Annotated in this window: 102 protein-coding genes, 2 tRNA genes and 2 riboswitches (1 of these 106 cut by a window edge); of the genes, 38 read left to right on the top strand and 66 right to left on the bottom strand. The window is 64.6% G+C overall.

What is annotated here, in order from left to right; all coding sequences use genetic code 11:
- A protein-coding gene (gene ppsA / locus ABWW33_RS27105) for a phosphoenolpyruvate synthase (protein ID WP_353404594.1) crosses the window boundary here: on the bottom strand, positions 1-2,078 show its 5' portion. It extends 355 nt beyond the left edge of the window; 2,078 of the gene's 2,433 nt are visible here — the first part of the coding sequence; the start codon lies at positions 2,076-2,078; the stop codon falls past the left edge of the window.
- A 153-nt stretch (positions 2,079-2,231) separates the two neighbouring features.
- Here ppsA and ppsR point away from each other — a divergent pair, with 153 nt between their 5' ends.
- Together ppsR and ABWW33_RS27095 are read left to right on the top strand one after the other, a co-directional pair.
- On the top strand, positions 2,232-3,080 hold the full coding sequence (gene ppsR / locus ABWW33_RS27100; RefSeq protein ID WP_176651085.1) for a posphoenolpyruvate synthetase regulatory kinase/phosphorylase PpsR: 849 nt from the start codon (positions 2,232-2,234) through the stop codon (positions 3,078-3,080).
- 75 nt (positions 3,081-3,155) lie between these two features.
- Complete coding sequence (locus ABWW33_RS27095; protein ID WP_353404537.1) at positions 3,156-3,521, top strand: hypothetical protein; 366 nt, start codon at positions 3,156-3,158, stop codon at positions 3,519-3,521.
- Positions 3,522-3,738: 217 nt separating this feature from the next.
- Here the strand turns inward: ABWW33_RS27095 and ABWW33_RS27090 are convergent, their stop codons facing one another.
- From ABWW33_RS27090 to rpsB, 17 genes are all read right to left on the bottom strand, one after another.
- Positions 3,739-4,947, bottom strand: coding sequence for an EAL domain-containing response regulator (locus ABWW33_RS27090; RefSeq protein ID WP_353404535.1), 1,209 nt, complete (start codon positions 4,945-4,947; stop codon positions 3,739-3,741).
- A gap of 19 nt (positions 4,948-4,966) precedes the next feature.
- Positions 4,967-5,752: a TrmH family RNA methyltransferase gene (locus ABWW33_RS27085; protein ID WP_353404533.1), complete on the bottom strand. Its 786-nt coding sequence runs from the start codon at positions 5,750-5,752 to the stop codon at positions 4,967-4,969.
- A complete protein-coding gene (rnhB, locus tag ABWW33_RS27080; RefSeq protein WP_176651089.1) occupies positions 5,749-6,396 on the bottom strand; it encodes a ribonuclease HII in 648 nt (215 codons plus the stop codon). The genes ABWW33_RS27085 and rnhB overlap by 4 nt, the downstream gene beginning before the upstream one ends.
- An 11-nt stretch (positions 6,397-6,407) precedes the next feature.
- Positions 6,408-7,610: a lipid-A-disaccharide synthase gene (gene lpxB / locus ABWW33_RS27075; protein WP_413449219.1), complete on the bottom strand. Its 1,203-nt coding sequence runs from the start codon at positions 7,608-7,610 to the stop codon at positions 6,408-6,410.
- Positions 7,594-8,385, bottom strand: a complete 792-nt coding sequence (lpxA, locus tag ABWW33_RS27070; protein WP_176651090.1) for an acyl-ACP--UDP-N-acetylglucosamine O-acyltransferase — start codon at positions 8,383-8,385, stop codon at positions 7,594-7,596. Before lpxA ends, lpxB begins: the two co-directional genes overlap by 17 nt.
- Positions 8,386-8,387: 2 nt before the next feature.
- Positions 8,388-8,903 carry a 3-hydroxyacyl-ACP dehydratase FabZ gene (gene fabZ / locus ABWW33_RS27065; protein ID WP_176651091.1) on the bottom strand — a complete coding sequence of 172 codons (516 nt, stop codon included), beginning with the start codon at positions 8,901-8,903 and terminating at the stop codon, positions 8,388-8,390.
- A gap of 3 nt (positions 8,904-8,906) precedes the next feature.
- Positions 8,907-9,962, bottom strand: coding sequence for a UDP-3-O-(3-hydroxymyristoyl)glucosamine N-acyltransferase (lpxD, locus tag ABWW33_RS27060; RefSeq protein ID WP_353404530.1), 1,056 nt, complete (start codon positions 9,960-9,962; stop codon positions 8,907-8,909).
- A gap of 21 nt (positions 9,963-9,983) precedes the next feature.
- A complete protein-coding gene (locus tag ABWW33_RS27055; protein WP_353404529.1) occupies positions 9,984-10,487 on the bottom strand; it encodes an OmpH/Skp family outer membrane protein in 504 nt (167 codons plus the stop codon).
- 72 nt (positions 10,488-10,559) lie between these two features.
- Positions 10,560-12,896 carry an outer membrane protein assembly factor BamA gene (gene bamA / locus ABWW33_RS27050; RefSeq protein WP_353404527.1) on the bottom strand — a complete coding sequence of 779 codons (2,337 nt, stop codon included), beginning with the start codon at positions 12,894-12,896 and terminating at the stop codon, positions 10,560-10,562.
- Positions 12,897-12,959: 63 nt separating this feature from the next.
- Complete coding sequence (gene rseP / locus ABWW33_RS27045) at positions 12,960-14,342, bottom strand: RIP metalloprotease RseP (protein ID WP_353404526.1); 1,383 nt, start codon at positions 14,340-14,342, stop codon at positions 12,960-12,962.
- The gene (ispC, locus tag ABWW33_RS27040) at positions 14,339-15,532 is read right to left on the bottom strand and encodes a 1-deoxy-D-xylulose-5-phosphate reductoisomerase (protein WP_176651096.1); all 1,194 of its coding nucleotides are present in this window, start codon (positions 15,530-15,532) and stop codon (positions 14,339-14,341) included. Before ispC ends, rseP begins: the two co-directional genes overlap by 4 nt.
- A gap of 9 nt (positions 15,533-15,541) precedes the next feature.
- Positions 15,542-16,378: a phosphatidate cytidylyltransferase gene (locus tag ABWW33_RS27035; protein ID WP_353404524.1), complete on the bottom strand. Its 837-nt coding sequence runs from the start codon at positions 16,376-16,378 to the stop codon at positions 15,542-15,544.
- Positions 16,378-17,130, bottom strand: coding sequence for a polyprenyl diphosphate synthase (gene uppS / locus ABWW33_RS27030; RefSeq protein WP_176651098.1), 753 nt, complete (start codon positions 17,128-17,130; stop codon positions 16,378-16,380). The genes ABWW33_RS27035 and uppS overlap by 1 nt, the downstream gene beginning before the upstream one ends.
- 164 nt (positions 17,131-17,294) lie before the next feature.
- Positions 17,295-17,855: a ribosome recycling factor gene (frr, locus tag ABWW33_RS27025; protein WP_176651099.1), complete on the bottom strand. Its 561-nt coding sequence runs from the start codon at positions 17,853-17,855 to the stop codon at positions 17,295-17,297.
- A gap of 27 nt (positions 17,856-17,882) precedes the next feature.
- Positions 17,883-18,599, bottom strand: coding sequence for a UMP kinase (gene pyrH / locus ABWW33_RS27020; protein ID WP_176651100.1), 717 nt, complete (start codon positions 18,597-18,599; stop codon positions 17,883-17,885).
- A gap of 142 nt (positions 18,600-18,741) precedes the next feature.
- Positions 18,742-19,656 carry a translation elongation factor Ts gene (gene tsf, locus ABWW33_RS27015; protein ID WP_176651101.1) on the bottom strand — a complete coding sequence of 305 codons (915 nt, stop codon included), beginning with the start codon at positions 19,654-19,656 and terminating at the stop codon, positions 18,742-18,744.
- 116 nt (positions 19,657-19,772) lie between these two features.
- Entirely contained in the window at positions 19,773-20,525 is a 753-nt protein-coding gene (gene rpsB, locus ABWW33_RS27010; protein ID WP_176651293.1) for a 30S ribosomal protein S2, read from the bottom strand.
- Positions 20,526-20,919: 394 nt separating this feature from the next.
- Here rpsB and ABWW33_RS27005 point away from each other — a divergent pair, with 394 nt between their 5' ends.
- The 9 genes from ABWW33_RS27005 (at position 20,920) to ABWW33_RS26965 (ending at position 33,581) form a co-directional block, all read left to right on the top strand.
- A complete protein-coding gene (locus ABWW33_RS27005) occupies positions 20,920-21,813 on the top strand; it encodes an MHFG family PEP-CTERM protein (RefSeq protein WP_353404523.1) in 894 nt (297 codons plus the stop codon).
- A gap of 138 nt (positions 21,814-21,951) precedes the next feature.
- Positions 21,952-22,788 carry a type I methionyl aminopeptidase gene (gene map, locus ABWW33_RS27000; RefSeq protein ID WP_353404521.1) on the top strand — a complete coding sequence of 279 codons (837 nt, stop codon included), beginning with the start codon at positions 21,952-21,954 and terminating at the stop codon, positions 22,786-22,788.
- Between the two features lie 6 nt (positions 22,789-22,794).
- The gene (locus tag ABWW33_RS26995; RefSeq protein WP_353404520.1) at positions 22,795-25,377 is read left to right on the top strand and encodes a [protein-PII] uridylyltransferase; all 2,583 of its coding nucleotides are present in this window, start codon (positions 22,795-22,797) and stop codon (positions 25,375-25,377) included.
- 30 nt (positions 25,378-25,407) lie between these two features.
- The gene (locus tag ABWW33_RS26990) at positions 25,408-26,157 is read left to right on the top strand and encodes a pseudouridine synthase (RefSeq protein ID WP_008449305.1); all 750 of its coding nucleotides are present in this window, start codon (positions 25,408-25,410) and stop codon (positions 26,155-26,157) included.
- A 227-nt stretch (positions 26,158-26,384) separates the two neighbouring features.
- Complete coding sequence (locus ABWW33_RS26985) at positions 26,385-27,056, top strand: flagellar brake protein (RefSeq protein ID WP_176651104.1); 672 nt, start codon at positions 26,385-26,387, stop codon at positions 27,054-27,056.
- Positions 27,057-27,125: 69 nt separating this feature from the next.
- Positions 27,126-30,521 carry a hybrid sensor histidine kinase/response regulator gene (locus tag ABWW33_RS26980; protein WP_353404518.1) on the top strand — a complete coding sequence of 1,132 codons (3,396 nt, stop codon included), beginning with the start codon at positions 27,126-27,128 and terminating at the stop codon, positions 30,519-30,521.
- Positions 30,505-31,410, top strand: a complete 906-nt coding sequence (locus ABWW33_RS26975) for a response regulator (protein WP_353404516.1) — start codon at positions 30,505-30,507, stop codon at positions 31,408-31,410. Before ABWW33_RS26980 ends, ABWW33_RS26975 begins: the two co-directional genes overlap by 17 nt.
- Positions 31,411-31,435: 25 nt before the next feature.
- On the top strand, positions 31,436-32,719 hold the full coding sequence (locus tag ABWW33_RS26970; RefSeq protein WP_353404515.1) for a DUF445 domain-containing protein: 1,284 nt from the start codon (positions 31,436-31,438) through the stop codon (positions 32,717-32,719).
- Positions 32,720-32,846: 127 nt separating this feature from the next.
- Entirely contained in the window at positions 32,847-33,581 is a 735-nt protein-coding gene (locus ABWW33_RS26965; protein ID WP_353404514.1) for a substrate-binding periplasmic protein, read from the top strand.
- On the opposite strand, the gene urtE is transcribed toward ABWW33_RS26965, so the two are convergent.
- From urtE to ABWW33_RS26935, 6 genes are all read right to left on the bottom strand, one after another.
- The gene (urtE, locus tag ABWW33_RS26960; protein WP_353404512.1) at positions 33,578-34,276 is read right to left on the bottom strand and encodes an urea ABC transporter ATP-binding subunit UrtE; all 699 of its coding nucleotides are present in this window, start codon (positions 34,274-34,276) and stop codon (positions 33,578-33,580) included. The two genes, ABWW33_RS26965 and urtE, sit on opposite strands and share 4 nt — an antisense overlap.
- 5 nt (positions 34,277-34,281) lie before the next feature.
- Positions 34,282-35,091 carry an urea ABC transporter ATP-binding protein UrtD gene (urtD, locus tag ABWW33_RS26955; RefSeq protein ID WP_176651111.1) on the bottom strand — a complete coding sequence of 270 codons (810 nt, stop codon included), beginning with the start codon at positions 35,089-35,091 and terminating at the stop codon, positions 34,282-34,284.
- The gene (gene urtC, locus ABWW33_RS26950) at positions 35,088-36,170 is read right to left on the bottom strand and encodes an urea ABC transporter permease subunit UrtC (protein WP_353404510.1); all 1,083 of its coding nucleotides are present in this window, start codon (positions 36,168-36,170) and stop codon (positions 35,088-35,090) included. Before urtC ends, urtD begins: the two co-directional genes overlap by 4 nt.
- Entirely contained in the window at positions 36,167-37,732 is a 1,566-nt protein-coding gene (urtB, locus tag ABWW33_RS26945) for an urea ABC transporter permease subunit UrtB (protein ID WP_353404590.1), read from the bottom strand. The genes urtC and urtB overlap by 4 nt, the downstream gene beginning before the upstream one ends.
- A gap of 95 nt (positions 37,733-37,827) precedes the next feature.
- Positions 37,828-39,027 (bottom strand): urea ABC transporter substrate-binding protein, encoded by a 1,200-nt coding sequence (urtA, locus tag ABWW33_RS26940; protein ID WP_353404588.1) that lies wholly within the window; start codon positions 39,025-39,027, stop codon positions 37,828-37,830.
- Between the two features lie 77 nt (positions 39,028-39,104).
- Complete coding sequence (locus tag ABWW33_RS26935) at positions 39,105-40,232, bottom strand: porin (RefSeq protein WP_353404508.1); 1,128 nt, start codon at positions 40,230-40,232, stop codon at positions 39,105-39,107.
- A gap of 135 nt (positions 40,233-40,367) precedes the next feature.
- On the opposite strand from ABWW33_RS26935, the gene ABWW33_RS26930 reads away from it, so the two are divergent.
- The 3 genes from ABWW33_RS26930 to ABWW33_RS26920 all read left to right on the top strand — a co-directional run bounded on the left by ABWW33_RS26930 (position 40,368) and on the right by ABWW33_RS26920 (position 42,271).
- Positions 40,368-40,595, top strand: a complete 228-nt coding sequence (locus ABWW33_RS26930) for a hypothetical protein (RefSeq protein ID WP_176651114.1) — start codon at positions 40,368-40,370, stop codon at positions 40,593-40,595.
- A 73-nt stretch (positions 40,596-40,668) separates the two neighbouring features.
- The gene (locus tag ABWW33_RS26925) at positions 40,669-41,781 is read left to right on the top strand and encodes a DNA topoisomerase IB (RefSeq protein WP_353404506.1); all 1,113 of its coding nucleotides are present in this window, start codon (positions 40,669-40,671) and stop codon (positions 41,779-41,781) included.
- A 58-nt stretch (positions 41,782-41,839) separates the two neighbouring features.
- Entirely contained in the window at positions 41,840-42,271 is a 432-nt protein-coding gene (locus ABWW33_RS26920; RefSeq protein WP_353404505.1) for a hypothetical protein, read from the top strand.
- Here ABWW33_RS26920 and ABWW33_RS26915 read toward each other — a convergent pair.
- The 7 genes from ABWW33_RS26915 to ABWW33_RS26885 form a co-directional block, all read right to left on the bottom strand.
- A complete protein-coding gene (locus ABWW33_RS26915) occupies positions 42,268-43,233 on the bottom strand; it encodes an ion channel (protein ID WP_353404504.1) in 966 nt (321 codons plus the stop codon). The genes ABWW33_RS26920 and ABWW33_RS26915 overlap by 4 nt on opposite strands.
- Before the next feature lie 12 nt (positions 43,234-43,245).
- On the bottom strand, positions 43,246-43,782 hold the full coding sequence (def, locus tag ABWW33_RS26910) for a peptide deformylase (RefSeq protein ID WP_353404503.1): 537 nt from the start codon (positions 43,780-43,782) through the stop codon (positions 43,246-43,248).
- The gene (gene galU / locus ABWW33_RS26905; protein ID WP_176651119.1) at positions 43,779-44,681 is read right to left on the bottom strand and encodes a UTP--glucose-1-phosphate uridylyltransferase GalU; all 903 of its coding nucleotides are present in this window, start codon (positions 44,679-44,681) and stop codon (positions 43,779-43,781) included. The genes def and galU overlap by 4 nt, the downstream gene beginning before the upstream one ends.
- Positions 44,682-44,695: 14 nt before the next feature.
- Positions 44,696-47,032 carry an NAD-dependent DNA ligase LigA gene (ligA, locus tag ABWW33_RS26900; RefSeq protein WP_353404502.1) on the bottom strand — a complete coding sequence of 779 codons (2,337 nt, stop codon included), beginning with the start codon at positions 47,030-47,032 and terminating at the stop codon, positions 44,696-44,698.
- Positions 47,033-47,041: 9 nt separating this feature from the next.
- Positions 47,042-48,205, bottom strand: coding sequence for a cell division protein ZipA C-terminal FtsZ-binding domain-containing protein (locus ABWW33_RS26895; RefSeq protein WP_176651121.1), 1,164 nt, complete (start codon positions 48,203-48,205; stop codon positions 47,042-47,044).
- A complete protein-coding gene (gene smc, locus ABWW33_RS26890; protein ID WP_353404501.1) occupies positions 48,202-51,729 on the bottom strand; it encodes a chromosome segregation protein SMC in 3,528 nt (1,175 codons plus the stop codon). The genes ABWW33_RS26895 and smc overlap by 4 nt, the downstream gene beginning before the upstream one ends.
- A gap of 93 nt (positions 51,730-51,822) precedes the next feature.
- Positions 51,823-52,449, bottom strand: coding sequence for a phosphatase PAP2 family protein (locus tag ABWW33_RS26885; RefSeq protein WP_353404500.1), 627 nt, complete (start codon positions 52,447-52,449; stop codon positions 51,823-51,825).
- Between the two features lie 145 nt (positions 52,450-52,594).
- Here ABWW33_RS26885 and ABWW33_RS26880 point away from each other — a divergent pair, with 145 nt between their 5' ends.
- Positions 52,595-53,218, top strand: a complete 624-nt coding sequence (locus tag ABWW33_RS26880) for a glutathione S-transferase family protein (RefSeq protein ID WP_353404499.1) — start codon at positions 52,595-52,597, stop codon at positions 53,216-53,218.
- A 19-nt stretch (positions 53,219-53,237) separates the two neighbouring features.
- The gene (locus ABWW33_RS26875; protein WP_176651125.1) at positions 53,238-53,903 is read left to right on the top strand and encodes a LysE family translocator; all 666 of its coding nucleotides are present in this window, start codon (positions 53,238-53,240) and stop codon (positions 53,901-53,903) included.
- A gap of 12 nt (positions 53,904-53,915) precedes the next feature.
- Here the strand turns inward: ABWW33_RS26875 and ABWW33_RS26870 are convergent, their stop codons facing one another.
- Positions 53,916-56,504: a DUF1631 family protein gene (locus ABWW33_RS26870; RefSeq protein WP_353404498.1), complete on the bottom strand. Its 2,589-nt coding sequence runs from the start codon at positions 56,502-56,504 to the stop codon at positions 53,916-53,918.
- 217 nt (positions 56,505-56,721) lie between these two features.
- On the opposite strand from ABWW33_RS26870, the gene ABWW33_RS26865 reads away from it, so the two are divergent.
- Together ABWW33_RS26865 and ABWW33_RS26860 are read left to right on the top strand one after the other, a co-directional pair.
- On the top strand, positions 56,722-58,524 hold the full coding sequence (locus tag ABWW33_RS26865) for a methyl-accepting chemotaxis protein (protein ID WP_353404497.1): 1,803 nt from the start codon (positions 56,722-56,724) through the stop codon (positions 58,522-58,524).
- Between the two features lie 158 nt (positions 58,525-58,682).
- Entirely contained in the window at positions 58,683-58,895 is a 213-nt protein-coding gene (locus ABWW33_RS26860; RefSeq protein ID WP_176651128.1) for a hypothetical protein, read from the top strand.
- A 52-nt stretch (positions 58,896-58,947) separates the two neighbouring features.
- Here the strand turns inward: ABWW33_RS26860 and ABWW33_RS26855 are convergent, their stop codons facing one another.
- Positions 58,948-59,508 carry an ATP-dependent Clp protease proteolytic subunit gene (locus ABWW33_RS26855; protein ID WP_176651129.1) on the bottom strand — a complete coding sequence of 187 codons (561 nt, stop codon included), beginning with the start codon at positions 59,506-59,508 and terminating at the stop codon, positions 58,948-58,950.
- A gap of 152 nt (positions 59,509-59,660) precedes the next feature.
- Positions 59,661-59,759, top strand: a riboswitch (glycine riboswitch).
- Positions 59,760-59,764: 5 nt separating this feature from the next.
- A riboswitch (glycine riboswitch) is annotated at positions 59,765-59,873 on the top strand.
- 75 nt (positions 59,874-59,948) lie between these two features.
- On the opposite strand from ABWW33_RS26855, the gene gcvT reads away from it, so the two are divergent.
- The 6 genes from gcvT to ABWW33_RS26825 all read left to right on the top strand — a co-directional run bounded on the left by gcvT (position 59,949) and on the right by ABWW33_RS26825 (position 65,603).
- Positions 59,949-61,070, top strand: coding sequence for a glycine cleavage system aminomethyltransferase GcvT (gene gcvT / locus ABWW33_RS26850; protein WP_353404496.1), 1,122 nt, complete (start codon positions 59,949-59,951; stop codon positions 61,068-61,070).
- Positions 61,071-61,106: 36 nt separating this feature from the next.
- Positions 61,107-61,487 (top strand): glycine cleavage system protein GcvH, encoded by a 381-nt coding sequence (gene gcvH, locus ABWW33_RS26845; protein ID WP_353404495.1) that lies wholly within the window; start codon positions 61,107-61,109, stop codon positions 61,485-61,487.
- Positions 61,488-61,587: 100 nt separating this feature from the next.
- Positions 61,588-64,482 (top strand): aminomethyl-transferring glycine dehydrogenase, encoded by a 2,895-nt coding sequence (gene gcvP / locus ABWW33_RS26840; protein WP_353404494.1) that lies wholly within the window; start codon positions 61,588-61,590, stop codon positions 64,480-64,482.
- Between the two features lie 91 nt (positions 64,483-64,573).
- The gene (locus ABWW33_RS26835; RefSeq protein WP_353404493.1) at positions 64,574-64,906 is read left to right on the top strand and encodes an ArsR/SmtB family transcription factor; all 333 of its coding nucleotides are present in this window, start codon (positions 64,574-64,576) and stop codon (positions 64,904-64,906) included.
- Between the two features lie 8 nt (positions 64,907-64,914).
- Entirely contained in the window at positions 64,915-65,172 is a 258-nt protein-coding gene (locus ABWW33_RS26830) for a hypothetical protein (RefSeq protein ID WP_176651134.1), read from the top strand.
- A gap of 23 nt (positions 65,173-65,195) precedes the next feature.
- Positions 65,196-65,603 (top strand): hypothetical protein, encoded by a 408-nt coding sequence (locus ABWW33_RS26825; RefSeq protein ID WP_353404491.1) that lies wholly within the window; start codon positions 65,196-65,198, stop codon positions 65,601-65,603.
- Here the strand turns inward: ABWW33_RS26825 and ABWW33_RS26820 are convergent.
- Together ABWW33_RS26820 and ABWW33_RS26815 are read right to left on the bottom strand one after the other, a co-directional pair.
- The gene (locus ABWW33_RS26820) at positions 65,600-67,231 is read right to left on the bottom strand and encodes a methyl-accepting chemotaxis protein (RefSeq protein ID WP_353404489.1); all 1,632 of its coding nucleotides are present in this window, start codon (positions 67,229-67,231) and stop codon (positions 65,600-65,602) included. The genes ABWW33_RS26825 and ABWW33_RS26820 overlap by 4 nt on opposite strands.
- 6 nt (positions 67,232-67,237) lie before the next feature.
- The gene (locus ABWW33_RS26815; protein WP_353404488.1) at positions 67,238-67,681 is read right to left on the bottom strand and encodes a cache domain-containing protein; all 444 of its coding nucleotides are present in this window, start codon (positions 67,679-67,681) and stop codon (positions 67,238-67,240) included.
- A 106-nt stretch (positions 67,682-67,787) separates the two neighbouring features.
- Here ABWW33_RS26815 and ABWW33_RS26810 point away from each other — a divergent pair, with 106 nt between their 5' ends.
- The 6 genes from ABWW33_RS26810 (at position 67,788) to ABWW33_RS26785 (ending at position 74,010) form a co-directional block, all read left to right on the top strand.
- A complete protein-coding gene (locus tag ABWW33_RS26810; protein ID WP_176651138.1) occupies positions 67,788-68,123 on the top strand; it encodes a DUF6677 family protein in 336 nt (111 codons plus the stop codon).
- A 90-nt stretch (positions 68,124-68,213) separates the two neighbouring features.
- Positions 68,214-70,229, top strand: a complete 2,016-nt coding sequence (locus ABWW33_RS26805; protein WP_353404487.1) for a TonB-dependent receptor plug domain-containing protein — start codon at positions 68,214-68,216, stop codon at positions 70,227-70,229.
- Between the two features lies 1 nt (position 70,230).
- Positions 70,231-70,806 carry a YfiR family protein gene (locus tag ABWW33_RS26800; protein WP_353404485.1) on the top strand — a complete coding sequence of 192 codons (576 nt, stop codon included), beginning with the start codon at positions 70,231-70,233 and terminating at the stop codon, positions 70,804-70,806.
- A complete protein-coding gene (locus ABWW33_RS26795; protein ID WP_176651141.1) occupies positions 70,803-72,716 on the top strand; it encodes a putative bifunctional diguanylate cyclase/phosphodiesterase in 1,914 nt (637 codons plus the stop codon). The genes ABWW33_RS26800 and ABWW33_RS26795 overlap by 4 nt, the downstream gene beginning before the upstream one ends.
- A gap of 84 nt (positions 72,717-72,800) precedes the next feature.
- A complete protein-coding gene (locus ABWW33_RS26790; protein ID WP_176651142.1) occupies positions 72,801-73,217 on the top strand; it encodes a cupin domain-containing protein in 417 nt (138 codons plus the stop codon).
- Positions 73,218-73,281: 64 nt separating this feature from the next.
- Positions 73,282-74,010, top strand: a complete 729-nt coding sequence (locus ABWW33_RS26785; RefSeq protein WP_353404483.1) for a PA4824 family protein — start codon at positions 73,282-73,284, stop codon at positions 74,008-74,010.
- Positions 74,011-74,014: 4 nt separating this feature from the next.
- On the opposite strand, the gene ABWW33_RS26780 is transcribed toward ABWW33_RS26785, so the two are convergent.
- The 4 genes from ABWW33_RS26780 to ABWW33_RS26765 all read right to left on the bottom strand — a co-directional run bounded on the left by ABWW33_RS26780 (position 74,015) and on the right by ABWW33_RS26765 (position 77,102).
- The gene (locus tag ABWW33_RS26780) at positions 74,015-75,484 is read right to left on the bottom strand and encodes a hypothetical protein (RefSeq protein WP_353404481.1); all 1,470 of its coding nucleotides are present in this window, start codon (positions 75,482-75,484) and stop codon (positions 74,015-74,017) included.
- Entirely contained in the window at positions 75,481-76,353 is an 873-nt protein-coding gene (locus tag ABWW33_RS26775) for an ATP-binding cassette domain-containing protein (protein ID WP_176651145.1), read from the bottom strand. The genes ABWW33_RS26780 and ABWW33_RS26775 overlap by 4 nt, the downstream gene beginning before the upstream one ends.
- Positions 76,350-76,748, bottom strand: coding sequence for a GntR family transcriptional regulator (locus ABWW33_RS26770; protein ID WP_353404479.1), 399 nt, complete (start codon positions 76,746-76,748; stop codon positions 76,350-76,352). The genes ABWW33_RS26775 and ABWW33_RS26770 overlap by 4 nt, the downstream gene beginning before the upstream one ends.
- 81 nt (positions 76,749-76,829) lie before the next feature.
- Complete coding sequence (locus tag ABWW33_RS26765) at positions 76,830-77,102, bottom strand: hypothetical protein (RefSeq protein ID WP_353404477.1); 273 nt, start codon at positions 77,100-77,102, stop codon at positions 76,830-76,832.
- 104 nt (positions 77,103-77,206) lie between these two features.
- Here ABWW33_RS26765 and xth point away from each other — a divergent pair, with 104 nt between their 5' ends.
- From xth to ABWW33_RS26750, 3 genes are read left to right on the top strand one after another with little or no spacing between them, the layout of a single operon-like run.
- Positions 77,207-77,992 (top strand): exodeoxyribonuclease III, encoded by a 786-nt coding sequence (gene xth / locus ABWW33_RS26760; RefSeq protein ID WP_353404476.1) that lies wholly within the window; start codon positions 77,207-77,209, stop codon positions 77,990-77,992.
- Positions 77,989-78,756 (top strand): histidine phosphatase family protein, encoded by a 768-nt coding sequence (locus ABWW33_RS26755; RefSeq protein ID WP_353404475.1) that lies wholly within the window; start codon positions 77,989-77,991, stop codon positions 78,754-78,756. The genes xth and ABWW33_RS26755 overlap by 4 nt, the downstream gene beginning before the upstream one ends.
- Positions 78,757-78,758: 2 nt before the next feature.
- Positions 78,759-79,652, top strand: coding sequence for an NAD(P)H-hydrate dehydratase (locus ABWW33_RS26750; protein WP_353404473.1), 894 nt, complete (start codon positions 78,759-78,761; stop codon positions 79,650-79,652).
- Between the two features lie 98 nt (positions 79,653-79,750).
- On the opposite strand, the gene ABWW33_RS26745 is transcribed toward ABWW33_RS26750, so the two are convergent.
- The 9 genes from ABWW33_RS26745 to ABWW33_RS26705 form a co-directional block, all read right to left on the bottom strand.
- Positions 79,751-81,418: a peptide chain release factor 3 gene (locus ABWW33_RS26745; RefSeq protein ID WP_176651151.1), complete on the bottom strand. Its 1,668-nt coding sequence runs from the start codon at positions 81,416-81,418 to the stop codon at positions 79,751-79,753.
- A gap of 71 nt (positions 81,419-81,489) precedes the next feature.
- Entirely contained in the window at positions 81,490-86,067 is a 4,578-nt protein-coding gene (locus ABWW33_RS26740; RefSeq protein ID WP_353404471.1) for a pilus assembly protein, read from the bottom strand.
- Positions 86,068-86,081: 14 nt separating this feature from the next.
- Positions 86,082-86,672, bottom strand: coding sequence for a pilus assembly PilX family protein (locus ABWW33_RS26735; protein ID WP_353404469.1), 591 nt, complete (start codon positions 86,670-86,672; stop codon positions 86,082-86,084).
- Positions 86,669-87,868 carry a PilW family protein gene (locus tag ABWW33_RS26730; RefSeq protein WP_353404468.1) on the bottom strand — a complete coding sequence of 400 codons (1,200 nt, stop codon included), beginning with the start codon at positions 87,866-87,868 and terminating at the stop codon, positions 86,669-86,671. The genes ABWW33_RS26735 and ABWW33_RS26730 overlap by 4 nt, the downstream gene beginning before the upstream one ends.
- Before the next feature lies 1 nt (position 87,869).
- The gene (locus tag ABWW33_RS26725; protein ID WP_353404466.1) at positions 87,870-88,310 is read right to left on the bottom strand and encodes a type IV pilus modification PilV family protein; all 441 of its coding nucleotides are present in this window, start codon (positions 88,308-88,310) and stop codon (positions 87,870-87,872) included.
- The gene (locus ABWW33_RS26720) at positions 88,307-88,945 is read right to left on the bottom strand and encodes a prepilin-type N-terminal cleavage/methylation domain-containing protein (protein ID WP_353404464.1); all 639 of its coding nucleotides are present in this window, start codon (positions 88,943-88,945) and stop codon (positions 88,307-88,309) included. Before ABWW33_RS26720 ends, ABWW33_RS26725 begins: the two co-directional genes overlap by 4 nt.
- A complete protein-coding gene (locus tag ABWW33_RS26715; protein WP_176651156.1) occupies positions 88,930-89,370 on the bottom strand; it encodes a type IV pilin protein in 441 nt (146 codons plus the stop codon). Before ABWW33_RS26715 ends, ABWW33_RS26720 begins: the two co-directional genes overlap by 16 nt.
- A 98-nt stretch (positions 89,371-89,468) precedes the next feature.
- Positions 89,469-90,530: a sensor histidine kinase gene (locus tag ABWW33_RS26710; protein ID WP_176651157.1), complete on the bottom strand. Its 1,062-nt coding sequence runs from the start codon at positions 90,528-90,530 to the stop codon at positions 89,469-89,471.
- Positions 90,527-91,210, bottom strand: a complete 684-nt coding sequence (locus ABWW33_RS26705) for a response regulator transcription factor (protein WP_176651158.1) — start codon at positions 91,208-91,210, stop codon at positions 90,527-90,529. The genes ABWW33_RS26710 and ABWW33_RS26705 overlap by 4 nt, the downstream gene beginning before the upstream one ends.
- A 228-nt stretch (positions 91,211-91,438) precedes the next feature.
- Between ABWW33_RS26705 and ABWW33_RS26700 the strand changes: the two genes are divergently transcribed.
- The gene (locus ABWW33_RS26700; protein WP_353404461.1) at positions 91,439-92,248 is read left to right on the top strand and encodes a Crp/Fnr family transcriptional regulator; all 810 of its coding nucleotides are present in this window, start codon (positions 91,439-91,441) and stop codon (positions 92,246-92,248) included.
- On the opposite strand, the gene ABWW33_RS26695 is transcribed toward ABWW33_RS26700, so the two are convergent.
- The 12 genes from ABWW33_RS26695 to ABWW33_RS26640 form a co-directional block, all read right to left on the bottom strand.
- Positions 92,145-93,722, bottom strand: coding sequence for a CHASE3 domain-containing protein (locus tag ABWW33_RS26695; RefSeq protein WP_353404459.1), 1,578 nt, complete (start codon positions 93,720-93,722; stop codon positions 92,145-92,147). The genes ABWW33_RS26700 and ABWW33_RS26695 overlap by 104 nt on opposite strands.
- A 121-nt stretch (positions 93,723-93,843) precedes the next feature.
- Positions 93,844-94,476, bottom strand: a complete 633-nt coding sequence (locus ABWW33_RS26690; RefSeq protein WP_090313944.1) for a response regulator — start codon at positions 94,474-94,476, stop codon at positions 93,844-93,846.
- Between the two features lie 145 nt (positions 94,477-94,621).
- Positions 94,622-95,038 carry a MerR family transcriptional regulator gene (locus ABWW33_RS26685; protein WP_176651161.1) on the bottom strand — a complete coding sequence of 139 codons (417 nt, stop codon included), beginning with the start codon at positions 95,036-95,038 and terminating at the stop codon, positions 94,622-94,624.
- A gap of 17 nt (positions 95,039-95,055) precedes the next feature.
- Complete coding sequence (locus tag ABWW33_RS26680; protein WP_019919772.1) at positions 95,056-95,403, bottom strand: integration host factor subunit alpha; 348 nt, start codon at positions 95,401-95,403, stop codon at positions 95,056-95,058.
- 140 nt (positions 95,404-95,543) lie between these two features.
- Positions 95,544-97,970, bottom strand: a complete 2,427-nt coding sequence (gene pheT, locus ABWW33_RS26675) for a phenylalanine--tRNA ligase subunit beta (RefSeq protein ID WP_176651162.1) — start codon at positions 97,968-97,970, stop codon at positions 95,544-95,546.
- A 116-nt stretch (positions 97,971-98,086) separates the two neighbouring features.
- Positions 98,087-99,106 (bottom strand): phenylalanine--tRNA ligase subunit alpha, encoded by a 1,020-nt coding sequence (gene pheS, locus ABWW33_RS26670; protein WP_353404457.1) that lies wholly within the window; start codon positions 99,104-99,106, stop codon positions 98,087-98,089.
- Between the two features lie 101 nt (positions 99,107-99,207).
- Positions 99,208-99,567, bottom strand: coding sequence for a 50S ribosomal protein L20 (rplT, locus tag ABWW33_RS26665; protein WP_090313948.1), 360 nt, complete (start codon positions 99,565-99,567; stop codon positions 99,208-99,210).
- A 23-nt stretch (positions 99,568-99,590) separates the two neighbouring features.
- Positions 99,591-99,788, bottom strand: a complete 198-nt coding sequence (gene rpmI / locus ABWW33_RS26660) for a 50S ribosomal protein L35 (RefSeq protein WP_008449407.1) — start codon at positions 99,786-99,788, stop codon at positions 99,591-99,593.
- A gap of 212 nt (positions 99,789-100,000) precedes the next feature.
- Entirely contained in the window at positions 100,001-100,540 is a 540-nt protein-coding gene (gene infC / locus ABWW33_RS26655; protein ID WP_071658961.1) for a translation initiation factor IF-3, read from the bottom strand.
- A 20-nt stretch (positions 100,541-100,560) separates the two neighbouring features.
- On the bottom strand, positions 100,561-102,468 hold the full coding sequence (gene thrS, locus ABWW33_RS26650; RefSeq protein ID WP_353404454.1) for a threonine--tRNA ligase: 1,908 nt from the start codon (positions 102,466-102,468) through the stop codon (positions 100,561-100,563).
- Between the two features lie 192 nt (positions 102,469-102,660).
- A tRNA-Val gene (locus ABWW33_RS26645) sits at positions 102,661-102,737 on the bottom strand.
- 57 nt (positions 102,738-102,794) lie between these two features.
- A tRNA-Val gene (locus tag ABWW33_RS26640) sits at positions 102,795-102,871 on the bottom strand.
- Between the two features lie 151 nt (positions 102,872-103,022).
- Here ABWW33_RS26640 and ABWW33_RS26635 point away from each other — a divergent pair.
- Together ABWW33_RS26635 and ABWW33_RS26630 are read left to right on the top strand one after the other, a co-directional pair.
- Positions 103,023-103,970, top strand: a complete 948-nt coding sequence (locus ABWW33_RS26635; protein WP_353404453.1) for a cation diffusion facilitator family transporter — start codon at positions 103,023-103,025, stop codon at positions 103,968-103,970.
- Positions 103,963-104,610 carry a CatA-like O-acetyltransferase gene (locus ABWW33_RS26630; protein ID WP_353404452.1) on the top strand — a complete coding sequence of 216 codons (648 nt, stop codon included), beginning with the start codon at positions 103,963-103,965 and terminating at the stop codon, positions 104,608-104,610. Before ABWW33_RS26635 ends, ABWW33_RS26630 begins: the two co-directional genes overlap by 8 nt.
- A 5-nt stretch (positions 104,611-104,615) precedes the next feature.
- Here ABWW33_RS26630 and ABWW33_RS26625 read toward each other — a convergent pair whose 3' ends face one another.
- From ABWW33_RS26625 to ABWW33_RS26615, 3 genes are read right to left on the bottom strand one after another with little or no spacing between them, the layout of a single operon-like run.
- Positions 104,616-106,868: a RelA/SpoT family protein gene (locus tag ABWW33_RS26625; protein WP_176651166.1), complete on the bottom strand. Its 2,253-nt coding sequence runs from the start codon at positions 106,866-106,868 to the stop codon at positions 104,616-104,618.
- A gap of 7 nt (positions 106,869-106,875) precedes the next feature.
- Positions 106,876-107,226 (bottom strand): RidA family protein, encoded by a 351-nt coding sequence (locus tag ABWW33_RS26620; protein ID WP_353404451.1) that lies wholly within the window; start codon positions 107,224-107,226, stop codon positions 106,876-106,878.
- A 28-nt stretch (positions 107,227-107,254) separates the two neighbouring features.
- A complete protein-coding gene (locus ABWW33_RS26615) occupies positions 107,255-108,133 on the bottom strand; it encodes an alpha/beta fold hydrolase (protein ID WP_176651168.1) in 879 nt (292 codons plus the stop codon).
- Positions 108,134-108,257: 124 nt separating this feature from the next.
- Here ABWW33_RS26615 and ABWW33_RS26610 point away from each other — a divergent pair, with 124 nt between their 5' ends.
- A complete protein-coding gene (locus ABWW33_RS26610) occupies positions 108,258-109,052 on the top strand; it encodes a 3-hydroxybutyrate dehydrogenase (RefSeq protein ID WP_353404449.1) in 795 nt (264 codons plus the stop codon).
- A gap of 200 nt (positions 109,053-109,252) precedes the next feature.
- Positions 109,253-110,557, top strand: a complete 1,305-nt coding sequence (locus ABWW33_RS26605) for a dicarboxylate/amino acid:cation symporter (protein ID WP_176651170.1) — start codon at positions 109,253-109,255, stop codon at positions 110,555-110,557.
- A gap of 99 nt (positions 110,558-110,656) precedes the next feature.
- On the opposite strand, the gene ABWW33_RS26600 is transcribed toward ABWW33_RS26605, so the two are convergent.
- The 3 genes from ABWW33_RS26600 to ABWW33_RS26590 all read right to left on the bottom strand — a co-directional run.
- Complete coding sequence (locus ABWW33_RS26600; protein WP_353404447.1) at positions 110,657-111,637, bottom strand: T6SS immunity protein Tli4 family protein; 981 nt, start codon at positions 111,635-111,637, stop codon at positions 110,657-110,659.
- Positions 111,634-113,352: a Tle4 family T6SS lipase effector gene (locus tag ABWW33_RS26595; RefSeq protein WP_353404446.1), complete on the bottom strand. Its 1,719-nt coding sequence runs from the start codon at positions 113,350-113,352 to the stop codon at positions 111,634-111,636. The genes ABWW33_RS26600 and ABWW33_RS26595 overlap by 4 nt, the downstream gene beginning before the upstream one ends.
- 9 nt (positions 113,353-113,361) lie before the next feature.
- Positions 113,362-113,728 (bottom strand): DUF2345 domain-containing protein (locus tag ABWW33_RS26590; RefSeq protein ID WP_353404445.1); only part of this gene is annotated, 367 nt, incomplete at its 5' end.

Genomic DNA, 113,728 nt, shown 5'->3' with positions numbered 1-113,728 from the left:
ATCATGATCAGGCGCAGGCCGTTTTCGCCGCGCACCAGGCCGTTCTTGCCCAGCAAGTTGACGACTTTCTCGGCCTGGCCCAGGGTGCGGACGAACGGCACCATGATCTCGACGTTGGTCAGGCCCATGTCGTTGCGCACGCGCTTCATCGCCTGGCATTCCATTTCGAATGCGCCGGCAAAGTCGGCCGCCAGGTAGCGGGCCGCGCCGCGGAAGCCCAGCATCGGGTTCTCTTCATCCGGCTCGTAGCGCGAACCGCCGATCAGCTTCTTGTACTCGTTGGACTTGAAGTCCGACAGGCGCACGATGACCGGCTTCGGCCAGAACGCGGCGGCGATGGTGGCGATGCCTTCGGCCAGCTTGTCGACGTAGAAGGCTTTCGGCGAAGCGTGGCCGCGCGCGACCGACTCCACCGCCTTCTTCAGGTCGGCGTCGATGTTTGGATATTCGAGAATCGCCTTCGGGTGCACGCCGATGTTGTTGTTGATGATGAACTCGAGACGGGCCAGGCCGACGCCGCCGTTCGGCACCGACTGGAAGTCGAACGCCAGCTGCGGGTTGCCGACGTTGAGCATGATCTTGGTCGGCAGCTTGGGCAGCTCGCCGCGCGACACTTCCGAGATTTCCGTTTCCAGCAGGCCGTCGTAGATCTTGCCTTCGTCGCCTTCGGCGCAGGAAACGGTGACGAAAGTGCCGTCCTTCAGCACTTCGGTGGCGTCGCCGCAACCGACGACGGCCGGCACGCCCAGTTCACGGGCGATGATCGCCGCGTGGCAGGTGCGGCCGCCGCGGTTGGTGACGATGGCCGAGGCGCGCTTCATCACCGGTTCCCAGTTCGGGTCGGTCATGTCGGCGACCAGCACGTCGCCCGGCTGTACGCGTTCCATGTCGGCCGGGTCGTGGATCACGCGCACCGGACCGGCGCCGATCTTCTGGCCGATCGCGCGGCCGGAGGCCAGCACCGTGCCGGACGATTTCAGCTTGAAGCGCTGCTGCACGTCGGTCGCCTTCTGCTGCGACTTGACGGTCTCGGGACGCGCCTGCAGGATGTACAGCTTGCCGTCGCGGCCGTCCTTGCCCCACTCGATGTCCATCGGACGGCCGTAGTGGTTCTCGATGATGACGGCGTACTTGGCCAGCTCCACCACTTCCTGGTCGTTGAGCGAATAGCGGTTGCGCATTTCAACCGGCACGTCGACGGTCTTGACGGAGCGGCCGGCCTTGGCTTCGCTGGTGAATTCCATCTTCAGCAGCTTGGAGCCGATGTTGCGGCGGATGACGGGCGACTTGCCCTTTTCCAGCATCGGTTTGTGGACGTAGAACTCGTCCGGATTGACCGCGCCCTGCACCACCGTCTCGCCCAGGCCGTAGCTGGAGGTGACGAACACCACGTCCTTGAAGCCGGACTCGGTGTCGATGGTGAACATGACGCCGGCCGCGCCCAGGTCGGAGCGGACCATGCGCTGCACGCCGGCCGACAACGCCACTTCGGCGTGGGTGAAGCCCTTGTGCACGCGGTAGGAGATCGCGCGGTCGTTGTACAGCGAGGCGAACACGTGCTTCATCGCGTCGAGCACGTTGTCGATGCCGACCACGTTGAGGAAGGTTTCCTGCTGGCCGGCGAAGGAGGCGTCCGGCAAGTCTTCGGCGGTGGCCGACGAGCGCACGGCGAACGACATCTCGGTGCTGGAGTCGGCGACCAGTTGGTCGTAGAAGGTTTCGATTTCCTGCTGCAGGCGCGGCTGGAACGGGGTTTCGACGATCCATTGACGGATCTCGGCGCCCGCTTGCGCCAGCGCGCGCACGTCGTCGATGTTCAGGTCGGCGAGGCGGTCGGCGATGCGGTCGGCCAGCGGCTTGCCGCCACCGATGCTGTGCGACAGGAAGTCGCGAAATGCCTGCGCCGTGGTGGCGAAGCCGCCCGGAACCCGGACACCGGCTTCAGCCAGCTGGCTGATCATTTCGCCCAGAGAGGCGTTCTTGCCGCCGACGGATTCGACATCCGTCATTCGCAAGTGTTCAAACGAGGCAACATAAACCGCTTCGTTGTTTTGCTCCTTCAATGCTGCGTTGGACATAATTACACCTTTTTGATGATAGAAATCTTCCAGCGAGGCGCAGACTTGTTTCTTGTTATTCTGGTCGTCGTGCAGCACAATCTTAACTATGGCGCCCATTCTACAGCCTGCGGCCCAAATTGACGATTCACAATACTGACAGGCTCACTCTACATGACACAAGAACAACGCCCCACGCTGCCTTCCTCCGCCCGCACCGTGTTTTTCGTCTCCGACGGCACCGGCATCACGGCGGAAACCTTTGGTCACTCGGTGCTGACCCAGTTCGAGCTGCGCTTCCGCCAGGTCCGGCTGCCGTTCATCGATACGCTGGACAAGGCGCACGACGCGGTGCGCAAGATCAACGAAGCCTTTGCAACCGACGGTCAACGTCCGATCATCTTTTCCACGCTGGTGAAGACGGAGTTGTCTGACGTCATTCGTCATTGCAAGGGCATGTATATGGACATGTTCCAAACATTTGTTGCGCCGCTGGAACAGGAACTGGGCGTCAAATCGACCCACACCATCGGCCGTTCGCACAACATCGTCGACAGCGAGGAATACAAGAACCGCATCGAGGCGATCAATTTCTCGCTGGCGCACGACGACGGCCAGTCGCACAAGAACCTGTCGTCGGCCGATGTGATCCTGGTCGGCGTGTCGCGCTCGGGCAAGACGCCGACCAGCTTGTACCTGGCGATGCAGTACGGCATCAAAGCGGCCAACTATCCGCTGATCCCGGACGATTTCGAGCGCGGCAAGCTGCCGTCTTCGCTGTACGAGTTCAAATCCAAGATCTTCGGGCTGACCATCACGCCCGAGCGGCTGTCGGAGATCCGCAACGAACGGCGGGCCGGCAGCAAGTACGCGGCGCTGGAAAACTGCCGCTACGAGGTCAACGAGGCCGAAATGATGATGAAGCGCGAAGGCATACGCTGGCTGTCGTCGACCACCAAGTCGATCGAGGAAATCTCCACCACCATCCTGCAAGAGATCAAGCCGAACCGGCGCGAGTACTGAGGGGCTGCTGATTATGCCGGCAAGTGCGCGCGGCTGGAGGCCAAGCTCGCGTTCCTGCGCAACCTGGCGAAGGCGATGGCGGATGCCGGCGTCGAATTACTGTCGGGCACTGATGCTCCATCTATTCCCGGACTGGTACCGGGATATTCGCTGCACGATAATCTGGCTGAATTGGAACGCTCGGGACTGAGCCGTTACCAGGTATTATCTACCGCAACCCGCGCGCCGGGAACCTTTATCTCGCGCACAAAAGGCGGCGTGCAATTTGGCCAGATCATTACTGGTTATCGCGCAGACCTGATATTAACCGAGCAGAATCCGCTGGATGGTTTATCGACTTTACGTTCGCCGTTGGGCGTAATGACCGAGGGCCGCTGGCGCGATAAACAAGCACTGACGGAATTAATGGCCGGCGTGCGCCACAGTTATCTCCCGGATTAAATAAATACGCCGGCTGCATTATATTGCAGCCGGTTTGATATATTACCCTCCCATACCCTATCCATGCCGGATTTTAGCTAAAACATGCCAATTTCAAGCATGAATTGAGCGAATTGCGGGGCAACGAAGCGCAATGAAAAAAAAGAAACGAGATGAGTATAGGCGAGTCAATACCCCGGTTATATAAACCAGGTATATTTATACTCGGGGGAGGTGATTAGAAGAAGTGCTGCCAGTCGGCCAGCCAGGCGGGGAATTCCTCGACCGGCATCGGCTTGGCGATATAATAGCCTTGGGCATAAGTGCAACCCAGGCCTTGCAGGAAATCCCAATCCTGTTTTGTTTCTACGCCGACCGCCACCGAACGACGATCCAGGCTGCGCGCCAAACCAAGGCAGGAACGCAATACGGTGCCGATGGCTTGTTTCTTGGACGCCCCGTCGACAAAACTGCGGTCTATTTTCAGCTCCGAAAAAGGTATGCGCGCCAGTAATTGCAGATTACTGCGGCCGGTGCCGTAATCGTCGATGGCCAGCCCGAATCCTTTCATCCGCAAACGCAATAACCGTTCAAGAAAATGCGGATCCGTGGTCAGCACCGCCGACTCGGTCATCTCGAAAGTGATGTAGTCGGGCATGATTCGGTGCCGGTCCAGACAGGCCGCGATCTGGTCCATGAACTGCGGATGCGCCAGCGTGCTCTGATCAACATTGATGGAAAACGAGATCGGTATGCCCTGGTCGTGCAAGGTACGGCAGGCCGCGACCGACTTTTCGATCATGCTCCAGTCGAGGAAATCGACGCGCCGGTTATCCTCCAGCACCTGCATGAACGACGCCGGTCCCAGCACGCCATACAGCGGGTGGCGCCAGCGGGCGAACATCTCCAGGCCCTTGACCTGCCCCGTCTCGAGCTCGATCTTGGGCTGGAAGAAGGGGTCGAACTCGCGCGCCTGCAGTCCCTGCCCCACTTCGGCAAACGAAATCGGCGGCACTGTCGGGCGCGCGGCGGCCCGCGCCTCACCCGGCTGCAGGTAGTTGGTGATCAGCGCCTCGAGCCGGCTGCCGATGACCGGCTTGCCGATCGCACCCAGCATGTTGATGCCGTAGGCGGCGGCCATGGTCTCGACCGAGAACAGCACCGCGTTCGACTGCGCGCCCACCACCACCACGCCCACGCGCGATTTGGCGTCGGCCAGGCGGCGTATCAGTTCCAGCGCGTCCATGCCCGGCAGCGCCAGGTCGATGATGGCGATATCAACGGGCGGCGCCATGTTGGCGGCGGTGCTGAAATGGCGCATCGCCGTGTGGCCGTCCGGCGCCTGCGTAATCCGGCCGACGCCGAGGTGCACCAGGATGTCGGCCAGCGCGTGGCGTTGTACCTGATCCCCTTCGGCTACCAGAAAGTGCAACTGCGCGATATCCATGAACTGCTCCGTTGATGCGTTAAGACTGATTCTGCCTTACTTGTTCGAAAAAGCATACTGCCGCGCATGCGGCCACGTTCAGCGACTCGACCTGGCCCAGGTGCGGTATCACCACCTGATGGGTCGCCATCGACAGCAGATCGTCCGCCACGCCCTGGCCCTCGTGCCCGAACAGCCAGGCCACAGGCTGGCGCAGGTCGACGTCGTACAGCCGCTGGGTCGCATAGCCGCTGGTGGCCAGCGTGGTCACCTTGGCCGCCGACACCAGCGCCGCCAGGTCGACGTTCTCGAAAATATCCAGCACAAAGTGCGCACCCATGGCCGCGCGCAGCACCTTGGGCGACCAGCAGAACGCCGAACCGGCGCTGCAATAGACCTGCGTGATGCCGGCCGCCGCCGCGCTGCGCAGGATGGAACCGACGTTGCCGGGATCCTGCACGTTATCGAGCAGCACCGCCGACACGGCCAGCGGCCCGCCCACCGCACGCTCGGGCGTCTCGATCAGGAACATCACGCCGACGCCGTGTTCGACCTGGCTGACGGCGTTGTACAGCGCGTCCGGCAGTCCCAGCACGTGCGCATGCCGCGCTTCCAGCTTGCCGACGATGTCCATCACTTCCGGATTGTGCAGCGCCGATTCGCTGACCACGCACTGCTCCGGCAAGCCGCGCAGCTGCAGGTAGGCCTGGCACAGGTGCACGCCGTCGAGCAGAGTGCGGCCGGACTTGCGGCGCGCCTGCGAACTGCCGGCCAGCTTGACCAGGTCCTTGTATTGCGCGTTGTCGCGCGAGGTGATGGTCTTCATGCCGCCCTCCCGCCACTGGTCCGGGCCGCGAACAGTTCCAGCACCTCGCGCACCGGCGCGAACGAGCGGCGGTGCACCGGCGAGGCGCCGTGCTCGCGCAGGCGCTCCAGATGCAGCGCCGTGCCGTAGCCCTTGTGCTGGTCGAAGCAGTACTGCGGATACTGCGCATGCAAGGCCACCAGCGCGGCATCGCGCGCGGTCTTGGCCAGGATCGACGCGGCCGAAATCGCATCGACCTTGTCGTCGCCGCCGATCACGGCGATCGACTGGATCTTCATCACCGGGCAGCGGTTGCCGTCGATCAGGGCCAGCGTCGGCACGGTGCTCAGCGCCTCCACCGCGCGCCGCATCGCCAGCATCGAGGCCTGCAGGATATTGAGCTTGTCGATTTCCTCTTCCGACGCCTCGGCGATCGCCCACGCCAGCGCATGGGCCTTGATCAGCGGCGCCAGCATGTCGCGCTTGGCTTCGGTGAGTTTTTTCGAATCGCGCAGGCCGTCGATGGGCCGCGAGACGTCGAGGATGACGGCGGCCGCGAACACCGGGCCGGCCAGCGGCCCGCGCCCCGCCTCGTCGACGCCGCAGATGATCTCGTCGGGCGAATCGGGCAGGAAGTCGAACAGGCCGGATTGTTGATTATTCACGTTGATACTCTTTATGCTTGAATGACTTTGAGCACGGCGGCCGCGCTCTCCACCGCGCTGTTGCGCAGCAGGCTGTGATGCATGTCGGTGAAGCGCTGCGCCAGCCGCAGGCGGTGCGGCGCGTCGCTCAGCTGCTGCCACATCGCGTCGGCCAGCGCCTGCGGATTGGCCGCGTCCTGCAGCAGCTCCGGCACCAGGAACTCGCGCGCCAGGATGTTCGGCAGGCCGATCCACGGCTGGTAGCCGAAGTGGCGCAGGATCTGCCATTCCAGCTCCATCATGCGATAGGCTATCACCATCGGCTTCTTGAACAGCGCCACCTCCAGCGACGCCGTGCCCGACGCCACCAGCACCGCGTCGGCCGCGGCGATGGCGGTATGCGACTGGCCGTCGAGCAGCTGCACTTCGACGTCCTGCAGGCCGGCCTGCGCCACCAGTTCGAGGAAGTACCGGCGCTGGCGCTCGCCCGCCATCGGCGCGACGAACTTCAGCGTGCTGTCGCGCTGCTTCAGCAGTTTGGCGGCACCGATGAAGGCCGCCGTGTTGTACTTCAGTTCGGACATGCGGCTGCCCGGCATGATGGCCACCACGCTGGCGTCCTCCGCCAGGCCCAGCGCGCGGCGCGCGCCCGCCTCGTCCGGCGCCAGCGGGATCAGCTCCGCCAGCGGATGGCCGACATAGCTGACCGGCACGCCGGCCTGCTTGTAGATCTCTTCCTCGAACGGAAACACCACCAGCATGTGCGACACCGCCTTGATGATTTTCTTGATGCGGCCGCCGCGCCAGGCCCAGATCTGCGGGCCGATGTAGTGGATGGTCGGGATGCCGGCCGCCTTCAACTGCTCTTCCAGCCCGAGGTTGAAGCCCGGGTAGTCGGCGCCGATGAAGGCCGCCGGCCGCTCGGCCAGCAGCCGGTCGCGCAGCGCGTTCTGGATGCCCTTGATTTCGCGGTAGCGCGGGATCACGGCCAGCAGGCCGCGCACCGTCAGCTTGTCCATCGGATAGTGCGACTCGAAGCCCTGGGCGATCATGTGTTCGCCGCCGATGCCGTGGAAGCGGGTGTCGGGCAGGTGCGGCCGCAGCCCGGACAGCAGGCGCGCCGCCAGCACGTCGCCGGACGGTTCGCCGGCGACCAGCGCTATGGATGGCACGCCCGGTTGCGCGGCCAATGGCGCGGCCATCATCGGCCGCGCGCTGTCAGCGGACGATGCCACGGCTGGCGACGCCGAGGAAGTCGCGCATGGCACGGATGTGCTGCGCCACGTCGGCCGGGCTGGCCTCTTCTTCGGCCTGCAGCGCGGCCTTGGCCTCTTCCAGCGTCAGGCCGGAGCGGTAGATGGTCTTGTAGGCGCCGCGGATGCCGTTGATCTGCTCGCGCGTAAAGCCGCGCCGCTTCAGGCCCTCGATATTGACGCCGTGGGCCTGCGCGGGATTCCCGTTCAACAGCACGAACGGCGGCACGTCCTGCGTCAGCGAGGTGCTCATGCCGACAAACGCGTGCGCGCCGATCTTGCAGAACTGGTGCACATTGGCGAAGCCGCTCATGATGACCCAGTCGCCGATCTCGACGTGGCCGGCGATCTGCGCGTTGTTCGAGAAGATCGTGTTGCTGCCGACCTGGCAGTCGTGCGCCAGGTGGACGTAGGCCGAGATCCAGTTGTCGTTGCCCAGCGAGGTTACGCCCTTGTCCTGCACCGTGCCGGTGTTGAAGGTGCAGAACTCGCGGATGGTGTTGCGGTCGCCGATGGTCAGCCTGGTCGGCTCGCCGTTCCATTTCTTGTCCTGCGGCGCGGCGCCGATCGACGAGAACTGGAACAGCTTGTTGTCGCGGCCGATGGTGGTGTGGCCTTCGATGACCACGTGCGGCCCGACCACGGTGCCCGAGCCGATGACGACGTTGGGACCGATGACAGAATACGGCCCGACCTCGACACCGGTGTCGAGATGCGCCTTCGGATCGACGATGGCGGTGGCGTGTATCGTCGCCATGATTACTTGCCTGCTGGCTGGCTGGCGTCCGATGCGCTGCGGATGGTGCACATCAGTTCCGCCTCGACCGCCGTCTGGCCGTCGACCGTGCCGACCGCCTTGTACTTCCAGATGCCGCGCGACACGCGCAGGATCTCGACATTCATCACCAGCTGGTCGCCCGGCTCCACCGGACGCTTGAAGCGCGCGTTGTCGATGCCGACGAAGTACACCACCGAATTCTCGTCCGGCTTGATGTCCATGGTCAGGAACGACAGGATGGCGGCGGTCTGCGCCATCGCCTCGATCATCAGCACGCCCGGCATCACCGGCTTGTGCGGGAAGTGGCCGTTGAAGAATTCCTCGTTGACGGTGACGTTCTTGATGGCGGTGATGGTCTTGCCCGACTCCCAGTCCAGCACGCGGTCCACCAGCAGCATCGGGTAGCGGTGCGGCAGGTACTGCTTGATGGCGTGGATGTCCAGGCACTTCTTGGTGCAGGTGGACGCTTCGGTGGTTTCTGGAGTGGTAGTAGTCATGATTTATTTCTCGTCGTGATACGTCAGTGTTTTAATTGTTTTTTCCAGCGCGCGAATTTTATCGCGCATCGTCGACAAATTGCGGACGATGGCGGCTGATTTTTCCCATTCGCTGTTTTTGGCCAGCGGATAAAAGCCTGTGTACTGTCCCGGTTCCAGGATCGAGCGCGATACCATGCTGCCCGAACCCACGTGGACCTTGTCGACGATGGTCAGGTGGCCCAGCACCATGGCGGCGCCGCCGAAGGTGCAGTACTTGCCGATCTTCGCGCTGCCGGCCACGCCGACGCAGCCGGCCATCGCCGTGTGCGCGCCGATGTGGCAGTTGTGGCCGATCTGGATCTGGTTGTCCAGCTTGACGCCGTCCTCGATGATCGTATCGGCCAGCGCGCCGCGGTCGATGGTGGTGTTGGCGCCGATGTCCACATCGTCGCCGATGACCACGCGCCCGGTCTGCGGAATCTTGATGTAGACCCCGCCCTCGTTGGCGAAACCGAATCCGTCGGTGCCGATGACGGCGCCCGAATGGATGATGCCGCGCTTGCCGATCACGCAGCGCGAATGGAACGTCACGTTGGCGAACAAATGCGTGTCCTCGCCGATCACCGCCTCGCGGCCGATGTAGCAGCCGGCGTCGATCACCGCGCCCTCGCCGATCACCGCGCCCGCCTCCACCACCACGCGCGCGCCGACATGGGCGCTGGCGGCGATGCGCGCGTCGTCGGCGACCACCGCGCTGGCGTGCACGCCCGCCGCCGGCACGATGGCCGTCAGCGATTCGAAATACTGCGCCGCGCGGGCGAAATACACATACGGATTGTTGGTGACGATGCGCGCGCCCTGGAAGCCGGCGGCGATAAAAGCGTCGTCGGCGGCCGACACGATCAGTGCCGCCGCCTGGCTTTGCAGCGCTTGCGCGCGCAGTTTGCTATTGCTGAGAAAGCTGATGTGCGAAACGCCGGCGTCCGTCAATGGCGCGATCCCGGTCACTTCCAGGTTCGCGTCCCCCATCAACTGCCCGCCCAAGCGTTCGACCAATTCCCCTAGTCGAGTGCCCATCGGGTGGTCCAATCTATCGTTTTATTTGTCTTTATCCAGCGCCGCCAGCACTTTTTCGGTGATGTCGATGCGCGGGCTGGCCCAGACCGCGTCCTGCAGCACGATGTCGAAGCCCTCGACCAGTGCCAGCTGCTTGATGATCTTGGTGGCTTTTTCCGAGATCGCCTGGCGTTCCTCGTTGGTGCGCTGGTTCAAATCCTCGCGGAACTCGCGCTGGCGGCGCTGGTATTCCTTATCCAGCTCGAACACGTCGCGCTGGCGCTTGACGCGGTCGGCCTCGGACAGGGCCGGCATGTCCTTTTCCAGCTTTTCGGTCGACGTCTTCAGGCGCGAAGCCATGTCCGCCATGGCTTTCTCGCGGCTCTTGAACTCTTCCTGCAGCTTTTCGCCGGCCAGCTTGGCCAGCTTCGATTCGTTGTAGATGCGCTCAGGGCTGAGCCACGCGATGCGCGAGGCCGAGGTCTGGGCCTGCACCGGCGCCAACGCACACCAGCCCAGTGCAAGCACGGCGAGGGATTTGGTCAAGGTAGCAGATACAGTCTTCAACTTGTTTCTCCGGGGAAAATATTAAAGTCTCTAGTCATCATTGGAAGCGCGTCAGAAGCCGCTGCCCATCTGGAACTGGAAGCGTTCCAGGCGGTCGCCCTGCTTGGCGTTCAAAGGCTTAGCATAACTCAACTTGAGCGGGCCGACCGGCGAAATCCAGCTGATACCCAGGCCGGTCGAGTAGCGCAGCTCGGAGGCGCGCATCTTCTGGCCTTCCTGGTAGACCTGGCCGGTATCGAGGAAACCGAACCAGCGCAGGCTGCGGTCCTGGCCCGAGCCGGGGAACGGCAGCTGCAGCTCGGCGTTGCCGATCAGGCGCGAGGCGCCGCCCAGCGCATCGCCGTAGGTGTAGTCGACCGCGCCCAGCGAGGAGCTCAGGTAGCCGCGCACCGAACCGATGCCGCCGCCGTAGAAGTTCTTGAACACCGGATAGCTGCTGCTGCCCAGGCCATGGCCGTAGTCGATCTCGCCCTTCAGCGCCAAGGTCACTTTCGAGAACAACGGCTTGTACCACTGGTGCTCGTACACGGCGCGGTAGTACTTCTGCTGGCCGACCAGGTCCAGCTCCAGGTTGGCGCGCTGGTAGCGGCCCACGGTCGGCGTCAGCGCCGAGTCGCGGCTGTCGCGCGCCCAGGCTGCCGTCAGCGGCACGGCGTTGGTGGCGGCGGTGCCGATACCGGTGGTGTTGCCGGTGATCGTGGTGACGTATTCCTTGAAGCGGATCGGCGACGTTTCGTCGGTGGTGATCTTCGAGCGTTCCAGGCCGATGCCGAAGAACACCGTGTCCACTTCGGAGAACGGCACGCCGTAGCTGATGCGGCCGCCCTGCTGCTTGATGGTGTAGGAGCCGATGTTGAGCGCCGGCGGCTGCTGCGTGCGCAGGTACACTTCGTACGAGCGCGACACGCCGTCGTCGGTGTAGTACGGGTCGGTCTGCGAGAACGAAATCGTGCGGCTGTACTTCGAGGTATTCAGTTCGATGCCGACGGTGGTGCCCGAACCGGCGAAGTTGGCCTGCTGGATCGCGGCCTGGAAGCTGAATTTCTCGGACTGCGAGAACGCGCCGCCGATCTGGAAGTTACCGGTCGGTTTTTCCACCACGGTCAGGTTGACGTCGACCTGGTCGGACGTGCCCTGCGCTTCAGGCGTGTCGATGGTCACGTCCTTGAAGTAGCCCAGGCGGTCGACGCGGTCGCGCGACAGCTTGATCTTGTTGGCGTCGTACCACGACGACTCGAACTGGCGGAACTCGCGGCGTATCACCTCGTCGCGCGTGGTGGTGTTGCCGGCGATGTTCATGTGGCGCACGTAGGCGCGCTTGCCCGGATCGATGAAGAAGGTGAACGCCACTTCGCGCTTGTCGCGGTTGATGTCCGGATTGGCGTTGACGTTGGCGAAGGCGTAGCCGAAGGTTCCCAAGCGATCGGAGATCAGCTTGTTGGTGGCGGTCAGGCGCGCGCCGGAATAGGTTTCGCCTTCGCGCAGCAGCACCAGCGAGCGCAGTTCCTCTTCGCGGCCGAAGGTCTCGCCTTCGAACTTGATGCCCGAGACCTTGTACTTCTCGCCCTCGGTGATGTTGATGGTGATGTAGATGTCCTTCTTGTCCGGCGTGATCGACACCTGCGTCGAGTCGATGTTCATCTCGATGTAGCCGCGGTCCAGGTAGTAGGACTTGAGCGACTCGATGTCGCCGGTCAGCTTGGTCTTGGAGTACTGGTCGGCCTTGGTGTACCAGCTGAACCAGCCGCCGGTGTTCAGCGCCAGCTGGTCTTTCAGCTCCTTGTCCGAGAACACCTTGTTGCCGACGATGTTGATCTGCTTGATCTTGGCGACGTCGCCCTCGTCCACCGCGAAGGTGATGTTGACGCGGTTACGCTCGATCGGCGTGACGGTGGTGACGATCTTGACGCCATACAGGCCGTGCGACAGGTACTGGCGCTTCAATTCCTGCTCGGCGCGGTCGACCGACGCCTTGTCGAAAATCTTGGTCTCGCCGACGCCGATGTCCTTCAGCGCCTTGACCAGCGTGTCTTTTTCAAATTCCTTGGTACCGGTGAATTCCACCTTGGAGATCGCCGGGCGTTCCTCGACCAGCACCACCAGCACGCCGCCGTCGGCTTCGAGCTTGACGTCCTTGAAGAAGCCGGTGGCATACAGCGCCTTGATGGCGGTGATGGATTTGTCGTCGTTGAAGGTCTCGCCCACCCGTACCGGCAGATAGCTGAAGACCGTACCGGCTTCCGTACGCTGGATCCCTTCGACGCGGATGTCTTTGATGACGAAGGGCTCGATGGCCATGGCACTGCCGGCGCACAGCGCCAGGACAGCGGCGCCGATCAGGCTACGGCGAAAGGAAGGTGAAGTAATACGGTCAGAATATAATTTCATTGGGGTTATTCAATGGCTAAATCAACGAACTACTCATATAGATACAAAGCGAAAGCGCGCCTGCTACAGCAGCCGGGCGACGTCGTTAAACACCGCCAGCAGCATCAGGGTCAGTAACAACCCCATACCGACACGCTGCGCAATCTCGCCAAAACGTTCCGGTACAGAACGCCCAGTTAAAACTTCCAGCGAATAATACAGCAAATGCCCCCCATCTAGAACCGGAATCGGTAGCAAATTCATCACCCCCAAACTGATGCTGATGAAGGCGATGAAGCTCAAATAGCTCGCCGCGCCCATCCGCGCCGTTTGCCCGGCATAATCGGCGATCGTGATCGGTCCGGTGACGTTCTTCAGCGAGACCTCGCCGGTGATCATCTTGCCGATCATCTTCAGGGTCATCGTGCAGGTATCCCAGACCCGCGTCATGGCTTTTCCCACGGCCGCAACCGGGGATGATGGCACGGTGATCATATCCGGCTGCAGAGCGACGTAGGCGCCGATCTTACCGACTGTTACAGTTCCCTTACCGGTTTTTGCCTCGCCTTTCACCTGCTCCGCCTGCGGCGCCATGGCCAGCGTCAGCGGCTGGCCCGCGCGGCGGACCGCCACCTGCACGGTTTTGCCGGCCGAGGCGCGGATGATGTCGATGAAGGCGATGCCGTCGGCCACCGGCGTGCCGTCGACGGCCAGCAGCAGGTCGCCGACCCGCAGGCCGCCCCGGTCGGCCGCGCCGCCGGCGATCACCTGCTCGACCACCGGCGTCGGACGGGACACGCCGACGCCAAGCTTGCCCAGCACGTCGCCCTCCAGGTCCAGCGCGGACAGCGCGGCGGCCGGCAGCGTGAAGGTGAAGCGGCCCTGCCCCACGCGCTCGACGGCGATGCGGGCTTCCTTCTTGTCGATGGCGGCCTGGATCAGGCTCCAGCGCAGCTCGGACCAGACGGCGACCGGCTGCTCGTTGACGGCGGTGACCACGTCGCCGGTGCGCAGGCCGGCGGCCCACGCGGCGGCCGGCGCGGCGTCCACCGTCGCGCGCACGCTGACCTTGCTGGCCGGTTCTTCGACGCCGTGCATGTACAAGCCGGCGAACAGCACGATCGCGATCAGGAAATTGGCCAGCGGGCCGGCGGCCACGATGGCGATGCGCTTCCACACGTTCTGGCGCGTGAACTCGCGCTTCAGCTCTTCCGGCGGCAGGTGGCCCAGGTCGGCCTCGCGCGCGTCGAGCATCTTGACGTAGCCGCCCAGCGGCAGCGCGGAGACGGCCCATTCGGTCTGGTCCGGTCCGAAACGGCGCGACCACACCACCTTGCCCATGCCGACCGAGAAGCGCAGCACCTTGACGCCGCACCAGCGCGCCACCAGGTAGTGCCCCAGCTCGTGGAAGATGACCAGGGAGCCCAGGCAGACGACAAATGCCAGCGCGGTTTGCAGGAAGTTCATTTTGCCAGTCCGGCGATATAGGTTTCGGCGGCGGCGCGCGCGGCGCCGTCCTGCGCCATGACGGCGGCGATGCTGTCGGCGGCGCCGTGCGGCAGCGCTTCCATCACGTGCGCGATCACGCGGTCGATCTGGCGGAAGCCTATCCGCAGGTCGAGGAAGGCCTGCACCGCGACTTCATTGGCGGCGTTCAGCAGCGCGGGCGCGGTGCCGCCGGCCTTGAGCGCTTCGAACGCCAGCGCCAGGCAGGGGAAGCGGTTGAAATCGGGGCGCTCGAACTGCAGCGTGGCGATCTGCGTCAGGTCCAGCTGGGCCACGCCGGAAGCGATGCGCTCCGGGTAGGCCAGCGCGTGGGCGATCGGCGTGCGCATGTCGGGATTGCCCAATTGCGCCAGCACCGAGCCGTCGGCATACGACACCATCGAATGGATCACCGACTGCGGGTGGATGACGACCTCGATGCGGTCGGCCGGCGCGCCGAACAGCCAGTGCGCCTCGATCACTTCCAGGCCCTTGTTCATCATCGTGGCCGAATCGACCGAGATCTTGCGGCCCATCGACCAGTTGGGGTGCTTGCAGGCCTGCTCCGGCGTGACCGCGTCCAGCGTGGCCACGTCGCGCGTCAGGAACGGGCCGCCGGAGGCGGTCAGCAGGATCTTGGCCACGCCGGCCGCGTCGTCGCGCACCGCCGGCACGCGGCCGCCGAACTGCGGCAGGCACTGGAAGATCGCATTGTGTTCGCTGTCGATCGGCAGCAGCACCGCGCCCGCTTCGTGCGCGGCGTCGATGAACAGCTGGCCGGACATGACCAGCGCTTCCTTGTTGGCCAGCAGCACCTTCTTGCCGGCGCGGGCGGCGGCCAGGGTCGGCGCCAGGCCGGCGGCGCCGACGATGGCGGCCATCACGCTGTCGACTTCCGCCGCGCTGGCGATGCTGCACAAGGCCGCCTCGCCATATTCCACTTCGGTGTCGACGCCGGCCGCGCGCAGCAGCACGCCCAGGCGGTCGGCGGCGGCGGCGCTGCCGACCACGGCGCGCGCCGGACGGAACGCGATGCACTGGGCCGCCAATTCGTCGACGCGGCTGTGCGCGGACAGCGCGTAGACGGCATAGCGCTCGGGGTGGCGGGCGAGCACGTCCAGCGTGGACACGCCGATCGAACCGGTGGCGCCAAGGATGGTGATTTGTTGCATTTTATTCTTTCAGAACCAGGAGCCGATCAGCGCGGCCAAGGGCAGGACCGGGATCAAGGCGTCAATACGGTCAAGCACGCCGCCATGACCGGGCAGCAGGTTGCTGCTGTCCTTGAGGCCGGCGCGGCGCTTGAGCTGGGATTCGAACAGGTCGCCGACGACGGACGCGGCGACGATCAGCAGCAGCGCCAGCAGGGCCAGGGGCCAGCCGAAGCGCTGCTGCAGCTGGAAGGCGAAGGTGTCCCGCAGCCACGGGAAAGAGGCGGCCAGCATGATGCCCAGCGCCGACAGCGCCAGCACGGCGATGCCGCCGCCGATGGCGCCCTCCCACGACTTGCCCGGCGAGATAGATGGCGCCAGCTTGCGCGTGCCGAAGGCCTTGCCGGAGAAATAGGCGCCGATGTCGGCGATCCACACCAGCACCATCACCGACAGCAGGTACAGCGGCGAATGCAGGTAGAGGCCGACGATGGCGAAGAAGCAGGCGAACACGGCGAAGCTGAAGGTGACGCCCATGGACCAGTTGCCGCCGCCCTTGAGCGGCGGCAGGCCCAGGCCCAGCGACGGCACGTAGCGGATCAGCCACAGCAGACAGGCCACGCCGTACAGCGAATTGACGGCGCCCGGCTTGGCCGAGTACATCAGCAGCACGAACAGGCCGGCGCAGACCACGCCGAACACGCGCGCGGCCATGGCGGACAGGCCGAACAGGCGGGCGCCCTCCCACATCGCGGCGCCGACGAACAGGGTGACGACGACGGCAAACGCTGGGAAATAGTTGAAGAACAGGACCGGCAGCAGCACCGCCAGCAAGATCACAGCGGTAATAATCCTAGTTTTCAGCATCAGCTTGTCTTTTCAGCCAGTTGCGCGCCGGTGCGGCCGAAGCGGCGTTCGCGGTGCTGGTAGGAGGCGATCGCCTCGTCAAGGCACTCGATCGAGAAATCGGGCCAGTAGGTCTCGGTGAAGAACAGTTCCGTGTAGGCCAGCTGCCACAGCAGGAAATTGGAGATGCGCTGCTCGCCGCCGGTGCGGATGAACAGGTCGGGCTCGGGCGCGTAGGCCATCGCCAGGTGCGGCGCCAGCTGCTCCTCGCTGAAGTCGGTCGCGCCGGGGTGGGCGGCGACCATCTTGGCCACCGCCTGCATGATGTCCCAGCGGCCGCCGTAGTTGGCGCAGACGGTGACGGTCATGCGGGTGTTGTTGGCGGTCTTGCGCTCGGCCGAGGCGATCATGCCTTGCAGCTTGTCGTCGAAACGGGTCAGGTCGCCGACGACCTTGAGGCGGATATTGTTGGCGTGCAGCTTGGACACTTCGCGGTCCAGCGCGGTCACGAACAGGCGCATCAGCAGCGACACTTCCTCTTCCGGGCGGCGCCAGTTTTCCGAACTGAAGGCGAACACGGTCAGGTATTCGACGCCGCGGCGGGCGCAGGCCTCGACCACGGTGCGCACCGCCTCCACGCCCTTGACGTGGCCGGCGACGCGCGGCAGGAAGCGCTTGGTCGCCCAGCGGCCGTTGCCGTCCATGATGATGGCAACGTGGCGCGGCACGTTAGGGGCTTCCGGGACCTCGGTAGTCGAACTCGTATATTTCATGAAAACTTTGGTGCCAAAGTGTTAAGTATTGCAGGTGTGACGCAAAAAGACAAGACGCCAGCATAGCGTACCACCCGCGGGGTCAGTTCCGGCAATCTGCCACGCGTGGCAGATTGCCGGAACTGACCCCGGGGTGGGGAAACCATGCTGGCGCCCCTTGGTATTTAAACCGTCAGAACTTCTTTTTCTTTCTCCGCAACCATCTTGTCGATGTCGACGATGAACTTGTCGGTCAGCTTCTGCACCTCGTCGGTGCCGCGGCGTTCGTCGTCTTCCGAGATCGCCTTGTCCTTGACCAGCTTTTTCATGCCTTCGTTGGCATCGCGGCGGATGTTGCGGACGGCGATTTTCGCGTCTTCCGCCTCGCTCTTGACCAGCTTGACCATTTCCTTGCGGCGCTCTTCGGTCAGCGGCGGAGTCGGCACGCGTATCATGTCGCCCTGCGACGACGGGTTCAGGCCCAGGTCGGCGTCGCGGATCGCCTTTTCAATGGTGGCCGCCATCTTCTTCTCGAACGGCTGCACACCGATGGTGCGGGCGTCGATCAGGGTCACGTTGGCCACCTGCGTCAGCGCGGTCGGCGAACCGTAGTACTCGACCTGCACGTGGTCCAGGATGCCGGTGTGGGCGCGGCCGGTGCGGACCTTGGCCAGATCGGCGCGCAAGGTTTCCAGCGATTTGATCATGCGCTCTTGCGCATTCTTTTTAACGTCAGCTACGGACATTGCTGCTCTCCTGTATCGGAATATTATTTAAACGTGAACCAGTGTACCCTCATCCTCGCCCATGATGACGCGCATCAGCGCGCCGGGCTTGGTGATGGAAAACACTTTGATCGGCAGCTTCTGGTCGCGGCACAGCGCGAAGGCGGTGGCGTCCATGACTTGCAGATGCTTGGCGATGGCTTCGTCGAAGGTGATCGAGCTGTACAGCGTGGCGTTCGGGTCCTTCTTCGGGTCGGCGGTGTAGACGCCGTCGACCTTGGTTGCTTTCAGGACGATTTCCGCGCTCACTTCCGAGCCGCGCAGCGCCGCCGCGGTGTCGGTGGTGAAGAACGGGTTGCCGGTGCCGGCCGCGAACACGACGACCTTGCCTTCTTCCAGGTACTGCAGCGCTTTCGGGCGCACATACGGCTCCACCACCTGCTCGATGCCGATGGCCGACATCACGCGCGCGGTGATGCCGACATGGCGCATCGCGTCGGCCAGCGCCAGCGCGTTCATGACGGTGGCCAGCATGCCCATGTAGTCGGCGGTGGCGCGGTCCATGCCCTGGGCGCCGGGGGCGACGCCGCGGAAGATGTTGCCGCCTCCGATGACGATCGCCAGTTCCACGCCCAGTTTCGCGACCTCGGCCACATCGGCGACCATCCGTTCGATCGTGCCGCGGTTGATGCCGTAAGGATCATCGCCCATCAGGGCTTCGCCGGACAATTTGAGGAGGACGCGCTTGTAGGCTGGTTTTGACATGAGACGGGGCTCCTAAGTTGGGTTGATTCGGTAAGGCTGCCGGCGCCCATGATACCTTGCCTGGCGCCGGGGACAACTGGTGTTACAGCCAAGATTGCTTGGGTCGGGCTAAAAAAACGGGCCTCTCGGCCCGTTTTCTGAATTACGCTCCTTGGGAAGCAGCCATCTGTGCGGCTACTTCGGCGGCGAAATCGTCGACTTTCTTCTCGATGCCCTCGCCTACCACGTACATGGTGAAGGCTTTGACGGTGGTCGATTTTTCTTTCAGCATCTGCTCGATCGATTGCTTGTCGTTTTTCACGAAAGCCTGGTTCAGCAGCGACACTTCCTTCAGGTACTTCTGTACCGAGCCTTCCAGGCGCTTGGCGACGATGTCGGCAGGCTGCACTGGCTTGCCGGCGGCCACGGCGGCGGCTGCATCTTCGTCAGCTTTCAGCTTGGCAACCGAACGCTCTTTTTCGATCAGTTCGGCAGGAACCTGGTCGGCCGACAGCGACACCGGCTTCATAGCGGCGATGTGCATGGCCACGTCCTTGCCCACTTGCTCGTCGGCGCCGTCGAATTCGACCATCACGCCGATGCGGGTGCCGTGCAGGTACGAAGCCAGCTTGGCGGTGGTTTCGAAACGCTGGAAGCGGCGGATCGACATGTTTTCGCCGATTTTGCCGATCAGTGCGGAACGCACTTCGTCCAGGGTCTGGCCGTTGCCGGCTGGCAGTGCCAGCAGGGCTGCGACGTCGGCCGGGTTGTTTTCGGCGACCAGCTTGGCGGCGGTGTTGGCCAGGTTCAGGAAGTCGTCGTTCTTGGCGACGAAGTCGGTTTCCGAGTTCACTTCGATCAGCGCGCCCACGCCGTTGGCGATGTAGGTGGCGACCACGCCTTCGGCGGTGATGCGTGCCGAAGCTTTCGATGCCTTGCCGCCCAGCTTGACGCGCAGGATCTCTTCCGCACGACCCATGTCGCCTTCGGCTTCGGTCAGTGCTTTTTTGCATTCCATCATCGGCGCGTCAGTCTTCGCGCGCAGTTCGCCTACCATTGCTGCAGTAATTGCTGCCATGTGATTCTCCTGTATTCGGTGTTCGGGGGGATGGTGAGCGGCGCTCTAACCATTTACGTTAAAAAAAAGGGGGAGCTGTTGGCCACCCCTTTTTTCCTACTGCTTGCTGCGAACGATTAAGCCTGTTCGGAAACTTCGACGAATTCGTCGCCGGCAGCGGCTTTCACCATTTCAACGACTTCGTTACCTGCGGCAGCACGGCCTTCCAGGATGGCATCTGCCACGCCGCGGGCGTACAGAGTGATGGCTTTCGACGAGTCATCGTTACCTGGAATGACGAACTGAACGCCTTCTGGCGAGTGGTTGGTGTCGACCACGCCGATGACTGGAATGCCCAGTTTAGCGGCTTCGGTGATCGCGCCTTTATGGTAGCCAACGTCAACGACGAAGATTGCGTCAGGAACGCCGCCCATGTCCTTGATGCCGCCGATCGATTTCTGCAGCTTGATCATTTCGCGTTGGAACATCAGCGCTTCTTTTTTCGACAGCTTCTCTACCGAACCGTCTTCGATCTGGGCTTCCATGTCCTTCAGGCGCTTGATCGAGGTCTTGATGGTTTTGAAGTTGGTCAGCATGCCGCCCAGCCAACGCTGGTCAACGAAAGGTACGCCTGCGCGTGCCGCTTCGGCAGCGATGATTTCGCGCGCTTGACGCTTGGTGCCGACCATCAGGATGGTGCCGCGGTTCGAAGCGACCTGCTTCACGTGCTTCATCGCTTCCTGATACATACCCATCGTCTTTTCCAAGTTGATGATATGGATCTTGTTGCGGTGGCCGAAGATGAACGGCGCCATCTTTGGGTTCCAGAAACGGGTTTGGTGACCGAAGTGGACACCGGCTTCCAGCATTTCGCGCATAGTTACGGACATATTAAACTCCAGGGTTGGGTCTGGAATCCGATCAGTCACCATATAGGCACCCTTGTCGACCGGATTCGCGTTTATTAATGTGGATTTCCACGGGATTTTTGCAACATTGCTCAAAACCGAATTCAAGCAACCCGAGATTCTACCCTGAAAACAGCCACTTAGGCAAGCGCCGCACGCGCCGGCCACGCCCTTGCACCACCTTGGCGAGCATCCCGCCACGTCGTGGTGCGAAATACCCCCGCCGCAACGCCTGCGCACCAAATTGCGCAGAATCAAAAAAAAATGAGGTATGGATATGCCATACATGCCTAAAATGTAATATCATCTGGAAAACTTTAATGCATGGCAATAACTATTAAACCAGAAGTAGTGTTCCATTACTGAAAGATCACCTATGTCCATCCTGCTTGCCGTGACGCTCGCAGCAGCCTCCGCTGCCCAGCCCGTTTGCTCCTGGGACCACCCCGGTGTCAATCCCTACAAGGGCCGCAGCGGCGACGCCATCGACCGCTACACCGACATCCCGGCCGCCGTGCGCAGCACGCTGCGCCGCCGCATCGAGGAGCAGCAGCCGGACGACATGGTCACCATCACCCGCGACAGCATCAGCGGCAAGAGCCAGTACGACCCGGCGATCCGCGACATGCACTTTGGCGCCGCCTCGGTGTGCGCCACCGTCACCCGCAGCAAATGGACGGAAAATCACCAGGAACCGGCCGCCGTCTATTGCGTCGACAAGCACTGCATCCTGGTACCCAAGATCTGCGGCAACGTCAGCCGTATCTCGCGCCTGCCGGCGGCGGTGGCAAAGAACACCGGTGATCGCCCATACTTCGTCCCGGCCAACCAGGCCAGGCGTGAGCTGGGCGGCAGCTTGGGCGACAAAGACCTGGGCCTGGCCGACGCCGCGCATTCAGACGCTTCGTCCGGACAGGACGACCCATACAGCCTTGTAGGCGACTCCGCCGGGCTTCTCGATGCTATCACGGAGGCTGCGGGCAAGCGGGCTCGCCTGATCGCCAGCATCCGCGGCACCCCAGCCGGCCACAGTCTGAGCGAGGTCGAAATGGCGTTCGACGAGGACGGATACGATATCGACCCGCGCGGCCGCGCGGGCCGCCTGTCCGGCCACAATTCAAGGTTCGACATAGACGATACCTCCGAGCTCTTCAACCCGGCGCCAGTGCCGGAAGCCGACACCTGGGCCATGCTGCTGGCCGGCCTCGGCCTGGTCGGCTTCGCCGTCCGCCGCGCCCGCCGCAAGCAAGCCGGCTCCCAGCCGGACTGAGCTGCTCCGCCCACCGTGCATCTCCGCACGCGAAGAGGCGGCTGTCGTTTATAATTTCAACCTACTGCACGCCGCGAGCCGACCCTGTCCGCTCGCCGCCTGCGTTTTTACCGTTTACCTTGCTGATTGCGATCCACTATGTCCATCTCCATTAAATCCGCTGAAGATATCGAAGGCATGCGCGTGGCCGGCCGCCTGGGCTCCGAAGTGCTCGACTACATCACGCCCTTCGTCAAGCCCGGCGTGACCACCGGTGAGCTGGATCGCCTTTGCCACGAATACATGGTCAATGTCCAGGGGACCATCCCGGCGCCGCTGAACTACTGCCCGCCGGGCTACACGCCCTACCCGAAAGCCATCTGCACCTCGGTCAACGACGTCATCTGCCACGGCATCCCGGGCGACAAGGTGCTCAAGAACGGCGACGTGGTCAACCTCGACATCACCGTCATCAAGGACGGCTACCACGGCGACAACAGCCGCATGTTCTTCATCGGCGAACCGTCGATCATGGCCAAGCGCCTGTCCGACATCACCTACGAGTGCATGTGGCTGGGCATCGCCAAGGTCAAGCCGGGCGCGCACCTGGGCGACATCGGCCACGTGATCCAGCAGCACGCGGAAAAAGCCGGCTACAGCGTGGTGCGCGAGTTCTGCGGCCACGGCATCGGCAAGATCTTCCACGAAGAGCCGCAGGTGCTGCACTACGGCCGTCCCGGCACCCTGGACGAGCTCAAGCCGGGCATGATCTTCACCATCGAGCCGATGATCAACGCCGGCAAGCGCGAAATCCGCGAAATGGGCGACGGCTGGACCATCAAGACCAAGGACCGCAGCCTGTCGGCGCAGTGGGAACACACCATCCTGGTCACCGAGACCGGCTACGAAGTGCTGACCCTGTCGGCCGGCAGCCCGCCGCCGCCGGCGTTCATCACCGGCGCGGCGCCGGCCAACGCCGCGCCGGTCGCGGCGTAAGCCCGGATGTCGACCGCCGCGATGAAGAAGGAACTGCGCGAGCAACTCAAGCGCCAGCTGAAAGCCGACCGCCAGGTCGTCATTGCCGGCTTCCAGGCCGACGGCATGCCGGAAAAGCTGCTGCGCAGTCTGCGCCAGAGCGTCGACGCGGTGCTGACCACGGCCTGGCATGAAGCCCGGCTGCCGGCCAACACCGCCCTGATCGGCGTCGGCGGCTACGGCCGCGGCGAGCTGTTCCCCTACTCCGACGTCGACCTGCTGATCCTGCTGGAACAGGCGCCCGACGCCGCCACCACCGAAAAGCTGGAAGAACTGGTGCAGCTGCTGTGGGACCTGGGCCTGGAGATCGGCCACAGCATCCGCACGGTGGACGAGTGCCTGACCGAGTCGGCGGCCGACATCACGGTGCAAACCAGCCTGCTCGAAGCGCGCATCATCTGCGGCGACGAGCCGCTGTTCGCGCAGCTGCAGGCGCGCTACACGGCGGCGATGGACCCGCGCGCCTTCTACCACGCCAAGGTGCTGGAGATGCGCCAGCGCCACGCCAAATACGAGGACACCGCCTTCAGCCTGGAGCCGAACTGCAAGGAAAGCCCGGGCGGCCTGCGCGACCTGCAGGTGATCCTGTGGATGGTCAAGGCCGCCGGCCTGGCCAATTCCTGGCGCACCTTGGCCACTTCCGGCCTGATCACGCAGACCGAAGCCAAGCAGCTGATGGAAAAGGAGCGCGCCTTCAAGGATATCCGCGTGCGCCTGCACCTGCACGCGGGCCGGCGCGAAGACCGGCTGGTGTTCGACGTGCAGACGGCCATCGCCGAATCGCTGGGCCTGACCGCCACCGGCAGCGGCGTGCACATGCGCCGCGCCAGCGAATACCTGATGCAGCGCTACTACTGGGCCGCCAAGACGGTCACCCAGCTCAACACCATCCTGCTGCAGAACATCGAGGAGCGGCTGTTCCCGAAATCCGGCGAGGCGGTGCGCATCAACGAGCGCTTCAACGACGTCAACGGCCTGATCGACATCAGCGCCGACGACACGTTCGAGAAGACGCCGTCGGCGATGCTGGAGATCTTCGTGCTGATGACCGAGCGGCCGTCGCTCAAGGGCATGAGTTCGCGCACCACGCGCGCGCTGTGGCACGAGCGCTTCAAGATCGACGCCGCCTTCCGCGCCGATCCGGTCAACCGCGCGCTATTCCTGCGCATCATGCAGGCGCCGGTGGGCATCATCCACGCGCTGCGGCGCATGAACGACATGTCCATCCTGGGCCGCTACCTGCCCAACTTCCGCAAGATCGTCGGCCAGATGCAGCACGACCTGTTCCACGTCTACACGGTGGACCAGCACATCCTGATGGTGGTGCGCAACATGCGCCGCTTCTCGATGGCCGAGCACGCGCACGAATACCCGTTCTGCAGCCAGCTGATGGCCAACTTCCCGCAGCCGTGGCTGCTGTACCTGGGCGCGCTGTTCCACGACATCGCCAAGGGCCGCGGCGGCGACCACTCGAAGCTGGGCATGGCCGACACCGAGCAGTTCTGCCGCGACCACGGCCTCAGCGACGAGGACACGGAACTGGCGGTGTTCCTGGTCGAGAACCACCTGACCATGTCGCAGGTGGCGCAAAAGCAGGACCTGTCCGATCCCGACGTCATCGCCTCCTTCGCCAGGGTGGTCAAGGACGAGCGCCACCTGACCGCGCTGTACCTGCTGACGGTGGCCGACATCCGCGGCACCAGCCCGAAGGTGTGGAACGCGTGGAAGGCCAAGCTGCTCGAGGACTTGTACCGCATCACGCTGCGCGTGCTGGGCGGCGAGCCGCACAGCGCCGACCACGAACTGAAGAACCGCCAGCAGGAAGCGCTGGCGACGCTGCGCCTGTACGGCCTGCCGCCGGACGCGCACGAAGCGTTCTGGAAGCAGCTCGACGTCGCCTACTTCCTGCGCCACGACGCCTCCGACATCGCCTGGCAGACGCGCGCGCTGTATGACCGCTTCACCAGCGACAAGCCGGTGGTCAAATGCCGGCTGGCGCCGATCGGCGAAGGCCTGCAGGTGGCCGTCTATATCAAGGACCAGCCGGATCTGTTCGCGCGCATCTGCAGCTATTTCGACCGCAAGAACTTCAGCATCCTCGACGCGAAGATCCACACCACGCGCCACGGCTACGCGCTCGACACCTTCCTGGTCACCGAGCAGAACTTCGCCAAGAGCTACCGCGACATCATCAGCCTGATCGAGCACGAGCTGTGCGGCGTGCTGACCACGCCCGAGCCGCTGCCGGCACCGGGCAAGGGCCGGCTGTCGCGGCTGTCGCGCACCTTCCCCATCCAGCCGACGGTGGACCTGCGGCCGGACGAGCGCGGCCAGTACTACCTGCTGTCGGTGGCCGCCAACGACCGCACCGGCCTGCTGTACTCGATCGCCAACGTGCTGACCAAGTACAAGATCAACCTGCACACGGCCAAGATCATGACCCTGGGCGAGCGCGTCGAGGACGTGTTCCTGATCGACGGCGCCACGCTGAGCAACGCCCGCAGCCAGATCCAGCTTGAAACCGACCTGCTGGACGCGATCAAGGTATAAACTGGCTTCACTCTCTATAGAAAACGCATCATGTCAGAAGAATTATTACGCCTGTCCAAACGCATGTCCGAACTGGGCCTGTGCTCGCGCCGCGAGGCTGACGAGTGGATAGCGCGCGGCTGGGTACGGGTGGACGGCCAGGTCGTCTCCGAACTCGGCACCAAGATCTATCCGAGCCAGCGCGTCACCGTCGAGCGCCAGGCCGCCGCCGAGCAGTCCAAGCGCGTGACGGTGCTGATCAACAAGCCCATGGGCTACGTCAGCGGCCAGGCCGAGGACGGCTACCAGCCAGCCGTGGTGCTGGTCAAGCCGGAAAACCGCTGGCCGGACGATCCGTCGCCGGAAATCTTCCATCCGACGCAGCTGCGCTCGCTGGTGCCGGCCGGCCGCCTGGACATCGATTCGGTCGGCCTGCTGGTGCTGACCCAGGACGGCCGCGTGGCCAAGCACCTGATCGGCGAAACCACCGACGTCGACAAGGAATACCTGGTGCGCGTCGAGTACACCAAGCCGGGCAAGCTGCCCGACAGCGACCTCAAAAAGCTCAACCATGGCCTGTGGATGGACGGCAAGCCGCTGCTGCCGGCCAAGGTGCGCTGGCAAAACGACGACCAGCTCAGCTTCACCTTGCGCGAAGGCAAGAAACGCCAGATCCGCCGCATGTGCGACATGGTGGGCCTGAAAGTTGTCGGCTTGAAACGGGTTCGCATCGGCAAAGTCAAGCTGGGCGACCTGCCGGTCGGCCAGTGGCGCTATTTGCGGCCGGAAGAGCAGTTCTGACCTGGACATCGTGGAAAAGAATGCACATTTACTGAAATATTCTTGCCATTTAGCAAGCCAAGAGCGCGAATAAATTGTAAACTGTGTAGATCGACCTCGCATTGTAGAAGTCATTATCAAAGAGATATGCCGTCGTGAACGATCCCATACCAAATGAATTTCGCCGCGGCCCTCCCAGCCTAAAAGATGCTGTGGAACCAATACCGGCGGGTTCGAAGCCACATGACATGACCGACGAGCATGATATCGGTGATTCATTGACCCTGCTCTCCGACAACGGCGATCCGATCTCCATTTATCCCGCCAGCTCCACCAATGTGGTGATGGCACGCATCAAGTCGGTCGACCCGGAAAATCCCTACTTCGTGCTGGAACTCAACGAGGGCGAGGTCATCCCGCCCGGCGAGGCCACCTTTGTCGCCTGGCTGCGCTCGGCCAAGGTGCAGTTCAAGCTGACGTCGCCGGACTGGGCGTCGCAGCCGGACGAACCGACCTTGATCCCGCTGGACTTCCCGACCAAGTGCCTGGTGCTGAACCGCCGCTCGTCGACCCGGCTGGAAACGCCGCTGGGCATCTACTACATGGCCTCGTTCGTGTTGAACGGCAAGCCCTACGAGCTGCAGCTGTACGACTTCTCGGCCGGCGGCGTCGGCATGCGGGCGCCGCCGCGCGATTGCCAGGGCCTGTACGTGGGCCGCAAGCTGCAGCGCGTGCGGCTCGAGCTGGGCCCCGATTCGGTGATGATCGCCGATCTGGAAGTGCGGCTGTCGCGCACCTTCCGCTCCTTCCTGCTGGGCGAGCAGGTGCAGATCGGCTGCCAGTTCATCAACCTGTCGCCGGTGATGCAGGAAGAACTGGCGCGCCTGCTGGACAAGCTCAGCACCAGCAAGCAGCGCTAGCCCCCCTGGTCCGGCACATAAATTGCTTAAAAAGCAGCTTACACAGCTGCTTTTTTTTATGGGCCCGGCATGACTACAACACAGCGCATCGTCAAGATCCGGCGCGACTACAACACCTGGGTGGCCAACGAAACCATCGAGGACTACGCGCTGCGCTACACGCCGCGCGCGTTCCGCAAATGGTCGGTGTTCCGCGTCTCGAACACCGCGTTCGGCGCGATCTCGTTCCTGGTGCTGGAAGCGATAGGCGGCACCATCACCGTCAACTACGGCTTCATCAACGCGCTGTGGGCCATCATGGCGGTCGGCCTGATCATCTTCCTGACCGGCCTGCCGATCAGCTACTACGCCGCCAAGTACGGCGTCGACATGGACCTGCTGACGCGCGGTGCCGGCTTCGGCTACATCGGCTCGACGATATCGTCGTTCGTCTACGCCTCGTTCACCTTCATCCTGTTCGCGCTGGAGGCGGCCATCATGGCCTATGCGCTGGAGCTGTACTTCCACCTGCCGCTCTACCTCGGCTACATGGCCAGCGCGCTGGTGGTGATACCGCTGGTGACCCACGGCGTCACCCTGATCAGCCGCATCCAGATGCTGACGCAGCCGGTGTGGCTGGTGCTGATGGCCCTGCCCTTCATCGCCATCCTGCAGAAGCAGCCGGAACTGCCGGCGCAGCTGCTGGCCTACGCCGGCCGCTCCGGCCAGAACGGCCACTTCAACGTGCTGATGTTCGGCGCCGCCACGGCGGTCGGCGTGGCGCTCATCACGCAGATCGGCGAGCAGGTCGACTTCCTGCGCTTCATGCCGGAGAAGACCGCCGCCAACCGCCTGCGCTGGCACCTGGGCGTGCTGGTCGCGGGGCCGGGCTGGATCCTGCTCGGCATCGCCAAGATGCTGGGCGGCGCGCTGCTGGCCTTCCTGGCGATCAGCAGCGCCGTGCCGCTGGAGCAGGCCGTCAACCCGACGCAGATGTACCTGGCCGGCTTCGGCCAGGTGTTCGCCTCGCCGCAGGTCGCGCTGCTGGCGACGGCGCTGCTGGTGGTCATCTCGCAGGTGAAGATCAACATGACCAACGCCTATGCCGGCTCGCTGGCGTGGTCGAACTTCTTCGCGCGGCTGACGCACAGCCATCCGGGCCGCGTGGTGTGGGCCGTGTTCAACGCGCTGATCGCCGTGCTGCTGATGGAGCTGGACGTGTTCCAGGCGCTGGACCAGGTGCTGGGCCTGTATTCGAACATCGCCATCTCGTGGATCACGGCCGTCGTGGCCGACCTGGTCATCAACAAGCCGCTGGGCCTGAGCCCCAAGGGCATCGAATTCCGTCGCGCGTATTTGTACGACATCAATCCGGTCGGCGTCGGCGCCATGCTGCTGGCGTCGGCCTTGTCGGTGGCGGCCTTCATGGGCTTGTTCGGCCAGCAGGCGCAGGCCTTCTCCGCCTTCATCGCGCTGCTGACGGCGCTGGTGGCCTCGCCGCTGATCGCCGTGGCGACCAAAGGCAAGTACTACATCGCCCGCAAGCAGGAACACGTGCACAGCAAGACCTGCGTGATCTGTGAAAAGGAATACGAGTCGGAGGACATGGCGCACTGCCCGGCCTACCAGGGTTCGATCTGCTCGCTGTGCTGCTGCCTCGACGCGCGCTGCAACGACGTCTGCAAGCCGCACGCCAAGGTGTCGGCGCAATGGCAGGACGCGATGCGCGCGCTGCTGCCGCAGTCGCTGGCGCGCTACCTGAGCAGCGGGCTGGGACATTACCTGCTGCTGATGATAGTCACCGTGCTGTTCCTCGGCGCGCTGCTCGGCCTGATCTACTACCATGAGCAATCGGTGCTGCCGGCCGGCGACGCGGCGCTGCTGCCGCAGCTGCAGCTGGTGTTCTTCAAGATCTTCGCGGCGCTGCTGCTCACCAGCGGCATCGTCGCCTGGTGGCTGGTGCTGACCAGCGAAAGCCGCCGCGTGGCGCAGGAGGAATCGAACCGCCAGACCGGCCTGCTGACGCGCGAGATCGAACTGCACGGCCAGACCGACGCCCAGCTGCAGCAGGCCAAGAAGACCGCCGACCAGGCCAACCAGGCCAAGAGCCGCTACATCGCCGGCATCAGCCACGAGATCCGCACGCCGCTCAATTCGATACTGGGCTACGCGCAACTGCTGGACAACGATCCGTCCATCCCCGAGCACCGCCAGCAGGCGATCCGCGTGATCCGCAGCAGCGGCGAGCACCTGCTGTCGCTGATCGAGGGCACGCTGGACATCGCCCGCATCGAAGGCGGCAAGTTCAACTTCGACATGAAGGAGCTGAACTTCCCCGACTTCATCGGCCAGATCGTGCGCATGTTCGAACTGCAGGCGGCCAACAAGGGGCTGAGCTTCCGCTACGAGCTGACCGGCGCGCTGCCGCGCATCGTGCGCGCCGACCGCAAGCGGCTGGGGCAAATCCTCATCAACATCCTCGGCAACGCCGTCAAGTTCACCAGCAGCGGCGGCATCGTGCTGCGGCTGCAGTACGCGCGCGAGATGGCCTCGTTCGAGATCGAGGACACCGGCCCCGGCATCCTGCAGGAGGAGATCGACCACATCTTCGAGCCGTTCTCGCGCGGCAGCGCCAGCGCGCACGCCAACGCCAGCGGCACCGGCCTCGGACTGCCGATCTCCAAGATGCTGACGCAGCTGATGGGCGGCGAACTGAATATCCGTACCTTGCCCGGGCAAGGCAGCGTGTTCCACATCCGCTTGTTCCTGCCCAGCGTGCACGTCTCCGGCAGGGAACTGAAGGAACTGGAGCAGCCCGAGCGCCAGCGCACCGGCTATCGCGGCCCGCGCCGCCGCATCCTGGTGGTGGACAACGAGCGGGTCGACCGCGAGATGCTGCTCAACATACTGGCGCCACTGGGCTTCGACGTGGCGCTGGCCGAATCGGGCCTCGAATGCCTGGACCTGCACGCGTCGTTCCAGCCGGACCTGATCCTGATGGACCTCGCGATGCCGGCCATGGACGGCTGGGAAGCGAGCTACATCCTGCGCCGCCGGCAGCTGTCCACGGTGCCGATCGCCATCGTCTCGGCCAACGCCTTCGACAAGGGCATGGAGAACGCGGCCGGCATCACGGCGGCGGACTTCATCGTCAAGCCGGTCAACGTGGCCGAGCTGCTGGACTGGATAGGCCGGCGGCTGACGCTGGAATGGATCACGCAGCCGGGCATCGGCATCGAGGTGGCGGCCGCCGCGCCGGAACTGGCGCAGCTGGTGTTTCCGCCGGCCGCGCACCTGGAAGCGCTGAATGAACTGATACGCATCGGCTACGTGCGCGGCATCCAGAACAAGCTCGATGAAATCAGCGCGCTCGACGCGCGCTACCTGCACTTCACGCAAACCATGCGCAATTTCGCGGCTCGCTTCCAGCTGGATGCGATGGCCGATTTCGTCCTGAGGAACAAGAGCGATGAACTTCAACATTGAACCCGCGCGCGGCAATATCGTCCTGGTGGTGGACGACGTTCCGGAGAACCTGGCCGTGCTGCACGACGCGCTGGACGAATCAGGCTTCACGGTCCTCGTCGCCAACAACGGCGAAGCGGCCCTGCAGCGCGCCGCCGAGGCGCAACCGGACATCATCCTGCTGGACGCCATCATGCCCGGCATGGACGGCTTCGAAACCTGCCGCCGGCTCAAGGCCAGCCTGGCGACGAAGCAGATCCCGGTGGTCTTCATGACGGGTCTGACCGAAGCCGAACACGTGGTGGCGGCGTTTGCCGCCGGCGGCAACGACTACGTCACCAAGCCGCTGCGCACCAGCGAGGTGCTGGCGCGGATCGCCGCCCACATGCAGACGGCGCAGCTGATGGACCAGGCCCGCAGCGCGCTGGACGCCTTTGGCAACGCCGTCATCGCGATGACGCCGCGCGATGGCAAGATCGTCTGGCAAACCCCGCTTGCGCGCACGCTGATGCAGGGCTACGCGGTCGACGGCGAACTGGCGCCGTGGCTGGAAGCGACGCAGGCCGCGCACAGCCAGGGCCAGTCGCACCCGCCGCTGGCGCTGATACGCGGGGCACGGCGGCTGATCTTCTCGGCGGCGGAGTTCAGCGAAAACGCGCAGTGGATGATCGTGCTCCGCGAGGAATCGGACGCCGCGCAAATCGAAAAGCTGATGGCGTCCTTCAAGCTGACGCAGCGCGAATCGGAGGTACTGAACTGGGTCATCAAGGGCAAGACCAACCGCGACATCGGCGACATCCTCGGCACCAGCCCGCGCACGGTCAACAAGCATCTGGAACACGTGTTCGTCAAACTGGGCGTGGAAACCCGCACCTCAGCAGCCTCCGTCGCGCTGGCGAAACTCGCCTGATTGCGATTTGGCTTACACTTGATGGATGACCAAAGAACACGAACTACGGCAATCCAAGCGGCTGGCGCTGGCGCTGCTGGCGGCGGCGACGGCCGTCTTCATCATCACGTCCCTGCTGCCGCGCGGCTTCTGGGTCGATGGCGTGCGCGCCGTGTCCGAGGCGGCGATGGTCGGCGCGCTGGCCGACTGGTTCGCGGTGGTGGCGCTGTTCCGCAAGGTGCCCATCCCGTTCATCTCGCGCCATACCAGCATCATCCCCAATAACAAGAACAAAATCGCCGACAACCTTGCCGGCTTCGTCGAGGACAAGTTCCTCAAGCCCGAGGCGCTGGCCGAGGTCATACTGAAAAACGATCCCGCCACCAATGTCGCGCAATGGCTGGAACGGCCGGAGAACCGCCGCTTCCTGTCCTCGTACCTGATCAAGCTGGTGCCGGAAATGCTGTCGATGGCGGACGACGCCAGCATCCAGAAGCTGCTGCGCGACGCCCTCGACGCGGCCGTCGACAAGCTGGAGCTGTCGCAGGCGCTGGGCGGCCTGCTCGATGGACTGACGAAGGACGGCCGCCACCAGGAACTGCTCGACGACGGCATCGCGGCGCTGATCGCGATGATGAACAAGCCGTCCAGCCGCGAGCTGATCGCCGGCCTGATCGCGGCCTGGCTCAAGCGCGAACACGCCGCCATGGAACTGGTGCTGCCGACCTCCTGGCTCAGCGAAAACGGCGCCGTCATGATCGCCAACACCTTGAACAACATCATGGAAAACATCGCGGCGGACAAGGGGCACAAGCTGCGCGTCCGCTTCGACGACATGGTGCGGCACTTCGTGGTCCGCCTCCAGTCCGATCCCGCCTTCATCGCCAAGGGCGAGGACCTCAAGCGCTACCTGCGCGACGGCGACGTCTTCAACACCTACATCAAGGATTTGTGGATCGGCGTGCGGACGTGGGTAAAGAACGACATCGAAACCGAGCACTCCAAACTCAACGACGGCATCGTCAAAGCCAGCCAGTGGCTCAGCGAGGAGCTGCTAAGCCACCCCGAGATGCGCGCCTCGCTCAACCAGCACCTGGCCTCCATGGCCCAGACACTGGCGCCGGCCTTCTCGCGCTTCCTGACGCGCCATATCAGCGACACCGTCAAAGCCTGGGACGAAAAGGACATGTCACGCCAGATTGAACTCAACATCGGCAAGGACCTGCAGTTCATCCGCGTCAACGGAACGCTGGTGGGAGGCTTGATCGGGCTGTTGTTGTATGCGAGCTCGCAGGTGATGGGGATGGCCGGCGCCTGGCTGCACTACTGACTCTCATGTTAGGATTGAACCGTTTGACTTCCAATTAACGATACGGGCCGTCGGCGTGACCAAATTCCGTCTTACCTTCGTATTCCTCGCTATATGCGCTGCGTCCGCGCGGGCCGCCGATATTCCGGTGACGATCTACGCCGACGCCGGCTATCCGCCCTACTCCTACGAAAAAGACGGCAAGCCCGCCGGCCTGTATTACGAAATCGTCCGCGCCGCCTTCGCCCGCATGCGCGGCTACAAGATCGACGTGCAGGCCGTGCCCTGGAAGCGCGGCATGGCGCTGATCCGGTCGGGCGCCGGCTTCGCGCTGTATCCGCCCTACCTGAACACCAAGGACGAACCGTGGACCTGGCCATACTCGCTGCCGCTGTACGAGGAGCGCGTGGCCGCAGTCTGCCGCAAGGATGTGCTGGCGGCCAAGCCGCGCAAGCGCTGGCCGGAGGATTTTTACGGCCTCACGATAGGCAACAACGCCGGCTTCATCGTCGGCGGCGAGGCCTTCGAGAAGGCGGTACGCGCCGGCAGCCTGCGCGTGGAGGAAGGCAAGGACAGCGCCACCAACATTCTCAAGCTGGGCATGAAACGCATCGATTGTTACATCAACGACCGCGTCTCGATCCAGTGGACGCTCAACCAGCTCAAGGCCGAAGGCAAATACGACGAAGGCGGCGCCCACGCCGAACTGGCCGAAGCGACCGTCATCGCGGTGGAGCAAGGCTTCCTCGGCTTCACGGACCGCGACAACGGCAAGTTCACGTACAAGTCAGACTTCGTCAGGCAGTTCGACACCATCATCTACCAGATGAAGCGCACCGGCGAAATCGACAACATCGCCCGCGGCTTCTTCAAGACTCACTAGACCGCCAGGTGGCGCTTGACGTCAGGGTCGTTCATCGCGGCCTGGGCGCCGGAGGCCACCACCTCGCCGCGCGACAGCACGATGAACTGGTCCGCCAGCTCGTGGGCGAAATCGAAGTACTGTTCGCACAGCAGTATCGCCATGTCGCCGCGCTGGCGCAGCAGCCGGATCACGTTGCCGATGTCCTTGATGATCGACGGCTGGATGCCTTCGGTCGGCTCGTCAAGGATGATCAGCTTGGGTTCAGCCAGCAGCGCGCGAGCGATCGCCAGTTGCTGCTGCTGGCCGCCGGACAGGTCGCCGCCGCGCCGGTGCAGCATGTCCTTCAGCACCGGGAACAGCTCGTACACCTCGCCCTTGATGGTGGACGCCTTTCTGCCGCTGTGGGTGGCGAGCCCCATCAACAGATTTTCCTCCACCGTCAGCCGCGCGAAGATCTCCCTACCCTGCGGCACATAGGCAATGCCGGACCGCGCCCGCTGGTGCGGCGCCATGCGCGTGATGTCGCGCCCCTCCAGCCTGACCGTGCCGGCCGATACCGGCAGCACGCCCATCAGACACTTGAGCAAGGTGGTCTTGCCGACACCGTTGCGGCCCAGCAGTGCCATGCACTTGCCCCGTTCCAGCTCCAGCGATACGCCACGCAAGGTGTGCGAGGAACCGTAGTACTGGTTGATTTTTTCAACTTGCAGCATATTTTTCAGCGCCCCAGATAGACTTCAATCACCCGCTCGTCGGACTGCACTTGCGACATCGTGCCCTGCGCCAGCACCGAGCCTTCGTGCAGCACCGTCACCACGCCCTGCTGCGCGATCTCGGTGACGAAGGCCATGTCGTGCTCCACCACCATGATCGAGTGCTTGCCGCGCAATTCATTCAGCAGCTCCGCCGTGCGCGCCGTCTCGGCGTCCGACATGCCGGCCACCGGCTCGTCCAGCAGGATCAGCTGCGGCTCCTGCATCAGCAGCATGCCGATCTCCAGCCATTGCTTCTGCCCGTGCGACAGCAGCCCCGCCAGCCGCCGCTCGCTGCCGTTCAGCCGTATCAGCTTGAGGATCTCGTCGATCTTGCCCCGCTGCTCGGACGACAGTCGCGCGAACAGCGTCGGCCGCACGCGCTTGTCGGTCTTCATCGCCAGCTCCAGGTTTTCGAACACTGTGTGCTGCTCGAAGATGGTCGGACGCTGGAACTTGCGGCCGATGCCGGCGTGCGCGATCTGATACTCGGTCATGCGGCTCAGGTCCATGGTCTGGCCGAAGAACGCGGTGCCGGAGGTCGGCCGCGTCTTGCCGGTGATGACGTCCATCATCGTCGTCTTGCCGGCGCCGTTCGGCCCGATGATGCAACGCAGCTCGCCGACCGAGATATCCAGGCTCAGTTTATTCAGCGCGCGGAAGCCGTCGAACGACACGGTGATCTCCTCCAGATACAGGATGGCGCCGTGCGTGGTGTCCAGTCCCGGCTCCGAAACCCGGCCTGACGATATGTTCAGATGTTCGTTGGCACTCATGCCTGCTCCTTGCGCAGCCGCGCCGCCAGTCCCGCTATGCCTTGCGGCAGATAGCGCGTCACCAGGATGAAGATCAGTCCCAGCGCGAACAGCCACAGGTTGGGGAAGGCGCCGGTGAACCAGCTCTTCAAGCCGCTGACCGAGAACGCGCCGATGATGGGTCCCAGCAGCGTGCCGCGCCCGCCGACCGCCGCCCAGATCACCATCTCGATCGAGTTCGCCGGCGACATCTCGGACGGGTTGATGATGCCCACCTGCGGCACGTACAGCGCGCCGGCGATCCCGCACAGCACCGCCGACAGCGTCCACACGAACAGCTTGAACCACAGCGGGTTATAGCCGATGAACATCAGCCGCGACTCCGAATCGCGCACCGCCTGCAGCACGCGGCCCAGCTTGGACTGGACGATCCAGCGGCACAGCAGCAGCGAGCCGGCCAGCGCCGCCAGCGTGACCAGGTACAGCGTGGCCTTGGTGCCGGGCGCGCTGATCGAGTAGCCCAGTATCCGCTTGAAGTCGGTGAAGCCGTTGTTGCCGCCAAAGCCGGTGTTATTGCGGAAGAACAGCAGCATGAAGGCATACGTCATCGCCTGCGTGATGATCGAAAAGTACACGCCCTTGATGCGGGAACGGAAGGCGAAGAAACCGAACACGAAGGCCAGCACGCCCGGCACCAGCACCACCAGCGCGAGGCTGTACCAGAAGCTGTCGGTCGCGCTCCAGAACCACGGATAGGTTTTCCAGTCGAGGAAGACCATGAAGTCCGGCAGGTCGCTCTGGTACACGCCCTCCCTGCCGATGGCGCGCATCAGGTACATGCCGTGCGCGTAGGCCCCCAGCGCGAAGAAAACGCCGTGGCCCAGCGACAGGATGCCGGCGTAGCCCCACACCATGTCGAGCGCCAGCGCGGCCAGCGCGTAGCACATGAATTTGCCGACCAGGCTGACCATGTAGCTCGGCACGTGCAGCGCGTGGCCGTCCGGGAAGGCGAGATTGAGCAGCGGCAGCGCCGCCAGCACCGCGCAACAGGCGGCGATGCCGCTCCACGCCCGGCGAGAAAACAAGGATGGATGAGTCATTCGGCGCTCCTGCCTTTCATGGCGAACAGACCCTGCGGCCGCTTCTGGATGAACATGATGATGAAGACCAGGATGGCGATCTTGGCCAGCACCGCGCCCGCCACCGGCTCCAGGAATTTGTTCGCTTCGCCCAGCCCCAGCGCGGCGATGATGGTGCCTGCCAACTGGCCGACTCCGCCCAGCACCACGACCATGAAGGAGTCGACGATATAACTCTGGCCCAGGTCCGGTCCGACGTTACCCAGCTGCGACAAGGCCACCCCGCCCAAGCCCGCGATGCCGGAGCCGAGGCCGAAGGTCATCATGTCGATCTTCGCGGTCGATACGCCGACGCAGCCGGCCATGCGGCGGTTCTGCATCACTGCGCGCACGAACAGTCCGAGCCGGGTCTTGTTCAGGATCAGCCAGACGCCGCCCACCACGAACAGCGCGAACACGATGATGACGATGCGGTTATACGCCAGCACCAGCGATCCCAGCACCGTCACGCCGCCGGACATCCACGACGGATTGGCCACCTCGACGTTCTGCGCGCCGAAGATGGTGCGCACCGCCTGCATCAGTATCAGGCTGATGCCCCAGGTGGCCAGCAGCGTTTCCAGCGGACGGCCGTACAGCCAGCGGATCACGGTGCGCTCCAGCGCGATGCCGACGGCCGCCGTGACCAGGAACGCGGCCGGCAATGCGGCGATCAGGTAGCAATCCAGCGCCGACGGGAAGTAGTTGCGGAAGCCGAGCTGGCACAGATAGGTGGTGTAGGCGCCTATCATCAGCAGTTCGCCGTGCGCCATGTTGATGATGCCCATCAGGCCGAAGGTGATCGCCAAGCCCAATGCCGTCAGCAGCAGCACGCTGGCCAGCGAGATGCCGTAGAAGACGTTGCCGATAAATTCGGTGCGCGCCAGGCGGCTGTCGAGCGCCTGCAAGGTGTGGGCGACGGCCACGCGCACGCCTTCGTCCGGCTCGGCGGCCAGCATCGATTGCAGCAGCGGGCGCAGGTTGGCGTTGCTGCTCTCGGCCAGCGCCTCGACGGCGGCCTTGCGGCGGATGCCGTCCGGCGATTGCAGGTTGGCGGTGGCCACGACCAGTTGCAGCACGGGGCGGATGTCGGCGTCCTGCTCCTTGGCCAGGGCTTTCTCCACCAGCGGAGCCTGTACCAGCGTGACGCTCTTTTGCAGCTCGGTCGCCGCCGCCAGCCGCAACGCGCGGTCCGGCGAGAACAGCTTCAGCGCGGACAGCGCATCGTCGGCGGCGCCGCGCAGGCGGTTGTTGACCATCAGGCCGTCCAGGCCCTCGGGCAGCGGACCGGTCATGCCGGTGGCGGGATTGTAGGCCTTGTCGTCGGTGACGATGTAGATGCGGCCGTCGGCTGTGGTGTAGAGCGCGTCGTTCTTCAGCGCCGTCAGCAGGCGCGTGGCGTCGTCGTTGGCGAGCGCGCCGATCTTGACGATCGCTTCGATGCGGGCGTCCGGGTCATCGCCCGCCAGTGGCGCCAGCAGGGCGGGATCGATGGTGGCGTGTGCCGCGCCGGACAAGGCGCCTGACAACAACAGGCAGGCCATGAGCAGGAGTTTTTTCAAGATGCTTATCCTCAGGTGATGCGGGCCGGCGGCAGGCGGCGCGGGATGCGGCTGCCGCGCTGCGCCGGCCCTGCCGCTTACAGCTTCTGCTTGCCTTCGTTACCCGGGATGTACGGGCTCCAAGGATTGGCGCGCACCGGGCCCGGCGTCTTCCATACGACGCTGAACTGGCCGTCCGGACGGATCTCGCCGATGAACACCGGCTTGTGCAAGTGGTGGTTGGTCGGGTCCATCGTCAGCGTGAAGCCCGACGGCGCCTTGAAGGTCTGCCCCGCCATCGCCGCGATCACCTTGTCGGTGTCGGTCGACTTGGCCTTTTCCACCGCCTGCGCCCACATGTGGATGCCCACGTAGGTCGCTTCCATCGGGTCGTTGGTCACGACCGTGTTCGCGTTCGGCAGTTTCTTGGCGACCGCGTAGGCCTTCCACTTCTTGATAAACTCTGTGTTCACCGGATTCTTCACCGACTCGAAGTAGTTCCATGCCGCGAGGTGGCCCAGCAACGGCTTGGTGTCCACGCCGCGCAGTTCTTCCTCGCCGACCGAGAATGCCACCACCGGCACGTCGGTCGCCTTCAGGCCGGCGTTGCCCAGCTCCTTATAGAACGGCACGTTGGAATCGCCGTTGATGGTCGAGATCACCGCCGTCTTGCCGCCGGCCGAGAACTTCTTGATATTGGCGACGATGGTCTGGTAGTCCGAATGGCCGAACGGCGTGTAGACCTCGTCGATGTCGCTGTCCTTCACGCCCTTGCTCTTCAGGTAGGCGCGCAGGATCTTGTTGGTGGTGCGCGGATAGACGTAGTCGGTCCCCAGCAGCACGAAGCGCTTGGCGCCGCCGCCCTCCTTGCTCATCAGGTACTCCACCGCTGGTATCGCCTGCTGGTTGGGCGCCGCGCCGGTGTAGAACACGTTCTTCTCCAGTTCCTCACCCTCGTACTGCACCGGGTAGAACAGCAGGCTGTTCAACTCCTTGAACACCGGCAGCACCGATTTGCGCGACACCGACGTCCAGCAGCCGAACACCACGGACACCTTGTCCTGCGCGATCAGGCCGCGCGCCTTCTCGGCGAACAGCGGCCAGTTGGAGGCCGGATCGACCACCACCGCTTCCAGCTTCTTGCCCATCACGCCGCCCTTGGCGTTGATTTCGTCGATGGTCATCAAGGCCACGTCTTTCAGCGAGGTCTCGGAAATCGCCATCGTGCCCGACAGCGAGTGCAGGATGCCGACCTTGATGGTGTCGGCGGCGTAAACATTCACGCCCGAGGCCAGCATGGTGGCGGCTGCGGCGATGCGGCTCAAGGTGCCGATGAAGTTGCGACGATTTTGCATGTGATAGCTCCCTGTGAAAGTTAGAATTGCAGCTGCAAGGTGACCGAGAACTTGTCCAGGTCGGCGGCCTTGGTGACCTTGGTCTTCGAGTACACGGCACTGATCTGCGCGTTGTAGCCGTCGATGATGTAGTTCACGCCGGCGTCGATCTGCCTGGTGTCGATGTCGGTGTCGGCGCTGAACTTCTGCCAGCGCGCGAATGGCTGGAACTTGCCCCAGCCGACCTTGTCCTCGAAGATGAACGAGGCGCCCGCGGAATATGCCTTGCCCTGTTCGGACTTGATGATGTCGTCGGTGTCGTAGTCGTACCAGGCCGCCTCCACGGCAAAGGCGCCCGAGCCCTTGATACGCTTCTCCAGCAGGAAGTCGACGTTGTAGGCGCTGTACTTGCCGTTTTTGGCGATGGTCAGGATGCCGTCCTTCTGGTAGCGCCCTGCGACGCCGATGGCCAGGATGTCGGCGCCGCCGATGTAGTTGCCGGTGCCGTAGTAGCCCGGTTCCGCGTCCCAGAAGTCGTACTGCACGCGGCCCGCGTACATCAGCGAGTCGTCGGCCTTGACGCCTGCCGCCTTGGCCTGCGACTGCGTCAGCGAACCGATGCCGAAGGTGTGGCCTTCGAAGGCGCCGAACGAATAACCCAGCTTGCCGCCCTCGCCCGCATTGCCCCAGACGACCACGCCGTCGTCGCGGCCGCGGAAGATGCCGCCGTTGTAGCCGTAGCGCGAAGCCACGCCGGCCCAGTAGCCGCCGCCCAGCGAGTAGTAAGGCCCCGCCATGTTGGCGCGGTCGGACGGCGACAGCAGGCGGCCGGCCCAGATGTTGAGCTCAGGCGAAATGGCGAACTGCCCCGCCGCGTCGAGGATGCGGATCTTGTCGCCGTCCCACTCGGTGTTGAGCATGCCCTTGATGTTCTTGTTCAGCGAGGCGCCGAAGAACAGCCGCGCCGAATCCAGATTGAAGTCGCTGGAACGGTCGGTGCCGTTCGGCGCGCCGTTTTCCGCGCTGGTGAAGCTCTCGCGCATGCCGAAACCGACGCTGACCGACTTGTCTTCACCAAAATTGATCGTGGCACCCGCCTGCGCCTCACCCAGCCCGCCGACCGCCGCCACCGCCGCTGCCGCCAGCAGCACTCCCTTTTTCAACCCCATCTTGCTCTCCCTCTTGGTTTTGGATGTTGCAAGATTAGCTAGCAGACAAGCGGCAAGGAATACGTTGAATGACGTAGTGGCGCCGACGGCACAATTTGGTGGCACAATAACGGCTTACTTTTTCGGAATACCACCATGACCATCTTTGCCGCCCCTGTATTCGACGCCACCGTGATCTACGAGGGCAATGAGCTGTTCAAGGGCCAGGGCGCGGCGCGCGGCTGGGCTGAGAAACTGGCCAAGGAACTGGAGTGCGAGATCGGCGTCGAGAAGATCGGCACCGGCTGGGCGTTGACCGGCACCGTCGACGGCGAAGCCTGCCGGTGGGGCATCGTCGGCCAGCGCCTGAAGCGTTTGGAATAAGCGTGCGCTAGCGCACAACGTCGCTGCGGACCGGCGGGTACGATTCCCGATAATCTGCCCCACAAGGATAGCGATGAAGCGCGATATGCCAGCGGCGGCCGGTCCGGCCGGCACCGCCGCCCCCGCCCCGTCCAATGCTCCCGCCGCCGCCAGGTCGGCCGGGCTGCGCTACGTCCACGACGACCAGCCGGGCTATGCCCGCCGCAAACGGGGCAAGCATTTCCACTACGTCGACGCCGACGGCCACGCCGTCACCGATGCCGACACGCTGGCGCGCATCAAGTCGCTGATGATCCCGCCCGCATGGACCGACGTGTGGATCTGCCGCCAGCCGCTGGGCCATCTGCAGGCGACGGGGCGCGATGCGCGCGGCCGCAAGCAGTACCGCTATCATCCGCGCTGGCGCGCGCACCGCGACGACTCCAAGTATGAACGCCTGCTCAGCTTTGGCAAGGCGCTGCCTGCGATCCGCAGCGCGGTCGATGCCGCGCTGCGGCTGCCCGGGCTGCCGCGCGAGAAGATGCTGGCCACCGTGATCCACCTGCTGGAAGCGACGATGATGAGGATAGGGAACGAGGAGTATGCGCGCGAGAACAAATCCTTCGGACTGACCACGCTGCGCGACCGCCATGTGCGGCTGGACGGAGGCACCGTCGAGTTCCGTTTTCGCGGCAAGAGCGGCGTGCACCATGCGGTCAAGGTGGAGGACCGGCGGCTGGCCGCCATCATCCGCCGCGTGCGCGACCTTCCCGGGCAGGAGCTGTTCCAGTATGTCGACGACGACGGCAACCCGCACAGCATCGGCTCGGCCGACGTCAACGAATACCTGCAATCCATCGCCGGCGAGGACTACACCGCCAAGGACTTCCGCACCTGGTCCGGCACGGTGCTGGCGGCGGTGGCGCTGCATGAATACGAAAAATACGACTCCCAGGCGCAGGCCAAGAAGAACGTGGTGCAGGCGATCGAAGCGGTGGCCAAAAAGCTGGGCAACACGCCGACCATCTGCCGCAAATGCTATGTGCATCCGGCGGTGATCGAGTCCTACCTCAACGGCACCATGCTGAAGGCGCTGCGCCGCCGCGCGCGCGAGGAGCTGCAGCACGACGTGCACGCGCTGCGGCCCGAAGAGGCGGCGGTGCTGGCGTTGTTGCAGCACCGTCTGCAAACGGCCCCGGCCAGGTAAATAGGAGTAGAATTTAGCTCCGGCGAGTTTTCGCCCCCGACCGAACAGCCGTTGCGATATGCCTCAAGCCCTGCCTTTTCCGATTCGTAAAGAGTGCCCGCCGGGCGCCTGCGAGTGCGGCCGCGACGATTTGCTGCAGGCCTGGGACCGGGCGCCGGACGACACCGACATCCGCGTGCTGCGCCTGACCCGCGACCAGGAGAAGGTGCTGATCGAGCGCATCGAATCCGTCGCCACCTACGAACAGCTGGGCCATCTCAAGCAGCGCATCCAGGAACAGCTGGGTGTCACGCTGACCATCACGCCCAGCGCAAACGGCGTCAGTACCGTCATGGGCCTGTCGATCAAGCTGGTCGAGCAGCCCGGCCTGTGCCGCCGCACGCGCGAGAACCTGCCGGCCGCCGTGCGCCGCTGCTTCCGCAACCATCCTGAAATCGTCTACGCGCTGCTGAACGCGCGCGACCTGCTGGGCGCCGAAGAGGAAGCCTAGCCCGGATGCGCGAGCGCGGCGCCGGGCATGTTGCCGCCTTCGGAGCCGTCCGGATAGATGTCGTGGAACTTGCTGTAGTCGAGGATGCGCACATTCCCCTCCTGCTTGTCCGACATGATGTCGGCGAAGTGGTGGTTGAAGAAGATGTGCTCGGCCGCGTAGGTCTGGCGGGCGTGGACGAAATCGTTGAGCGTGTCGTCCGTGCCGGATACGGCGACCGACAGCGTGGCGCCTTCATCGTGCAGGTCCTTCTGCGACTTGCCCCAGAACGGGCTCGATTCGTCGATCTTGTGCAGGATCGTCCACGTCAGCGCGAACACGCCCGAGTGCTCGCGCTCCAGCGTCAAGTCGTAGAATCGGGTGAAGATCTGTCCTTCCAGCGTCGTTTCGCGGCGTATCAGCGTGGCCCGCACCGACGCTTCCAGTATCAGGTTGCCGCGTTCGTTCCCGGTGCGCAGCATCAGCGTCGGCACGCCGTTGAACGGCGTGATCACGGCGACGTCGGAGAACATGATGCGCGACGTCGGCCGCGAAAAGCGCGCAAACAGCAGCCCCGTCACCGTCGCCACTTCGACCATGCCCAGCAGGATCTCGATCGAGGCGACGATGTGGCCGTAGGTCGAACCGGGATTCATGTAGCCATAGCCGACGGTGGCCAGCGTTTCAATCGAGAAGAACACCGTGTCGAGGAAGTAGCCCGGCCGCGCATTGGATACCGAGCCGGGTACCAGGAAAAAGGCCAGCGCGAACACCAGGTTGGTGACCAGGTACAGCGCGCCGATCAGCAGGAAGAAGCGCGGCCAGCTCAGCGTCAGCATCCAGTGATAGATGTCGCCCCAGTACCAGCGGCCGATGCCGACCCGCTTGATCTGCGAAGTCCCCATCTGGAACACGCCGCGCTCGTTGCCCACTCTTGGACGCACCACCTTTTGCGCCGGTACGCGCACCGGACCTTCAGTCATGGCCGCCCCGCCTCAATCGTCGTCGTTGGGATCGAGATCCGGGAACATCACCTCGGTGTAGCCGAATTTGGAAAAGTCCGTGATGCGCATCGGGTACAGCACGCCCAGCAGATGGTCGACTTCGTGCTGCACCACGCGCGCGTGGAAACCGTCGACGTCGCGCCTGATCGGCTGGTTGAACTGATCGACGCCCTCGTAGCGCAACGAGGTAAAGCGCGGCACGCTGCCACGCAGGCCGGGAACGGACAAACAGCCTTCGAAGCCCTCTTCCATCTCGTTGGCCAGCGGCGTCAGCACCGGATTGATCAATACCGTTTCCGGCACCTGCGGCGCATCCGGATAACGCGCGTTCTGCTTGAAGCCGAAGATCACCAGCTGCAGGTTGACGCCGATCTGCGGCGCGGCCAGGCCGGCGCCGTTGGCGGCGTGCATGGTGTCGAACATGTCGGCGATCAGCTCGCGCATTGCCGGCGTGTCGAACTCGGTCACCGGTTCGGCCACGCGCAACAGGCGCGGATCGCCCATCCTGAGAATTTCACGGACTGTCATTTACCGCCTCCATTCACGATGCCGCACTGGATCTCGCGCAGGAACTCGCAATATTCGTCGCCGGTCTCGGCGTGCTTCAGGCCCATCGCCGTCATCGCCTTCAGGTAGCCCAGCTTGGAGCCGCAATCGTAGCGCTGGCCGTCGTAGCGGTAGGCCAGCACGCGCTCGTCCTGCATCAGCGCGGCGATGCCGTCGGTCAGCTGGATCTCGCCGCCGGTGCCGGCGCCGATGTTGGCCAGGTAGTCGAAGATGCGGCCCGACAGCACGTAGCGGCCAACCACCGCCAGCGTCGACGGCGCCTCTGCCGGCGCCGGTTTTTCGACGATGCCATGCACCAGTTCCAGCTTCGGCTGGTACGGCGAGGCGCTGACGATGCCGTACTGGCGGGTCGCGGCGGGCGCCACTTCCTGTACCGCCAGGATGCTGCAGCGCTCATAGGCGTACAGCTCGGTCATCTGCGCCAGCACCGGCTTGACGCCGTCGGGGGTATCCATGAAGTCGTCCGCCAGCAGCACGGCGAACGGCTCGTTGCCGACGATGGGGCGCGCGCACAAAACCGCATGCCCCAGGCCCAGCGGCTCGGACTGGCGGATGTAGATGCAGTTGACGTGCTTGGGTATCACGTTCTGCACCAGCTCCAGCAATGCGTGCTTGTTGGCCCGCTCCAGCTCCACTTCCAGTTCGTAGGCCTTGTCGAAATGGTCTTCGATGGCGCGCTTGTTGCGGCCGGTGATGAAGATCATCTCGGTGATGCCGGCGGCGACGGCCTCCTCCACCGCGTACTGGATCAGCGGCTTGTCGACGATGGGCAGCATCTCTTTCGGCTGCGCCTTGGTGGCGGGGAGAAAGCGGCTGCCGAGGCCGGCGACCGGGAATACAGCTTTGGTAATCTTGGACATGGTTTTCTTTGTTTTTATCCGGCCGCCAGCAAGGCCAGCAGGCCCGCCTCGTCCAGTATGGTGACTTCAAGTTCCTGCGCCTTGGCCAGCTTGCTGCCGGCATCGGCGCCAGCGACCAGGTAATGCGTTTTCTTCGAGACCGAACCGGACACCTTGCCGCCCTGCGCCTCGATCATGGCGCCGGCCTGGTCGCGGCTCAAGGTCGGCAGCGTGCCGGTCAGCACAAAGGTCTTGCCGGTCAGCGCGCCTTCAGCTGCCTGTTCCGGCAGCTGGTCCAGCAAATCGCTGCGCAAATCGTCGAGCGCCTTGACCTGCTCGCGGTGGCCCGGTTGCCGCATCCAGTCGGCCAGCGAGTCCGCCACCGCGGCCGGCAGGCCGAACACGTCAAACACCGGCAGGTGCGCCAGCACTTTCAGATTCACTTCCTGTTCGACCAATTGCTTGCTGCGTGGTTCCGTCAGTTTCGGGATGCCCAGCGCGGCCATCAGCTTGACCGTATCCAGCTTCTCGCGCAGCTTGGCGCTGGGCGGATGTTCGCCGGTGGGCGCCACGCCGGCCGCCAGCAGCGCGTCGATCGCTTCCTGGTTCTTGGGCTCGGCGAAGAAGTCGGCGATCGAGTCGGCGACGATGCCGCCGATATCGGGCAGCACGCGCAGCAGCGCGGCCGGCACGCGGCGGACCAGGTCGAAGCGGCCCAGCCACTCGGCCAGCGTCTTGGCGGTCGATTCGCCGACGTGGCGTATGCCCAGCGCGAACAGCAGCCGTTCCAGCGGCGGGTTCTTGCTGGCTGCGATCGCCTCCAGCAGATTGTCCGCCCACTTGGTGGCGATCTTGCCCTGCGCGACGGTCTCCGGTGTCGTGCCGTCGCGTTCATCGGCGAGACGCTTCATTTCCAGCAGGTCGTCCAGCTTCAGCGCGTACAGGTCGGCGACGCGCTGCACCTTGCCGTGTTCGACCAGGTTGTCGATGTAGCGGTCGCCCAGGCCTTCAATGTCCATCATGCGGCGGCCGGCGAAGTGGCGTATCGCCTCCTTGCGCTGGGCCGAGCAGAACAAGCCGCCGGAGCAGCGCGCGATGGCTTCGCCTTCCTCGCGCACCACGTGCGAGCCGCACACCGGGCAGGTCTTCGGCAGCACGTAGGCTTCAGGTTCGGGCGAAGGCCGGCGCTCCAGCACCACGGCCAGCACTTCCGGAATCACGTCGCCGGCGCGGCGCACGATGACGGTATCGCCGACGCGTACATCCTTGCGGCGCACCTCGTCTTCGTTGTGCAAGGTGGCGTTGGTGACGTTGACGCCGCCGACAAACACGGACGCCAGCCGCGCCACCGGCGTGATGGCGCCGGTACGGCCGACCTGTACTTCAATCGCCTGCACGACGGTCAGCGCTTCCTCGGCCGGGAACTTGTGCGCCAGCGCGAAACGCGGCGCGCGCGAGACGAAGCCCAGCTGACGCTGGTCCTGCAGCGAATTGGCCTTGTAGACCACGCCATCGATCTCGTACGGCATGGTGGGACGGGCTTCGCCGATCTGCTTGTAGTAAGCCATCAGGCCGTCGTAGCCGCGCACCACGGTGGCTTCCTTCGCCACCGGCAGGCCGAGCGTGCGGTACCAGTCCAGCAGCGCGGAATGCGATAGCGGCATCTCGGCCCCTTCCAGCGCGCCGACGCCGTAGGCAAAGAAGCTCAGCTTGCGCGAAGCCGTGATGCGCGAGTCGAGCTGGCGCAGGCTGCCCGCCGCCGCGTTGCGCGGATTGACGAACTCCTTCTGGCCGGCCTCGCGCTGGCGCGCATTCATCGCTTCGAAATCGGTCTTGAACATCAGCACCTCGCCGCGTACGTCAAGAATGGACGGCGGCGTGGCGGTGTTCAGGCGCAGCGGAATCGAGCGGATGGTACGGATATTGGCGGTGACATCCTCGCCGGTGTAGCCGTCGCCGCGCGTGGCCGCCTGCACCAGCACGCCGTCGATGTAGCGCAGGTTGATCGCCAGGCCGTCGTATTTCACTTCGGCCGCGTATTCAACGGCGGCAGCGGCGTCGAGGCCCTCGCGCACGCGGCGGTCGAAATTTTCGATGTCTTCTTCGGTAAAGCCGTTATTCAGCGACAGCATCGGCACCGTGTGCGTGACCTGGTCGAACTGCGGCAGCGGCGCCGCACCCACGCGCTTGGTCGGCGAATCGGGCAAGGCGAATTCGGGATGCGCTTCTTCCAGCTTTTGCAGTTCGATGAACAGCTTGTCGTATTCCGCGTCCGGGATGGTCGGCGCGTCTTCCACGTGATAGGCGTGCAGGTGCTTGTTCAGTTCAGCGCTCAGCGACGCTATGCGCGTCTTGTAATCCACTTCCGTCATGCCGACTTCCTAGCTGAACAAACGCAGTGCGCGGGTGGAACCGGCCGGGATGTCGGCGTCGCTCATCTCGGCGTAGAAATCCTGCACCTGGCCGGCGATCTCGGACAGCGCGGCGTCCGACAGCGGCTGGTTGTAGTCGTCGACGATGGTCGCGTCCAGGCGGCCGACCAGCGACTTGGCGCAGGCCACCATGGCGCCGAAGCCATCGCGCGAAGGCGCCACGCATGGCACGTCCAGCAGCAAGGTCAGGCGCGAGGTGGTCTCCTCGGCCAGCGTGACGTTGGTCGACAGCGAGAACAGGAAGCCGCCCTCGCCGTCCGGCATCACGTAGCGGCCGTCGGGGCGCACGTCGAAGCCCTGTTTTTCCAGCGCGCCCAACAGGGTCGAAATCGCCCACGGCGCGCCGTTCGATTGCAGGTTGACGCCTAGTTGCGCGTCGTGGCCGGCGACGAAGCGGTGCAGGTTGCGCGCTTCGGCCATCACTTCGATCATGTCCGGGATTTCCGGCTCGGCGCCGATTTCGTCGGCCATCGCGCGCAGGCGCGTGACCAGCTCCGAGTATTCCAGTTCGTTCAACGCGGTGCTGCGGCTGGCCAGCTGCACGCCGCCCTGCAGTTTGGTGTAGACGCCGCCATGGACGATGGGCTCCCAGTCGCCGCTGACGGCCAGGCCGATGTAGTGCACCGGCTTGTTGCCGACCATGCGCAGGGTTTGCAGCACCGGCAGCAGCTTGTCGCCGCGCGCCGCGCTTTCCAGCGCCAGCGGCAGCAGGCAATCGATCAGCGGATCGACCAGCGCGGTGGCCTGCTCGGCTGCGGCGGCCGAGGCGGCGTTGGCGCGCGCGGCCAGCGCGGCGGCAGCCGACGGATCGTCAGACGCCGAACTGAAGCCGGCGGCCACCGCGCCCAGCGCCGCGGCGGCCGCGGCAGCTTCGCCGCCGGCCACGCCAGGCGGATCGACGTCGAGCGAGAAGCTCGGCTCGTGGCGCGCGGTGGATGACGAGGATGACGAAGCCGGCGCGTCGCCGGTGCGCATCAGCACGTCGTCATGGTCGGTCGAGAAGGCGCGTTCGACGCTTTTCTTGGCCTTGTATTCCTGGATTTTGTTATACGTGAACACGCCGGCGACGAATACGCCGGCGATGCCGATCAAACTCATTTGAAGGTCTGTCATGCTGCTTGTGCCTCGGAAGCGAAGTTTGCGGCGGATTCCATATCCACCGCCACGATGCGCGATACGCCCTGCTCTTGCATCGTCACACCGATCAGTTGATTGGCCATCTCCATCGCAATCTTGTTGTGCGAGATGAAGAGGAATTGGGTATGGTCGGACATGCGCTTGACCATCCGGCAGAATCGTTCGGTATTGGCGTCGTCCAGCGGCGCGTCGACCTCGTCGAGCAGGCAGAACGGCGCCGGGTTGAGCCGGAACATGGAGAACACCAGCGCGGTCGCGGTCAGCGCTTTCTCGCCGCCGGACAGCAGGTGGATGGTGGCGTTCTTCTTGCCCGGCGGCTGGGCCATGACCTGCACGCCGGAGTCGAGGATTTCATCGCCGGTCATGATCAGCTTGGCCTGGCCGCCGCCGAACAGGATGGGGAACAGTTCGGAGAAGTGGCCGTTGACGCGGTCGAAGGTGTCTTGCAGCAGGTCGCGGGTTTCCTTGTCGATCCTGGCGATCGCGTCTTCCAGCGTGTTGATCGCTTCGTTCAAGTCGGCGTTCTGCGAGTCGAGGAAGTTCTTGCGCTCGGAGGCCGTCGCCAGCTCGTCCAGCGCTGCCAGGTTGACGGCGCCCAGGCCGGCGATGGCGTTGGTCAGGCGCGTGACTTCGCCCTGCAGGTAGGACGCCTTCATGTCCGGATGCAGCTTCTCGGCCAGCGCCGCCTCGTCGGCCTGCACTTCGGCCAGCTGCGCGGCGAACTGCTCCTGGTTCAGGCGCGCGGCCTGTTCCTTCAGCTGCATTTCCATGATCTTGTCGCGCTGCGGCTGCAGCGCGCGCTCGGTCGACATGCGGCCTTCCTCGAACATGCGCAGCTGCTGCGTGATCTGATCGAGTTCGTGGCGCGCGTCGGACAGCGCTTTTTCCTGCGCGGTGCGGCGGTCCAGCAGATCCTGCAAGCCTTCATTGGCCTGGCCGGATTCGAGGTTGGCCAATTCGGCCTGGCCCGCTTCCAGGCTTTCCGTGACCTGCGCCACCTGCGCGGTGGCGGTGGCGATGGAGCGGCGGAATTCGTCGATCTTGCTGCGCTGGGACTTCTCGGCGAACTGCGCCTCCTGCGCGCCGCGCTCCAGGTCGCGCAAGGCTTCGCGCGCGTCGGCCAGGCGCTGCTCCTTTTCCAGGAACAGCGTCTGGCCTTCTTCGTGGTCGCCCTGCAGGTTGCCGAGTTCCATGTCGAGCTGCTCGAACTTTTCCTCGGACTCCATCTTGATCTGGGTCTGCTCTTCTTCCTGCGCGGCGATTTCCGCCAGGTCGGTTTCGATCTGGTTGCTGCGCTGGTTGAAACGCGCCTCGATCTCGGACAGCTTGACCACGTCCAGCTGCAGCGTGTGCACCGACTGCTGCAGGCTCTGCACCTTGGCGCGGTATTCGGTCAGCCGGCGCGTCAGCTCGGAGACGGCGGCATCGGCACGCACCGAGCGGGCGCGGGCCTCGTCTGCCAGCATCTGCTGCGCGCGCAACTGCTTGGTGAGGTTGTCGATCTCGTGCTGGCGGCCCAGCATGCCGTCCTGCTCGGAGTCGGCGGCGTAGAAACGCACGCTGCCCTGCGTGACGGCGTGGCCCTGGCGCGTGACGAAGAAGGCGCCCGGCGGCAACTTGGCGCGCTCGGCGAAGGCTTCGGCCGTGTCCTCGGCGACGTAGACATTGTGCAGCCAGTCCTGCAGCAGGCCGCGCAGGCCGGGGTCGTTCAGCTTGAGCAGGTTCAGGAACGGCTTCAGGCCGGCCACTTCGACCGGCGTCGGCGGCACGGCGGTCGACGGCGCATACAGCGCCAGCTTGGCCGGCGGCGCGTCGCTGAAGAAGGCCTTGGCCCATTCGATGTTCGACATCTGCAGCGCCGAGGTGCGCTCGCGCAGCACGGATTCCAGCGCGGTCTCCCAGCCGTCCTCGATGTTGAGCTTCTGCCACAGGCGCGGCAGCGTATCGAGTTCGTGCTTTTGCAGCCACGGCGTGACCTTGCCCTGCGTCTGCACCCGCTCCTGCATCTGGCGCAGCGCGTTCAGGCGCGCTTCCAGCTGGGCGTTGGCGGCGGTTTCGGTGTTGACCTGGCTTTGCGCGGCCTGGCGCTCGTCTTCCAGCTTCGGCTGCTGCTCCTGCGCTTCCTCCAGCAGGAAGCCCTGCTCTTCCAGCGCCTGCTGCTTTTCCTCCAGCTGCAGGCGCAGGTTGCTCAGGTGCGCGCTGTCGGGCATGCTCAAGCCGCTCTTTTCCTGCTGCAGGCGTTCGCGCCGCACGGCCAGGCCGTTGAGGATGTTGTTGGCGTTGCGCTGGTGCGCCGATTCCAGTTCCAGCTGCTGCTGCGCCTGCATGATGCGGGCGCGCGACTCGGTGCTCTTGACCTGCGCCTCGCGCCACACCTGCTCCAGCATCGGCAGCGACTCGGCCTTTTGCTCGGCCATCATCTGCGATTGCTCGACCTTGGCCGACAGCTCTTCCAGTGTGAATTCCGCTTCCTCGATCTGGCCGCCGTATTCGGTGGCCTGGTGCTGCCACTGGTCGCGCTGCGCGGTCAGCGCGGCCAGCTGCGCCTGCAGGCGGCTGCGCGATTCGATGACGAACTTGATCTGCGCTTCCAGGCTGCCGATTTCGGCGTTGGTCTGGTACAGGCTGCCCTGCGCGGTGTGCAGACGGTCGCCGGCGGCGAAGTGCGCCTGGCGCATCTGCTCCAGCGACAGCTCGACGTTGCGCAGCTTGGCGGTCTGTTCCTCCAGGTCGTTCTGCGCCTGCTCCATCTCGCGGAAATACTTCTTCTGCTCGGTCTCGGCCTCGATCTTGCGCAGCAGCCACAGCAGCTTCTGCTTTTCTTCCTGGTCCGATTGCAGCTGGTGGAACTTGGTGGCGACGGCCGCCTGGCCTTCCAGCTTTTCCAGGTTCGAATTCAGCTCGCGCAGGATGTCGTCCACGCGCAGCAGGTTTTCGCGGGTGTCGTGCAGCCGGTTCTCGGTTTCCCGGCGGCGTTCCTTGTACTTGGAGACGCCGGCCGCCTCCTCAAGGAACACGCGCAGCTCTTCCGGGCGCGACTCGATGATGCGGCTGATCATGCCCTGGCCGATGATCGCGTAGGCGCGCGGGCCGAGGCCGGTGCCCAGGAAGATGTCCTGGATGTCGCGCCGGCGCACCGGCTGGCCGTTGATGTAATAGGTCGACGTGCCGTCGCGCGTCAGCGTGCGCTTGACGGCGATTTCCGCGTACTGGCCCCACTGGCCGGCGGCCTTGCCGTCGTTGTTGTCGAACACCAGCTCGACCGACGCCCGCCCGGCCGGCTTGCGGTGGGTGGAGCCGTTGAAGATGACGTCCTGCATCGATTCGCCGCGCAGCTCGGACGCCTTGGACTCGCCCAGCACCCAGCGCACGGCATCGATGATGTTCGACTTGCCGCAACCGTTAGGACCGACCACGCCAACCAACTGACCCGGCACCTGGAAATTGGTGGGATCAACGAATGATTTGAATCCCGACAATTTGATGGAAGATAGACGCACGTTGTTATCTGGAGTGTGGGCTGGAAAAGTTCACAATAATACCATTTTGCGTATCAAATCTGGCCGAAAACGCATACCGTCGCAGTGGGCCCGTCATGGCACGCGGTTCGGTTCGCGCCAGATGGCGCGGGTGTACGGTTTGTCATGGCCTGACAGGAACAGCGCGGCCTGGGTGATCCACATTTCTGCGGGCACCGGCTCCACGCGCGGCGCCACCAGCAGAATCGGGATGCACAGCACCACCAGCACCCGGCTCAGCGCCAGGTGATGCTCGGTGCTGGCGTACCAGATGAAGACGGCGGCCACGGCAAGGCCGAGCAGGCAGCCGGTGATCACCTCGGAGACCGAGTGAGCCAGCACGTACACGCGCGACATGGCGATCAGCACGGCCAGCAGCACGCCGGCCAGCGTGGCCAGCTGCCGGGCCGGCACCGGCGACGAACGGAAGGCCAGGAAACAGGCGACCGGGAACACTGCGGCGGCACGCATCGCGTGGCCGCTGAAACCGGAAAACTCCACCGATTCGACACCGACGCCCCAGCCGATAAAGGCGATCTTGGTGACCACGACCAGCGCCATGCCGACGCCGAACAGCAAGACCCAGGCCGCCGTCAGCCGCCACGACTTGCCGGCCATCAGCCATACGGTTATCGCCACGCCGATCGGTCCGGTAACCGCCAGACTCCCCACTACGCTCAAGCCATGCCACCACATCATCATCTAATCGCCTATCCGTTATTTTTGCACTGCACCATCATTAAAACATATGCCGGCACATTTTAACTAAAATTGCCGTGCAACAATAGACAGAAATGAAAGCTTGAGGCCGCCTGCAGCCATTTGCGGGGCGTGGCATACTCTTGCCATGCTCACCATACTTGGCAAATCCTCCTCCATCAATGTCCGTAAGGTGTTGTGGACCTGCGCGGAAATCGGCCTGGACTACCGCCTGGAACAATACGGCAGCGGTTTCCTGCCGACCGACACGCCGGACTTCCTGAGATTGAATCCCAACGCGATGGTGCCCGTCATTGTCGACGACGGGCAGCCGCTGTGGGAATCCAACTCCATCTGCCGTTATCTGGCGCACAAGCATGGCCGCACCGACCTGCTGCCAGCGACGGCGATGCCGCGCGCGCAAGTGGAGAAGTGGATGGACTGGCAAGCCACGGAGCTGAACAATTCCTGGCGCTACGCTTTCATGGCGCTGGTGCGACGCAGCCCGAAGCATGCCGACGCGGCCGCCATCGCCGCCAGTGCGGCGGAATGGAACCGCTTGATGGGGATGCTCGATGCGCAACTTGCGGAGACCGGTGCTTTTGTCTGCGGCGGGCAACTGACGCTGGCCGACGTCGTTCTGGGGCTGTCGGCAAACCGTTGGCGCTCGGTGCCGATGGAGCGACCGGCCCTGGCGTCGGTCGATGCCTGGTTCGACCGTTTGAGCGAGCGCGACGGTTTTCTCACCCATGGCCGCAACGGCCTACCCTGACCTTTTTGGGAGTTTAGCAATGACTGTTTCGACCTGGCTGTTATTTTTATCGGTTTCGCTGGCCGCGGCGTTCAGCCCGGGACCGGGCGTGCTCATGGCGATCTCGACCGCGACCACCATGGGTGCGCGGCGGGCTTTCTACAGTTCGGCAGGCAATGCGCTGGGGGTGTTCATCGTGGCGACGACGGCGGTGGCGGGCCTGGGCCTGCTGCTGAAGACGTCGGCGCTGGCTTTCGCCGCGTTGAAGGTGGCCGGTGCGGCTTACCTGATTTACCTGGGCATCAAGGCCTGGCGCGGCGCGCGACTGGTGACCGAGACGGCGCAGGCCGCCGCCACGGCGGGGGCGGCGCAAGACGTGGCCGAGACGGCCCAGGCCAGCCGGCTGAGCACCTTCCGCAGCGGCCTGCTGGTTGCGGTGAGCAATCCGAAAGCGATCCTGTTTTTCACCGCCGTGTTCCCGCAATTCATGCCGCCGGATCACGTGGATCCGGTGCGCTTCCTGCTGCTGACGTCGACCTTCACCAGCTGCACGCTGCTGTCCCACTTCTTTTACGTGGCGTGCGCGTCGTGGCTGAAGCGCAGCGTCAAGCAAAGCATCGCCCGCACCCGCCTGGCCAAGCGCACCACCGGCGTCATTTTCGTCGGCATGGGCGGCGCCCTGCTCACCTTGACCAACTCGAAGTAAGAACGGCCTTCGTCAGCCGAAGGCGGAGGCTGGCGGGTCGATCGAGGCGTCGTTGTCTGCGTTGCGGGCCAGGGCTTGCGACAGCGCGACGGCAACCACGCCTTCGGTGCGCACCACCTGCACCGTCTGCTCGCGGAAGCGTTTGGCCAGCTGCTCGCCGGACATCGAGAACGCTTCCTGCCGTTCCGCAGTCGAGAAGATGTACAGCGTGCGCAGCGGGCTGATCCACGCCAGCTTGACCTTGCGGCTGCCGCCGTCTTCCTGTTCGAACTCCAGCCACATGCCGCGCGCCAGGCTGTCGACTTCGATGGCGGCGTCCTCCTCTTCCGGATCGGGCTGCTGCTGGGCGCGCGCTTCCTCGGCGGCCTTTGCCGCGGCTTCGGCCTTGGCTTGCAGTTCCAGCCGGCGCTCGGCGGCCTGCTGGGCCACCTGCATCGAAATCTCCAGCTGGCGTTCCGCCGACATCTCCAGCGGCGCACGCACGATGGAGGCGTGGCACTCGGCCAGCTCGGCAAAGAATTGCAGGCGGTCGGCGTCCTGCCACTTGATGACGTCCAGCCATTTGTTCAGCGTCGACAGCAGGCCGGGCAGCTTGGCGATCAGCTGCTTGCGCTCGTCGGCGTTGAGCTTGGGACGCACGCTCCAGATCAGGTCGTCCATGGTCTTGGTGGCGTTGTTGACGGCGCCCGGCTTGTCGTCCTCGATGCTGTAGGCGATGGTCAGCACCGAAACCCAGCGCTGCTCAAGGAAGGCTTCGACCACGGCGATCACTTCACCGGTGCCGATGCGCAAGGCCACGGCGTTCTTGGCCAGCTTGCCCGCTTCGTACATCTTTTCCTGCTTCAGCGCGGCGGCGATCGGCTCGGCGATGGCGGTGGCGGCGGCGCGCTCTTCGGCCTGGATCGACGCTTCCAGCTCGTTGACGGCCTCGGTGAAGACGGACAGTTCGTGATCGTAGTCGCGGCCGACGCGGTCGACGCTGCGCTGCATCGCCTGGAACAGCGGGTCTTCCGGCCCCTTGCGCTGCTCCCAGCCCATGCGCGACAGCAGGTCGATCAGGCGGCGCGCGGGGTGGGCTTCCTGGAAGAAGAAATTCTTGTCGACCAGCGCAGCTTTCAGCACCGGGATCTGCAGGAAGCGGATCAGGTCGCGGATTTCCTGCGAGATGTTTTGATCGCGGAACACAGTGTCGAATATCGCCGACAGCAGGTCTATCGTGCTTTCATCGGTGCGCGACAAGCTGCCCTGCGGCATGCTGGCTTTGATGTTGGGCAGGTAGAACACATTGCCCGGAACGGCCGTATCGCCCGCCGCAGCCGGCGCGCCGTTCACGGCCGGCATCGGCGAGGCCGCCACGCCCGGGACGGAGGCCGCGCCGGCCACCGCGCCCAGGGTGCCGATGGATTCATAGGGAACCGCTTTTTGCAGCTGGGCCAGGTATGCCAGCAATGGCTGCTTGGCGCCGATCTGCGACAGGCGCTGCGCGTCCTCGTTGCTCAAGCCCGGCACGAAGCCTTGCGCCGGGCCCTGCACCCAGACGCCGCCCGCCCCCTGCACCGCCCCGGCGGGCATGGCGCCGGCCGGCATTTGCATCGCTCCGCCGACAGGCGCAAAGCCGCCAGCAGCGACCGCTTGGGAGCCGGCCGCTGCGACGAAGCCCGGCGCCGCGACGACGCCGTCGGCCGCGCCGCGTCCGGCGGCATTCGGCACCCATGCGGCGCCGGCGTTGAGCGCCGACATCGGCAGATCGGGAATACTCAGGTCGACGCCCAGCAAGCCGCCGGCGATGTTGTCGACGATCTCGCCGGCGGCCGAGCCGGCCACGTCGCTGGAGGCGAAGAACTGGCGCAACTGCTGCGCCAGCGCCGCCTGGTTGCCGCGCACGCGCGACGGCGCGGCGGCCTTGGACTTGTCGGTCTTGCGGCCCTTGTAGCCGTCCACCGATCCCGGCAGCACACCCTTGCTCTGCAACGCCAGGTTCAGCGCGTCGAGCATCGGACCCAGCTCGATGAACATGCCGGGCTTGATGAACGGCTGCAGCAGCGGCGCCGCTTCCGGCTCGGTGTCGAACTCGGTCCAGGCCTGCTGCAGCGCGACCAGGAACACTTCGGGACGGAACGGATTCTGGCTGCCGCGCAGGATGTCGCGGTCCAGCAGAAACGCCAGGCGCACGTTCAGCGTCTGCAACTGATCGGAGTACAGCGTCTCGAACGGCTTGCTGACGCCGCCCAGCGCCACCTTGTTGTCCATTTCCTCGTACGGCACCAGCGACAGCGGCTGCTCGGCCTCGCGCGGCTGGCCCTTGGCGGCCGGCGCCAGTTCGGCGATCTCGCGCCGCAGCGCCTTTTCCAGCGTGCCGCTGGCCAGGTGCAGGAAGGCGAAATTGCGGTTGCGCAGCTGGTTGCCGGCCCGGATGCGCAGCTGCATGGCGCGGGTGTCGCCGTCGGTGGCGTCGATCAGCGCGCCGGCCAGCTTGGTGGCCAGTTCCAGGTATTGGTCGCCGGCATGCTTGGTGGCGATGCCGATCAACTCTTCCAGCAAGGCATGCCGCGGCGAAACCGTCTTTTTCGGCACTGCGGATGTTGTGGAAGTTGCAACCATGGTCGGACCTGCTCAGGCGTATTCAATCGGGATACCACATTCTTGCACATTATTTCCACATGGCAATACATGAATGGAAAGACTGTGTGATTTTTTGCGTATTTTCCTGACTTTCAGCAACTTTTTTGCCACTGTTGACCCGACTCAAACGACAAGGTTGAGGTTTCCTTAACATAACAAACTCCCCTCCCGCCTTCCGCCGACACCAAGGATCACCATGAAATTCTTACATAACCTGGAAACGTCCAGCAAGCTGCTGGCCGCTTTTGCCGCCGTGCTCAGTCTGAGCGTGCTGCTTGGCGTCAACGCCTTGTCGCGCATGAGCGCCATCGACCAAGCCTCGTCTGAATTATCCGGCAAATGGCTGCCGCGGACGATAGCCGTGCTGTCGCTGCGCAACGATCTGCAGGAAGTACGCAAGCTGCAGCATGTGGTGGTCGCCGACAAGGACAGTATCGCCGATGCCGACAGCAAGCTGGCCGACGCGATGACCGCGCTGCGCGCCAACAGCGGACAGCTGGCGCGGCTGCTGGACGACTCGCCGGCGGCGACTGCAGAACTGCTGCGCCAGAGCGGCGAGTTCGGCGCCGAGCATGACAAGCTGGTCGCGCTGGCTGCCGCCGGCAACCGCGAGCAGGCCGGCGCGCTGCTGAAGGGCCGCTCGCAACAGCTGCTGGACGGGCTCAACGGCACGCTCGACAAATTGCTGGCCGCGCAGATGGACGGCAGCCAGCAGGCGGGCCGCGCGGCCGACGAGCTGTACAGCGGCGCGCGGGTGGTCACCGCCGGCCTGCTGGGCACGGCGATCTTCGGCGGCGCGCTGCTGACGCTGTGGCTGGCGCGCTCGATCTCGACGCCGCTGCGGCAGGCGATGCAGGTGGCCCAGCGCATCGCCGACGGCGACCTGGGCAACCGCATCGATGTCACGTCGGACAATGAAACCGGCAAGCTGCTGCGGGCCATGCAGCATATGAACGACAGCCTGCTGGCGGTCATCGGCCAGGTGCGCGGCGGCGCGCGGGCGCTGGGCGGCGCGGCGGCGGAGATGGCCGAGGGCAACCTGAACCTGTCGGCGCGCACCGAGCAGCAGGCGGCGTCGCTGGAGGAGACCGCGTCGGCGATGGAGCAGCTGACAGCCACCGTCAAGCAAAACGCCGATCACGCGGTGCAGGCCAACCAGCTGGCCCTGTCGGCCTCGGCCGTGGCGGTGCGCGGCGGCTCGGACGTGGAACTGGTGGTCGGCACCATGGCGTCGATCAACGACAGCTCGAAGAAGATCGCCGAGATCATCGGCGTGATCGACGGCATCGCCTTCCAGACCAATATCCTGGCGCTGAACGCGGCGGTCGAGGCGGCGCGCGCCGGCGAACAGGGGCGCGGCTTCGCGGTGGTGGCGTCCGAGGTGCGCAACCTGGCGCAGCGCAGCGCGGCGGCGGCGCGCGAGATCAAGCAGCTGATCGACGATTCGGTCGACAAGGTGGCGCGCGGCACGCAGCTGGCCGACCAGGCGCGCAATACGATGGACGAGGTGGTCGGCAGCGTCAAGCGGGTCACCGGCCTGATCGGCGAGATCGCCGATGCCAGCGCCGAACAGACCACCGGGCTGGAACAGGTCAACCAGGCCATCGCGGCGATGGACCAGGCAACCCAGCAAAATGCCGCGCTGGTCGAGCAGGCCGCCGCCGCCGCGGCGGCGATGCGCGGCGAGACGGACAAGCTGGGCAAGGCTATCGAGGTGTTTGCCGTGCCTGATGGCGACGCGGCGCAGGCCGCGCCCGCCGGGCGGCATGCGCCGCCAGGCGGGCGGCGGACGGCGCGCGGCAGCGCTGCGGATGGCGAATTTGCCGAACCGGCCGTGGATCTGGCGGACTCGGCGGAAGTCCGGCAGCCGTTGCGGGCGTTGCCGAAGCCGGCCGAGCGCCGCAAGCAGGTGCGCACCGGCGCACCGGCGGCGGCCGGCGGCAAGCGCGCAAAAGGAAATAGCGGCGCCGCGCAGCAGGCCGAGTGGGAGGAATTTTAAGCGGGCAGCAAGGCATGCTCCTACACGCCACCAAGAGGAATTCCGATAGCGATCCCCTACACGAAAACGCATCATTGCCACACCTGAAACGCGGCGGAATTTCAAGTGTCGGCGCGAATCCGGCGAGTACGTTCTTTCACTTTCGCAAAGGAATCAAAATGAACTCGAATCAAAAAGGTGGCGGTAGTAAACAAGGCTCCAACCAGGGCAGCAGCAAGCAGTCCGGCGGCCAGGGTTCGTCCAGCGGATCGCGCGGCAGCAGCGGCGGCACGCAGGGCGGCACCCATGAGCAGCACGTGGAGGCCGGCCGTCAAAGCCACAAAAACGACGGCAAGAAACAGTCCGGCGGCTCCGGTAATCAAGACCGCTGAATAAGCCGGCGAGGCCAGCGGCGGTCACTGCGGCGCCAGCCCCGGCGCCGCATCAGATGTTTGCCACCCGTTGTCCGCGCGGCGGCGCGAAATCCTTCACCTCATTGATCATCCCCACCACCAGGCCTTCGGACGCCGTCAGGTGCAAATCGGAATATTCGTGGATGCGCCAGTGCTCGGCGGTCAGCTGCACGTGCTCGCGCAGGATTTGCTCGGTGCGGGCGTCGTCCGCCTGCAAGCCCTCGACGATGATGCGCAGCGCGTCCGGCCGGGCGCCGTGCGGCGCGCTGGCGTGCGATTTGTGCACCATGAAGCGCGCCGTGTCGCTGGCGTAGCGCTCCGAGCCGGACAGGAACAGGATCACCGCGATCGAGGCCACCGCGCCGGCGTTGTAGGTGCAGATGCGGATCGGCAGCTTGCTCAGGTAGTTGTACAGGCAGATGCCGTCGCTGACGTAGCCGCCGTTGGACTGGATCAGGATATGGGCGGTGGTGATGCGGTCCTCCGTCATGTCGGCGACCGCGTCGAACACGCGACGCACCATGTCGCTGTTGACGTCGCCGGACAGGGTGAACCACGCGTGGCCCTCGTAAGTAGTTGAATCTTGGCTCATGGCTGGGCTCTCGAATAGGTGTGGTTTATTCTAGCAAATAGTTGTTTTGCCGGCCTTATTGTTGCATTCATTCGTGCGCGGGTATTGTTGCCGCCATTGCCGCCACCGTTGCCGTCAAGATTGACAATATCGCCCTTCTGACATATATTCCCGAGTCTTGATCGGGAGAGGGTTGCCGGGCGAATTCGCCGGAGCAGCCGCCGAAGGGGCACTACCCAAAAACTCTCAGGCAAAAGGACCGATCAAGGGGCCAGTTTGGCTCAACTCTGGAGAGCGGCCGCGGCATATGCCGGCGGCCCACCGAAGGGGCGCGCGGAGATCCATTTCTCCGTAATCTCTCAGGTACCAAGGACAGAGGGGTCTGCGATCATTGTGGAATCAGCTTTTTAGCCGTTCCTTGTATGTTCTGTTAACCCCTATTCGAATTGGACCGAGGAATCATGACGCTCAAAGCTACCCCACTCAACAACGCCCACCGCGCCGCCGGCGCCCGCATGGTCGATTTCGGCGGCTGGGACATGCCGGTCAACTACGGTTCGCAGATCGAGGAACACAACGCCGTGCGCACCGACGTCGGCATGTTCGACGTGGCCCACATGTGCGTGGTCGACATCAAGGGCGACAACGCGCGCGCCTTCCTGCGCGGCCTGCTGGCCAACAACGTCGACAAGCTGCAGGTGTCGGGCAAGGCGCTGTACTCGTGCATGCTCAACCCGCAGGGCTTCGTCATCGACGACCTGATCGTCTACTTCATCAACGAGAGCTGGTTCCGCCTGGTGGTCAACGCCGGCACCGCCGAAAAAGACGTGGCCTGGATGCAGCAGCAAAACACCGCCACCAACAGCGGCCTGACCATCACCCAGCGCAGAGACGGCGCCAACGCCATGGCCCTGATCGCCGTGCAGGGCCCGAACGCCCGCGCCAAGGTGTGGCAGGTGATCCCGGAATCGAAGGAAGGCACGGCCGACATGAAGCCGTTCAACGTGGCCTTCGCCCAGAGCCCTGTGTTCGGCGAGGCGATGATCGCCCGCACCGGCTACACCGGCGAAGACGGCTTCGAGATCGGCGTCGCCGCCGACCAGGCCGAGAAGCTGTGGAACGCGCTGGCCGCGGCGGGCGTCAAGCCGGCCGGCCTGGGCGCGCGCGACACCTTGCGCCTGGAAGCGGGCATGAATCTGTACGGCCAGGACATGGACGAAACCGTCAACCCGCTGGACGCCGGCCTGGCCTGGACCATCGACCTGGTCGCCGAGCGCGACTTCATCGGCAAGGCCGCGCTGCAGGCGATGGGCCAGAACGCCCAGTTCGTCGGCCTGATCCTGCGTGAAAAAGGCGGCGTGCTGCGCGCGCACCAGAAGGTCGTCGTGGCCGGCACCGACGCCGTCGGCGAGATCACCAGCGGCACCTTCAGCCCGACCATGCAGCAGGCCATCGCGCTGGCGCGCGTGCCCAACGGCGTGGCCGTCGGCGACACCGTGCACGTCGAGATCCGCGACAAGAAGCTGGCCGCGTCCGTCGTCAAGCTGCCGTTCGTGCGTAACGGTAAAATCCTTGCTGTATAAATTAGTACCCCTGACACCTACCCTCTGGAGCCTTACATGAATATTCCTGCAGACCTGAAGTACACCGAATCCCACGAATGGGTACGCGCTGAGTCTGACGGCACCGTCACCGTCGGCATCACCGAGTTCGCGCAGGACGCGCTGGGCGACATCGTCTTCGTCGAACTGCCGAAAGTGGGCACCACCTACGGCGCCGGCGACGACGCGGCCGTGGTGGAATCGGTCAAGGCGGCCAGCGACATCTACGCGCCGATCGCCGGCGAAGTCGTGGCCGTCAACGAAGACGTGGCCAGCGCGCCGGAATCGATCAACACCGACGCCTACAGCGCCTGGCTGTTCAAGATCAAGCCGGCCGACGCCGCAGCGATCAACAGCCTGATGGACGCCGCCGCCTACGGCAAGACCACCGAAGCGTAATTTCGCCGCCACGCCGCACCGTCATTCCCGCTTGCGCGGGAATGACGGCAGCGGCTGATTTGCCGCCCCGCTCACTTACTCAGCTCCCCGCCCCCATATCATGACCCGCACCAGCCTGACCCAACTCGAAGCCCGCGACGCCTTCATCGCCCGCCACATCGGCCCTGACGCCGCCGAACAGGAAGCCATGCTGTCGGTACTCGGCTACGCCTCGCGCGCCGCCCTGATCGACGCCCTGGTTCCCGCCAACATCCGCAACCAGGGCGCGCTGCCGCTGGGCGCGTACTCGCAGCCGATGCCGGAACAGGAAGCGCTGACCAAGCTGAAAAAGATCGCCTCGAAGAACAAGGTGCTCAAGTCGCTGATCGGCCAGGGCTACTACAACACGCTGACGCCGGGCGTCATCCTGCGCAACATCTTCGAGAACCCGGCCTGGTACACCGCCTACACGCCTTATCAGCCGGAGATTTCGCAGGGCCGCCTGGAAGCGATCCTGAACTTCCAGCAAACCGTCACCGACCTGACCGGCATGGGCATCGCCAACGCCTCGATGCTGGACGAAGGCACCGCCGCCGCCGAGGCCATGACCTTGCTGCAGCGCGTGGGCAAATCGAAATCTGCCGTGTTCTACGTCGCCGACGACGTGCTGCCGCAGACCCGCGAAGTGGTCGAGACCCGCGCCAAGCCGCTGGGCATCGAGGTGCGCGGCTTCCATCCGGCCGAGCTGGCCGGCATCGGCGAAGCCTTCGGCGTGCTGCTGCAGTACCCTGGCGTCAACGGCGCGGTGCGCGACTACGCGGCCGACGTGGCCACGATCAAGGCCAAGGGCACGATGGTGGTGGTCGCCGCCGACCTGCTGGCGCTGACCATGCTGACGCCGCCGGGCGAATGGGGCGCCGACGTCGTCGTCGGCAACAGCCAGCGCTTCGGCGTGCCGCTGGGCTTTGGCGGCCCGCACGCCGGCTACCTGGCCACGCGCGACGAATTCAAGCGCAGCATGTCCGGCCGCCTGGTCGGCGTCACCATCGACGCCCAGGGTAACAAGGCCTACCGCCTGGCGCTGCAAACCCGCGAACAGCACATCCGCCGCGAAAAAGCCACCTCCAACATCTGCACCGCGCAGGTGCTGCTGGCGGTGATGGCGTCGATGTACGCCGTCTACCACGGCCCGAAAGGCCTGCAGCAGATCGCCAAGCGCGTGCACCGCTACACCGGCGTGCTGGCGTCCAACCTGAAGACGCTGGGCTACACCGTCGTCAACGACAGCTACTTCGACACGCTGACCGTCGCCGTCAAGAACGCCGAGCAGCTGCACGCGTCGGCCCATTCGCACGGCGTCAACCTGCGCGTGATCGACGCCTCGCACGTCGGCGTGTCGCTCGACGAGACCACCACCCGCGAAGACATCGCGCTGCTGTGGACCGTGTTCGCGCATCCGGTTGGCGGTCCGGCCCACGGCCCGGACTTCGACACCGTCGAAGCGGCTGTTTCGCGCTCGTTCCCGGAATCGCTGGCGCGCACCAGCGACTACCTGACGCACCCGGTGTTCAACCGCTACCACTCCGAAACCGAAATGCTGCGCTACCTGCGCAGCCTGGCCGACAAGGACCTGGCGCTGGACCGCACCATGATCCCGCTCGGTTCGTGCACGATGAAGCTGAACGCGACGTCCGAGATGATCCCGGTCACCTGGCCCGAGTTCTCCAACATCCACCCGTTCGCGCCGGACGCGCAAACCGTCGGCTACCGCGAGATGATCGCCCAGCTGGAAGAAATGCTGTGCGCGCTGACCGGCTACGCGGCCGTGTCGCTGCAGCCCAACGCCGGTTCGCAGGGCGAGTACGCCGGCCTGCTGGTGATCCAGGCCTACCACGCTTCGCGCGGCGAAGGCCACCGCAACATCTGCCTGATTCCGTCGTCGGCGCACGGCACCAACCCGGCATCGGCCAACATGGTCGGCATGCAGGTGGTGGTGACCGCCTGCGACGCCAGCGGCAACGTCGACCTGGCCGACCTGAAGGCCAAGGCCGAGCTGCACTCGAAGAACCTGGCCTGCGTGATGGTGACCTACCCTTCGACCCACGGCGTGTTCGAGGAAGGCATCCAGGAACTGTGCGAGATCGTCCACGGCCACGGCGGCCAGGTCTACATCGACGGCGCCAACATGAACGCGCTGGTCGGCGTCGCGGCGCCGGGCTCGTTCGGCGGCGACGTGTCGCACCTGAACCTGCACAAGACCTTCTGCATTCCGCACGGCGGCGGCGGCCCTGGCGTCGGCCCGATCGGCGTCGGCGCGCACCTGGCCAAGTTCCTGCCCAACCAGCGCTCGAACGGCTATATCCGCGACAACGCCGGCATCGGCTCGGTCAGCGCGGCGCCGTACGGTTCGGCCAGCATCCTGCCGATTTCGTGGATGTACATCGCGATGATGGGCGCCGAAGGCCTGACCGCGGCCACCGAGACGGCGATCCTGAACGCCAACTACATGGCGCGCCGCCTGTCGCCGCACTTCCCTGTGCTGTACTCGGGCCACGACGGCCTGGTGGCGCACGAGTGCATCATCGACCTGCGTCCGCTGCAGGATGCCACCGGCATCAGCAACGAGGACGTGGCCAAGCGCCTGATGGACTTCGGCTTCCACGCGCCGACCATGAGCTTCCCGGTGCCGGGCACCCTGATGATCGAGCCGACCGAGAGCGAATCGAAGGCCGAGATGGACCGCTTCATCGACGCCATGATCACCATCCGCGGCGAGATCGCCAAGGTTGAAAGCGGCGAATTCGACAAGCTGGACAACCCGCTCAAGTTCGCGCCGCACACGGCCGAGGTGTTGACGGCCGACGTCTGGGAGCGCAAGTACAGCCGCGAAGTGGCGGCCTACCCTGTGCCGTCGCTGCGCAAGCAGAAGTACTGGCCGCCGGTCGGCCGCGCCGACAACGTCTACGGCGACCGCAACCTGTTCTGCGGCTGCGCGCCGATGAGCGACTACGAGTAAATCACCCGCTCCTCACGAAGCCCGGCACACGCCGGGCTTTTTTTCGCCTAAAGTGTTTGACATGCTGACACCTGTCAGATATTCTTTACATATGAAATCGAAAACGCCACCCCCCACCGGAGACCAGCTGCTGGCCATGCTGGCGGCGCTGTCGAATCCGCACCGGCTGCGCATCATCGCCGCGCTGTCGGCGGGCGGACGCAACTACGTCAGCCAGATGGCGCGCGAGCTGGGCATCAGCCGGCCCTTGCTGCACCTGCATCTGCAGAAGCTCCAGGACGCGGGGCTGGTCGCCAGCCAGCTGGAGTTGTCCACCGACGGCAAGGCGCTGAACTATTTTGAAGTGAACGCCTTTGCCGTCGAGCTGACCCCGGCCTTGATCGCCGAGGCGGCGAAAACCCTGTCCAACAACACTGAAACCTAGAGGCCATCATGTCCGAACACATCTACTTGTTAACCCTGGCCCTGCCGCTGGCGGCCATCGTCGCGGTCTTCGGCCTGCGCGCGCTGGCTGCGGTCAAGCAGGCCAGGCTGCGTTTTGAGAACGATGAAGAGTACCGGCAGATCGCCGAGAAATCGGCGGCCGCTCAGGCCGAAACGGCAGCCGCGCTGAAGGCCATGGGCGCATCGCTGGCCGACGTCCAGTCGCGGCTGGCGCAGGTCGAGAAGGTATTGAAGGAAGTCGAGTAATCCATTTTTTAAGGAGCCACGCCATGCATCAAGTATCGTTGTTACGCCTGTATATGCTGAGAACCGTGTACCTGATCATCGCCGTGGGCCTGGGCCTGGTGATCTGGCCCGGCGTGATCCATCACGCCCAGCCGTGGGGCCTGATGCAAGGCTTCGTCAACTGCATGCTGGCCGCGTTCGGCCTGCTGTGCGCGCTCGGCATCCGCTATCCGCTGCAGATGCTGCCGGTGCTGCTGTGGGAGCTGAGCTGGAAAGTCCTGTGGCTGGTCGTCGTCGCGCTGCCGGCCTGGCGGGCAGGCCCGCTGGATCAGGCCATGCTGGAAAACCTGATTGAGATAGCCGTGGTGGTGATCATCCCGATCGCCATGCCGTGGGGCTATGTGTTCAATAAATACTTGAAACAGCCGGGCGACCGCTGGGTGAGCGCCTAGCTGCGCACCGACGCCAGACGCAGGCGCGCCACCCGGGGCGAGCCCGCCGGATGGACCAACCCGGGCGGATCGCGTCCTTCGTCCAGCTTGAACGTCGCCACCGCCTCCGACAACGTGACGGCCTGGCGCTGCAGGCCGGTCGCGGCGGCGGCGGCCTGCTCCACCAGCAGCAGGTTTTGCTGCGTCACCTGGTCCATCCCGACGATGGCCTGTTTTACGTCCTGCAAGCCCTGCGCCTGTTCCGCGCTGGCCTCGCTGATCTGGCCGATGATGTCGCCCACCTGCCGCACCGACGCCACGATCTCCTCCATGCTGCCGCCGGCCTCCTCCACCGAGCGGCTGCCGCCCTCGATCTCGGCCACCGACTGGGCGATCAGCAGCTTGATCTCCTGCGCCGCAGTGGCCGAGCGCTGCGCCAGCGTCAGCACCTCGCCCGCCACCTGCGCTAAGCCCTGCCCGTGCGCGCCCGCGCGCGCCGCCTCGGCCGCCGCGTTCAAGGCCAGCAGATTGGTCTGGAAGGCGATGCCGTCGATCACGCCGACGATCTCCACCACCTTGCGCGAGCTGCCGCGGATGGCCGCCATCGTCACCACCAGCCGCTGCACCATGCTGCCGCCGCGCACCGCGAAGCTGGTGGCGCAGCGTGCCAGCTGGTTGGCCAGTTGCGCGTTGGACGCGGTCTGCGTCACGGTCGCGCTGAGCTCCTGCATCGAGCTGCTGGTCTCCTCCAGCGTGCTGGCCTGCGCCTCGGTGCGCTGCGTCAGGTCGGCATTGCCCTGCGCGATCTCGCGCGAGGCGGTGTCGATCGACTGCGCCGACGCCAGTATCGTCTTCAAGGTCGTGTTCAGGTTGCGGATGCTGGTGTCCAGGGCGCGCGCCGTCTCGGCGATTTCGTCCTTGCCATAGACCCGGTTCTTCACCGTCAGGTTGCCCTCGGCCAGGTCGACCGCCGCCGCGCCGATCTCGCGCACCTCCTTCAGCATGGCGTTGCGCACCGCCATCGTCACCAGCAGCGACAGCGCGATCGACAGCGCCACCACCACCGGCATCATGGTCAACAGCGACTTGAACTCGGCTTCGGCATCGGCGTAGGCGCGCTCGCTGAGCGACTGCTCCAGCCGCGACAGCTGCTCCAGCCGCTGCGCCACCACGTCGAACGCGCGCTCGGCCTTGGACATGGCGTTGGCCGCCATCGACTGGTCCACCATGGCCAGCTCGACGACGTCGGCGATGGCCTGGACGTACAGCGCGTGCGCGGCCTGCGACTGCGCCACGAAGCGCCGCTCGGCGGCCGAGTTCTGGGTGGCCATCTCCAGCTGCGCGAACTGGCGGTCCAGCGCCGCGTGGCGGGCGTGGATGTCGCGCACCAGCGCGTCGATGCGCGGCGGCGAGAAGCTGGCGTTGATCCAGGTGAGCAGCTGGTAGATCTCGGTGTGGGCGTGCTGGGCGCCGGCCACCAGGTCGGCCGCCGCCTTCAGCCGCACGGCGCGCTGCTGCACCATGTCCTCCAGCCGCTGGTTCTGCCGCACCATGCCCAGCCCGGCGCCCGCCGACAGCACGATCAGCAGGATCAGCACCACGCCGGGCGCCAGCAGCAGCTTGGGACCTATCCTCAGTTTGCTGAGCATCGCGGCTCAGTGCTTGTAGATGCCGGCTTCCAGCGCCACGTCGCCCACCCGCAGCACGTAGGTGGTCTTGGCCTCGACCTTGCCCGATTCGGGGTTGCGGAACTTGTAGCCGACCCAGCCGTGACCCTGCCCGCGCGCCACCGCCACCATCTCCCGGCGGAACGGCTTGCCGTCGGCGTCCGGCACGTCGAGCAGGTTCTTGCCGATCAGCGCGGTGGTCGGATGGGCCACGGTGATGCCGTCCAGGTCGCGCATCGCCAGGTACAGCGCGCCCTGGTTGAATTCCGGATCCCGGCTGTTGATGCGCGCGATCATCGCCGCCTTGCCGTGCGTGCGGACGAACCGGGCGCCCTTCTCGGCCAGCACGACCGCGTCTTTTTCGTTGGGCGCGGCGGCGGCCGCAGTGTAAGGGCCGCTCAGCAGCAGGATGATGGCAAACAAGGCGCGCATGATTCCCCCCGGCAGGTAAGATGTTGTAATCTACGTCACGCCACCCGGCCTAATATTGTGTTTAGTCAATTCCACCACGGCCCGACAAAGAAACAACAGGAACCCCATGAAAGCCTCCACCAAGGCGGCGCTGATCTCGGCGCTGCTGTTCCCCGGCCTCGGCCACCTGGCGCTGCGGCGCGGCCTGCGCGGCCTGCTGTTCATCGTGCCGACGCTGCTGGCGGCCGGCTATCTGCTGCGCACCACGCTGGTACTGGCCGGCACGCTGGTCGACGACATCAACAGCGGCAAGCTGCCGTTCGACCCGTTCGCCATCCTCGAACGCGTCAACGCCTCCGGCATTGACAATCCGGCCACCAACGGCGCCGCGCTGGTGTGCATCGTCTGCTGGGCCGGCTCGGTGCTCGATGCGCTATGGCTGGGCCGCCAGCAGCGCCACTGACACCGCTACCTGTTGCGGAAACGCCATTGCAACACGGCAGCCGCCGCGCGCCCCTGTACAAGCGCGCCGCGACCTGCCACCATCTTAACTATGAGAAACAAAATCCCGCGTCCACCGCGCCGTGCGCTGGCCGCGCTGACCTTGCTGCTGACGCTGGCGCCCGCGCGCCACGCCGCCGCCGATAGCACCGACCACTCCGCCGCGCCGCAGGACGCTGACCTGACCGCGTTGCCGCTCGAACAGCTGATGGCGCTGGAAGTGTACAGCGCCTCCAAATTCACCCAGCGCGCCAGCGAGGCGCCGTCCAGCGTGACCGTGCTGACCGCCGCCGACATCCGTGCCTACGGCTGGCGCACGCTGGCCGACGCGCTGCGCAGCGTGCGCGGCCTGTACGTCAGCTACGACCGCAACTACAGCTACCTGGGCGCCCACGGCTTTTTGCGGCCGGGCGACTACAACACCCGCTTCCTGCTGCAGATCGACGGCAACCGCGTCAACGACGCCGTCTACGACCAGGCCCCGCTGGGCGCCGAATTCCCGCTCGACCTGGAGCTGGTCGAGCGCATCGAATACGTGCCCGGCCCCGGCTCGTCGATCTACGGCGCCAACGCCTTCTTCGGCGTGATCAACGTCATCACCCGCCGCGCCCAGGACCTCGAAGGCAGCAACGCCAGCGTCAGCGGCGGCCAGGGCGGCGCGCGCCGCGCCAGCGCCAGCCACGGCTGGCGCGACGGCGCCGGCATCGACTGGCTGCTGTCGGCCAGCCGCTACAAGACCGACGGCCGCGACCTGTTCTACGCCGACTACGCCGGCGACGGCAGCGACGGCGTGGCCCGCGGCCTCGATTACGAAAGCGGCAGCCGCCTGTACGCCAAGGCCACGCGCGGCGCCTGGACCGCCACCCTGCTGCACGCCGAACGCGACAAGGGCGTGCCGACCGCCTCGTTCAGCCAGGCCTTCAACGACCCGCGCTCGCGCACCATCGACGACCAGACCTATGCCGACCTGGCCTGGCACGGCGCGCTCGGCGCCCGGGCCGAGCTGGACGCCCGGCTGTACTGGGGCGCCTACGAAACGCTGGGCGACTACGTCACCGATAACCAACTGCGCACCCTCAACCGCGACCTCAGCACCGGCCGCTGGTGGGGCGGCGAACTGCGCGCGCTGGCCGCCGCCGGCGGCCACAAGCTGCTCGCCGGGCTGGACTTCGAGGACGACTACCGGCTGCGGCTGCTCAACTTCGACCTCGAACCGGCGCAGAGCTACCTGGAACAGAACCGGCAAGGCCGGCGCATCGGCCTGTACGTCCAGGACCAGGTGGCGCTGACGCCGACGCTGCTGCTGAACGCCGGCCTGCGCTACGACCACCACCCCGGCAGCGGCGGCGTGTTCAACCCGCGCCTGGCGCTGGTCCGGCAGTGGGACGTCGCCACCACCGTCAAGGCCATGTACGGCAGCGCCTACCGCGCGCCCAACATCTACGAGCGCTTCTACCAGGTGCCCGGCGCCGGCGGTCAGCTGGCCAATCCGGCGCTGGGCCGCGAGCGCATCCGCAGCAGCGAACTGGCGCTGGTGCGCCAGCTGGCGGGCAACCGCCGGCTCACCGTGTCGGCCTTCCGCAACGAGGTGTCGGGGCTGATCGCCGCCGTCGACACCGGCGAGCTGCCGATGTTCGTCAACGCCGGCACGGCGGTCGCGCGCGGGATCGAACTCGAATACGAGCAGAACTGGGCCAACTCGGCGCGGCTGCGCACCAGCTACACCTGGCAGCGGGTGCGCCAGGACGGCGCCGGCGACGGCGTCAACACGCCGCCGCAGCTGGCCAAGCTCAACCTGGCGCTGCCACTGGCCGGGGCCTGGCGCGCAGGCGCCGAAGTTCAGTACGTCGGGCAGCGGCAAATGATACAGGGCGGGCGCAGCGGCGCCCACGTGCTGGCCAACCTGAACCTCTACTCCCAGCGGCTGACGCGCCACTGCGACGTCGCGCTGGCGGCCTACAACCTGTTCGACCGCCGCTACGCCGACCCGGCCGCCGACGAGCACCGGCAAAACGCCATCGCCCAGGACGGCCGCCGCCTGCAGCTCAAACTGACGCTGGCCTACTGACATGCCCGTCGCGCACCTTCCCTCCCCGTCCACCCTGCGCGCCGCGTCGCGCGGCGCCCTGTGCGCGCTGCTGCTGGCGGCCAGCGGCGGCGCCTGGACGCAGGTGCCGCCGCCGGTCACCGCGCCGGTGGCCGAATACCAGCTCAAGGCCGCCTACATCTTCAACTTCGCCGTGTTTGCCGAATGGCCGGCCGACGCGCTGGCGGCCGGCGATCCACTGCAGCTGTGCGCTTACGCCGGCAACACGCTGTTCGACGCGCTGCAGGCGCTGGCCGACAAGACCGTCAACGGCCACCGGCTGGCGGTGCGGGCGCTGGCCGGCGACAGCACGCGCGGCTGCCACCTGCTGGTGCTGGACCGCCAGGACCGCGAGCGCTGGCCGCTGCTGCACCGCAGCCTGACCTTCGCCAGCGTGCTGACGGTGGCCGACGACCGCCAGATCGCCGCCGCCGGCGCCATGCTGTCGCTGTTCATGGAGGACAAGCGCGTCGTGTTCGACGCCGACCTGGGCGCGGTGCGCAGCGCCCGCCTGCTGCTCAGCTCCAAGCTGCTGCGCCTGGCCAGGAGCGTGCAATGAGCAAGCCGCCGCAGTCGCCCACGCCGCTGCCGAACATCTCGCTGCGGCCCGGCCCGCTGGGCAGCCGCGTCGCGCGCAGCAACCTGATGGTGGCCGGCGCCGCGCTGGCCCTGGCCGGCGTGCTGCTGGTGCTGTTCCAGTACATCGCGCTGCGCGGCGCGCTGCTCGACGACCTGCAGGTGCAGGCGCGCATGACCGGCAACAACAGCACCGCCGCGCTGCTGTTCGGCGACCAGCGCGCCGCCGCCGAAACGCTGGCCGGGCTGGCGCTGTCGCCGGCGGTGCAAAGCGCGGCCGTGCTGGACCGCGCCGGCCGGCCGCTGGCCGGCTACCAGCGCGACGGCGCCGCCGCGCCCGCGCTGACGCCGCAACTGCTGGCCGAGCGGCGCCAATTCAGCGGCGCCACGCTGGAGGTGCTCGAACCGGTGTCGGCCAACGGCGAGATGATAGGCAGCGTCGTCATCCGCGCCTCGCTGGCGCCGCTGTACCAGCGCCTGACCGGCTTTGCCGGCTTCACCGTGGCCGCCGCGCTGGCCGCTCTGGGCCTGGCCTGGCTGCTGGTGGCGCGCATGCGCGCCGCCGTGCGCAAGGCCGAGCAGCACCTGCACTACCTGGCCCACGTCGATCCCATCACCTCGCTGCCGAACCGCAACGAGTTCAACGAGCGGCTGGCCGCCTGCCTCAAGCGCGCCGACCGCCAGCACACCGCGGTCGGCCTGCTGCTGCTCGACCTCGACAACTTCAAGGTGGTCAACGACACGCTGGGCCACAACTGCGGCGACCTGCTGCTGCAGCTGGTGGCGCAGCGGCTGCGCGGCACGCTGCGCGCGCACGACATCATCTGCCGCATCGGCGGCGACGAGTTCGTGGTCATCATCGAGGCGGCCGAAGCGGCCGGCGAAGCCGACACCGTGGCGCGCAAGATCCTGCGCGCGCTGTCCGAGCCGTTCCAGATCGAGCACCACCTGCTGCACGTCAGCGCCAGCATCGGCGTGGCGGTCTACCCGGCGCACGGCGACAACGCGCTGTCGCTGATGCGCGGCGCCGACACCGCCATGTACTACGCCAAGAGCCTGGGCAAGAACGGCTACGAAATGTTCCTGCCCGAGATGGCGTTGCGCGCGCACAAGCGCCTGAAGATGGAGGCCAATCTGCGCCGCGCGCTGCAGGAAAACCAGCTGACCCTGCACTACCAGCCGCAGATCGACGTGCGCAGCGGCCGCATGACGGGCATCGAAGTGCTGTGCCGCTGGACCTGCCCCGAGCTGGGCACGGTCAGCCCGGCCGAATTCATCCCGGTGGCCGAGGAAAGCGGCGTCATCGTCCCGCTGGGCCGCTGGGTGCTGCAGACAGCCTGCCGCCAGGCCGCCGCCTGGCGCGGCCAGGGCCTGTTCGACGACATCGCCCACTTTGCCGTCAACCTGTCGGCCGCGCAGACGCGCGACGTCGGCCTGATGGACGAGGTGCTGGCGCTGCTCAAGGAAACCGGGCTGCCGGCCGGCGTGCTGGAGCTGGAAATCACCGAGGGTGTCATGATGGACAACGTCAACGCCAACCTGGCGCTGATGCAGCGCATCCAGGAAGCCGGCATCCACCTGTCGATCGACGACTTCGGCACCGGCTACTCGTCGATGGCGTATTTGAAACGCTTCCCGATCGACCAGCTGAAGATCGACCGCAGCTTCGTCAGCGACGTGCCGGGTGACGGCGCCGCCATCGCCACCGCCATCATCGCCATGGCGCACAGCCTGAACCTGTCGGTGGTGGCCGAGGGCGTCGAAAGCGCGCAGCAGGTCGAGTTCCTGCGCGAGGCCGGCTGCGACATCATGCAGGGCTATTATTTCGCCAGGCCGATGGCCGCACCCGAGCTGGAAGCGCTGCTGCGCGAACGCCGCCGCTTCATCGGCTAGCGGCGCCGGACCGTCTGTCGTACAATCTGCCTGCGCACCGCCATACGACAGCCTTCGATGTACCTTCCGCCGAAAGGACACGCCATGAAACCGCTTCCGTTTGCCCGCACCACGCTGATTCGCAACACGCTGTTCGTCCTGCTGCTTGCCGGCGCCGCCGGCACCTTGCTGGCCCAGGCCCCCGGGATACGCCGCACGGTGATCAAGAAGGCCGACGTCTCGGTGCCCGGCCGCGAAGCGGTGGTGGCCAGGGTGGAGCTGGACGCCGGCGCCACCGCCGGCCGCCACACCCATCCCGGCGATGAGATCAGCTACGTGCTCGAAGGCGAAGGCGAATTGCGCATCGACGGCGAAGACCCGCGCCGCGTCAAGGCCGGCGAATCGTTCGTGATCCCGGCCGGCACCGTGCACGACGCCCTCAACGTCGGCAGCGGTACGCTCAAGCTGGTCGGCGTGTACGTGGTCGAAAAAGGCAAGCCGCTGGCTACCGCCGCCAAATAGTTGTCATCACAGTTTCATCTGATGGCGCTACAGTGGCGGCGCCTCGAATGAATATTGAACTGTAATGATGATGATGTTGACTTCCCTCGCCCGGCTGCGCGCAGCCGGTGCATACGCCGCCCCTGCCGCCCTTGTCCTCCTGCTGGCGCCCGTCTGCGCCCACGCCGGCCGTCCGATGACGGTCGACGATGCCGCCATTGCCGCGCCCGGCCAATGCCAGCTGGAGACCTACGCGCAGCATGCGCAGCACTACGACGAATACTGGGCCACGCCGGCCTGCAATGTCGGCGGCGACTGGGAGCTGGCCGTCGGCGGCGCCTGGGCCGACGACACGGCCGGACCGCACAGCCGCACCGTGCACTTCGGCCGGGTGCAGGCCAAGACGGTGTTCAAGCCGCTGGAGACCGACGGCTGGGGCCTGGGACTGGTGCTGGCCGACCAGTTCCGCACCGGCCGCAGCGGCGACGGCGACCTGTCGGCCAACGTGCCGCTCAGCTTTTCGCTGCGCGGCGATGCGGTGCTGGTGCACGTCAACCTCGGCGTGATGCGCCCGGCCGACGCCCGCCGCAGCAACGCCACCTGGGGCAGCGGCGCCGAGTTCAAGCTCGGCGAGCGCGACTCGCTGACGGCCGAAGTCTACGGCCAGCAGCGCGCCGGCTCGCGCTACCAGTTCGGCCTGGCCCACGCGCTGATCCCCGACCACCTGCAGGTCGACGCCACCTGGGGCCGGCGCCTGGCGCGCGGCGCCGTCGAACAGGTCGTCACGGTGGGCCTGGTGCTGCAGTCCAACTGAGGCGCTATGCCGCCAGCCGGCCGGCCGGCAGCGCCGGCGGCATCGCCATCATGCGGCGCCAGCACAGACCCAGCGCCAACAGGCCGCACGCCGCCACGACAGCGCCCAGCGCCATCCACGGCACATCGAACAGCTTGCGATCGGCCAGTGTCGCCAGCAACCAGCCGGAAATCACGAACAGGGTCCAGCCTATCATCCCGTTATGGCTGGAGGCCGGGCGCATCGCCGCGTAGTCGCGCAGCAGCGTCGCTGGCAGCAGCACCAGCAGTGCCGCCAGCGTGACGGTCGCGCCGTGCGCCGCCGCCACCGCATCGCCGCTGCACGTGTCCACCAGCAGCGCGCCGGCGGCGGCCACCAGCCATACCAGCAGGTAGCGTCCCAGCAGCGTGCGCGCCAGCACACGGTTCAGCAGCGCCGGCGAAGGCGCGCCCGGCGCCAGCAGATACAGGCGCTGTTCAGTGGCATTGCGGCCGATCGCCTGCACCACCGCTGTCGTGTAAATCAGCGGCGCCATCAGAATGAACATCGGCGGCAGCGACGTGTGCGCCAGATTGCCGACCGTGGACCCGGGAGCGCCCAGCGCCAACGCCAGCAGCGACAGCAGTGTCAGCCCCAGCGCGTATGCCATGCTGCCGCCCGCATGCGTTTCCGGACCCAGCGCATGCATCATCATCCGCACCGGCGACGGTGCGTGCGTCGCACGGCGGCTGTCGCGCCGCAGCGCCGCCAGGTACGGCGAGCGCATTCCATTACCCACTCGCCACACCCACGGCTTGACGTTCGCCGTATAGTCGGCCGGTGCAACACCACGCAGGCGTCCGATGCAAACGGTGAGCCTGCGCTGCCAGGCCCAGTGCCGGTCGCCGCCGCGCGGGAACACCTTCAGCAGGCTCCAGGTCCACAGCGCGGTCGCCGTCAGCAAGCCGATGCCCGAAATGGCCGGCTCGCCCATCGCCGTCGCCGCATTCCCCACCCATCGCGCCAAAGGGTGGCCGAGCGACGCCGAAGCGAAAATCAGCACGGAAGGTAGAATGAACAGCAAAGTGTAGCGTTGTACGAGCAGCACATAGGAGAAAAACAGGCACGCCGACGCCACCGCGTAACCGAAGTGTCCGTAGACCGCCGCAATCATCCCTGCCGTCAATACGCTGCTACAGACATGCAGCGCGGCGGTCAAGGTCATCAGGCGACGCCGCAACCCGGGTACCAGACAGGCGTATTCAGGCTGGTTCTGCCGCACCGCGCTACGCACATAGGTGCCGTACCACAGCACAATGACACCCACACCGGCAAGCACCGCAAACAGCCGCGCGGGGCCTGGCAGGTGCAATACCCCGGAGAACAGCCACGGCAAGCCCACGGCGGCGGCCGCGGCCAGTACGGTCACGCGCACCAGCATGCCGCGTGCGACGCGGTCGCGCATCACCTGCAACAGCAACTGGCCATAGCCCTGATGGAACGTGGCCGCGCTCATTTGGTCACCTCGACGAACAGGTCTTCCAGGCTCAGGGTTTCGACCCGCAGCTCCGGCCCGGCGCGCAGGTCGGCCGCCTCCTGCCCGCTCAGCCGCGCCAGGATGCTGACGCCGCCGCTGCGGTCCTGCCGGCGGCCGATCTCGTCGCGGAAGCGCAGCGGCGCCAGCGCGGCGGCGCTGCCGGTGATGCGGTGCGTGCTCTCCAGCAGCTCATCCAGCGGCGCCTGCAAGGTGATCTTGCCGCCCTGCAGGAACGCCACGTCCAGCGCCACCCGCTCCAGGTCGGACAGGATGTGGGTGGAGAAGATCACCGTCGTATCGCGCTCGATGACGCCATCCACCAGCTCGTGCAGGAAGTCCCGGCGGCCGACCGGATCGAGGCTGGCCACCGGCTCGTCCAGCACCAGCAGGCGCGGATCGTGCGCCAGCGCGCGGATGATCGACAGCCGCTGCTTCTCGCCGCCGGACAGGCGGCCGATCTGCTTGCCGGCGCAGTCGGCCAGGCCCCAGCGCTCCATCAGGCCGGCCACCTTGGCCTCGTTCCAGCGCGGGTACAGCGCCTTGAAATAGTCCAGCATCTGCGCCGGCGTCAGCCACTCGAACAGCTCCGACTTCTGCGGCACGTAGCCGATGTTGGCGCGCGCCTCGTCGCCGATCTGCGCGGCCGGCTGGCCGAACAGCGTGCTGGCGCCGGCGTCGGCCTCGCGCAGCCCGAGCAGGCATTCGAGCAGGGTCGACTTGCCGGCGCCGTTGCGGCCCAGCAGGCCGATCACCTTGCCCGGCGCGATGTCCCAGTTCACGCCCTGCAGCACTTGCTGGCCGCCGAACGATTTATGCAGGTTGGCGACATTGACGATCGATGCATTCATTTCTCTTCCTTCAGGATTTTATTAAAGAGAGCGATCACGGCGTCCGGATCGAGTTCGAGTTGACGGGCTTCGGCGGCGGCCCGCTCCAGCGTGGGCCGCAGCAGCGCTTCGCGTTCGTGCGTGCTGTGCGGCGCCGCCTTGCGCTCGGCCACCAGCATGCCGATGCCCCGGCTGCGCGCCAGCAGGCCTTCGGTTTCCATCATGTTGTAGGCCTTGGAGACGGTCATCGGATTGACGGCCAGCGCCTGCGCCACTTCGCGCACGGACGGCAGCACGTCGCCCGGCGCCAGCACGCGGGCGGCCAGCAGTCGGCGGGTCTGCTCGATCAGCTGGCGGTAGATCGGCTCGGACGAACCGGTCGCGATCGTGTACAGGGAGGGGGTATGGGAAGCCATCGCCAGTCGTATCTGTGTATTAGTTGAATAATACAGTAGACTACAAACGGCGGCTTGTCAAACAAAAAATGCGCGAAGGGGTCAACTGTTGCGGCGCTGCTCCGGCTGCCACAGCACCCGTGAAATGGTGCGCAGCGACACGCCCTGGGCGGCGAAATAGTCGATCGCGGCGATATGGCCCTTGCAGGCGTACAAGGCGAGGCCGTTTTCCACCACCCGCGCCATGTGCTTGTCGGGCCGGGCGACCAGCCGCAGCGGCTGAGGATTGCAGCCGGGCCAGGTCTGCTTGCGCGGCGGCGGCGCGCGCAATGGATGGATGATGCCGACCACGCGGCCGGATTTGCTGTTGTCCATGTCACTTCCTCGTTCCGGATATGCCGCCAGCTTAGTACCGCCAACGCCGGCGGTATGTGCGGCCACGCACGGTGGCGGCGGCGCGGCTGACTGATAATCGGCTCATGCGCATCGCCACCTTCAACGTCAACGGCATCAACAGCCGCCTGCCCGCCCTGCTCGCATGGCTGGAGCGCACTCGGCCGGACGCCGTCTGTCTGCAGGAGCTGAAGGCGCCGCAGGACAAGTTTCCCGAAGCCGCTATCAAAGCGGCCGGCTACCAGGCCGTCTGGCACGGCCAGAAGAGCTGGAACGGCGTCGCCATCCTGGCCCGCGGCGAGGACCCGGTCGAGGTCGGGCGCGGCCTGCCCGGCGATCCGGACGACGAACAAAGCCGCTACATCGAAGCGGTGGTCGGCGGCGTGCTGATCGCCGGCCTGTACCTGCCGAACGGCAATCCGGCGCCCGGCCCCAAGTTCGACTACAAGCTCCAATGGTTCGAACGGCTGATCGTGCACGCGGCCAGGCTGCTCGACAGCGGCGCGGCGGTGGTGCTGGCCGGCGACTTCAACGTCATGCCGACCGAGCTCGACGTCTACAAGCCCGAGCGCTGGGTCGACGACGCGCTGTTCCGCCCCGAGGTGCGCGCCGCCTTCCACCGGCTGCTGGAACAGGGCTGGTGCGACGCGCTGCGCACCATGCATCCGGGCGAAAAGATCTACACCTTCTGGGACTATTTCCGCAACGCCTACAGCCGCGACGCCGGCCTGCGCATCGACCACCTGCTGCTCAGCCCCGCCCTGGCGCCGGCGCTGAAGGCGGCCGAGGTCGACCGCGACGTGCGCGGCGGCGACAAGCCCAGCGACCACGCCCCGGTATGGGTGGAGCTCGAACTGGAGGGGCGCTCATGAGCGAACAGAAATGGCCGCACCAGCTGTGGCTGGCGCGGCATGGCCAGAGCGCCGGCAACGTCGCGCGCGACGCCGCCGAAGCCGGCGCGCAATTGCTGATCGATATCGCCGGGCGCGACGTCGACGTCGCGCTGTCGCCGCTGGGCCGGCGCCAGGCGGTGGCGATGAGCGGCTGGTTCGGCGCGCTGCCGGCCGAGGCACGGCCCAGCGTGGTGCTGTTCTCGCCCTACGCCCGCGCGCGCGCCACCGCGCAGGCGGTGCTCGACGCGCTGGACCGTGACCGGCTGAGCGCCGTGGTGGCCGACGAGCGCCTGCGCGAAAAAGAGTTCGGCATCCTCGACCGGCTGACGCCGCTGGGTATCCGCGACAAATATCCGGAGCTGGCCGAACAGCGCCAGCACGTGGGCAAGTTCTATTTCCGTCCGCCGGGCGGCGAGAGCTGGTGCGACGTCATCCTGCGCCTGCGCAGCACGCTCGACACCATCACCCGCGAGTACCGCGGCGAGCGGGTGCTGATCGTCGCGCACCAGGTGATCGTCAACTGCTTCCGCTACCTGCTGGAGCGCATGGACGAGGACGCGATCCTGGCGATCGACCGCGCCGGCGACGTGCCCAACTGCGGCATCACCGAATACCGTTACGACCCCGGCGCGGGCAAGCACGGCAAGCTGGTGCTGGTGCGCGCCAATTTCGTCGCGCCGCTCGAACAGTCCGGCACGCCCGTCACCCATCAGCCGGACCTGCCGGCCGCACCCAAATCATGATCATGGACGACACCGAACACATCATTGAAATCACCGCCGCTACGCTGCGCGACTGGCCGCTGCCCATGCCGGAGGCGGAGGCCGACAAGGAAACGCGCGGCCACGTGCTGATCATCGCCGGCTCGCGCGAGATGCCGGGCGCGCTGCTGCTGGCGGCCGCCGCGGCGCTGCGCGCCGGCGCCGGCAAGCTGACCATCGCCACGGCCGCCGGCGTGGCGCCGCAGATCGGCGTCACGCTGCCGGAAGCGCGCGTGATCGGGCTGGCCGAGACCGCCGAGGGCGGCTTGCAGGACAGCGGGCACAGCCTGCGCGACGCCTGCCGCCAAGCCAGCGCGGTGCTGATCGGCCCCGGCATGCAGGACGACGCGGCCAGCACGGTGCTGGTGCGGGCGCTGCTGCCGCACTGCGCCGAGGTGCCGCTGATCCTCGACGCCGCCGGCATGAGCATCGTGCGCGCCAGCCACGGCAGCCACCGCTTCGACCAGCCTGTGCTGTTGACGCCGCACGCCGGCGAACTGGCAGCGCTGAGCGGTGCCGACAAGCTGGAAATCACCATCCAGCCCGAAGCGGCCGCGCGGCGCGCGGCGCAACGCTGGCACGCCACCGTGGCGCTGAAGGGTCCGGTGACCGCGATCGCCGCGCCGCCGGGCCGGCTATGGCGTCACCAGGGCGGCAACACCGGCCTGGCGATATCCGGATCGGGAGATGTGCTGGCGGGATTGATCGTGGGCCTGGCGGCACGCGGCGCCGCGCTGGAACAGGCGGCGTCGTGGGGCGTGGCGTTGCACGCGATGGCGGGCGAACAGCTGGCGCTGCAGCACGGCCCGCTGGGCTACCTGGCGCGCGAGATCAGCGCCGAGGTGCCGGCCCTGCTGCGCGCCATGGCGGCCCATTAAATAATCCGGGGTCAGATCTGACATTCGGACACGAACTCTACCGTAACAGCCGCTACGGTAGAGTTCGTGTCCGAATGTCAGATCTGACCCCGGTTTTTTTAGACCAGCTTGGCCGAGTGCTCGCGCGTGGCGTGGAACTGCAGCTTCGGCCAGCGTTCCTGCGTCAGGCGCAGGTTGACGCTGGACGTGGCCAGGTAGGCCATGTTGCCGGCCGCGTCGTAGGCGACGTTGTGGCCCAGCGCGTCCTCGAAGTCCGACAGCGCCTTCTTGTCGTCGCTGGACACCCAGCGCGCGCTGCTGATGCTGGTGCCTTCGAACACCGCGTCGACACCGTATTCGTTCATCAGCCGGCTGGCGACCACCTCGAACTGCAGCACGCCGACCGCGCCCAGCACCAGCTCGCCGCCCTGCACCGGCTTGAACACCTGCACCGCGCCCTCCTCGCCCAGCTGCTGCAAGCCCTTGTGCAGCTGCTTGATCTTCAGCGGGTTGCGGATGCGCACCGAGCGGAAGAAGTCCGGCGCGAAGTACGGAATGCCGGTGAAGGTCAGCAGCTCGCCTTCGGAGAACGAGTCGCCGATCTGCATGTTGCCGTGGTTGGGCAGGCCGATGATGTCGCCGGCGTACGCCTCTTCCACCTGCTCGCGCGACGATGCCATGAACGTCACCACCGACGACACCTTGATCTCACGCCCCAGGCGCAGGTGCTTGACCTTCATGCCGCGCTCGAAACGTCCCGAGCACACGCGCAGGAAGGCGATGCGGTCGCGGTGCGCCGGGTCCATATTGGCCTGGATCTTGAACACGAAGCCAGTGAACGGCTGCTCCTTCGGATCGACCGCGCGCACCGTGGCGTCGCGCTCGCGCGGCGCCGGCGCCCAGTCGACCAGCGCCGACAGGATCTCGCGCACGCCGAAGTTGTTGATCGCCGAACCGAAGAACACCGGCGTCTGCACGCCCGACAGGAACTGCTCCAGGTCGAACGGATGCGAGGCGCCGTGCACCAGCTCCACTTCCATCTTCAGCTGGTCCATCTCCAGCGGGAACATCTCCTGCAGGCGCGGATTGTCGATGCCCTTGATGATCTCGAAGGCGCCGTCGGCCTTTTCCTCACCGGCCTTGAACAGCATGATCTCGTCGTTCAGCAGGTGGTACACGCCGCGGAAGTTCTTGCCCATGCCGATAGGCCAGGTCACCGGCGCGCACTGGATCTTCAGCACCGATTCAAGCTCGTCGAGCAGCTCCAGCGGATCGCGCGTCTCGCGGTCCATCTTGTTCATGAAGGTGACGATCGGCGTATTGCGCATGCGGCAAACGTCGAGCAGCTTGATGGTCTGCGCCTCGACGCCCTTGGCGGCGTCGATCACCATCAGCGCCGAGTCGACCGCCGTCAGCACGCGGTAGGTGTCTTCCGAAAAGTCCTGGTGGCCCGGGGTGTCGAGCAGGTTGACCACGTGGTCGCGGAATTCGAACTGCATCACCGACGAAGCCACGGAAATGCCGCGCTGCTTCTCGATCTCCATCCAGTCGGAGGTGGCGTGGCGGCCGCTCTTGCGCGCCTTGACCGTGCCGGCCATCTGGATCGCGCCCGAGAACAGCAGCAGCTTTTCCGTCAGCGTGGTCTTGCCCGCATCCGGGTGAGAAATGATGCCGAAGGTGCGGCGGCGCTGTACTTCGCGCGCGATCAGCGCCGGTGTTTTGGCGTTGATCGCGGTGTTCGCGTCGTCGTTATTTTCGGGTATTGCGTTTTCGATATCGTTGACCATTTGTTCGCGATCTGAGGCGGTTTTGCAAAACCCTCGATTTTACCGATACTTGGCCGCCCCGTGTGAACTCTTTACTCCCCCTTGACCCGGCGCCAGCCCACCCGGTGCGCCTCGGCCGACTTGCCCTCTTGCAGCGAGGTGGTCTTGGTTTCGCCGGTGGCCAGGGTGCTGATCATCTTCAGCTGCCCGTTCGGCAGGCGGATGATGATGAAGCCGACCGCCGCCGAGGTGTTTGACAGGATGCTGCCGGCCGGCACGCCCGGCAAGGCGTTGCCGGTGCAGATGTCGACCTGGTAGGCGTTGGACGAGCCGCCGACGTTGCACGACGACGAGGACGTCGGCAGGTTGGTCACCACGTTGGCCACGCCGCTGACGATCTGCGGATCGAGGTTCATCCGCTCGCCCGGATGCAGCGACCAGTCGAAGTACCAGCCGTCCTTGGTGCTCAGGTCGACCGCGTTGCTGGTGATCGCATAGCTGATGTTGCTGCCGCTGCCGACCTGGCTCAGCGTCTGCTTGACCATGCCGCTGCCGCGTATCGTCAGCGGCAGGCCGTTGTCCTTGAGCAGGTACAGGCTTTGGGTGTCGGTGTTGGCCGTGTCCGGCAGGTCCAGCAGGCGGCCGCTGCCGAACAACACCACGCGCTGCGCGGTCGTGCTCGGTACGGAGACGCCGCCGACCGTGACGGTGGTGGTCACGCCGCACAAGGTCACGTCGGGACGGGTGGTGATGGGCTGCAGCGGGCCGGAATCGCCCATCTTGACCACCGGCACGGTGGCGCCACTGGCGTCGGTCAGGTCGAAGCGGTACATATGGCCCTGGTTGTCGCCGCCGTAGATGTAGGTGGTGACCGGATCGATGTTGGGGTCGGTGCTGATCGAGGTGATCTTGGCCAGCCCCGACGGCGTGGTGGTGTCGCCGGCCAGGGTCGAGATCTTTTTCAGCACGGCGCCGGTGCCGACGTCGACGATGTACAGGATGCCCTGGCCGCTGCCGGAATTGACGCCGTCCACGCCGGGCACGTTGTTGTAACCGGAGGTGAGGAACACCACCCATTGGCCCTTCCACATGCCGAACTGCGGGTTGCCGAAGGTCAGGCCGATGTCGGGATCGTTGGTGCTGCATATGGCGGGATCGGCGCACAGCTCCCACAGTTGCTTCGGATTGGAGGGGTCGGTAATGTCGAGCGCATAGTAGCCGCGGCCGCCGCCGTTCAGGCCGGCCACCAGCACGGTGGACCAGTTGCCGCCGATCTGCACGTCGGCCAGCTCGGGCGAGCCGTCGGTGGTGAACTGGTGGTTGGTGCCGTAGGTCGTGCTGGCCAGCGCGTACAGCTTCTTCATCGTGATGCGCGGCATGTAGGCCCACAGCTCGGCGCCGTCGGCCGCGTTGAACGCGTGCAGCATGCCGTCGTTGGCGGCGGTGAACACGGTGGCCGTGCGGCTCTGACTGTTTCCCTTGAAAGTGCTGTAGCCGGCGGTGGTGTAGTTCTTGCGCGAATCGCGCAGATAGGCCGGCTTGGACGAGGCAATGTCGCCCAGCAGGATGGGGATGGGGCCGGCCTGGCCTGCCGGCGTGTGGTCGGTCAGCGTGTAGGCGCGGAACAGGTTGTCGTCGGCATACTGCTGGACGCCCAGCAGGTAGTTGACCAGGTTGGCGCCGTTGTTGACAATGGCCTTGTCGGCCGTCGACAGCAGGGTGCACTGCGACAGCGACGTGCATTTGTTGCTGAACCAGCCCTGCTCTAGCGCCGACATGGTGGCGTAGTCGACCTTCCGCAGCGCGCCGCCGGCGGTATTGAACATCCACACCTTGCGGCCGCTGATGTTCTTGCCCACCGTGTCCGAGCTGGTCCACGTCGGCGTATTGCCGACGATGCCGGTCGACGGATCGATCTTCTTGTCCGACAGCTCGCCGTACCACTTCACGGTGGTGAAGGTGTCGGAGAAGATATCGTTGTCTTGCTGCGAGATATTCGGCGTCGAGGTCGCCGCCGCGGCCGCCGCGCCGATGCGGACCTGCATATTGGCCAGCGCCTCGCTCAGGCCGTCGACCACCTCCTTCGGCTGCGACGCGCTGAAATACTTGCCGTGGCCATTGATGGCCGCATGCCACAGGTCGTCCACCCGTTCCTGCACGGTGCTGGCGCCGTTAGTGACGTCCGGATCCGGCCAGACATAGGCCTGGTTGTTGTTCCACAGGCAGCCGCTGGCGGCCTGGGTGATCAGGTTGTAGAAGTCGCCGCCCGGCTTGGGCGCGGTGTCGTAGTTAGGCTCGTAGTTCATCACGCCATCCACGCCCAGGCCCAGCGTGTAGGTGTTCATGTGCAAATGCGTGTTCTCGCCGGCGCCGGCCGGCACCGAGCCGGGCGAATTCATGTCCGGCTCCAGCGTCGGCCGCAGCGATACCGTGTCGGTGCTGGAGCCGCCGTTGTACCAGTGCAGCGCCACGTCGGCGATCGAAGGCTGGGTCTGGTCACGCTTGTCGACGCAGCCGCGAGCCGCCGTGCAGAAGCGAGAGGGGTTCTCGACGTTGTCGTTGTTGATGACGTTGGGGGTCGAGGAGCCGTTCCAGTAGCCGTCGGTGGTCAGTATCATGAAGTTCTGCTGGCACGGGTACTGCACCACTTCGCTGCCGGCCGCGTAGTTGTACGGCGTCAGGTTGGCGAACATGCGGCCGACGTTGTCCATCGCGGAACGGATCGGCGTCGAGCCCGAGGTGGTGGTGTTGTACAGCGCGGTGTACCAGCTGGAGCGCGCGGTGCCGGTGAAGTCGGCCGGCTTGAGGTCGATCGCGCTGCCGACGCCGGCGTTGGACAGCTTGACGTAGCCGACCCTGTAATTGGCGGTGATGGCCGAGAAGGCGATGCCGACCGAAGTCTTCATCATTTGCAGGCGGCTTTTGTAGTAGACGTACCAGTTGGCGAAGTTGGTCATTTCCTCGTCGTAGGTGCAGACCCCGGCCTGGGTCACGCAGTCGCTGCGGTCGACGCCCTTCGGATAGGTCTGGCCGGAGACGATGTTAACCCGCACAAAGGTGCTCGGGCTGGTGCCCGACGACATGGCCGACGTCACCACCGGGATGCCGTCGACCCAGCCGCTGCTGCTGGTATTGGTGAAGCCGATGCCCGAGATGGCGGTGGCTCCCGGCACTTCGCCGTTGCCGGTGGCGACCATGTTCACCAGGCACACGGTCGTGGTGGGCGAACTGGCGCCCTGGCATACGGTGGTAGCCGCATTGCCGCCTATATAAGCGCGCACATTGCCGGCGGTACCGATGGCGGCCACGATTTCGCCGGCCGTGAAGCTGGCCGCCTTGCTCTTGGTGATGGAGATATTGGACGCGACCGCCGTGCCGGCCAGCGATACCGTGGTCTTCAGGCCGTTGGTGTTGGTGGTGGAGCCGGCCAGCGTGATCAGCGCGGTCGATGGCACCGGCTTCGTTGCGGACGCCGCCAACGGCCAGCCCGCGCGCGAGCTGTCGGCCACCACGGGACAATTGGCGATGTTCTTGGGGGTGCTGCTGCAATTGACCGCCAGCACGGCGACGATATTATCGGCAATCAGCGAGATGCCCAGCGTGCTGCAGGCCGGCACGTTGGCCACGCCGGTCGGCGAGCGCACGCAGGCCAGGTAGCGCTTGGCGGCGGCGGTGCTGATGTTGTTGTTGATGCTGGAGGCGAGCAGGCTGGCCACGCTCTGGCGCTTGAGCGCGGTGTTGGTGCCGGTGCTGGCCGTGACCACGCCGTTGGTCAAGGTGAACGTGCCGCCGCTTTCGGTGATGGACGCGCTGCTGATGGTCATCGACGTGGCGCCGCTCGATGCACCGATGGCGATGGTGCCGTAGGATGCGATCGACGCCACCGACGTCGAATAGCGCGGATACTTGAACGCGGCGACCTGCTTGGCCTGGCAGGCGGTCAGGTTGACGTCGCTGCACCAGCGCACCTTGACCGGCACCGGATAGCCGGACGGGGCCGGCGCGCCCACCGACGTCGCCTTGCAGTTGGTCATGGTGGCATCGGTGCAGTACTCGGCCACGCCGATGGTGTAGTAGTAAGGGCCGCCATAGATGGTGGTCGCCTTGGTGTAGAGGTTGTCCGGATAGTTATAGCTGGTGCTGTTGACGTTGCAGTCCGACGTGTTGCTCGGGTCGCACCACTTGGTGTCGGGGAAGCCGGTCACCAGGCTGATGGAGGTGGAGCTGCTGTTGAACATGTCGGCCTTGTGGGCGCCGAAGCCGTCGCCCGAGACCACGGTCCAGGTGCTGGTGTTGGCGCTGGTCTGCTCGGCGTAGTAGCTGCCGTCGGACTTGATCGGCACCGCGTAGTGGATCGCCGGGTTGTAATACTGCTTGTTAAAGTCGGGACTCATGAACGGCGGATGACCGACGTTGCACGGGATCTGGCTGGCGGCGAAGGTGGCGGCGCCGCGGCAGATCGTGTCGTTGACGTAGTCCGGCGTGTAGGTCTGGTCCATCGAGCCCGAGTTGTCGAACAACAGCATCAGGTTGGGCTTGACGGTGCCGGTACCGGTGATGTTCAGCAGTGGCACCTGGGCGATCTGGGTCTGGGCGGAAAACGCGGCAGCGGACGCCAGCAGCGACAGGCCGAGGACGGCGCGCAGCAGCGCGGACAGTGTCAGTTTCATGATCGTTCCTATGCTTAAAATGGCCCCATCATGACCACCGCCTGCGTCATGACGTTGCCGCCGCGCGGCCCGAAGATACGGGCCGTCACGACATAGTGCAGCTCGGGCTGCCCCTGGTAGACGGGAGCGTCCTGCGCCAGCGTGGTGCCGAGCGCGACCGGCGCGGCCACGCCCTGCTTGGCAGCAGTCAGCATGCAGGTGTTTTGCGGCGTGGTGGAGTTGTAGGGGCCGGCGAAGTTGCACATGCGGTGGATCACATACTCGACCACGTTGCCCGAGTTATCGGCCGGCAGTTTTTTCGAGCCAGTCCAGAAGCCTGGGCTGCTGACCGTCCAGGTCGGATCGAGCGTGGCCACATAGCCGTCACCGGGGCTGTTGGCGTTCAACACCGACTTGCTGGGCAAGGTGCTGAGCCACTGGAACGCGCGGTGCACGCCCAGGTCGGCTTCCTTGCTGAGCGCGGAATCGTAGGCCAGGTTGGCTACCGTCAGCGTGGTCGAGGTGCTCGAGCGCAGCAGGTAGATGCTGCCGATCAGCATGACGGTCAGCATGATCAGCATCACCGGCAAGGCGATGCCGGCCTGGCGCAGACGGGAACGGATCATGACGGTCTCCATTGCGCGTTGCGGATAGGGACGATGGTTTCAAACACGCGATAGCGATAGCACTTCCAGTCAATGGTGTCGCCGGTGATGGCGACGTTGACCTGCACCGGCACCGCCGCCACGGCGGCCGGCGCGGCCGTGCCGAACACGGTCGGCAGCGTGGCGGTCGACGTGCAGCCGCCGGCGCCCGGTTTCTCGACGCTTTTGGCGCGCGCCACCACCGCCAGCCGCACCGCCGCCACGCGCTGGAAGTCGCCCGGATCGCCCACCGTGCCGTCGCTGTCGGCGTCGATCATGGTGCTGCTCCACTGGGTCACCTGCATGCCGTTGCCGGTCGGCGGCAAGGCCGGGTTGTAGTTGGGCAGCACACGGGCGTCGAAGCCGTATTGGGCCTTGATGGAAACGATGTTGTCGATCACCGACACCGGCGCCGTCTCGGCGCCGGCCAGGTCGGTGGCGCGCAGCAGCAGCACGCCGCCGGCCAGCGACCAGGTGTGCAACGACAGCCGTTCCGGCCGGCCTAGGTTGAACACCCGCCCGCCACCGAGGGCGTAGGCGTTGGGCATGCCGCCGGCCGGATTGAAGCGCATGGTGGCGCCGGCGGCGATGGTCAGCCAGTCATTCTTCGGCACCGGCAGCGTACCGCTCATTTGCACCACCGAGCAGCGCGAATTGGCCGCCGTGGCCGGTTCCGGCGCGACCAGCAGCACGTCGCCGACGGCAAAGCCGTACGGCGACGCGGTCGAGGTCGGGATCACCACGTCGCCGGCGGTAATCTTGCCGGCGGTTTTCACCGAGCCGACCGCCGCCTCGGAAGTGCCGGTGTACAGCGAGATGCGGTCCGGGTTGGCGCCGTTGGACTGGATCAGCACGGCCGCCAGCGGCGTGCTGGCCACGCCGCCCACGGTGAGCGTATCGAGCGCATAGCCGTTGGCGTCGGTGAAGCTGGTGTTGCAGCCGGCGACCAGCGTGTCGTTCAGGCCCCAGCCGGCCTGGGCGGCGTCGTTGCTCAGCGAGTACAGCGCCAGCATGCCGTTCTGCATGGAGTCGGAGCCGCCCAGCGCGGCGTCGCGGTTGGTTTCGCCGCTGACCACCAGCTTGGTGGCAAACAGCAGGGCCAGCAGGCCGATGACCACGCTGACCATCAGTTCGACCAGCGAGAAGCCGGCGGCGCGGCGGAGGAGAATGGTAGGCATGTCAGGATCCGAAATAGGCGGTGACCAGATGGCGGTTCTCCGCCGTGCCCGCCTTGCGGGTCCAGCGTATCGTGATGTCGACCTGGTTGCTGCGCACCGCCGGCGTGACGACGACGGTGATGATGGCGCCGGGGATCGCGGCCTTGGTTTCCGTCACCCACGGCTGCATGGCGGTGCTGGGAGTGCCGCCGGCGGCCAGCGCATAGCTGGCCACGTTGCCGGAATCGGCGGAGATGGTGCCCAGCAGCTTGTCCGCAGCCAAGGTGGCTTCGGCGCGCAGGCCGGCGTCCGACAGCGCCGAGTAGGCGCGCGCCTGCAGGCCGATGGTGCCGAGCAGGCCGATGCCGAGGATGACGATGGCGATCATCGCCTCCAGCAGGGCGATGCCGCGCTGCAACCGGCCGGCGGCCGGCCGGCGGCGGGGAGTCGGACGCGGCATCATGGCGGACACGCGCGCGAATCGCCGGCGCTCAGCGTCGGATCGCATTTGGACGGCATGCCGGCCAGCGAGATGGCCAGCGCCGCGACGGGAATGTCGTGCGCATAGCTGGTGGCGGGGTCGAGCCGCAGCTGCGTCAGGCGGTTGCCGACGGCGGTGTCGACCCAGCCCAGCGCGGTGTAGTAGACCGAGGTGGCGCCGTCCGGCAGCGTGCTCGGCAGCAGCACCTCGGACGGCGGCAAGGCGGTGGCGGGACGGAACACCGATTTGAAGCCGGCGGCGCCCTGGGGATCGCCGGGGGCCGGAGCGTCGACGGTGGACCAGGTGCCGCTGGTGGTGTTGCACGGCGTGCCCGGCACCGGGAAGCAGATGTCCACCTGCCAGTCGAGCTGGCCGTTGTCCGGATTGACGGTCAGCTGGATGCGGCTGGCGGCGTTGTGCGACACCGCCTGGCGGCGCGCCAGCGCGAAGCCGTCCAGGTAGAACTCGCTGGCGGCGCGGCCCTTGCTGGCCACCAGCCAGCCGCCCATGCTGGGGATGGCGAGCGCCAGCATGATGCCCAGGATGGTCAAGCCGATCATCAGTTCGATCAGCGTGAAGCCGCGCTCCCGCCGCGTCAGTGTTAGTTGGTGGAGCATGAGCCGCCCTTGTGATCGACCCAGCAGCTGGTGCTGGTGCCCCAGCCGGTTGGCGTGGCGGTGGTCGCGCGCGTGCCGTTCTGGTCGATGGTGTAGCTGAAGCCGGCCATCTTGGCCTGGCCGGTGGCGGTCACCGTGTAGGCCGAGGCGCTGGCGTTGCTCAGCGTGTAGGTGAAGTTGGCGCTGGCGGGCGGGAAGCTGAGCGCGCTGTCGAAGCCGACATAGGTGCGGCCGTTGGCCCAGAACTGCTCGGCGGCCGGCTGCGCGCCGCCCAGCGCGGTGAAGGCCTCGGTCAGGCGGCCGCGTATCACATAGTCGCTGTACAACGGCAGGGCCACCGCCGTCAGGATACCGACGATGGCGATGGTGATCATCACTTCGATCAGCGTAAAGCCCTTGGTATCGCCAGTGCCCACACGTTTCATCGTCGCTCTCCCGGTTAAATTTCCTTGAGAGCAAGTTTAGACCAGCAAGCTTGCATTTCCCTGAGGAAATGCTGACAAATTCCTGACAAGCGCGAAATTTATGGGAAATGCACGGAAAACAGCGCGCCCCGGCCGCCGGCCGCGTCGCCGATGACCAGCCGGGCGCCGTGGACGGCGGCGATGTCGCGCACGATGGCCAGGCCCAGGCCGCTGCCCTGGGTCTTGTCGTCCAGCCGCACGTAGCGGCTGAACACCTGCTCGCGCCTGGCCGGCGGGATGCCGGGGCCGTTGTCCTCGATCGCCAGCAGGCCGCCCTCGCCCTCCTTGCCGGCCGGCCGGCAGCTGACCGTCACCGCGCCGTGGGCCGGCGTGTAGCGGATGGCGTTGTCGATCAGGTTGTCGATCAGGTCGCGCAGCAGGAAGCGGTCGCCGGTGATGGGCGTGGGCTGCAGGTCGAAGCCGATGTCGATCGCCTTCAGCGAGGCCTGGTCGACAAAGGACTGGATCGCCGCCTCGACCAGCCCGTCCAGCCCCAGCGGCTCGAGGCGGGTCTTTTCAAAATGCGAGGGCTCGGCGCGCGCCAGGGCCAGCAGCTGGTTGACCTTGCGCGCCATGCGCTCGGTGGCCGACAGCATCAGCTTGACCGAGTGCGCCGTGTCCGGCTCGGCATGGCGCGCGCCCAGCCATTCGAGCTGGGTCTTCAGGCCGGCCAGCGGCGTGCGCAGCTGGTGCGCGACGTCGGCCAGGAATTCCTGGCGCGCCCGCGCGCCCTCGCCCACCTTGTCCAGCAGGCCGTTGAAGGCCGACACCACCGGCTCCAGCTCGTAGGGAATGTCGACGGCGGCGATCGGCGCCAGGTCGTCGCCGTCGCGCGCGTTGAGGCCGGAGCGCAACCGGTTCAGCGGCCGCAGCGCGCTGCTGACGGAAAACCACACCAGCCCCACCGAGGCCGCCGTCAGCACCACTTCCAGCAGCACCAGCGCGCGCAGCGTGGCTTGCCGTATCTGGTCGCGCTGCATCGGCGGCCGCTGCTGGCCGCCGGCGTTGACCGCGTCGGCCGGCGCCCAGGCCAGCACGTAGGCCAGCGCGCCGCCGGCCAGGTTGATCAGCAGGATGGGGCCGATCAGCCACTTCAGCAGCCGCAGGCGGATGCTGTTCATGTTCCCGCGCTCGCCGGCGCCAGTTCCAGCATGTAGCCGAAGCCGCGGATGGTGCGGATCGACACGCCGGCGTCGGCGATCTTCAGCCGCAGGCGCGAGATGTAGACTTCCACCGCGTTCAGGGTCAGGTCGTCGCCCCAGGGCAGGATGGCGTCGATGATCTGCTGCTTGGACACCACGCGCGAACCGTGCTGCAACAGGTACTCCAGCACCGCCCACTCGCGCACCGACAGCTCGATGGTCTTGTCGCGCACGCGCGCGCGCTTGGCCGACAGGTCCAGCGCCAGGTCGCCCAGGGCCAGCACCGCCGGCTTGGGCGCGTTGCGCCGCACCAGCGCGCGCAGCCGCGCCACCAGCTCGGCGGTGGCGAAGGGCTTGACCAGGTAGTCGTCGGCGCCCAGCTCCAGCCCGCGCACCCGGTCCTCGACCGCGTCGCGCGCCGTCAGCAGCAGCACCGGCACCTGGCTGCCGCGCGCGCGCAGCCGCCGCACCACCTCGAAGCCGTCGATGCCGGGCAGGCCGATGTCGAGCACCACCACCTCGGTCTGCTCGGCGCGCTGCAGCATGGCGTCGGCCTGGCTGCCGTTGCCGACCACCTCCACCGCCATGCCGTGCCCGCTCAAGACCCGGCTCAAACCATCGGCCAGGACGGCGTCGTCTTCCACTACAAGTACGTGCATGTTCTGTGCGCCAGTCGGAATGAATTTGTGCATTATGCACGCGCCTCCACGAGAAAAACAGAGGCCGTGTAGGACCAGGACTACAAAGCGCCATGTTGCAAGCCTACATTTGTGCGTCTGCTCCTCTTATGTTCGCAATCTAACAAAGTCCCTAAAGTTACACCAACACCAATGAACGCACTTGGTGACTTTGTATAGCACGTTGTATAGCAGATTGTGAGGATCAAAATGAACAACACCCAAGTCAACGCAACCGAAAAAAACGCAGCACCGCGCGCCCCGCGCGTGGGCTCGAAAGCATTCAAGGTGGCGTCACGGCCTGTTGTCAGCGTCAGCGGCGCCCAGCAGAACGAATTGCTGGCCGCACTGCCGCGCGAGGTGCTCGAATCGCTGTTTGCACATCTGGAACTGGTGACGCTTCCTTTCGGCAAGGAACTGTTCGAATTCGGCGGCGCCATGGAATACGTACACTTCCCCACCACCGCCATCGTGTCCCTGCTGTATGTGATGGAGGACGGCGCCACCACCGAGATCGCCGTGGTCGGCCATGAAGGCGTGGTCGGCGTGTCGCTGTTCGAAGGCGAACGCGCGATGTGCAGCGCCGTGGTCCAGGCCGCCGGTTACGGCTACCGCATGAAGGCCCAGCACCTGCGCGCCGCCTTCAACCAGGGCGGCGCCCTGCCCGCGCTGCTGATGCGCTACAACACCGCGCTGTTCGCGCAGATGGCGCAGAACGCCGTCGGCGGCCGCCACAGCTCGATCGAACAAAAGCTGTGCCGCTGGCTGCTGGACCGCCTGGACCGTTCGCCATCGAACGAGTTGAAGGTCACCCAGGAAATGATTTCCATCATGCTCGGCGTGCGCCGCGAAAGCATCACCGCCGCCGCCGGCAAGCTGCAGGACGAAGGCTTGATCACCTACCGCCGCGGCAACATCACTGTGCTTGATCGGTCAGGCTTGGAGGCGTATGCGGGTGAGTGCTATAAGGTGGCGAAGACGGAGTATGATCGTCTGCTGGTGGATGTAGCACGCTGCTAAGCACGGCGCTGAGGGCGGGCGGCAGCGTCGGGATGGGCGCGGCCGGTTCGCCGTCGGCCGTGGCGCGGCGTTCCTCGCCGGGCGCTTCCCGCGCTCGCAAGGGGATGGCCACTTCGATGCAGGTGCCGGCGTCGTTGCGGCCGCGGCGGATGTTCAGCGTGCCGCCAAGCAGCAAGGCCCGTTCGCGCATGCCCAGCAGTCCGTGCGACATGGGCTTGACGATGGTATTGGAGGCGATGCCGATGCCGTCGTCGATAATGCGCAGCATCAGGCCGTCCTGGTTGCGGTTCAGGGTCACCGACACGCGGCTGGCCTTGGCGTACTTGCGGATATTGGTCAGCGATTCCTGGACGATGCGGAACAGCGCGATCGACAGGTCGCCGGAATGGCGCGCCTCGCTTTCGATATCCTCGCCGACGTCGCAGTCGCAGCGCACCTGCGCCAGGCGGCTGAACTCGTTGCAATAGCTCTCGATCGCGGCGCACAGGCCCAGGTTGTCGAGCAAGCTAGGCCGCAGATTTTCCACGATGCGGCGTTTCATCTCGACCGTTTCCACCAGCGTGGCGCGGGCGCGCTTGAGTTGCGCCGCCAGCTCGGGATCGGTCTTGTGCAGCTGCTGGGTGACGGCGGCGATGTCCATGCTGATCGAGGTCAGGTTGGCGCCCATTTCATCGTGCAGTTCGCGCGACAGCCGCACCTTCTCTTCCTCGCTGATGCTGATCAGGTGGCGCGACAGCACCGACAACTGCTCGGTCCGCTGTTGGACCTGAGATTCGAGGTTTTCGTTGGCGCTCTGCAGCGCATGCTCGACCTGCGCGCGGTTGGCGAAACTGCGCCGCACCAGCTGGTAGAACATGACCAGCACAACGATGGCGACGGCGTTGATGCCCATGCCCAGCAACACCGCCTTCTGGTATTCCTGGTAAAACATGGCGCTGCGCGCGGCCATCGTCTCGTTCTGCTCCTGCTCCATGATGACGACCTGCAGGCGGATCTCGTCCATGCTGGCGCGGCCGTCGCTGAGCTTGGCGATCTTGACGATTTCATCCAGCCCGCCCTCGCGGTAGACATCGATGGCCTGGCTCATGATGGTCAGCCGGCGGCGCACCAGCGTGTGCAGCTGCGTCAGGTTGCGCAGTTGCGAAGGATTATCGGCCAGCAGCTTTTCCAGCTCCTTGAACTCGATTTCGGTTTCCGCCAGCGCGGTCTTGGTCGGCCCGAGGTAGGCGTCGCGGCCGGACAGGAAATAGCCGCGCATGCTGCTCTCGGCATCGAGCACCAGCACGTTCAGATATTGCAGGCGATCGGCCACCCGCGCGCTTTGTCCGAGCAGTACCTGCGCGCCGCGCAGTGCTTGCAAGTTGTGGAACAGGCTGAATCCGTTGACGATCAGCAGCAACGCACAGGTCACGCACAAGACGGTCTTGTACAGCGGCAGGCGATGATGCGGCGCTGTTTCGACGGTGAAATACATCCTGACGAGTTTCCTTCACTGGTTAATCCGGGGCGGGGATGCGCCACGTTACCGAATTATAGACCGCTGAGGAAATAGCTGCGCCAGGGGCGCACCTCAATAGTGCGCACCCCTAGGGATATCAATCCAGAAGATTGTTCTTCATGGCGTAATACGTGAGGTCGGAGTTCGACTGCATGCCCATTTTTTCCATGATGCGGGTGCGGTAGGTGCTGACGGTCTTGATGCTCAGCGACAGCGCCACGCCGATGTCCGACACGGTGGCGCCGCGCGCCAGCCGCAGAAACACCTGGAACTCGCGGTCCGACAGCTCGGTGTGCAGCGCCGTGTTCGGATCGCGGTCGAAGCTCTGCGCCAGCAGCTCGCCGACGGTCGAGCTGACGTAGCGGCGCCCCTGGTAGACGGTGCGCACGGCGGTGATCAGCTCGTCGGCCTCGCATTCCTTGTTCAGGTAGCCGTTGGCCCCCATCTTGAACAGGTTCAGCGCGTATTGCTGCGCCGGATAGCCGGACAGGATCAGCACCGGCAAATCCGGCTGGCCCTGGCGGATGGTGCGCAAGGTATCGATGCCGCTCTGGTCCGGCATGGCGATATCGAGCAGCAGCACGTCGCAAATCTCGCGGCGGGCGATATCCAGCGCTTCGCGGCCGGTACCGGCCTCCGCCACCACGTCGAAGTCGTCCGACGCGGAAAAAATCTGTTTGAATCCTGCTCTTACTATCTGATGGTCGTCACAAATGGCAACGCGTATCATTGTTTCCCCTCGTCATGTCCGGCTGTCGTGCCTTGGGCCCCGCCGGACTTCACGCCACCGAGTATCAGCGTCGCTGATAAATGAATAATATTGAAAGTATAGCAGCAATCGTTCCGCCGTCCGCAGCCCGCGGCAGCGGTGCGCGCTACTCGGGCTTGAGCAGGCGCAGTATCGACAGCAGTTCGCTGCGTATCATTTCACGGTCCAACGGAGCAGGAACGGCTGCCGGCACCGAACCGTTGACAGCTGAAGCGCCATCATACTCCGCCGCGGCGCCATCGTAGGCACGGCTGTCCAGCTTATTGCGGGCGCCGCTGATGGTGAAGCCCTGTTCATATAGTAATTCGCGGATGCGCCGTATCAGCAGCACTTCATGGTGCTGGTAGTAGCGCCGGTTGCCGCGCCGCTTGACCGGCTTGAGCTGCGTGAACTCCTGCTCCCAGTAGCGCAGCACGTGCGGCTTCACGCCGCACAGCTCGCTCACTTCACCGATCGTGAAATAGCGCTTGGCCGGGATAGGCGGCAGCACAACCAGTTCAGACTTGGCGAGGCGATCGTTCATCACGGCTCATTTCTCACTCAGGCGGCGCGCGCCATCGGATTGCTCTCTTCGACCATGCCCTTGAGTTTTTGGCTGGCATGGAAAGTCACCACGCGGCGCGCCGTGATCGGGATTTCTTCGCCGGTCTTCGGGTTGCGGCCCGGCCGCTGCGGTTTGTCGCGCAGCTGGAAGTTGCCGAAACCAGACAACTTGACGGCCTCGCCGCGCTCGAGCGCATTGCGGATCTCGTCAAAGAAAGTCTCCACCATGTCCTTGGCCTCGCGCTTGTTCAGGCCGACCTGCTCGAACAACAGCTCGGCCAGCTCCGCCTTGGTCAGCGTAGGCAAATCTTTTTCCGCATCCTGGCGTACCTTGGCCACCTGCATGGCCCGATGCAGATCGGCAGCCAATGCGGATTGGAGTACGGCGGAATCAACGTCGTTATTATTAATTTTCCTGCCCTGCCTTATCTAGGAACGAATGAGTCCGGCGTAGGCCGGACTCCCATTGGTCAAAAAATCGAGGTTTAAGCGCGCAGACGGGCACCGTGTTTTTGCTTGGCCGCATCGCCAACGGCGGTCATCACGGCTTCCACCACATCGTCTTGCAGCGTGTTTTGAGTATCTTGCAAGCTAAAGCGGAAAGCAAGCGATTTTTCGTCCGACTCCAGTCCTTTACCACGATATTCATCAAACAAAACAATGGCTTGCACGATCTTGCCTTGTGGATTTGTTTGCACAACTGCATTAAATGCGTCCAGCAAATCCTGTGCCGGAACGTCTTGCTTGACGACCACCGCCAGATCGCGGGTGGCGCCGGGGAACTTGGAGATTTCCACGTATTCTGGCACGGATCGTTGCTGCAAAGCAACCGCATCCACCTCGAACACCACCGGCGCATGCGGCAACTCGTATTTCTGCAGCCAGCGCGGATGCAGCTCGCCGATGAAGCCGATGACCTTGCCGTCCAGCAGCACGTGGGCCGAGCGGCCCGGGTGCAGCGCCGGATGCTCCGCCTTGACGAAGCGCAGCGACAGCGGCGCGAACAGGTGCTCCAGGTCCGCCTTCAGGTCGAAGAAGTCGACCGCGCGGCTGTCCTGGCCCCACTGCTCGTCCGCCACGCCGCCGTAGGCCATGGCCGCGACGCGTTTCGGCTGGTGATAGCCGGCCACCGTCAGCGCGCCGTCGGCCACGCTGTCGTCGCGCAGGTAGATGGCGCCGATCTCGAACAGGCGCACGCGGCTGGTCTTGCGGTTCAGGTTGTAGCGCACGTTGGCCACCAGGCTGCCCACCAGGGTCGAGCGCATCACGCTCATCTGGCTGGCGATCGGGTTCTGCAGCCTGATCGGGTTGGCGTTGCCGCCGAAATCCTGCTCCCAGGCCGCGTCCACAAAGCTCATGTTGACCACTTCCTGGAAGCCCAGGTCGGCCAGCTGGTGGCGCACGGCGAACAGCGAGCGGGTGTTTTCCGGCGCGATGATCATGGTGTTGGCGGCCACCGGCGCCACGGTCGGGATGTTCTCGAAACCGTAGACGCGGGCCACTTCCTCGATCAGGTCTTCTTCGATCTCGATGTCGAAGCGGTACGACGGCGCGGTCACCGAGAACACACCGTCCGCCAGCGTGAACGGCAGCGCCAGGCGGGTGAAGATGTCGGCGATGGTCTGGTCGTCCAGCGCCACGCCGATCACTTTTTGCGCGCGGGCGGTGCGCAGCTTGACCGGCTCGCGCTTCGGCAGGTTGACGATCTGGTCGTCGACCGGGCCCACCTGGGTGGTCGGCGTGCCGCAGATCTCCAGCAGCAGCGAAGTGATGCGCTCGAGGTGCTCGACCGTGGTCGCGTAGTCGACGCCGCGCTCGAAGCGGTGCGCCGCGTCGGTCGAGAAGTTGTACTTGCGGGCGCGGCCCTGGATGGCGTTCGGCCACCAGAACGCCGCTTCCAGGTAGATCGACTCGGTGTCCAGCGAGACGGCGGTGGCGTCGCCGCCCATGATGCCGGCCAGCGATTCGATTTCCTTGTCGTCCGAAATCACGCCCACCCATTCGTCCACGGTGACGGTGTTGCCGTTCAACAGCTTGAGCGTTTCGCCGGCCTTGCCCCAGCGCACGTTCAGGCCGCCGTGGATCTTGGCCAGGTCGAACACGTGGCTAGGACGGCCCAGCTCCAGCATCACGTAGTTGGAGATGTCCACCAGCGCCGACACCGAGCGCTGGCCGCTGCGCTCGAGGCGCTGCTTCATCCAGTCCGGCGTGGCGGCCTTGGCGTTCAGGTTGCGGATCACGCGGCCGGAGAAGCGGCCGCACAGGTCCGGCGCCGAGATCTTCACCGGCAGCACTTCGGCGCTGTTGACGGCCGCGGTGCGGTACGACGGCGCATGCAGCGGCACGCCGGTCAGCGCCGACACTTCGCGCGCCACGCCCAGCACCGACAGGCAGTCCGCCTTGTTCGGGGTCAGCTTGATGGTGAACTTGAGGTCGTTGAGCGCGTAGTAGTCGCGGAAGTTCTGGCCGACCGGGGCGTCGTCCGGCAGCTCCAGCAGGCCGCTGCCCTCTTCCGACAATTTCAGTTCCTTGGCCGAGCACAGCATGCCCTGCGACTCGACGCCGCGCAGCTGGCCGACCTTGATTTCAAACGGCTTGCCGTCGGCGCCGGGCGGCAGCATGGCGCCGGCCATCGCGCAGACAACTTTCAGGCCCGGGCGCACGTTGGGCGCGCCGCAGACGATGTTGAGCAAGGTGCCGGTGCCGACATCGACCTGGCACACGTTCAGGCGGTCCGCGTTCGGGTGCTTGGCCATTTCGCGCACGAGGCCGACCACCACGTTGGAGAATGGCGGCGCCACGGCTTCGACTTCTTCCACTTCCAGGCCTGACATCGTCAACAGATGGGCCAGTTCATCCGAAGTCATCTTCGGATCGACCATGGTACGGAGCCAGTTTTCGGAGAATTGCATAATCAAACTTTCTAGTCAGTTATCGCGTCGCCCCCGTGAAGGCGGGGATCCATGCTGAAGCGGCTTGGCCGGCGTTCCATGGATTCCCGCCTGCGCGGGAATGACGTCATCCGTATTTAATTGAACTGCTTCAGGAAGCGCAGGTCGCCCTCGTAGAACAGGCGCAGGTCGCTGACCCCGTAGCGCAGCATCGTCAGGCGCTCCAGGCCGGAGCCGAACGCGAAGCCGATGTACTTTTCCGGATCCAGGCCGAAGTTGCGCACCACCGACGGGTGTACCTGGCCCGAGCCGGAAATCTCCAGCCAGCGGCCCTTCAGCGGACCGGAACCGAAGGCGATGTCGATCTCCGCCGACGGCTCGGTAAACGGGAAATACGACGGACGGAAACGCACCTGCAGGTCGTCGGTCTCGAAGAAGGCCTTGACGAAGTTCAGGTACACGCCCTTCAGGTCGGCAAAGCTGATGTTCTCGGCGATCCACAGGCCCTCGACCTGGTGGAACATCGGCGAGTGGGTGGCATCGCTGTCGACGCGGTAGGTGCGGCCCGGCGCGATGACCTTGATCGGCGGCGTGTGGCTGCGGGCGTAGCGCACCTGCATCGGGCTGGTGTGCGTGCGCAGCAGCAGCGGCTTGCCTTCGCTGTCGTTGCCTTCGATGTAGAAGGTGTCCTGCATCGAGCGGGCCGGATGGTTTTCCGGGCTGTTGAGCGCGGTGAAATTGGTCCAGTCGTTTTCGATCTCGGGGCCGTCGGCCACGTCGAAACCGATGGAGCGGAAGATCTCCTCGACCCGCTCCCAGGTGCGCATCACCGGGTGGATGCCGCCGCCGGCGCGGCCGCGGCCAGGCAGCGAGACATCGATGGCCTCGGCGTTCAAACGGGTTTGCATCTGGGCGTCGGCCAGCGCGTCGCGCCGGGCCGTCAGCGCCGCTTCAATCCGCCCTTTGGCAGCATTGATCAGGGCGCCCTGCGCCTTGCGTGCTTCGGGGTCGAGCTTGCCCAACCCCTTCATCAATTCGGTGATCTGGCCGGTCTTGCCCAGATATTTGGCTTTGGCATTTTCCAGTGCGGCGGCGTCATCTTTGACCGCGTCGAAATCCTGCACTGCTGAGGCGACGAGTTGTTCCAGGGAGTCCATGCGTTTTTCTTATCCTCAATCAAAAACGGGGCACAGGTATATACCTTTGCCCCGTTCTCTGCGCAACCCCCGCAGGGATTGCGATCCCAAATCAATGCGTATTAAGCAGCGATTTTTGCTTTCACAGCGTTGACAATCGCGGCGAAGGCCGGCTTGTCCATCACTGCCATATCGGCCAGGACTTTACGGTCCAGTTCGATCGAAGCTTTCTTCAGACCATTCATGAAGACGCTGTAGGTAACGCCATGCTCACGGGAAGCGGCGTTGATACGAGCGATCCACAGACGGCGGAAGACGCGCTTCTTGTTACGACGGTCGCGGTAGGCGTATTGGCCAGCGCGCATGACTGCTTGCTTGGCAACACGGTAAACCTTGCTGCGACGACCGCGGTAACCCTTGGCCAGGTTTAATACTTTTTTATGACGGGCACGAGCTGTAACCCCACGTTTTACTCTAGGCATAGTAACTCCTTAAAAGTGTGAGATTAAGCGGTTGGCATCATGCGCATGACGGACGTGACATCCGATGCGTTGATGTTACGGGTGCCGCGCAGCTGACGTTTGTTTTTGGTGGTTTTCTTGGTCAGAATGTGGCGCTTGAACGCCATACCCGACTTAACAGTACCACCTGGACGCACGCGAAAACGTTTTTTCGCGGAGCTTTTGGTTTTCATTTTTGGCATAGCAATCTACCCTCTTGGGTAGCTCCATATCAAACAGGATTGCAGGTGGCAACACTACGCTGCGCTTAGATGCCTGCTTTCACTTGTTTTTGCAGCAGATGCGAGTCCACTACATTTACAACAGCCGGCAATTATAGACCAGTTGCTGCAATTCTGCACCACAAATTATAAGGGGCGCCTCGGCGCCCCTTATGCTTGCATTTACGGCAAGATTACTTCTTTTTCTTAGGCGAAAGGACCATGATCATCTGGCGGCCTTCCATCTTCGGGAACTGCTCGACCTGGCCGTACGGCTCCAGATCGGCCTTCAGGCGTTCCAGCATACGGAAGCCAATATCCTGGTGCGCCATTTCACGACCGCGGAAACGCAGCGTGATCTTGGTTTTGTCACCCTCATCGAGGAACTTGATGAGGTTGCGCAGCTTGATATTGTAGTCGCCGTCATCGGTACCCGGGCGGAATTTGACTTCCTTCACGGCGATGATTTTCTGCTTCAATTTCGCTTCGTGAGCCTTCTTCTGCTCCGAATACTTGAATTTGCCGTAGTCCATCAAACGGCAGACCGGCGGAACCGCGGTAGGCGCGATCTCAACCAGGTCGACGTTTGCTTCTTCCGCCAGGCGGAAGGCTTCGGCCAAACTCACGATACCGAGAGGCTCGTTATCGACCCCACTTAAACGCATTTCAGGGGCAGTGATTTCGCCATTGATGCGATGCGACTTGTCAGTAGCTATGGTGATTCCTTTTAAAATCTAATGAAAGGCCAGTGCGATCAGGCTTTGTTGGCGACGTCTTGCTGGAGTCGCTCGATCAGGGCATCGACGGACATGACGCCCAGATCGACATTGCCCCGCGCCCGCACGGCCACGGTGTTGGCATCCCGCTCTTTATCGCCAACTACAAGGATGTAGGGCAGTTTTTGGACGGAATGTTCGCGTATTTTATAGGTTATTTTCTCGTTGCGCAAATCGGCCTGTACGCGGAATCCGCTGCGGCGCAGCTTTTCAGCCACTTGTGCCACATATTCGGCCTGCGCATCGGAGATGTTCAGCACCGACACCTGCACCGGCGCCAGCCACATCGGCAGCGCGCCCGCGTAGTTCTCGATCAGGATGCCGATGAAGCGCTCCATCGAACCGACGATCGCGCGGTGCAGCATGACCGGCACCTGGCGGCTGTTGTCGGCCGCCACGTATTCGGCACCCAGGCGCTCCGGCATGAAGAAGTCGACCTGCATGGTGCCGACCTGCCATGGGCGGCCCAGCGAATCCTTCAGGTGGTATTCGATCTTCGGACCGTAGAACGCGCCCTCGCCCGGCAATTCGGTCCAGCTCACGCCACAGGCACGCAGGCCCGAACGCAGCGCGTCCTCGGCCTCGTCCCAGACTTCGTCGGTGCCGATGCGGTTGTCCGGACGCAGCGCCAGCTTGACTTCGATGTTGGTGAAGTCGAAGTCCTTGTAGACTTCCATCGCCTGCGTGTGGAAGGACACGACTTCCGGCTCGATCTGCTCTTCGGTGCAGAAGATGTGGCCGTCGTCCTGGGTGAAGCCGCGCACGCGCATGATGCCGTGCAGCGCGCCCGAAGGCTCGTTGCGGTGGCACTGGCCGAACTCGCCGTAGCGCAGCGGCAGGTCGCGGTAGCTGCGCATATTGCTGTTGAAGATCTGCACGTGGCCCGGGCAGTTCATCGGCTTCAGCGCGTAGGAACGGTTTTCCGATTCCGTCACGAACATGTTTTCGCGGTAGTTGTCCCAGTGGCCGGTCTTGCCCCACAGGCTGGAGTCCAGGATCTGCGGCGCCTTGACTTCCTGGTAGCCGTTGACCTGGTACTTGTTGCGCATGTACTGCTCAACCTGCTGCCAGATGGTCCAGCCCTTCGGATGCCAGAACACCAGGCCCGGCGCCTCGTCCTGGAAGTGGAAGAAGTCCAGCTGCTTGCCCAGCTTGCGGTGGTCGCGTTTTTCCGCCTCTTCCAGCTGGAACAGGTACTGTTCCTGGTCTTCTTTCTTGGCCCAGGCGGTGCCGTAGACGCGCTGCAGCATCTCGTTCTTGCTGTCTCCGCGCCAGTAGGCGCCGGCCAGCTTCATCAGCTTGAATACTTTCAGCTTGCCGGTCGAAGGCACGTGCGGGCCGCGGCACAGGTCGGTGAAGCTGCCCTCGGTGTACAGCGAAACGTCCTGGTCGGCGGGAATCGACGAGATGATCTCGGCCTTGTAGGCTTCGCCGATGGACTTGAAGTAGGCCACGGCCTCGTCGCGCGGCAGCACCTTGCGGGTGACCGGCTCATCCTTCTTGGCCAGCTCGGTCATTTTCTTTTCGATGGCGACCAGGTCGTCGGGCGTGAATGGACGCTTGTACGAGAAGTCGTAGTAGAAGCCGTTTTCGATGACCGGACCGATGGTCACCTGCGCATCGGGGAACAGCTCCTTGACGGCGTAGGCCAGCAAGTGGGCGGTCGAGTGACGGATCACATCCAGGCCTTCGGGATCCTTGTCGGTGATGATGGCCAGATCGGAATCTTTCTCGATCAGGAAAGAGGTATCCACCACTTTGCCGTCGACCTTGCCGGCCAGGGCAGCCTTGCCCAGGCTGGTGGCGATGCTGGACGCCACTTGAGCAACGGTGACTGGGCCGTCGAATTCACGGGCAGAACCATCAGGAAGGCGAACTGAAAGCATAACGATCTCCATTTCGGCACTCAGGCCAGGTGTAGAACAAACAATAAAAAACGCGGACGAAAAAAAACGCGGGCTAGCCGCGTTTTCTCTTTTTTTGAGCAAAAAGAATCCCGATCGACTAGCGTCACTCCCAAAGCTTGGTAGTAGTTCGCGGTGTCATAACCGGATTGCCTTTCTCGCTCTTACATGTTCTGGTGGGCGGTGCAGAATTCGAATCTGCGACCCCTTGGATGTCGACCAAGTATTCTAACCAGCTGAACTAACCGCCCGGGGGTACTACTCATTACTGCTAATTTTACTGCTTTTTACTACTGTGCTGCGTAATCTGGTGGGCGGTGCAGAATTCGAATCTGCGACCCCTTGGATGTCGACCAAGTATTCTAACCAGCTGAACTAACCGCCCGAAGACCAGCATTATAGAGAGCGTCCCGAAGAAAAACAAGGGCATTCATAGGAAACATTTACAGAATGCACTATGAAGTTACTGTGAGATGCCATACGCGGGTCATCCGCATCCATTAAACTACGGGTATTCCCACTCGAACAAGAAGCCCATGCAAGCCGAAACCCGCGCCAACACTGGCGTAGAACTGCCGCCCTCGCCTTCCGCCCACCTGCACGAGCACCGCGACGGCGACGCCAAGCACGTCCATTTTAACGAGCAGCGCAGCCAGTCGGTGCTGGCGTGGTCGCTGGCGCTGACGCTGGGATTTGCCGTGGTGGAGGTGGTGACCGGCTTCATGTCCAACTCGCTGGCGCTGATTTCCGACGCCGGCCACATGGTCACCGACGCCGCCGCGCTGGGCCTGGCCCTGCTGGCGCAACTGATCGCCAAGCGGCCGCCGTCGGCGCGCCACTCGTTCGGCTTCGGCCGCGCCGAGGCGCTGGCGGCCTTCGTCAACAGCCTGGCGCTGCTGTTGCTGGTGGGCTGGATTGTTTATGAAGCGGTGCACCGCTTCTCTCAGCCTCAGGAAGTGCAAGGCGGCACCGTGTTCGTGGTGGCCTTGATCGGGCTGCTCATCAACGTAGTGCTGGCCTACATTCTTTCGCGCGGCGACAGTAATATGAACACCCGTGCCGCGCTGGTCAACGTCATCGGCGACTTGCTGGGTTCGGTGGCCGCGCTGATCGCAGGCGCCGTCATCTATTACACCGGCTGGATGCAGATCGACCCGCTGCTGTCGCTGTTTGTCGCGCTGCTGATCCTCAAGTCCACCGTCGACGTGCTGCGCGAGTCATACCACTTCCTGATGGAGGGCGTGCCGGATCAGATTGACTACCTGAAGGTGGGCGCGGACCTGGAGCAAGTGGCAGGCGTTCGTTCGGTGCACGACCTGCACGTCTGGGACATGTCGCCGGGCCAGCCGGCCCTGATCGGCCACGTCGAAATCACCGACCTCGCGCGCTGGCCCGATATCCTGCATGCCATCAAAACCATGCTGCTGGAAAAGCATGGCATCGACCACATTACCTTACAAGCAGAAGTCACTCACGATGCATAATTTCGAAAAACGCCGCGACCGATACAATGCCTTTGCCTCATTTGAAAACCCGTTGGTCAACCTGAGTTTCGAACTGACCGTGCCGGACTTCCGGCCCTACTGCAAGGAACACAAGCTGGCGCCGTTCCACTTCTTCCTGTACTGCGTTCTGCATGCATTAAAGGGGATCGACAACTTCATGTACCGCATCCTGGATGGCGAGGTCATCAAGATCGACGATTTCATGGCCTCGTACACGGTGCTCAACCAGGACAAGAACCTGAACTTCGCGCGCTTCTCGATGTCGCCCGACTTGCAGGAATTCGTCGCCCGCAGCGTGGCGGCGAAAAAGATCGCCGAGGCCAGCGACATGCTGATCAACACTACCGAAGCACTGAGTCCGCTCGACAAGAAGCGCAACATCCACATCACCTGCACGCCGTGGTTGAAACTGGTGGCGATCGAACATCCTATCTACCACCACAAGAGCTACGACATCCCATCGCTGGCGTGGGGACGCTTCAGCGATCCGCGCGCTGACGGCAAACTGGAGATGAATATGTCGGTGCTGGCCCACCACGGCTTCGTCGACGGCTACCACGTGCATCTGCTGGCCGAAGCCATCGCCGCAAAAGTAGCGGAGGCCATGCAGCCGCGCTGAAGCAATCAGGCCCGGCGAGCCTCCTGCACGCCGGTCACTTCCGCGATGGCGTTCAGCGCTTTTTGCAGTTGCGCGGTGGCGCCGATTTCGGCCGTGAAGGTCATGCGCGCATAGCCCTTCGCGCTTTGTGTGTTGACGCCGATGACGTTGATCTTCTCGCGCGAGAAGATCTCGGAAATATCGCGCAGCAGCCCCTGGCGGTCGCCCGCCAGGATGAAGATGTCGACCGGGTAGACCGTGTCCGATACGGCCCGTCCCCACTCCGTCACGATCACCCGTTCCGGCGCCTTGGCGCGCATCTCGGCGAAGTTCTTGCACGTGGCGCGGTGGATCGACACGCCCTTGCCGCGCGTGACGAAACCGACGATGCCATCCGGCGGGGCCGGCTTGCAGCACTTGGCCAGCTGCGTCATCAAGCCGTCCGTGCCGACCACCAGCACGCCCGACTTGGCGCCCTGGTCCACGCTGGACGCCTTGCTCTTGCCCAGCACCACCGCGTCTTCCGGTTCGGCCGGCTCGCCCGTGTCGTGCAGCGCCTGCTCGACGTGGCGCAGGCTGAACTCATCCTTGCCCACCGACAGGAACAGGTCGTCAACCTTGGCGAAGCCCAGCTTGTTGGCCAGCGCCTCCAGGTTGACCGCAGTCTTGCCTTCGCGCTGCAATGACTTTTCCACCATCGCACGGCCGTGCGACAGCGTTTCCTGCATGTCGATCGCATGGAACCAGGCGCGGATCTTGGAGCGCGTGCGCGTGGCCACCGTGTATTCGTCGCTGAGCCAGTCGCGCGACGGACCGGCCGTGCCGGGCGCGCCCTTGGCGGTGATGATCTCGCAGGTCTGGCCGTTTTTCAGCGGCGTGTTCAGCGGCACCATGACGCCGTCCACCCGCGCACCACGGCAGCGGTGACCGACATCGCTGTGCAGGTGGTAGGCAAAGTCCACCGGCGTAGCGCCGACCGGCAATTCCAGCACGCGCGCCTGCGGGGTCAGCACGAAGATGCGGTCGTCCAGCGCCGCGGCCTTGAGCTTTTCCACCCATTCGCGCTGCTGGTCTTCCTGCCCGACCACGGCGTCGGCGACGTCGGTCTTCCACGCCAGCAACTGGCGCAGCCAGGCGATCTTCTCGTCGTACTTCTGGCCGGCGAAGTTGGAGCCGCCCTCCTCCTTGTAGCGCCAGTGCGCCGCCACGCCGTACTCGGCAAAGCTGTGCATTTCCTGCGTGCGGATCTGCACCTCCAGCGGCCGGCCGTCTTCCGCCGTCACCACCGTGTGCAGCGACTGGTAGCCGTTCGATTTCGGCCGCGAGATGTAGTCGTCGAATTCCTTCGGGATCGGCGTCCAGATGTTGTGCACCACGCCCAGCACCGTGTAGCAGGTCTTGACGTCGGCCACGATCACGCGGAAGGCGCGCACATCGTACAGGTCGGTGAAGTCCAGCTCCTTGCCCTTCATCTTGCTCCAGATGGAGTAGATGTGCTTGGGCCGGCCGAACACCTCGGCCTGGATGCCGGCCGAGGCCATCTCCGACTGCAGCCGCGCGATCGCGCTGGTGACGAAGCCTTCGCGCATCATGCGCTTTTCTTCCAGCATCTTGGCGATGCGCTTGTACGCCTCCGGCTCGATGAAGCGGAACGACAAGTCCTCCAGCTCCCACTTCAGCTGCCAGATCCCCAGCCGGTTGGCCAGCGGCGCGTACAGGTCCAGCGTCTCGCGGCCGTAGGCGCAGGTCATGTCGTTGAACAGCTTGATGTCGGCGAAGTAGCGCAGGGTCGTCACGCACGAGGCCAGCCGCACCAGCACCACGCGCATGTCGGAGGCCATCGCCAGCAGCATCTTGCGCAAAGTTTCTACCTGCGCCACCGCCTGCTGCGCGGCGTTGCGGCCGCGCGCGACGGCGCCTTGCGGGCCCTGCGTCTGCGTCAGCTCGCGCAGGCGGATCAGCTGGCGCACGCCGGCCACCAGGTCGCCGACCTCCTGGCCGAAGCGCGGCTCGATGATGGCCGCCTGCGCGGTGTCCAGCAAGGTCAGCTCGAACATCAGGCCGGCGATGCGGGTCTCGACGTCGGTGCGCATGAAGGCCAGCGTGCCGGCCACGCCGACCGAGAAGTCAAATGCCGACTGGCCGCCGGCGCTGGTCTTGTCGGCGTAGCTGGTGCTGGCGAAGTCCAGCGCCGCCAGCATGCGCGCGCTGTCGTCGGGCGACAATCCCTGGACCAGCTGCTCCGATGCGGCGCTTGTCAGTGCGGTGATGGAAACCATGATGCCCCTAGCGCTGCGCAGCGACGATAACGATCTCGACCAGCACGTCCGGATTGGCCAGCCTGGATTCCACCGTGGCGCGCGGCGGCGTGTGGCCGCTCGGCACCCAGATGTCCCACTCCTCGTTCATGCCTTCGAAGTCGGCCATGTCCTTGATGTAGATCTGGCAGCTGAGGATGCAGGTCTTGTCGCTACCCGATTCGGCCAGCAGGCGGTCGACATGGCCCAGCACTTCGCGGGTCTGCCCCTTGATGTCGGCGGACGTTTCCTCGGCGATCTGGCCCGCCAGATACACGGTGCCATTGTGAATTGCCACTTCGGACAAGCGTTTGCCTACATGCAGTCGTTTGATTTCCATACTTCTCTTCTTTACCGTTCTCTTATTGTTAGCCCAACAGGAATTTCCTGGCGATCGCGATCTGGTCCTCGTGGATGAAGGTCGGCGCATGGCCGACGTTCGGAATCTCCACCAGCGTGGCTTGCGGGCCGCGCCGCGTCATCTCGGCCGCCGTTTCCGGCGACAGCAGGTCGGAATCGGCGCCGCGCACCAGCAAGGTCGGGCACTTGATCGCATCGTAGGCCGCCCACAGCATCGCCTGGTCGGCATCGGCCGATTCCGGCGTCGCCGAACGGAACGGCGTGGCCAATCCCATATCGTAATGACGCACCCAATGACCGTCTTTGTCCTGGCGCAGGACATCGCTGCACAGTTTATGCCATTCCGCCTCGGTGTGCTGGCCAAAGGACAGCGACACGTCGCGGATGAATTTGGCGCCGTCCTCAAAGGTGTCGAAGCGCAGGTCCTGGCCGATGTAGTCGCCGATGCGCTGCATGGCGACCGGCGCCAGCACCGGGCCGATATCGTTGAGCACCAGTTTGCGCACCGGATTGCCCGGCAGCGACGCCAGGCCGAGGCCGATCAGGCCGCCCATCGAGGTGCCGAACCAGTCGACGCTCTGCCTTTCGCCCTCTGGCAGCACGCGCGCCAGCAGGGTTACGATATCGCTGACATACTGCGGAATGCGGTACAGCTGCGGGTTTTTCAGCCAGTCGGAGCGGCCGCGGCCGACGATGTCCGGACAGATCACGCGGTAGTCGCCGGCCAGCGCGCGCGCCATGGCGTCGAAATCGTCGCCCACGCGCGTCACGCCGTGCACGCAGACCAGCACATTGGGATTGGCCGCGTCGCCCCATTCCTTGTACGACATGCGATGCAAACCGGCCAGCGACAGGCATTGAACAGACTTTATTTTCGCTTCGAACATGCGGCTTCCTTGATAGTTTTTATGTAATGATGTTCAGAATCACCATTTTACCGGGCGTTGCACTTAAAATCCTACCGAAGTGTAGCGCAGCCCCATTTTATTCTCCAACCCTGCAGAGGACTCCATGACAAACAAGACTTTGAGCGGCAAGACAGCGCTGGTAACCGGCTCGACTTCGGGCATCGGCCTGGGCATCGCACGCACGCTGGCGGCCGAAGGCGCCAACGTGCTGCTGAACGGCTTCGGCGACGCCGCCGAAATCGAACAGCTGCAACAGGATATGGCACGGGAATTCGGCGTCAAGGCCGGCTATCACAACGCCGACATGACCAAGCCGGCGGAAATCGAAGCCATGATCGCCTACGCCGGCGAGAAGTTCGGCGGCGTCGACATCCTGGTCAACAACGCCGGCATCCAGCACGTGGCCAATGTCGAGGATTTCCCGGTCGAGAAATGGGATGCCATCATCGCCATCAACCTGACGTCGGCCTTCCACACGTCGCGCCTGGTGTTGCCGCGCATGCGCGCCAACAACTGGGGCCGCATCATCAACATCGCGTCCGCCCACGGCTTGGTGGCGTCGGCCGGCAAGTCGGCCTATGTGGCGGCCAAGCACGGCCTGGTCGGCCTGACCAAGACCAACGCGCTGGAAACGGCCACCACCGGCGTGACGGTCAACGCCATCTGCCCCGGCTTCGTGCTGACGCCGCTGGTGCAGAAACAGGTGGACGCGCGCGCCGAGAAGGATGGCATCAGCAATGAAGCCGCCAAAAAGGCGCTGCTGGCCGACAAGCAGCCGTCCGGTGAGTTCGTCACGCCGGAGGAACTGGGCGCGCTGGCGGTATTCCTGTGCTCCGACGCGGCCAAGCAGGTGCGCGGCGTGGCCTGGAATATGGACGGCGGCTGGGTAGCACAATAAGGAAGTCGCTAAAAACCGGCCCCAGCTTCGTTGTGGCACCTCGCCGTGCAGGCGCACTGCCTTCGGCGCCACGCCTCGCTGAGCCCGGTTTGTAGCAACTTCCATAAGAGATATCACCGCGATGAATGCGGTTAACCACAATGGTGATGTCTCTTATTTTGACGGATGATGAACTCCTCACAAGAACGCGAGGAGATCCCGTGAAAAAGCCGTTTTATAAAATTCTATACGTACAGGTGCTGTTCGCCATCGCCTGCGGCATCCTGCTGGGTACTTTCTACCCATCCGATGCGGTCGCCATGAAACCGCTGGGCGATGGCTTCATCAAGCTGATCAAGATGATCATCGCGCCGGTGATTTTCTGTACCGTCGTCTCCGGCATCGCCGGCATGCAGGACATCAAGAAAATCGGCCGCGTCGGCGGCAAGGCTCTGCTGTACTTCGAGGTGATCTCCACCTTCGCGCTGGTGATCGGCCTGTTCGTCGCCAACATCGTGCGCCCGGGCGCCGGCTTCAACGCCGACCCGGCCACGCTCGACACCAAGGCCATCGCCGAGTTCACCGAGAAAGCCAAGCACCAGTCCACCATCGACTTCGTGATGAACATCATCCCGAACACCGTGGTCGACGCCTTCGCCAAGGGCGACATCCTGCAAGTGCTGCTGATCGCCATCCTGTTTGGCTTCTCGCTGTCGCTGCTGGGCGATCGCGGCAAGCCTGTCACCAAGCTCATCGACGAGCTGTCGTCCGCCATCTTCGGCGTGGTCGCCATCGTCATGAAAGTCGCTCCGCTGGGCGCGTTCGGCGCGATGGCCTTCACCATCGGCAAATACGGCATCGCCTCGCTCAAACCGCTGGCCACGCTGATGGGCTGCTTCTACCTGACCTGCGGCCTGTTCGTGGTGGTGGTGCTGGGCACTGTGGCGCGCCTGACCGGCTTCTCGATCTTCAAGTTCATCGGCTACATCAAGGAAGAACTGCTGATCGTGCTGGGCACCAGCTCGTCCGAAAGCGCGCTGCCTTCGCTGATGACCAAGCTGGAGCGCCTGGGCTGCTCCAAATCGGTGGTGGGCCTGGTGGTCCCGACCGGCTACTCGTTCAACCTGGACGGCACCAACATCTACATGACGATGGCCGCGCTGTTCGTGGCGCAGGCCACCAACACCGACCTGACCTTGACGCAGGAACTGACCATCCTCGGCGTCGCCATGCTGACCTCGAAGGGCGCCTCCGGCATCACCGGCGCCGGCTTCATCACGCTGGCCGCGACCCTGGCCGTGGTGCCGACCATCCCGGTGGCCGGCATGGCGCTGATCCTGGGCATCGACCGTTTCATGAGCGAATGCCGCGCGCTGACCAACTTCGTCGGCAACGGCGTGGCGTCGGTGGTGGTGTCGCACTGGGAAAAAGAACTGAATCACGACACGCTGCACAAGGAGCTGAACAATCCCGGCTCGACCGTGACCGATCCCGACCTGCAGCCGCTGACCCGCCACGCGCACTGATCGCCCCCGCCTTCCTTCCGCTCCCCGCCCGGCTGTGCAGCCCGGCGGGTTTTTTTCATTCCACAACCTTGAATGTAAACTCTCCAGCTAAGAGCCGAGCTAGTGCGGATGCTGGCGTATAGTTCTTACGACGCTGTCCCACAGTAAAAGCGCTCCTTTCTCGTCGTGCGCGCTGCTGCCACTCACGTCCATTTCCAAATGAATCTTGGGTGCAGACAGAGAGGGAACTGGGCGCATGGTTTCCAGCGTCAGGCCAAGTTTTTTCTCGTCCTCGTCCTCGCCAAGCATAATTGACGCCCCCCACTCTTGTGCTCGCATTCCCGCCACTTCCAATTCCCCCTTGCGCAGCACCGACTCTTTCGCCTTGAACTTTCTCAAGAGGGAATTGGGACCGCCTACACGTTGCAGCAATGTTTCAGTATCGTCCCGTCTGAAGGTATCCACATCGATAGAAAACGAGATATCGGGCCTTAGAGCATTCTTGAAACGCAAACTCGCGGATTCCGCGCGATAGTTGCCACCAACCGCCACGCGGCTGAAACAAAACGCTTTCGAAGCAGCTGCGGGCTCACCTTGGTACGCGATATTTTTCATTAAAGAATATAGCAGCTCCTCCGCTTCATTCATTTGGTTTTTATAAGAATGAATGGTTGCAACTAAATATTGGTCACGTAAGAGCCAATGAATTTCGCTTTGATACGCATCATCGATCTCCCTGACCCGATATAACATACCTCCATCGGAGATTTCCCGCGCCAGTGTAAGCCGGTCTGTCTCTCCAGAACCGGCGGCGGCCAGTTCAGCATGACGCGCCTTGACCTGAGCAACAAACGCCGCCATGTCGGTAACCGGCGTGACACGGAGATCAATCTTGGCGCTTTCCACGGCATCCTGTATTGGCGTGAACATGGCGCTCGCGCCGGTTTTCAACGCATATCCGTCGGGCAGATCAACAAGATTCCGGCCGATACACTGTGTTTTCATGACTGGGTTCATTTTCGAATGGGCTAGGTCGTCGGTCTTTTTTCCATCACATCCTGCAGCAATCAATACCAGGACAGAACAAGCAAAAATTCTCATAGTTTGGCCATTGCGGCTATTTTGGTAATTGCATAGTGGGTCACACGCTGCGCAGTTGGATCTTTGAACGACGGCTCATGTGAGAATCCCTGCAGACGAAACTGCTGTTGAATATTAGTACCTCCATCGCGGCGTGGCGCCATACCAGAGCTGGCCGGCACGGTGCCGTCGCCATTTCCGTCCTGCATAGCAGATTGAATCTCCCAAAAACTGGTTTCGTAGCTGGTCACGCCACCACCACCTGGGCCATAAGTTGACTGCACCTTGGTTTCTCCCCCAACAAAAATCTCATTCCTCCCTTGTTCCCGCACCATCTGATGGGTATAGCTGGAGATCTCTTGCTCTGTTGGCCGCATCCCTTTTTCAGGCTGCAGTCCTTTGCGCATGCTCCACTTGATCGTTTCAAAACTGGCCTGCGGGCCGCCACTTGCGCCGTAATATACAAACGTATGCGGGTGATAGTGGCCGGAGATTTTGCTATGAAAATCCTTTGCACGTTTGACGTTCTTGCTGAACTCATTCCAATCGATCGGTGTTCCATTGGTCGGTGACAGCCATTCCTCGCGTACCAATCCCCACCAACGGTCCTTAACCAGATAAATTTCCTCATACGGATCGCCGGCAGGCAGATTGACTAGATTCTTGCCTTGAGCATCTGATACTGACAGCCAACGTGGACGATACCCATTTGCCGGCAGCAATTGCAGCGCGCCCGGCGCCTGAGCAAATACTGCAGTCACTTCTTGTCCCGTTGAGCCGATCACCAGAGCCGCGCCAAAATCCTCGTCGCGCATGCCCACTTTGCATCGTCGATACGCAACTGCAGCGCCTACTGCGGGCATGACACCATGTACGATGCCGGCGATCTTTTCCTGCATGCCGGGCAATTGCGAGCAAAAGCGAGCTACCAGCCCTCCCATAGAATGCGTCACCAAAATTACCTGCTGACATTTAAACGCTCCGCTATTGTTCTCCGCTATGATGGTTTCTATGCGAGCTTTGAGCCTTGCTCCCGCCACCTCATTGGACGCAAGCCAATTGTATCCACACGCATATACCGGGAACCTGCATTTTGCACGCTTTAGCAAATCGTCCGACATCACGGGCGCTGTCACATGACCTTCTTCTGCCATCCTGGGCAAACCGTTCATCTCCATGGCAATGCCGGGATACAGCTTGGGCTCAGGAGGACGTGCGCCTGGCGCAGGCGCGGCACTGACGGAGGTATAAAAGAAATCATCCCACTTGGCAGGGTTAAATCCTTGCCCATTCATTTTATCTTCAAGCCAGAGCAGAAATTCGTGATAACTGGTTTCGCCAACTTCGCCCCAACCGCGATCTTTATAGGTTTCACGCCGGCTCACCATGCCCGCCATTTTTTTTGGAACACTTCCATCGTTATAGACTTGGGTCCGCTGCGGATGGAGCACTTGCTGACGCGCGCCAGGCCCTTTGCTCGCCCAACGCCAAGCCAAACCAATAGGTTGCCCCTTTGTGCTATTGAGAAGCCAGACCGGCTCTCCGTCCTGATCTGCCAAATTGCTACCCATAATGCCAGGCACGAACACGACAGGCAAAGAGACCATGGGCGGCAAGGTCAATTTCACTGTGTCCAGCAAGCTAGTACCGGTTAGTTGCCAGTCAAAAGTAGGTTTGCCATTTGTGCCAGGCTGGGCTTGCTGAGCACGCTCTTTATCGGGTGGCACGTACGACATGATCAATCCTTATTTCAACATACCTAAAATCACGATCTGAATATTCTCCGGCCGGAATCCTTGCTGCAATGGGATTCGACCTTCGCCATCAGTGACGCCTTCAATACGCGCACCATCTTCTTTCATGATCGCATACCGCATGTTCTTGATGGGATCGCCTGATGGATCAAGCAATTGGAATTTTTCATCAAACGCCAGAGTCCCACGCTGCAAAACTGGCATCTCAGAGTTCATGCTCGCTGGGCCGGCAAACGCCTTCTTGCCAGCATGGATGGTCAATTTACCAGGGCATTGCACCGTGATATTGCCGCCGTCGATGGTGATATTCGCCCCGCCCGCCGTCGACAAGCTGATGCTCTTGGCCGCCGCCCAGTCC

This window comes from Duganella hordei, from assembly GCF_040369125.1.
Classification (GTDB): Bacteria; Pseudomonadota; Gammaproteobacteria; order Burkholderiales; family Burkholderiaceae_D; genus Rugamonas; species Rugamonas hordei.
The sequence above is the reverse complement of the archived record's forward strand: the minus strand, read 5'-3'. Positions and strand labels throughout refer to the sequence as shown.

Coding starts and splice junctions, on each gene's coding strand:
- ABWW33_RS26875 (WP_176651125.1), top strand. CDS start 53,238: ATGACTGTTTCGACCTGGCTGTTATTTTTATCGGTTTCGCTGGCCGCG.
- ABWW33_RS26695 (WP_353404459.1), bottom strand. CDS start 93,722: ATGTATTTCACCGTCGAAACAGCGCCGCATCATCGCCTGCCGCTGTAC.
- ABWW33_RS26985 (WP_176651104.1), top strand. CDS start 26,385: ATGACCGACGAGCATGATATCGGTGATTCATTGACCCTGCTCTCCGAC.
- ABWW33_RS26825 (WP_353404491.1), top strand. CDS start 65,196: ATGCATCAAGTATCGTTGTTACGCCTGTATATGCTGAGAACCGTGTAC.
- ABWW33_RS26935 (WP_353404508.1), bottom strand. CDS start 40,232: ATGGGGTTGAAAAAGGGAGTGCTGCTGGCGGCAGCGGCGGTGGCGGCG.
- ABWW33_RS26995 (WP_353404520.1), top strand. CDS start 22,795: ATGTCGACCGCCGCGATGAAGAAGGAACTGCGCGAGCAACTCAAGCGC.
- ABWW33_RS26755 (WP_353404475.1), top strand. CDS start 77,989: ATGAGCGAACAGAAATGGCCGCACCAGCTGTGGCTGGCGCGGCATGGC.
- ABWW33_RS26855 (WP_176651129.1), bottom strand. CDS start 59,508: ATGAGCCAAGATTCAACTACTTACGAGGGCCACGCGTGGTTCACCCTG.
- urtB (WP_353404590.1), bottom strand. CDS start 37,732: ATGGCCTGCCTGTTGTTGTCAGGCGCCTTGTCCGGCGCGGCACACGCC.
- ABWW33_RS27085 (WP_353404533.1), bottom strand. CDS start 5,752: ATGAAGACCATCACCTCGCGCGACAACGCGCAATACAAGGACCTGGTC.
- ABWW33_RS26775 (WP_176651145.1), bottom strand. CDS start 76,353: ATGAATGCATCGATCGTCAATGTCGCCAACCTGCATAAATCGTTCGGC.
- pheT (WP_176651162.1), bottom strand. CDS start 97,970: ATGCAATTCTCCGAAAACTGGCTCCGTACCATGGTCGATCCGAAGATG.
- urtC (WP_353404510.1), bottom strand. CDS start 36,170: ATGACTCATCCATCCTTGTTTTCTCGCCGGGCGTGGAGCGGCATCGCC.
- ABWW33_RS26920 (WP_353404505.1), top strand. CDS start 41,840: ATGCCTCAAGCCCTGCCTTTTCCGATTCGTAAAGAGTGCCCGCCGGGC.
- map (WP_353404521.1), top strand. CDS start 21,952: ATGTCCATCTCCATTAAATCCGCTGAAGATATCGAAGGCATGCGCGTG.
- ABWW33_RS26835 (WP_353404493.1), top strand. CDS start 64,574: ATGAAATCGAAAACGCCACCCCCCACCGGAGACCAGCTGCTGGCCATG.
- ABWW33_RS26795 (WP_176651141.1), top strand. CDS start 70,803: ATGAGCAAGCCGCCGCAGTCGCCCACGCCGCTGCCGAACATCTCGCTG.
- ABWW33_RS26970 (WP_353404515.1), top strand. CDS start 31,436: ATGACCAAAGAACACGAACTACGGCAATCCAAGCGGCTGGCGCTGGCG.
- ligA (WP_353404502.1), bottom strand. CDS start 47,032: ATGACGGAAGTGGATTACAAGACGCGCATAGCGTCGCTGAGCGCTGAA.
- ABWW33_RS26930 (WP_176651114.1), top strand. CDS start 40,368: ATGACCATCTTTGCCGCCCCTGTATTCGACGCCACCGTGATCTACGAG.
- ABWW33_RS26990 (WP_008449305.1), top strand. CDS start 25,408: ATGTCAGAAGAATTATTACGCCTGTCCAAACGCATGTCCGAACTGGGC.
- ABWW33_RS26830 (WP_176651134.1), top strand. CDS start 64,915: ATGTCCGAACACATCTACTTGTTAACCCTGGCCCTGCCGCTGGCGGCC.
- urtD (WP_176651111.1), bottom strand. CDS start 35,091: ATGAGTGCCAACGAACATCTGAACATATCGTCAGGCCGGGTTTCGGAG.
- ABWW33_RS26610 (WP_353404449.1), top strand. CDS start 108,258: ATGACAAACAAGACTTTGAGCGGCAAGACAGCGCTGGTAACCGGCTCG.
- ABWW33_RS26975 (WP_353404516.1), top strand. CDS start 30,505: ATGAACTTCAACATTGAACCCGCGCGCGGCAATATCGTCCTGGTGGTG.
- ABWW33_RS26725 (WP_353404466.1), bottom strand. CDS start 88,310: ATGATGCCGCGTCCGACTCCCCGCCGCCGGCCGGCCGCCGGCCGGTTG.
- ABWW33_RS26880 (WP_353404499.1), top strand. CDS start 52,595: ATGCTCACCATACTTGGCAAATCCTCCTCCATCAATGTCCGTAAGGTG.
- ABWW33_RS26895 (WP_176651121.1), bottom strand. CDS start 48,205: ATGACAGACCTTCAAATGAGTTTGATCGGCATCGCCGGCGTATTCGTC.
- ABWW33_RS26705 (WP_176651158.1), bottom strand. CDS start 91,210: ATGCACGTACTTGTAGTGGAAGACGACGCCGTCCTGGCCGATGGTTTG.
- rplT (WP_090313948.1), bottom strand. CDS start 99,567: ATGCCTAGAGTAAAACGTGGGGTTACAGCTCGTGCCCGTCATAAAAAA.
- ABWW33_RS26915 (WP_353404504.1), bottom strand. CDS start 43,233: ATGACTGAAGGTCCGGTGCGCGTACCGGCGCAAAAGGTGGTGCGTCCA.
- ABWW33_RS26810 (WP_176651138.1), top strand. CDS start 67,788: ATGAAAGCCTCCACCAAGGCGGCGCTGATCTCGGCGCTGCTGTTCCCC.
- frr (WP_176651099.1), bottom strand. CDS start 17,855: ATGTCCGTAGCTGACGTTAAAAAGAATGCGCAAGAGCGCATGATCAAA.
- rseP (WP_353404526.1), bottom strand. CDS start 14,342: ATGAACTTCCTGCAAACCGCGCTGGCATTTGTCGTCTGCCTGGGCTCC.
- ABWW33_RS26635 (WP_353404453.1), top strand. CDS start 103,023: ATGCAAGCCGAAACCCGCGCCAACACTGGCGTAGAACTGCCGCCCTCG.
- gcvT (WP_353404496.1), top strand. CDS start 59,949: ATGACGCTCAAAGCTACCCCACTCAACAACGCCCACCGCGCCGCCGGC.
- lpxA (WP_176651090.1), bottom strand. CDS start 8,385: ATGGCGACGATACACGCCACCGCCATCGTCGATCCGAAGGCGCATCTC.
- ABWW33_RS26750 (WP_353404473.1), top strand. CDS start 78,759: ATGGACGACACCGAACACATCATTGAAATCACCGCCGCTACGCTGCGC.
- ispC (WP_176651096.1), bottom strand. CDS start 15,532: ATGCAACAAATCACCATCCTTGGCGCCACCGGTTCGATCGGCGTGTCC.
- ABWW33_RS26685 (WP_176651161.1), bottom strand. CDS start 95,038: ATGAACGATCGCCTCGCCAAGTCTGAACTGGTTGTGCTGCCGCCTATC.
- ABWW33_RS26715 (WP_176651156.1), bottom strand. CDS start 89,370: ATGAAACGTGTGGGCACTGGCGATACCAAGGGCTTTACGCTGATCGAA.
- xth (WP_353404476.1), top strand. CDS start 77,207: ATGCGCATCGCCACCTTCAACGTCAACGGCATCAACAGCCGCCTGCCC.
- ABWW33_RS26625 (WP_176651166.1), bottom strand. CDS start 106,868: ATGGTTTCCATCACCGCACTGACAAGCGCCGCATCGGAGCAGCTGGTC.
- ABWW33_RS26740 (WP_353404471.1), bottom strand. CDS start 86,067: ATGAAACTGACACTGTCCGCGCTGCTGCGCGCCGTCCTCGGCCTGTCG.
- ABWW33_RS26860 (WP_176651128.1), top strand. CDS start 58,683: ATGAACTCGAATCAAAAAGGTGGCGGTAGTAAACAAGGCTCCAACCAG.
- ABWW33_RS26735 (WP_353404469.1), bottom strand. CDS start 86,672: ATGATCCGTTCCCGTCTGCGCCAGGCCGGCATCGCCTTGCCGGTGATG.
- ppsR (WP_176651085.1), top strand. CDS start 2,232: ATGACACAAGAACAACGCCCCACGCTGCCTTCCTCCGCCCGCACCGTG.
- ABWW33_RS27005 (WP_353404523.1), top strand. CDS start 20,920: ATGTCCATCCTGCTTGCCGTGACGCTCGCAGCAGCCTCCGCTGCCCAG.
- def (WP_353404503.1), bottom strand. CDS start 43,782: ATGACAGTCCGTGAAATTCTCAGGATGGGCGATCCGCGCCTGTTGCGC.
- lpxD (WP_353404530.1), bottom strand. CDS start 9,962: ATGGGCACTCGACTAGGGGAATTGGTCGAACGCTTGGGCGGGCAGTTG.
- rpmI (WP_008449407.1), bottom strand. CDS start 99,788: ATGCCAAAAATGAAAACCAAAAGCTCCGCGAAAAAACGTTTTCGCGTG.
- ABWW33_RS26815 (WP_353404488.1), bottom strand. CDS start 67,681: ATGCGCGCCTTGTTTGCCATCATCCTGCTGCTGAGCGGCCCTTACACT.
- rpsB (WP_176651293.1), bottom strand. CDS start 20,525: ATGTCCGTAACTATGCGCGAAATGCTGGAAGCCGGTGTCCACTTCGGT.
- ABWW33_RS26865 (WP_353404497.1), top strand. CDS start 56,722: ATGAAATTCTTACATAACCTGGAAACGTCCAGCAAGCTGCTGGCCGCT.
- ABWW33_RS26800 (WP_353404485.1), top strand. CDS start 70,231: ATGCCCGTCGCGCACCTTCCCTCCCCGTCCACCCTGCGCGCCGCGTCG.
- ABWW33_RS26870 (WP_353404498.1), bottom strand. CDS start 56,504: ATGGTTGCAACTTCCACAACATCCGCAGTGCCGAAAAAGACGGTTTCG.
- ABWW33_RS27035 (WP_353404524.1), bottom strand. CDS start 16,378: ATGCTGAAAACTAGGATTATTACCGCTGTGATCTTGCTGGCGGTGCTG.
- tsf (WP_176651101.1), bottom strand. CDS start 19,656: ATGGCAGCAATTACTGCAGCAATGGTAGGCGAACTGCGCGCGAAGACT.
- pyrH (WP_176651100.1), bottom strand. CDS start 18,599: ATGTCAAAACCAGCCTACAAGCGCGTCCTCCTCAAATTGTCCGGCGAA.
- uppS (WP_176651098.1), bottom strand. CDS start 17,130: ATGAAATATACGAGTTCGACTACCGAGGTCCCGGAAGCCCCTAACGTG.
- ABWW33_RS26730 (WP_353404468.1), bottom strand. CDS start 87,868: ATGCCTACCATTCTCCTCCGCCGCGCCGCCGGCTTCTCGCTGGTCGAA.
- ABWW33_RS26805 (WP_353404487.1), top strand. CDS start 68,214: ATGAGAAACAAAATCCCGCGTCCACCGCGCCGTGCGCTGGCCGCGCTG.
- ABWW33_RS26615 (WP_176651168.1), bottom strand. CDS start 108,133: ATGTTCGAAGCGAAAATAAAGTCTGTTCAATGCCTGTCGCTGGCCGGT.
- ABWW33_RS26690 (WP_090313944.1), bottom strand. CDS start 94,476: ATGATACGCGTTGCCATTTGTGACGACCATCAGATAGTAAGAGCAGGA.
- thrS (WP_353404454.1), bottom strand. CDS start 102,468: ATGCTTTCAGTTCGCCTTCCTGATGGTTCTGCCCGTGAATTCGACGGC.
- ABWW33_RS26780 (WP_353404481.1), bottom strand. CDS start 75,484: ATGAGCGCGGCCACGTTCCATCAGGGCTATGGCCAGTTGCTGTTGCAG.
- ABWW33_RS27095 (WP_353404537.1), top strand. CDS start 3,156: ATGGCGGATGCCGGCGTCGAATTACTGTCGGGCACTGATGCTCCATCT.
- ABWW33_RS26790 (WP_176651142.1), top strand. CDS start 72,801: ATGAAACCGCTTCCGTTTGCCCGCACCACGCTGATTCGCAACACGCTG.
- ABWW33_RS27090 (WP_353404535.1), bottom strand. CDS start 4,947: ATGGATATCGCGCAGTTGCACTTTCTGGTAGCCGAAGGGGATCAGGTA.
- fabZ (WP_176651091.1), bottom strand. CDS start 8,903: ATGACTACTACCACTCCAGAAACCACCGAAGCGTCCACCTGCACCAAG.
- ABWW33_RS26745 (WP_176651151.1), bottom strand. CDS start 81,418: ATGGTCAACGATATCGAAAACGCAATACCCGAAAATAACGACGACGCG.
- urtA (WP_353404588.1), bottom strand. CDS start 39,027: ATGCTGGCCTCGGGCGTGAATGTTTACGCCGCCGACACCATCAAGGTC.
- ABWW33_RS26980 (WP_353404518.1), top strand. CDS start 27,126: ATGACTACAACACAGCGCATCGTCAAGATCCGGCGCGACTACAACACC.
- gcvH (WP_353404495.1), top strand. CDS start 61,107: ATGAATATTCCTGCAGACCTGAAGTACACCGAATCCCACGAATGGGTA.
- galU (WP_176651119.1), bottom strand. CDS start 44,681: ATGTCCAAGATTACCAAAGCTGTATTCCCGGTCGCCGGCCTCGGCAGC.
- bamA (WP_353404527.1), bottom strand. CDS start 12,896: ATGAAATTATATTCTGACCGTATTACTTCACCTTCCTTTCGCCGTAGC.
- ABWW33_RS26595 (WP_353404446.1), bottom strand. CDS start 113,352: ATGTCGTACGTGCCACCCGATAAAGAGCGTGCTCAGCAAGCCCAGCCT.
- ABWW33_RS26925 (WP_353404506.1), top strand. CDS start 40,669: ATGAAGCGCGATATGCCAGCGGCGGCCGGTCCGGCCGGCACCGCCGCC.
- ABWW33_RS26680 (WP_019919772.1), bottom strand. CDS start 95,403: ATGCAGGTGGCCAAGGTACGCCAGGATGCGGAAAAAGATTTGCCTACG.
- ABWW33_RS26620 (WP_353404451.1), bottom strand. CDS start 107,226: ATGGAAATCAAACGACTGCATGTAGGCAAACGCTTGTCCGAAGTGGCA.
- ABWW33_RS26630 (WP_353404452.1), top strand. CDS start 103,963: ATGCATAATTTCGAAAAACGCCGCGACCGATACAATGCCTTTGCCTCA.
- ABWW33_RS26820 (WP_353404489.1), bottom strand. CDS start 67,231: ATGCTCAGCAAACTGAGGATAGGTCCCAAGCTGCTGCTGGCGCCCGGC.
- ABWW33_RS26885 (WP_353404500.1), bottom strand. CDS start 52,449: ATGATGATGTGGTGGCATGGCTTGAGCGTAGTGGGGAGTCTGGCGGTT.
- urtE (WP_353404512.1), bottom strand. CDS start 34,276: ATGCTGCAAGTTGAAAAAATCAACCAGTACTACGGTTCCTCGCACACC.
- ABWW33_RS26770 (WP_353404479.1), bottom strand. CDS start 76,748: ATGGCTTCCCATACCCCCTCCCTGTACACGATCGCGACCGGTTCGTCC.
- ABWW33_RS26720 (WP_353404464.1), bottom strand. CDS start 88,945: ATGCTCCACCAACTAACACTGACGCGGCGGGAGCGCGGCTTCACGCTG.
- ABWW33_RS26710 (WP_176651157.1), bottom strand. CDS start 90,530: ATGAACAGCATCCGCCTGCGGCTGCTGAAGTGGCTGATCGGCCCCATC.
- ABWW33_RS26600 (WP_353404447.1), bottom strand. CDS start 111,637: ATGAGAATTTTTGCTTGTTCTGTCCTGGTATTGATTGCTGCAGGATGT.
- gcvP (WP_353404494.1), top strand. CDS start 61,588: ATGACCCGCACCAGCCTGACCCAACTCGAAGCCCGCGACGCCTTCATC.
- ABWW33_RS26765 (WP_353404477.1), bottom strand. CDS start 77,102: ATGGACAACAGCAAATCCGGCCGCGTGGTCGGCATCATCCATCCATTG.
- ABWW33_RS26785 (WP_353404483.1), top strand. CDS start 73,282: ATGATGATGATGTTGACTTCCCTCGCCCGGCTGCGCGCAGCCGGTGCA.
- pheS (WP_353404457.1), bottom strand. CDS start 99,106: ATGGACTCCCTGGAACAACTCGTCGCCTCAGCAGTGCAGGATTTCGAC.
- ABWW33_RS26700 (WP_353404461.1), top strand. CDS start 91,439: ATGAACAACACCCAAGTCAACGCAACCGAAAAAAACGCAGCACCGCGC.